Below are 114,789 nucleotides of genomic sequence, written 5' to 3'. Positions count from 1 at the left end.
CCGAACGTGGCTTCGGTGATGAAGACGTCGCATTTGACGGGTTCGAACGGCGTACAGGTCGGGTCTGCGCGGCGTTTGTAATCGCCCGACACGACGATCCGCTCGCCGCGATAATCGAGCACGATCTGCGCGGAGCCGAGGACGTGGCCGGCGGGGACGAAACCAATGTCCACCTCTCCCATCCGGATGGTCTCACCATACGCGACCGGGTGGCCGGCTTGCGGGCCGTAGCGCGCGTCCATGATCGCGAGCGTCTCGGGGGTCGCCCAGACAGCCTCGTGGCCACCGCGGGCATGATCGGCATGGCCGTGCGTGACGAGTGCCTTTGCGGTCGGGATCGAGGGGTCGATCCAGGCGTCGATCGGCTTGACGAGAATGCCGTGCGGATGCGGTTCGAGCCAGTCGCCGAGTTTTGCCATGCCAGTACTACGCGTGAACCGGGTCCTCGGTGCCGGCATTGTCTTGCGCCCAGTGTCCGGTACGGTGCGCCCACTCGCCGGGGGGATGTCGTATGAACGATACGATAGAAGACCCGGTCGACCGACGAAGCGTGCCAGCACGGGTAGGCATCACCGCGCTCAACTTGATCCTGCCCGGCCTTGGACTGGTCCGGATCGGTGATTGGCGCGGCGCGCTGTTTTTCGTGGCGCCGGTCGCGTTAGGTGCGCTCATCACATTCGGGTTCGGGCATCTGCCTATCACCGGTTTCGGTACGGCGGTATCTGCGCTCGTACTGGTCACCGTCTTGCTGGCCGCAATGTACATCGCGCCGATCCTGCTGACATGGCGTCAGAGCCGACACCGGATTCCTTCGCGCTGGTGGTCCCGCTGGTATGCGCTGATGCCGATGACAGTGGTGGTGCTCGGCCTCTTGCAGAGCGTGGCGCCCCTGATGCACCATTTCTACAAGCCGTTCTACGCACCGTCCGACAGCATGGCGCCGACGATCGGCAGCGATGACAAGTTCATCGTCGACATGCGCTGGCGTGGGCCGCCGAAACGCGGCGACGTGATCGTCTTCCAGGCGGAACGCCTGCCGAGCGAGCGCTCCAGCCATCGCATACTCGACACGGATACGTCGCTGTTCGACGACACGCGCGAGGTCACTGTTCCGCCGGGCCATGTCTTCGTGCTCGGCGATAATCGCGATCGCTCCGCCGACAGTCGCGTGCCGGTCGAGCAACAGGGCGTCGGGATGGTGCCGGTCGCGGCGATCATCGGAGAGGCGATGTATATTTACTGGAGCCTCGATCGCGCGAAGATCGGCAACCGCCTCGACCGCTGAATCGGGAAAAGGTGTCGGTAATCTAGCTCTTCGCTCTCTGGAAGCGAGGTTGGGGGCGGGTCTGGTTCCGCTTGGTAGGGTGAGGGTGGCTCGAACGGGCCCACCCACTCCCAGCCCCTCCCTTTCAGGAAGGGGAGAAAAAGGGTCAGCGTCGCCGGCCGACCTTTATCGTTGCGAGGATCGCGTCCATCTTCGCCGCGGCAACCGCCTGGGCGGGTGCAATGCGCGGCGGTGGCGGGGCGGCCTTCGTCGCGTAGGTGATGCGGTCGATCGTGTAGCAGGCGCCGTTGATGACGCTGCGCAGATTGATCGCGCTGACCTGTTGGCTCATGCCCGCATCGCCATTGGCGTAGGCCGTCCAGCGATGGCCGCCGAGCATCCTATCGGGCAGCCGCCGGCCACTTCCCGAGTTCAGCCCCTCTGTGCCGCAGGTCGCCACGACCGCCGTGCTACGGCTGAAACCGACCTGGATCATTTCGGTCACCTGGCCCTGCCCGTCGGTCGGCTTGGCGACCTGCCAGAAGCGGACGATACCGACGCCGCGGCCGACCGGCTTGCCGTCCCACATCTGGCGCCACCCACTGTTCATCAGCGCGCGACCCGCGAAGTTGCGCGTCGGCGTGAGGTTCGAGGCATGCGAGAGCCGGACCATGCCGCCGGCGCCGAGGAACGACTTGGTCTGTGCGATGGCGTTGGCGAAGGGAAGAAGCGCGAGTAACGGCAGCGGCAGAAGGTAGCGAAAAAGCGACACCGACGGATCTTTCCTAACAGAGCTTTGACCGAATTGCCGATCGTTACGCGTGCGGTCCATAGCGGTGCGGCGCGACGCCCCCATATGGCGACGATGCGTGAACAGGCCGTGAGCGACCTCCCCTCCCCCTTGGAAAACTGGTTCGCGACGCGGGGGTGGCGGCCGCGTCGGCATCAACTGGAGATGCTGGCGGAAGGCCGCGCCGGGCATCATGCGCTGCTGGTGGCGGCGACCGGCGCGGGGAAGACACTTGCCGGGTTCCTGCCGACGCTTGCCGAGCTGATCGAGGCGCCAACGACGGGCCTGCATACGCTCTACGTATCGCCGTTGAAGGCGCTTGCGGTCGACGTGCAGCGCAACCTGCTGACTCCGATCGACGAGATGGGCGTCGATATCCGCGTCGAGACGCGCACCGGAGATACGCCCTCCGACCGGAAGGCCCGGCAACGGATCAAGCCGCCGCAGATCCTGCTGACGACACCTGAATCGCTGTCACTCTTGCTGAGCTATCCCGACAGCATCACGATGTTCGAAAACCTCCGTACGATCGTCGTCGACGAGGTCCATGCATTCGCGACCGGTAAGCGCGGCGACCTGCTCTCGCTGTGTATGGCGCGGTTGCAGACGATCTCGCCGGGGATGCGCCGCGTTGCGCTGTCGGCGACGGTCGCGGATGCCGACGGCTATCGCGCGTGGCTCGCGCCCGACGGCGATATCGACCAGGTCGCGATGGTCCGCGGCGAGGCGGGTGCGGAGCCCAACATCGCGATCCTGCTGCCCGAGGGTCGCGTGCCGTGGTCGGGGCATTCGGGCCGCTATGCCGCCGCGCAGGTGATGGCCGAGATCGAAGCGCACGAGACCTCGATCGTGTTCTGCAACACGCGCAGCCTGGCGGAACTGATCTTCCAGGATCTGTGGAAGGTGAATTCGGGCAATCTGCCGATCGGCGTCCATCACGGCAGCCTGGCGAAGGAAGCGCGCCGGAAGGTCGAGAACGCGATGGCAGAGGGCAAACTGCGTGCGCTGGTCGCGACGTCTAGCCTCGATCTCGGGGTCGACTGGGGCAACGTCGATTGCGTGATCCAGATGGGGGCGCCGAAGGGTTCGTCGCGGCTGTTGCAGCGGATCGGCCGCGCCAACCACCGCCTCGATGAATCCTCGCAGGCGATCGTCGTACCGGGCAACCGCTTCGAATATCTGGAGGCGCGTGCGGCGCTCGACGCGGTCGAGGCGGGTGAACTCGATGCGGACATCTTCCGCGTCGGTGCGCTCGACGTGCTGGCGCAGCACGTGATGGCGTGCGCATGCGCGGCCCCGTTCCACGAAGCTGCGTTGCTCGACGAGATTCGCTCGGCGCTGCCGTATTCCGCGCTGCCGACCGAGACGTTCGAACGCGTGCTGCATTTCATCAGCGACGGCGGCTATTCGCTGAAGGCGTATGACCGATTCAAGCGGCTGACCAAGGACGCGGACGGGACGTGGCGCGTCAGCCATCCGAAATTCATCGGCCAGCACCGACTGAACGCGGGAATTATCGTCGAGGCGACGATGCTCAACGTGCGGTTCGGCAATGGCCGCGTGCTGGGACGGGTCGAGGAGGCGTTCGCGGCGCAGTTGAGTCACGGCGATACGTTCTTCTTCGCAGGGCTAAGCCTCGAGGTGATGAAGATCGATCTTGAGGATCTGGTGGTACGCGCGACGTCGAAGCCTGCGCGGATCCCGACCTATGGCGGCAGCCGGATGCCGCTGTCGACCAACCTCGCCGACCGCGTCCGCGGGTTCCTCGCGCATCCCGGTGAGTGGGCGCGCTTCCCCGACGACGTTCGGGAATGGCTCGAGATGCAGGCGTATCGATCGGTGATGCCCGAGCCGGGGCAATTGCTGGTCGAGACGTTCCCGCGCGAGGGGCGGCATTACATGGTCGCGTACAGTTTCGAGGGGTGGAATGCGCACCAGTCGCTTGGCATGCTGATCACGCGGCGGATGGAGACGCAGGGGCTGAAGCCGCTCGGCTTCGTTGCGAACGATTATGCGCTGGCGGTGTACGGGCTGGAGAAGATCGTCGATCCGGCGGCGTTGTTCTCGGCAGATATCCTCGAACACGAGTTCGTCGAATGGGTGCAGCAATCGCATCTGCTCAAGCGCGCGTTCCGCGAGGTGGCGGTGATCGGCGGGCTGGTCGAGCGCCAGCATCCGGGCAAGCGCAAGACCGGCAAGCAGGTGACGTTCTCGACCGACCTGATCTACGACGTGCTGCGCAAGTACGAGCCGACGCATCTGCTGCTGGAGGCGGCGTGGGCGGACGCGCGGGCGCGCATGACCGATGTCGGGCGGCTGGCGTCGCTCCTCGACCGCGCGGCGGCGACGATGGTGCATGTCGATCTGGAGCGGGTGACGCCGCTCGCGGTGCCGGTGCTGACGCTGATCGGGCGCGAAAAGATCTCGACGAACAGCTCGGACGACGCGCTGCTGATCGAGGCGGAAGCGATGATCGCCGACGCGATGCGGCCGGATTGAGGGCGCCTCACCCCGCTGAAACGGCACCACCCCGGCGAAGGCCGGGGCCCAATTGGAAAGGTGGTCGTAACGGAGCACTGCCCTCCATTAGCAACGTCCCCCAATTGGGCCCCGGCCTCCGCCGGGGTGGTACGGTTTATAGCGTCGTCCGTTCCTAACAAGGACCGTTGCGTATCCACCAAATCAGGCGCAGCATTTGCAGCATGCGCAGGTGGCTAGCCCCTCTACTGCTAGTCATCGCCGCCCAAGCCAGCGCTCAGGACGCAGCATCTCGACGCCCCAATGCTGCACCTCCGCCCAGCGCAGCATCCGCAGCAGAACCAGACCCCGCCACGCTCCTGTTCGGTGACGACCAGGCCCGCATGACGGTGCCGGTCACGATCGCCGGCGCAGGACCGTTCGCGTTCGTCGTCGATACTGGCGCCCAGCGGACCGTCATCGCGCGCGAACTCGCCGCAACGCTCGGCCTCGCGCCAGGCCGCATCGTCCGCGTGACGGGCATGACCGGATCGAGCGCTATCGGCACCGTCGTCATCCCCTCGCTGAAGGTGAGCGTGATCGGCAGCGCGGCGATCGAGGCGCCCGCGATCAGTGCGATCAATCTCGGCGCGCCCGGGCTGCTCGGAATCGATGCGTTGCAGGCCCACGCGGTGGGAATCGACTTCGACACCAACACGATGACCGTCACACCCTCACGCAAACGGCAGAGCCGCGAGCGCACGAGCCCAGACGAGATCGTCATCCGGGCGCGCAGCCTGTTCGGGCAGCTCGTCGTCACCGACGCCTATTGCAACGGCATCCGCATCCGCGTGATCCTCGACACCGGTACATCGATCAGCATGGCCAACGGCGCGCTCCGCCGGCGGGTGACACGCAAAGGGCTGGGCAGCGCGGGGGCGTCGCAACCCGTGTCGCTGACCGGGGTCACCGGCGAGACCGTGGTCGCCGACTATACGACGATCGACCGCGTCACGATCGGCAGCCTGACGCTAGGCGACCTGCCCGTGGCGTTCACCGCAGTCGATGCACCGCCGTTCCGCCTGTTCGGCCTCGCCGAGCGGCCCGCGATGTTGCTCGGGATGGACGTGCTGCAACTGTTCCGCCGCGTCGACATCGATTTTGCCAACCGCGAGGTACGGCTCACCTTGCCACGCGAGACGCGCCGTCGTGGCGAGCTGCGCCGCTGAGGTTGCGTCCGCGTGCGTTCGCTGCAACTCTCCCGCCTGAAACGAAAAAGGGGACGACAATGCGCGCGACTGGCTGGCTACTCACGGCGGCGATACTGACCACGCCGATCGCGGCACAGGCGCAGTCGCGGCCCGACCAGAAGGCGTTCCTCGGGCTCTACAAGGAGCTGGTCGAGACCAACACGACGCTGTCCGCCGGCAGCTGCACGCAGGCCGCGGCGCAGATCGGTGCGCGTCTTAAGACGGCGGGCTATGCGGACGCCGACATCACGTATTTCTCGGTGCCCGAGCACCCGAAGGACGGCGGGCTCGTCGCGGTGCTGAAGGGCTCCGACGCGTCGATCAAGCCGATGCTGCTGCTCGCACATCTCGACGTGGTCGAGGCCAAGCGCGAGGATTGGGTGCGCGATCCGTTCAAGCTGATCGAGGAAGGCGGCTATTATTACGCGCGCGGCACCGTCGACGACAAGGCGCAGGCGGCGATCTGGTCCGACGCGATGATCCGCTTCAAGACCGGCGGCTACAAGCCGAAGCGGACGATCAAGCTGGCGCTCACCTGCGGCGAGGAGACGACATTCGCGTGGAACGGCGCGCAGTATCTGGCGAAGTCGAAGCCCGACCTGATCGCAGCGGAGTTCGCGCTGAACGAGGGCGGCGGCGGGCGGCTCGACGATAACGGCAAGCGCCAGTTGCTCGCAATCCAGGTCGGCGAGAAGGCGGCGCAGAACTACACGCTTCTTGCCACCAACCCGGGTGGGCACAGCTCGCAGCCGATACCCGAGAATGCGATCTACGAGCTCGCCGATGCGGTGAAGGCGGTGCAGGGCTACGAGTTTCCGGTGAAGTTCACGGACACGACCAAGGCGTTCTTCGCGGCGAGTGCCAAGGCGATGCCGGGCGAGATGGGGGATGCGATCACGAAGCTGCTCGCGAACCCCGCGGACAAGGCGGCGGATGCGATCGTCAGCCGCGACAAGGCGATGCATTCGACGCTGCGGACGACGTGCGTGGCGACGTTGCTGAACGCAGGTCACGCGGAGAACGCGTTGCCGCAGCGCGCGACGGCGAACATCAACTGCCGGATCTTTCCGGGTGAGACGGTGGAAAGCACGCTCGTCAAGTTGAAGGAACTGGCGGGGGCGAAGGTGACTGTGACGGCGAACCAGCCGGTGCGGCCGACTGCGATCCCGCCGACGCTCGATCCGAAGATCATGGGGCCGGTGACGAAGGTCGCTGCGAAGCACTTTCCGGGGCTGCCGATCCTGCCGTTGATGTCGACGGGGGCGACGGACGGGATCTTCTTCGAGGCGATCGGGATCCCGGTTTATGGGGCTCCGGGGGTGTTTATCGACAAAGACATGGGGGGGATTCATGGCCTCAACGAGCGCATCCGGGTGGCTTCGCTGTATGATGGCCGGGATTATCTGTTCGATCTGGTGAAGGCGTTTGCTGGGTGAGTGCCACGTCCCTCGCCCCTTCGGGGAGAGGGAAGGAGGAGCCGAAGGCGACGGAAGGGAGAGGGGCTTGGGGCTCGAGACCGAGCGTCCCAACGCCCCTCTCCCTTCCCACGGCAAGCGCCGCGGCCCCCTTCCCTCTCCCCGTAGGGGCGAGGGAGTTTAGACGTCCGGGTTATATGTTCGATCTGGTAGAGGCGTTCGCTGGGTAACGAGGCCTTCCCTCGCCCCTTCGGGGAGAGGGAGGGAGGAGCCTTAGGCGACGGAAGGGAGAGGGGCTTGGGGCTCGAGACTGTGCGTCCCAACGCCCCTCTCCCTTCCCACGGCAAGTGCCGCGGGCCCCTTCCCTCTCCCCGGAGGGGCGAGGGAGCACGCGTTTCCGACTCGAACCGGTCCGCCCCGCGCTCGGCTTACACCGTGACCTGTTCGCCTAGTTCCAGCACCTTGCCGGGGGGAATCTTCAGGAAGTCCGTCGGGTCGCTGGCGTTCCTTTGCAGGAACAGGAAGATTCGGTCCTGCCAGGGCGGCATGCCCTTTTCCGCGTCGGGCTTCAGCGTATTGCGGCCGATGAAGAACGAGGTGCGCATCGGGTCGAGCCCGAGCTGCTCGGTCTTGTTGCCGACGCCGAGATCGCGCGGGACGTCAGGGGATTCCATGAAGCCATAGGTCAGCACGACGATCGAAAAATTGTCGTCGACGCGTTCGACCTTGGCGCGCTGAGACTCCTCGACGAACGGCCGGTCCGCGGTGCGGATGCTGACGATCAGGTTGCGCTCGTGGAGCACCTTGTTGTGCTTGAGATTGTGCAGCAGCGCACCCGGGGTCGCGTGCGGGTTGCCGGTCAGGAACACCGCGGTGCCCGAGACGCGCTCGGGCGGGCGCTTCTCCAGCGCCGAGGCGAGATCGCTCAGCGGGATGCTCTGGCGCTTTTCGAACGCGCTCACGATCTTCTTGCCGCGCACCCAGGTGAAGATGATCAGCCCGATCGCGGCGGCGATGACGAGCGGTACCCAGCCGCCCTCGATCACGCGGAGAATATTCGCGCCGAAGAAGATCAGGTCGAGCGTCAGGAACGGCAAGATCGCGGCGAGCGCCAGCGGGCGCGACCAGTTCCAGCGGTGCCGGACGACGATGTAGGCGAGCAAGGTCGTGACGACCATCGTGCCGGTCACCGCGATGCCGTACGCGGCCGCCATCGCCGACGACGTCTTGAACTGGATCACCAGCACCAGCACGCCGATCAGCAACAGCCAGTTGATCGCCGGCAGGTAGATCTGGCCGGCGAACACCGCGGAGGTCTGGCGGATGCGCAGGCGCGGGAGCAGACCGAGCTGGATCGCCTGCTGCGTCAGCGAGAATGCACCGGTGATGACCGCCTGGCTGGCGATGACGGTCGCGAAGCCGGCGAGGATGATCAGCGCGGGGCGCAGCGATTCGGGCGCCATCAGGAAGAACCAGTCCTGATTGACGAACGGCACCCCGCGCGCCGCCGCATCCTCAAGCCGCGACAAGGCGAATGCGCCCTGCCCCAGGTAATTGAGCGCGAGCGCCGGGAAGACGAGGAAGAACCAGCCGATGCGGATCGGCAGCTTGCCGAAATGGCCCATGTCGGCGGTCAGCGCTTCAGCGCCGGTGACGGTCAGGAATACCGCGCCGAGCACGAACAGCCCGGTGACGCCGTGCGTGGCGAGGAACGAGATGCCGTAGGTCGGCAGGAACACGCGGACGATCGAGGGCTCGTCGGCGATGTGCCAGATACCGAGCGCGCCGATCGCGACGAACCAGAGGATGCAGACCGGGCCGAACAGCTTCGATACCTGCGCCGTGCCGCGCGACTGGATCAGAAACAGCCCGATCAGGATGGCGATCGTCAGCGCGCGGACGACGCCTTCGTTGAAGATGTGCGCGGCGCTGGGGATCGTCCGCAGGCCTTCCATCGCCGACAGCACCGACAGCGCCGGGGTGATGATCGCATCACCGTAGAACAGCGACGCGCCCGCCGCGCCGAGCACGATCGCGATCCGCGACCGCATCCCGAGCGCACGACGGGCTAGCGCGGCCAGCGCTAGCACGCCGCCCTCGCCCTGGTTGTCGGCGCGCATCAGGAAGATGACGTATTTGACGGTGACGACGAGGAACAGCGACCAGAGCGCGAGGCTGAGCACGCCGAGGATCTCGCTGGGATCGATGCCGCCCGCCGACGTCTGGCCCAGCGCCTCGCGGAACGCGTAGAGCGGGCTGGTGCCGATATCGCCGAACACCACGCCGATCGCGCCGACGGTCAAGGCGGCGAGGGCGGGGTGCGGATGCAGATGCGCCGCCGACAGATCGCCAGGCGTTTCCGGTACAGCGGCAGTTTGGGGTGTTCCGGCGACGGACGTCATGGCGCGAAGAGCGCTCCTCCTGAGGGGACGGCGCGCTTTACGCCGATTGGGGGCATGCGCAAGTCCTGCTGGTTTGGGGCTATGGCGGGTTGATTCACCGGGCGCGCACCGGCATGGCAAGCAGATGGTTCCCTTTTCGTTCGGCGGGCATGCGCTTCTGGCGTTGGCGCAAGGCGCGCTGTTCTGGCCGGCGCGGCGTGCGCTGCTGGTTGCCGACTTGCATTTCGAGAAGGCGAGCTGGTTCGCGAAACGCGGCCAGATGCTGCCGCCGTATGATTCGATCGCGACGCTGGCGGACCTTACCGCGCTGGTCACCGCGACTGGCGCGCGCGAAGTCTGGTGCCTCGGCGACAGCTTCCACGATAGCGACGGGTGCGAGCGGCTGCCGCAGCGCGCGCAGGACATGCTGCGGGCGCTGACCGATGGGACGCGTTGGACGTGGATCACGGGCAATCACGATCCGGCGATCCTCGATCGGTGTGGCGGGGAGGTCGTGGACGAGGTGGTCGTCGACGGGCTGGTGCTGCGCCATGAGGCGGACCGGGCGGAGACGCGGCCGGAACTGTCGGGGCATTTCCATCCGAAGCTTCGGTTGCGCGTGCGGGGGAAATCGGTGGGGCGGCGGTGTTTCGTGGCGACGGCGACGAAGCTGATACTGCCGGCGTTCGGGTCGCTGACTGGCGGGCTGGACGTGGACCATCCGGAGATCGTGCGTGCGGTCGGGGTTGGGGCCGAGGCCATGGTGCCGGTGGCGGACCGGATGCTGCGGTTTCCGGTTGCTGCCTGAGGCCTGTCGCCGGGCAAGTAGATAAACCACCACCCCGGCGGAGGCCGGGGTCTAATTGCGGGCGGTTTATAACGGAGGTTCGTCCGCCGTTACTTCAACCTTTCCAATTGGGCCCCGGCCTTCGCCGGGGTGGTGGCCGTCCTAAGAAGGTCGCCCTCAGCTCGAAATCGTCGGGAACGCCGCGCGGAAGGCGGCAACCTTCGGCTTGTCCCACATGACGACATACGGATGCGTCGGGTTCCGGTCGTAGAAATTCTGGTGATACGCCTCGGCCGGATAGAACGCGCCGGTCTCAAGCTTCGTCACAATCGGCCCCGAGAACGCATGCGTGGCACCGAGTTGCGCGATGTAAGCCCGCGCGACCTGCGCCTGCGCCGGCGACTGGGGGAAGATCGCAGAGCGATAGCTGGTGCCACTGTCCGGGCCCTGCCGGTTCAACGTCGTCGGATCATGCGCGATCGAGAAATACACGCGGAGCAACGTGCCGTAGCTCACCACGCGGGGGTCGTAAGCAATCTTGATCGCTTCGGCATGCCGCGTCGTCTCGGCGGAGACCTGGTCATAGGTCGCGGTTGCCTTGGTACCGCCGGCATAACCGGTCGTGACGGCCTTCACGCCCTTCACATGCTCGAACACCGCTTCCATCGTCCAGAAGCAGCCGCCCGCTAACACCGCAGTCTGGATACCGGGCGCGGCGGGAAGGTCTGTCTTGACGGCGGGGATGACGACGGCGCGGGCGCCTTGCGCGGTGCCGGTGGCAATAAACGCACCGGCGATACCGATGGCGGCGAGCGTGGCGAGAAGCGGCTTTTTCATGCTTTGATACATGGGGTTGCCGCTCGTGTTCGCTAGGCCATCGTCGCTGTTATCAGATGGGCTGTTATCGCGCGGTGGCGGAGACGCTATGCTCGAAATGGCTGGCGAAGGTCTGGCGGGCTTCGGCGGGCTGGAGTGCGAGCAAGCCGATGGCGCCGAGGACGAAACCGCCGCTGAACTGCCAGAAGAAACTCGACTTTACGATGCTGCGCATGATGCGATCCCAATGAAACCCAGTGATGGCGCCGACCGGATAGGTCAGCGTCAGTTACGGACCGGCATGTCGTAGAGATGCCGGCCAACCACAATGTCGTTTTTAGAAACTCTCGATTAACGCGCCGTGGCCGATGCGTTCATCGTGCAGCAGGCATCGCCCGGCAGGGTTGCCGGAAGATGTCGCCGCGTGTCTCGATTGTTGCCGACGTTATTTCAGCGCGGCGCAGGCCGTCTGGATGCGCGTGCACGCCTCGCGGAGTAGCGCGTCCGAGGTGGCGTAGCTGATCCGGAACGCCGGCGAGAGGCCGAACGCGGCGCCCTGGACAACGGCCACCTTGGCGTCGTCGAGCAGATAGCCGACCATCGCCTCGTCAGTGTCGATCAGGCGGCCGTTCGGTGTCGTCTTGCCGATCAGTTCCGCGAACGACGGGTAGACATAAAACGCGCCTTCCGGCGTCGGGCAGTGCATGCCGTCGATCTCGTTGAGCATCGACACGACCAGGTCGCGACGGCCCTGGAACGCGGTGTTGCGCTCGGCGAGGAACGACTGGTCGCCGTTCAGGGCGGCGACAGCGGCGGCTTGGGCGATCGAGCACGGGTTCGAGGTCGATTGCGACTGGAGCTTGGCCATCGCCTTGATCAGCCACGATGCGCCGGCGCCGTAACCGATCCGCCAGCCGGTCATCGCATACGCCTTCGAGCAGCCATTGACGGTCAGCGTGCGGTCGAACAGCTCTGGGCACGCCTCGGCGATGGTCGCGAACTTGAAGCCGTCATAGACGATGTGCTCGTACATATCGTCGGCGAAGATCCACACATGTGGGTGCCGCGCCAGCACCGCGCCGAGCGCCTTCAGCTCGTCGATCGTGTAGCCCGCCCCCGTCGGGTTCGACGGCGAGTTGAGGATCACCCACTTGGTCTTCGGCGTGATCGCAGCATCGAGCGCCGCGGGGTCGAGCTTGTAGCCGACCTCTGGCCCTGCCTTCACGATCACCGGCACGCCACCGGCGAACTGCACGACGTCGGGATAGCTGACCCAGTACGGCGCGGGGATGACGACCTCGTCGCCCGGATCGATCGTCGCGACCATCGCATTGAACAGGGTGTGCTTGCCGCCGACGTTCACGCTGATCTGGTCGGTGGTGTAGGTGAGGTTGTTGTCGCGCGCGAACTTCGCGACGATCGCCTGCTTCAGCTCGATCGTGCCGTCGACGTTGGTGTACTTGGTCTTGCCGTCACGGATCGCCTGGATCGCGGCCTCTTTCACGAAGTCCGGCGTGTCGAAATCTGGTTCACCCGCACCGAGGCCGATCACATCGACGCCTGCGCGCTTCAGTTCGAGAACGCGCGAGGTGATCGCGAGCGTCGGCGAGGGGCTGATGCGGCCGAGCGCGGCGGATGCGTGCATGGTGTAACCTTTGCGGTTGTCCGCGAGCGTCGCCGCGGAATTCGCGGGCGCTATACGCGCCGATCGGTCGAATTCGCAACCGTAACGATGGCGGGAATGAGCCCGCGGACTGCATTTCCGATGAAGAACCCGGCGGTCAGGTCGGCTCGGGTCAGCGGCGCCTCAGTTGCGCGGCCCGATTCGAGCAGGTCGGCGCGGAGAATGCCTGGGAGCAAGCCATGCCGTAGCGGCGGCGTTACGAGCGCATCTCCACGCTGCACGAACAGCGACGTGAAGCTGCCTTCGGTCAGGAAGCCTTCCGCGTCCTCGAACACGACCTCGAACGTCCCCGCGGCTTTCCGCGCGTCGTCGTAGAAGGCGCGGGCGCTTGTCTTGTGGCGGAGCCGGAAGTCGGTCGCGGCCACCGGCAGCGGAACTATCGCGACGGTCGCTTGCGCAGGCGAGTGCGGGAGCGGTGCCGCCTCGATCGCGATCGCGCCGGATGGGCCTAGCAGCAGGCGGATACGGCGGGGTCCGCGCAACCGGAAGGTGGCAGCCTGGAGTTCGTTGCGCGCGGTGTGGCGGTCGAAGGTGAAGCCCAAGGCCTCTGCGCTCGCCTTCATCCGCGCGAGATGCGCTTCGAGGCGGGGCAGGCCGTCGTCGGGATCGAACGCCATCGTCTCGATCAGGTCGAAGCGGCGCTGGCCGGCGGTGACGAACGCGCCCTTGGCATGGCATTCGTCCCACTCCGCGTCGGCTGCGCTGTCGGCGACGATTCCCGAGCCGAGACTCATCGTCGTCGCGCCGTCCTGGATCGCCAACGTACGGATCGCGACGTTGAAGATCGCGTCTCCGTTCGGATCGAACCGCCCGATCGAACCGGTATAGATGCCGCGCGTGCGGGCGTGCTCGACCTCGGCGATGATCTCCATCGCGCGCTGTTTCGGGGCGCCGGTGATCGAGCCGCACGGGAATAGCGCGGTTAGGACGTCCACCGCGTCGCACTCGGGTTTCAGCGTTGCAGTGACGGTCGAGGTCATCTGGTGGACGGTCGGATAGGTCTCGACGGTGAACAGATCGGGGACCGCGACCTGGGTGGCGACGCGCGACAGGTCGTTGCGCATCAGATCGACGATCATGAGGTTCTCGGCGCGCTGCTTGGGGTCGGCGGCGAGTGTTTCGGCGAGCGCACGATCGGCATCGGGCGTGTCGCCTCGCGGCGCGGTGCCCTTCATCGGGCGGCAGGTGAGCGTGCCGCCGTCGAGCGCGAAGAAGAGTTCGGGGGAGAGCGACAGGAAGCGTGTCTCGCCGGTGTCGATCAGCGCGCCGTAGCCTGCGCCTGCCTGACTCCGCAGCCGGGCGTAGAGCGCGAGCGGGTCGCCGACGAACGGGACGGTGGCGGCGAAGGTGAGGTTGGCCTGGTAGATGTCGCCGGCCGCGATCAGGTCGAGCACGCGCGTCAGGCTGGCGTCGTAGGTGTCGCGGTCGATCAGCGGCTCGGGCGCACCGGTCCACGCGCCGGCTGGGTCGGGGAGCAAGGCGGCGACGTCTTCGGGCGCTATCGTCTGGTAGTCGGCGAACAGGCCGAACCAGAGCAGCGGGCCTTCGGTGCGGACGTCGACGGGCTTCGATGCAAGCGCAACGCCGGCTTCGTAGGTCAGGTATCCGGCGGCGTGCAGGCCCTCCGCGCGGGCGTTTCGTAACGCATCGAGCGCAGGGCGGACCTCGGCGAGCGTATCGGCGCGGACGATCCGGACCGGGTCGCGGTACAATTGTGCAGGCGCCCCCCCCTCGCGGGCGTCATCGAGCAAAACGAAGGGCGCGGTCCACATCGTAGCGACTGTTGCACGGAGCGCGAGGCAAACCGCAAGCGGCGATTGCTCCTACGGGGGCGCTATCCTATTTCGAGGCCATGACAAATCCTCCCCTTCGCGCTGCGCCCCCGCTCCGTGCTGCCATCGTGCCCGTCACGCCGATCCAGCAGAACTGCACGATTATCTGGTGCACCGCGACGATGAAGGCGGCGGTGATCGATCCGGGCGGCGACCTGCCGCGGATCATGGCGGCTGTCGAACAGGCGGGGGTCACGGTCGAGAAGATCCTGCTGACGCATGGGCATATCGATCATGCGGGGGGTGCGAAGCGGCTGTCGAACGATCTAGGCGTACCGATCGAGGGACCGCACGAGGCGGATCGCTTCTGGTTGCAGCGGCTCGATCAGGATGGGCCGAAATACGGGATTTCGGGGGTGAATTTCGAGCCGGACCGGTGGCTGGTCGAGGGCGACACGGTGTCGGTCGGGGATCTTGTCCTCGATGTGTACGAGACGCCGGGGCATACCGAGGGGCATGTGATCTTCCACCACGCGCCGTCGAAGTTCGCGCAGGTGGGGGATGTGCTGTTCCAGGGGTCGGTCGGGCGATCGGACATGCCTGGGGGGAATCACGAGACGCTGGTGAAGTCGATCGTCGAGAAGCTGTGGCCGCTGGGGAGCGATACGAGCTTTATTCCGGGGCATGGGCCGGCGAGCACGTTTGCGCATGAGCGGGCGACGAATATGTTCGTTAGTGACCGGGCGCTGGCGGAGTAGCGGTTGCCTGCAACTTTAGCCGTTCCCCCGCGGAGGCGGGGGCCCAGACTCAACCAGAGGCGGTATGCTTGGCCCCTGGGCCCCCGCCTTCGCGGGGGAACAAGAAACAGAAGCACCACCATTCAACGCCCCCCCGGCGAAGGCCGGGGCCCAATTGGGGGACAGTGATTGGCGGACGGGGCGCTCCGTTACAGCGACCTTTCCAATTGGGCCCCGGCCTTCGCCGGGGTGGTTGCCAGCGTGAGGGACGGGTCTTCTACTTCCGCTCGGTTGCGCTTTCTGCCCGCACCGACTTGAACTCCGAGCCGTCGCGCCATTCCGGCCACAGGCGGCTGTTCGCCAGCTTCGCGCCGATCGTCTTGAACAGGTCCACGTCCTGCGCCGCGCCGCGCAGGTCCCAGTCGGCGCCCCACGCGTCACACGTCTGGTGGTAGCATTTCATATAGCCGTCGAGCCAAGCCTGCCCCGCGGTCCGGCCGCCCTCGACCAGATCGGGTGCGCCACTGATCGCCATCAGCAGCAACGTCGGCACGCCGCGCCGCGCGACCGAGAAATGGTCGGCGCGGTAGAAAAGCCCGCGTTCGGGAAGCGCTTCGGGCGTCACGACGCGGCCTTGCGCCTTGGCGGCATCGCCGAGCATGTCCTCAAGGCTGTTCTGGCCCGCCCCGACCAGCATGACGTCCTTTGCGGGGCCTGCGGTCTGGAGGATATCGAGCGTCAGGTTGGTGACCGTCTTGGCGGCCGGATAGACCGGGTTCACCGCATAGGTCTCCGAACCGAGCAACCCGCGCTCCTCACCGCTCCACAGCGCGAAGACGAGGCTGCGGTCGGTGCGGGGGGCCTTGGCGAAATTGCGCGCGAGTTCGAGGACGCCCGCCACGCCGAGGCCGTCGTCGTTCGCGCCTGGGCGGATCGTCCGCCCCTGCGCATCGGGCGCGCCGATACCGTAGGCGTCCCAATGTGCGCCGAACATCACGACTTCGTCCGGGTGCTTCGTACCCGGCAGCTTGGCGAGCACGTTCTGGCTCACGGCGGTATCGTGCTTGACGGGCAGGTCGGTGGTGAACGCCTGCTTCAGCGCGACCGGGCGGAAGTCGCTCCGCCGCGCCGCCTTGCGCAAAGCCGCCAGATCGAGGCTCGAGCTTGCGAACAACCGGGTCGCCGCGCCGCCCTCCAGCCATCCCTGGAGCATCACCCGCGACTCGGGATCTTTCCGGACGATGTCGTAATTCTCGCCGGCGGGAGCAGTGACCGTGTTCCAGCCGTACCCCGCGCCCGCGGTGTCGTGGACGATCAGCGCGCCGACCGCGCCACGTCGCGCGGCTTCCTCGTATTTGTACGTCCAGCGGCCGTAATAGGTCATCCGGCGATCGCCGAACTTGCCCTTCGCATCGTCACCGGCGACCGCCTCGAAATCGGGATCGTTGACGAGGAACACCGCGACCTTGCCCTTGAGGTCGAGGCCCTTGAAGTCGTCCCAGCCGCGTTCCGGCGCGCTGACGCCGTAACCAACGAACACCATCGGTGCGTTGGCGATGGCGACGCGGTCGACGCCGCGGACGGTGCTCAGGTACACGTCGCGACCCTGCACCAGCGCGGTATCGCCGGCGCGGACGGTGCCGGCGCCCATCCGGGTGTGGACGAGCGGTACCGGTTGCGTCCAGCTGCCGTTCGGGCCGCCGGGTTGTGCCTTCATCGCCTTGAACTGCGCGATCAGCCACGCGATCGTCTTGGTCTCCCCCGGGGTTCCGGGCGCACGGCCTTCGAACGAGTCGGAGGCGAGCGTCTTCACGTCGGCGGACAATCGGTCGGGCGAGACCTGCGCGATGGCTGGCGATGCGGCCAACAGGGTTGCCGCCCCAAGCAAGCGAAACGCGCTCATGCCTGCGACCCCGACGGCACGACCTGGAACGTCTTTGAGGACGGCACGCTGTTCGCCTGATACGCGATCGTCAGCGCCCACCCGGCGAGTACCGCCATCAGCGCCCAGGTCGCCAGCGCCCCCCCGGCCCGCGGCAGGCTCGACGTCGTCCGGTCCATCCCGAACGCATGGGCGATTCGCGCGATCACGAACACCGCACCGGCGATCCACAGCCACAGCGTCGATCCGCCGGCCAGTTCGATCAGCCCCATCAGGATCAGGATGAACGGCGCGTATTCGGTGAAGTTGGCATGCGCGCGCATCCGCGCCTGCAGGCGCTGGTTGCCGTCGTCGCCGATCAGCACGCTCTCCTTCACGCGCATCGGCACGATTCGGAAGGCGAGCCATAGGTTGACGACGGCAGCAGCCGCGGCGATCGTCAGCGTTACGGGTAATATCACGGCGTTGCCCCTCGAATATCAGGTCTTTTGTCAGCCGCATGCCCTGCCACTGGACATCAGCGGTTGCAACGTGGGGGGCGGAAGCTTGCAACGCGGGGTGAAATCGCTATAGCGCCACGCTTCGCGAGCGTCAGGCCGCATGGGTTGCTTCAGGCGGCCGGCATTCTTGTCGGTTGCCTGTATCCCGTGTCCGGACGTACTCGGAGCCCCGACCTTTAGATTGAACAAGGTGCCGAAATGGCCGTCCCCAAAAGAAAAACCTCGCCCTCCAAGCGCGGCATGCGCCGTGGCCACGACTCGCTCACGATCGCGTCGTTCCAGGAATGCCCCAACTGTGGCGAACTGAAGCGTCCCCACAACCTGTGCGGTTCGTGCGGTCACTATAACGGTCGTGAAATCCTCTCGATCGAGGGCTGAGGCTTCCGTCCGGAACCTCTAACTTGAACGAAGGATAAGCGATGCCCGACAGCGGCTGGATCGCGGTCGATGCGATGGGTGGCGATGACGGGCTGGCAGTGATGCTCGCCGGTGTCGCCCGCGCGCGTCATCAATTCGAGGGCATGCGCTTCCTGCTGGTCGGCGACGAAGCTGCGATTCGCGAGGGGCTGAAAGCTCATCCGAACCTGTCGCAGCATTCGGAGATCGTCCACGCGCCGGAAGTCGTCGGGTCGAGCGACAAGCCGACCCAGGCGATTCGTCGCGCCAAGAAGACGTCGATGGGCATCGCGATCGACCTGGTGAAACAGGGTCGCGCCGCCGCTGCGGTGTCGTCGGGCAATACCGGCGCGCTGATGGCGATGGCGAAGCTGTCGTTGCGCATGCTGCCCGGGATCGACCGGCCGGCTCTCGCGGCGCGTCTGCCCACGCTCGGCGATACCGACATGGTGATGCTCGACCTCGGCGCGAACACCGAGTGCGATGCACGCAACCTTGTCCAGTTCGCGATCATGGGCGCCGCCTATGCGCGCACTGCGCTCGACATCCCGCATCCTCGCGTCGCGCTGCTGAATATCGGCAGCGAGGACATGAAGGGTACGGACGAGATTCGCGATGCCGCGGCCCAGTTGCGTGCGACGCCCGCTGTCGACATGCAGTTCAACGGCTTCATCGAAGGTGACCGGCTGTCGCGCGGTGAGGTCGACGTGGTCGTGTGCGACGGATTCTCCGGCAACATCGCGCTGAAGACCGCCGAGGGCACCGCGCGATTCGTCGCCGACCTGCTCAAGCGCGCGTTCCGCAGTTCGGTGCGGTCGAAGCTCGGCTTCCTGATCTCACGGCCGGCGACCGAGTTGCTGCGCGATCACCTCGATCCCAACAATCACAACGGCGCGGTCTTTCTCGGGCTCAACGGCATCGTCGTGAAGAGCCACGGCGGCGCCACCGAGCGCGGCGTCGCGACCGCGATCGGCAATGCCGCGAAGATGGTCCGCAACGATCTGGTCCGGCGCATTGCGGACGATCTCGGCAGCGTGGAGAAGGCGGCATGATCCGGTCTGTGGTCATCGGTACCGGCTCCGCCCTGCCCGCGCGCCGAGTCTCGAACGCCGAACTCGCGGAACAGGTCGACACCAGCGACGAGTGGATCGTCGAGCGTACCGGCATCCGCTTCCGCCATATCGCCGGCGAAGGCGAAACGACAGCGACGCTGGCCGCCGACGCGTGCCGCGCGGCTTTGACCGCAGCTGGGATCGAGGCCGACAGCATCGACCTGATCGTGCTCGCTACCGCGACACCCGACCAGACGTTTCCATCGAGCGCCACCAAGGTGCAGGCGATGCTCGGCATCGACGACTGCGTCGCATTCGACGTCGCGGCGGTCTGCTCGGGCTTCCTGTACGCGGTCCAGGTCGTCGACAGCATGATCCGCAGCGGCGTCGCCAAGCGCGCGCTGGTGATCGGCGCGGAGACGTTCAGCCGCATCCTCGACTGGGAAGACCGGACGACCTGCGTGCTGTTCGGCGACGGCGCCGGCGCGATCGTGCTGGAGGCGCAGGATACCGCGGACGAAGGCGGTCGCGGTATCCTGACGACCAAGCTGCACGCGGACGGCCGTCACAACGAGCTTCTTTATGTCGATGGCGGCGTCTCGACGACGGGCACCGTCGGCAAGCTGCGCATGAAGGGCCGCGAGGTCTTCCGCCACGCGGTCACCAATCTGGCGTCGGTGATGACCGAGTCGCTGGCGATGGCTGGCTTGTCTTCGGACCAGGTCGACTGGGTCGTTCCGCATCAGGCGAACGCGCGAATCCTCGACGCCACCGCGCGCAAACTGGGCCTCGCGGCCGGCAAGGTGGTGGTCACGGTCGACCAGCATGCCAACACGTCGGCGGCCTCCGTGCCGCTCGCGCTCGACGTCGCGGTGCGCGATGGACGTGTCCGACAAGGCCAGATCGTCGTACTCGAGGCGATGGGCGGCGGGTTTACCTGGGGCGCGGCGGTTATCCGCTTCTAATCTCGTAGAAAGAGATCGATTCACTTGTAGAACAAAAGTTCTTCCGGTCGCGATCCTGCTTGTGTAGAGAAGCGCCGAGACTGGGAGCTTGCGAATGACGATGACCGGTACATTGACGCGCGCCGATCTGGCCGAGTCCCTCCACCGCGAGGTAGGATTGTCGCGTGCGGATTCCTCGAAGATCGTGGAACAGATTCTTTCCGAGATGTGCGGCGCGCTATCCGAAGGCGAGAACGTCAAGATCTCGGGGTTCGGCACATTCGTGCTCCGCGACAAGGGTGAGCGCGTCGGCCGCAACCCGAAAACCGGCATCGAGGTGCCAATCGCACCGCGTCGCGTCCTGACGTTCCGCGCGAGCCAGATGATGCGTGAGCGCATCGTCGGCGCCGACTGATTCTGTAATGCCCGATGACGCCGATACTTCCGGTGGCGATTTTACGGACGACATCGACGTAGCGGGCGATCCCGGTTCCGACGACGGCAGTACATCCATAGCCGCCGCAGGCACGGCCGTTCCGAGTCCGGTCAAGGCGGGCGCCGCGTTCCGGACCATCGGTGAGCTATCGCGCGAGACCGGCCTGCCACAGCATATCCTGCGCTATTGGGAGACCCGGTTTCCGCAGCTACGGCCACTGCAACGCGCAGGGAACCGGCGTTATTATCGTGCCGAGGATGCGGTGCTGGTTCGCCGGATCGATACGCTGCTCAACCGCGAAGGTTACACCGTGCGCGGCGTGCAGCAGTTGCTGGCGGCCGAAAAGTCACCGCCGGCCACGACCGACACGATCGAGCCGGTGATACCTGCGCTTCGTGCGATCCGCGCGCTTCTGGCGCAGGCGCTGGTCGAGGACGGCCGGGGCGTATAACCCGTCGCGGGTAACTGGCCATCGTAAAGGGGAGAGGGGAAGGACGAAGCCCTCCCCCTCGCCGATCTCAATCCTCGCTGCCGAGCGTCTTCTTGGCGGCATCAAGCGCTGCTTTGCCGCCCTTGCGAACGGTCTTCACCGCGTCTTCCGACGCCTTCTCAACCGTTGCACCAGCCTTGCGACCAAGCCCGATCGACTTCGCCATCGCACGGCGCGCTTCCGAATAGGTCGCGGCGACCATCGGATAGTCGGACTTCAGGTTGAAGCGCTCGCGATACTGCTCCGGCGTCATGCCGTTGGTCGACAGGTGACGACGCAGCGTCTTGTACTTCTTGCCGTCGAGCATCGAGATGATGTGGTCGGGCGACGCAAGCGACTTGCGCACCGAAACGGCTGGCTCGGACGTCGGCTGTGCCGCTGCCTCGGGCTCCGCTTCGCCATTGCCGACCAGCTTCTCGACGGCCGAATGCATCGCGACGAGGAACGCCGGCACGTCGTCGGCGGCAGTGCGCGTATTAGGGTTGGCAAGCCATGCTGCCGTCAGTTCGGCGGCGAGCTCGACTGTATTAAGTGTATCGGTCACGGTATGTCCTTGAATTCGTAATGCACCCCTGCTGGCAGGCGCCTACTATATTTGTATGAAATTGAACACCAGGTGTTTAACATACGTGCATCATTACATTTTGTTCATCGTCCGACATAAATATAATCGGTTTGACTGATACTGGCTGGGCTTCGTCGCAACTTCGGCGCCACATCGTAGATGTCGGAGTAGATCATCATTTCTTTGCAACGTGCCGGAATTGCGTGCCCGACCCGGCGATATCACGCCGCATTAAACGTATTACATCCTTACCTATCACGGACAGGCAGCGCGGGGAGCCCGGTGAGCAACTACCGTTACTAGTTTATCGACACGGATTTTGCGGCAAGTCGCCGGCTATTCTGTCACTCGCGGACTGCCCGCGACATCGTCGCGAACAGTCCTGTACCGTAAGTCCGGCGCCTATTTCGCCGAGGCGACGATGCAATATAAAAGGATTGGCACGCCGATCACGAGGATCATGAGGACAAGATTCACATCGATGAAGCGGTTCAACCAGTTCGGCTGCTTGCGAGCGCGACGATCGCCATCATCGGCAGAATAGTTTTCGACGATCTCCAGCTCGAACTGGTTCGAGAAAAAATGCTTCGGCCTCATTCTCAGGAAGGGTTGCAAGGCGCGATCCTCCAGTTCGACGTCATGGTCCGCCAAAGGGCGACTATCTTTATCAGGGTTCTGTTCCGACACTGTGCGGTTTCCGTTTACTCGAGATCATGGGCGCGCAGAGCACGTCCCAAAGGTCAGATCGAATAAAGCCCGAACTCGAACGGCGAACAACCGCGAGCTCGGGCTAACCGCGTGCGGCGAGTTGACCCGAATGGTCGAGGAAACGCTTATGTGTCGCAGGAGCGTACATGCAAATTACATCGGAGCCGTGACCATTAATGTCAACACGCATCGGATGTGACTAAAAGGCCGCTCGACGTCAGCGACTTGGTCTTGCTGCCAATTAAATACGGTCGGGCAGAAAACGTGCCGCCCGACCGTCAGGGCCTCACCTTCAAGCGAGCGTCAGGCCGACATCGACATTGCCGCGCGTGGCGTTCGAATAGGGGCAGATCTCGTGTGCGGCATCGACCAGACGCTGCGCTTCGGCGCGGTCGATGCCTGGCAGCGACACGGTCAGGTCGGTGGTAATTCCGAAACCGCCAGCCGAACGCGGGCCGATCCCGACCTTGGCGGTGACGGCGACGTCGTCGGGCAGCTTCACCTTCAACTGCTGGCTAGCGACCCTCAGTGCGCCGATGAAGCACGCGGAATAGCCGGCTGCGAACAGCTGCTCTGGGTTGCTGCCGTCGCCGCCTGCGCCGCCCAGTTCCTTCGGCGTCGAGAGCGCGACGTCGAACCGGCCGTCCTGCGACCGTGCATGGCCGTCGCGGCCGCCGGTTGCGGTGGCTTCGGTGGTGTATTTTACATCGACGGACATGCTAAAATCTCCATATTTCTTATCGCGATAACTAATTAGGCGAAGACGGTACCGAAGTCCAGTAAGATTTGCCGCGATAAGCAATTTTATGTACGGTCGTGCGTGAAGGAGCCTGCCCTGTCCGATCCCCTGCCCCTCGACGACCAGCTCTGCTTTTCGCTGTATGCCGCGACGATCGCGATCAATCGTGCGTACAAGCCCGCGCTCGACCGGCTCGGCATCACCTATCCGCAGTTTCTCGTCCTCCAGACCCTTAACGAAGCCGAGGATGGCTGTTCGATCGGCGCGATCGCCGAACGGTTGGCACTCGAACCGAGCACGATCACGCCGTTGGCGAAACGGCTGGAGGCGGCAGGGCTGGTCACGCGCATCCGCAACCCCGCCGATGAGCGACAGGTGCGCGTACGGCTGACCGAGACCGGCAAAGCGCGGTGGACGGAGACCGGGTGCCTCGGCCCGCTGATCGTCGAGCGGTCCGGCATGACGCCGGATCGACTCGCCGCCCTGAACGTGGAGGTCGCGGCACTGCGGCGTGCGCTCGCCGGCGACCGCCCGGTAACGCAGTGACGCCCGTATTGCGGCTCTACGATCACCCGATGTCCTCCAATCCACGCGGCGAGGTGCTGGCGCTGCTGATCGACGGCGCGACCGTGTTCGAATCGACGATCGTTCTGGAATATCTGGAGGACCGTTGGCATTCGGGGTCGCAACCGACGCGCTAGTCAGGATCGTTATGGGCTGCGCGCCCGAGTGCCGAGCTCTACATCGCCTATCCACTGGAGCGCAGCGCATCGGTGAAGATTGCCGCCCTGACCCAGAGCCTCAGGGGTTCGTTCGGCGATCCGCCCTATTGGGATTTGCCGCCGAGCGATCGCGGCGTGCCACCTTCCGCCTAGGATCGCATTCCGGGATACGCCCGGATAGGCTGCGGCGTTTCGATCTGGCAGGGAGGCCGTAATGACGACGCTCGCCAAGCCCTTCGTAGAGCCCCGTACCCCCGCCCGCGCCATCGCCGCCCTGCCGACGGTCGCCGACCTGCCCTGGCTGGTCGGGTATGCGCTCGCGTTCCTGGCGGCGCATCATATCGCCGCCGAATGGGGCGGGCGCGGTTTCTATTCGCTGCTGTATCCCGCTGCCGGCTTCCGCATCGCGCTGCTGTGGCGGCGCGGGCCGCGATTGACCCTTGCGATCATCGTGACCGAGATCCTCGTGCAGATTGGCACCGGCGTGATCGATCCGCGGTCGGCGGGATGGCTGACCGCGCTGATCGGCGTGATTCGTCCGCCGCTGGTCTATGGCCTGATCGTGCTGCTGGTCCGGACGATGGCGGATCGTGCGCAGACGAGCATGAGCGTTGCGCCCATGCCGCTCGGCCTCGCCTCGGTCGGCGCGCCCGCCGCCGCTGCGTTGACCGCGCTGCCCTGGTCGTTGCTACGCCCCGATCTCACCGGTGTGTCCGGACTGCGCGAGACGGTGACGTCGCTGACCGGGTTCGTCGTCGGCGACCTGCTCGGCGTCCTGCTGCTGGCGCCGCCCCTGCTCTGGGTGGCGGACCTTGCGACGGGCGGCACATTGCGGCCCGGACGCCCGAGCATGGCGTCGGTCGCAGAGGCCGTGGTGATCCTGGTCGCGTCGTTCGCGATCGAGATCCTGCTCGCGCGGATCGGTCTGGGCACGCCGCATACCCCCGTCCTGCTCGCGGTCGCGTGGATCGGGCTGCGGTTCGGGCGACTGGCGAGCTGGCTGGCGATCGTCGTCGTCGCGGCGATGGTCCTGCCGCAGACCGCGATGCCGATGGACATGGGCGGGCGCCTTGCGCTGCACATGAGCCTCGCCTCGATCATGGTCGTCGGGTACCTGGCTGGCAGCTTCGCCGACGCGCAGGCCAGGGTGCGGGTTGATCTCGAACGCCGCGATCGCCTGTTGTTCCAGGCCGAACGGCTGAAGACGTTGCGGGCGATGTCGGTGGCGGTCATCCACGAGATCAGCCAGCCGCTCTCGACGCTGGCGATCGAGGCCAAGCATCTGCACGAGCTGACCGTCTCGGCCGATATCGAGATCGCGACCACTGCTGCGCTGATCGATCGCAAGGCCGCCGCGTTGTCGACGCTGGTCCGCCGGCTCCGGCGGTTCGGTGGGCGGACGGTCGACGTGCCGACGCCCCTGCCGCTCGCGACGCTGATCGACACCGTCGCGGCGCTGGCCCGGCCCGAGGCGAAATCGCACGGTGTCACGCTGTCGATCGACGCCGTCGCGCCCGACCTCGTCATCCTCGCGCAGGAAGTCGAGCTGGCGCAGGCGATCGTCAACCTGGTGCGCAACGCGGTCCAGGCTTGTGGCAACGGCACCGTGACGCTCGGCGTGACCCGCACGCACCGAGGCGTCGAGCTAGTGGTCGTGAACGGATCGCGCTCGACCCGCCCCGAGCAGCCCGGGATGGGCGTCGGCACGCTCGTCGCCCGCGCGATCGTCGAGGCGCATGGGGGCACCCTGTCGCGCGTCACCGATACCGCCGGAAACACGCGCGCGACCATTGCCCTTCCGCTCGTTGGAGAGCCCGAATGACCGATACGGCGAGCGGCATGGTGTATGTCGTCGATGACGACCAGGACCTCGGCGCGGCGGTCGCACGGCTGCTTCGCCGGCACGGTCATGTCGCGGAACCGTTCCTGGATCCCGCCCCGTTGCTGAAGGTGTACGAGCGCGCGCCGGCGCACTGCATCGTCACCGACGTGATGATGGGCAAGATCGACGGGTTCGACTTTGCCGACCGCGTCCGCCTGCTCGACCCCGCGGTCGCCATCATCTTCATGACCGCATGGCCGACGACCGCCAACGCGGTGGATTCGGTGCGTCGCTATGGCGGCCTCGACTATCTCGAAAAGCCGATCGACGAGGACCGGTTGCTCGCCGCCATAGCCGAGGGGGTCGCCTGGTCCAAGGCGCAACGCTCGGCACTCGCCCGGACCGCGGGGCTGACGCCGCGGCAGCGCCAGGTGTTCGACCTGCTAGTGAAGGGCCACAACAACCAGGCGATTGCCGCCGCGCTCGATATCAGTCCGAAGACGGTGGAGGATCACCGTGCCGCGATCGTCGCGAAGACCGGCACCAACGGCATCGCCCAGCTGATCGCACTCGCACGGTAATCCGCGCGGTCGATCGGACCACCGGATGGGTAAGCTTGATGTGGATTCGGGCGATGCGGTCGGCGGCCGCTGGAATGCTGGGACCGCTATTCGGTCGATGCGCGCCGACCGATCTCGCTCGTCATCCTCGGCGCTGACGGCAATGCATGACGCGTCTCGGTATATTTCCCGGATTGGGTGCGCTTCGACACCGGGATACGCATTCTGGACGATGATCCAACCAGATCGGATGAGAATTGCGCGCTTTGAAGGAACTCTCGGTTCCCTGTCGCATGAATGTCGGCGGCAAATGGTCGAACGGATGCATTCATGACGTGTCCGACAAGGGCCTGCTCGTATCGAGCAGCGAACCGCCGATCCTCGGCACCTATGTCGATATCCGCCGCGGGACCCTCGTCATCATTGGTCGCGTGGTGTGGAACGGCGGCAGCCGCTTCGGCGTAAGGACGCAGGACCCGATCAGCCTTGCCGCATTGTTGAGCGAACCCGTCCTGAAACATCGCCCCCCCGCCGCCGACGCCGACCGCCGCGCGATGAAGCGCGAACAGTCCGTCCGGCGGATCGTCGAGCAGACCGACCGTACCAAACGCCGCGCATCGGCATTCCAGTTCGTCTGCCTCGCGATCATCGGCGCAGGTATCGCCTGCTTCGCGGCCATGTCCTGTTACCAGGCGCTGGTGGCTCCCCTCGGCACGACCGTCGACGTGCTCGCCGGCGCGGTGAGCTGACGCGCCTGCGGGGAACGACGGTTTCCGGCGCGCCGTGCTGCCGAGCGGTGCAAGCCGGCAGCTTCACGGGACGGCGCCTTCACGCGGCTATGCGACCGAAGCCGATCGGTTGGTCCATTCGATCATCTTGGTCGTGGCGACGGCGGTTTGCGCTTCCGTGCCGACGATCCGCTCCTGCGTGGTCGTCGAGTGCAGCGACTGGACCTTCAGCATCGCCAGGATCACCACGACGTCGCCGCCCTGCACGGACAGCGTGGTTTCAGAATTCGACGGCTTGATGCCGTTGCGCGCCATCGCGGTCTCGACGGTGTACGTGCCGGGCGGGACCTCGGCCATGACGAACTGGTTCATCCGGATCTGCCCCGACGCGACGCCGCGGATGTCGATTTTCATACCGGCCATGCCACCCATGAAGCCGCGCCGCACGACATAGATCCGCGCGCTACCCGCAGCCGGCCGAAGCGTCCGCGCGTCCGCAACAAGGGCAGGCGGCGCAGTCTTGCCGACCCTGTTGCCGGACAGCGACCAGATCACGAACGCGATGGCGGCGACGAACAACCCTCCGAAAATCACGACCGCCGCGCCGCCGGACAAGGATTGCGCCCCCGTCATGCCGAATATCACGCCGAAGAATGCCGCTACCCCCGTGAGAACAAACCATTTAATATTATTCGGCCTCATACCTACTCCTCGGATATTCTACCGCGGTTCACGATTGTTCGCCGGTCTTTGCCGATTACTGTTCGTGTATTAGCGCGCTACATTGCCCGATCAAGGCCGCCGCGCTGAACGATCGAACGCTCCCGATCGGCTTTGCCCTGCCGTGCGCGGCCGGCACCAGCCGGCTGTCGCAACGGCCCCCGCCCCGCTAAGGAAGGCACCGCAATCATCGGGACGTGAGACAGACGCATGGCGCGCAAACATTCGAAACACGGTCCCTATGAAGATCCACAGGCCGAGGAGGACGCGCCCGTCGCGGTCGTCGCGTGCTGGCTTTGCGGTCGCCCGACCGGCAAGACCATCGTCTGGCACCATCCCGTCCCCAAGAGCCGGGGCGGCCGCGACGTCGTGCCGATGCATCCGATCTGCCAGCAGACGCTGACCGCGAACTTCACCAATTCCGAGCAGCAACGCCACGGCATGGACGTCGAGGGACTGCTGGCCGACCCGGCGGTGCGCAAGTTCGTCGACTGGGTCGCGAACAAGGACCCCGATTTCACTGCGACGCTGACCAAGAAACAGCGCTGATCGCAGGGCGGCGGTGCGCGCCCGCACCTCGACAGCGAGATGACGGCACACCACATTCCGGTCAACGGAGTGCCGCCATGACCAGTTACTGCAAGACCGAAGATGCCGTCGCCGCGCTGACGCCCGAACAATACCGGGTGACGCAGGAGAATGCGACCGAGCGTCCCGGTTCCGGCGCGTTGCTGCACACCAAGGACGCGGGGATCTACGTCGACATCGTCTCGGGCGAGCCGCTGTTCGCCAGCGCCGACAAATACGAGTCCGGTTGCGGTTGGCCGAGCTTCACGCGGCCGATCGAACCGGCGAACGTCAAGGCCAAACGCGACTGGTCGATGCTGATCCCGCGTACCGAAGTTCGCTCGGCGCATGGCGACAGTCACCTGGGTCACCTCTTCAAGGACGGTCCGCGAAGCCGCGGGGGCCTGCGCTACTGCATAAATTCGGCGGCGTTGCGCTTCGTCCCGCGCGGGGAGATGGTGGCGCAAGGCTATGCCGCGTATCTCGATCAGGTCGAGCAAGTTCCGGCCAGGACCGAACGTGCGGTACTCGCGGGCGGATGCTTCTGGGGGATGCAGGACCTGATCCGCGCGTTGCCGGGCGTGGTCTCGACCCGGGTCGGCTATTCGGGCGGGGACATCGCCAATGCGACGTACCGCCGCCACGGCAACCATGCCGAAGCGATCGAGATCGTCTTCGATCCGGCGCGCACCGACTTCCGCACGCTGCTCGAATTCTTCTTCCAGATACACGATCCGACGACGGTCAACCGGCAGGGCAACGATCGCGGTGTGAGCTACCGCTCCGCGATCTTCTACACCGACGACGATCAGAAGGCGGTCGCGCAGGATACGATCGCCGACGTCGAGGCATCGGGGCTATGGCCGGGCAAGGTCGTGACCGAACTCTCCCCGGTCGGCGATTTCTGGGAGGCCGAGCCCGAGCATCAGGATTACCTAGAGCGCAAGCCGAACGGCTACACCTGCCATTTCGTCCGCCCGAACTGGAAATTGCCGCGCCGCGCCGAAGCGGCCTAGGCGCGGCGCGAGTATGGGTTCAGCCCGCCTGACGCTGCTAGTTGTCGCGCTCGGCGAACACGCGCGTGACCTCCGCCATGTTCTCGGTCCCCCAGGTGCACAGCGGCGCCAGCGCCTCAGCGAGGCTGCGGCCCATCGGCGTCAGCGTATAATCGACCCGCGGCGGGACCTCATGGTGATCCGTCCGCGTCAGCACGGCGTCCGCCTCCAGTTCCTTCAATTGCTGGATCAGCATCTTGTCGCTGACGCCGCGCACCGCACGCTTAAGCTCCCCATAGCGGTTGGGCCGCTGCAACAGGAAATACAGGATCAGCGGTTTCCATTTTCCCGCGATGATGCGGAGCGTGACGTCCAGGCCGCAGGTGAAGCCGTCAGTCGGGGGCGCAATTGTCATAACCCGGTACTTACCAAAAGGTGCATACTTGTCGATAGGTATGCGCTCCGCCAGCTAAGGATCTTCGCAACCACGGAGACGACAGATGGACAGACTGAACGGCAAGACGGCGATCGTGACCGGCGGCGGCAGCGGGATCGGCCTCGCATCGGCCAAGCGCTTCATCGAAGAGGGCGCGTTCGTCTACATCTTCGGGCGGCGACAGGACGCGCTCGACGCGGCACTCGTCGAACTCGGCGAGAATGCCCGCGCGATCAGCGGCTCGGTATCCGACATGGCCGACCTGGATCGCCTGTTCGAGACGGTCCGGACGGAGCGCGGTTCGCTCGACATCCTGTTCGCCAATGCCGGTACCGGCGAGTTAGTACCGCTCGGCGAAATCACGCCGGAGCATTACGACCGGACGTTCGACGTCAACGTGAAAGGTCTGCTGTTCACGGTGCAGAAGGCATTACCGCTGATGCGGTCGGGCGGCTCGATCATCCTCACCGGGTCCAGCACGAGCGTCATGGGAACGCCGCGGTTCAGCGTCTACAGCGCGACCAAGGCGGCGATCCGCAATTTCGCGCGCAGTTGGGCGCTCGATCTGCGCGGCACCGGCATTCGCGTCAACGTGCTGTCGCCGGGACCGACCAGGACCGAACTCGCGCTCGAGGTCGTCGGCGAGGATGCGATGGCGGAAATGGGCGCCGGTACCCCGATCGGCCGGATTGGCGACCCCGCCGAGATCGCCGCTGCCGCCGCCTTCCTGGCGTCCGCGGACAGCAGCTTCATGACCGGCAGCGAGATGTTCGTCGACGGCGGCGTCGCACAGATCTGAATGCCTCGCCTAGTTTCGACGGAGCTTGGAAAGGGCCGAGCGCGACCGCTCGTTGCAGTTCGAGCGGGTACGGGCGGCGCTTGCGGGAAATCCTGCCGCATCCTACCCCCGTGTCATCGCATCCAAAGGAACACGCGTTGTCCGTCAAACTGCTGCTTGCCGCTTTCCTGTCCACGACCGTCGGCAGCGCCGCGGCAAGCGCGCAGGCGTTGCCGCCTCCCGTCGCGCAGCCGGGCGAGAGTGCGGACGATGCGCGGCTCAAGCGGGTGTTCTACGACAGCGACGAGGCGAGCCTGAAACGCAATCCGATCGAGGGGATCTTCCGCGGCGATTTGCGCTATGCGGACCGGCTCGGCGATTATCTGACCGATGCGTATCTGGCCGCCGAACGCGCGGCGATCGAGCATGATCTGGCCGCACTCAAGACGATCGACCGGACGAAGCTGACCGCGACCGATCAGATCGCGTACGACGTGTTCAAGACGCGCAACGAGACCGACCTGGCCGGCTACGCCCCCGCAATCGTCAGGGTCGAGCGCGACCTGCCGATCGACCATTTCAACGGGTTCCAGACCTTCTATCCCGACCTCGCATCGGGCAAGGGCGCGGCACCGTTCAAGACGCTCGTCGACTATGAGAACAACCTGAAGCGCAACGCGCAATATGCCGCGGTGCTCGACCGCGCGATCGGACTGTTCCGCCAGGGCATGAAGGACAGGATCGTCCAGCCGAAGCTGGTCGTGACCAACATGATCCAGGAGTTCGACAACCTCATCGCGGAGGGCGTCGAGGGCTCGACCTTCTACGGCCCGGTGAAGACCTTCCCCGCGTCGATCTCGGCAGCCGACCAGACGCGACTGAAGGCGGCCTATGCAGCGCAGATCCGCGATGTCATCACGCCTGCGCACCAGCGGATGCGGGACTTTCTCGCCAAGACGTACCTGCCGGTTGCGCGCGACACGGTAGGCCTGTCCGCGCTGCCCGGGGGCGATGCCTATTATGCGTATCTGATCCGCAAGAACACCACGCTGCCGATGACCGCCGAGCAGGTCCACCAGCTCGGGCTGTCCGAGGTCGCGCGGATCCTGAAGGGGATGGAAACGCAGAAGCAGGCGGTCGGATTCAAGGGCGACCTGCCCGCGTTCTTCACCTTCCTGCGCACCGACAAGCAGTTCCAGCCGAGTTCGGTCGACCAGTTGCGCGACGGCTATCGTGCGATCGAGAAGCGCATCGACCAGCGCATTCCCGAGCAATTCTCGCTGACGCCGAAGACCGCGCTCGAGATCCGCCCGGTCCCGGCCTTCAAGGAAAAGACCGAGGCCGGTGGCTCGTATCAGGGCGGCACGCCTGACGGCCTGCGGCCCGGGGTATTCTATTACAATACCTACGACCTGCCCTCGCGCTACATGTGGGAGATGGAGACGCTGTTCCTGCACGAGGGCGTGCCGGGGCATCATTTCCAGATCAGTCTCGCGCAGGAGAACACAGCGCTCCCAGCCTTCATGCGGTTCGGTGGCAACACCGCGTATGTCGAGGGCTGGGCGCTCTATGCCGAAAGCCTGTGGAAGGAGTTGGGCATGGAGACCGATCCGTATCAGCGGATGGGTGGGCTGAACGACGAAATGCTGCGCGCGATGCGGCTGGTGGTCGACAGCGGCATCCATGCCAAGGGTTGGACGCGCGATCAGGCGATCGATTACATGCTGGCCAACTCGCCGATGGCGCGAACCGATGCGACTGCCGAGGTGGAGCGCTACATCGCGATTCCCGGCCAGGCGCTGGCGTACAAGATCGGCCAGCTGACGATCGCGCGGACCAAGGCGAAGGCGCAGGCCGCGCTCGGAGCGAAGTTCGATCCGCGCGATTTCCATGCTCAGGTGCTCGATACCGGATCGCTGCCGATGCCGGTGCTCGAACGCAAGATCGACGCCTGGATCGCTGCCGGCGGCGGGGCAGCGAAATAATCGTACGGGCGCTACCCTGCTAGAATGGTTCGGTTGGCGCTTGGTGGACAGGGGTTATCCCTGCCTCGCCAAGCGCCAGTCATGAACCGCGGTGGGGACGACGCGTGAGCAGCTTGCCCACCTAGCGCCTAGGCCTTCCGAAGCGATTTGACCGCATGATCGGCGGCGCGCGCGGTCAGGGCCATGAAGGTCAGCGACGGGTTCACGCACGAGATCGACGCCATTTGCGCGCCGTCGGTGACGTAGAGGTTCGATGCCGCGTGCGCCTGGCTCCATTCGTTGAGCACCGAGGTGCGCGGGTCTCGCCCCATGCGCGCGCCGCCCATTTCGTGGATCGCGTCGCCGGGGACGTGCTCGCTCTCCGAACTCTTGACGTTGGTGAGCCCTGCACCTTTCAGCATCGCCTCGCCCTGCGCCCGCGCATCGGTCATCATCTTCAGTTCGTTGTCGCGGAAGCGGACGTCGAAGCGGACCAGCGGCACGCCGAACCGGTCGACCTTGCTGGCGTGCAGCGAAACCTTGTTGTCGGCATAGGGAAGGCATTCGCCGAACGCGCCCATGCTGAACCGCCACGGCGCGTATTTGCGCATGCCCTGCTTCATCGATGCACCGAACCCGACCGGCGCGGCGGGGTTGCGATACGCGCTGCCCTGATAGCCATAGCCGCGCTTGAAGCCGACGCCCTCGTCGCCGCCGATATTGCGGAAACGCGGCACGTAGACGCCGCCTGGACGGCGACCGAATTCGATGAACTCCTCCATGCCGGGGATGTCGCCTTCGATCCCGACGCGAAAGATGTGGTCCATCACATAGCGGCCCAGCGTTCCGCTCTCGTCGAAATAGCTGCGGTCGCTGCCCGGCGCGCGTGAGTTCAGGAGGATCTGCGTCGACGCGATCGCCGAGGCGCATAGGAAGACGAGATCGGCGTTGACCGTTTCCGCCTTGCCGGTCTTGGCGTCAATGTAGCGGACGCCGGTGACCTTTTTACGCGCCGCATCGTACACCAGGTTCGTGACGACCGAGTCCGACTTGAGCGTCAGCCGGCCGGTCGCGCGCGCGGCCGGCAAGGTGACGGCCTGGGTCGAGAAATAGGCACCGAACGAGCAGCCATTGCCGCACTGGTTGCGGAACTGGCATTTGGTGCGGTTCTGGTCGGGCTTGTCCTCGGTCATGTTCGACAGTCGCGTGTTGATCAGTTTGCGGCCGGGGAACTTGGATTCGAGACCTTGCTTCAGCCACTTCTCGGCGACGTTCATCGGCATCGGCGGTTGGAATTCGCTGTCGGGCAAATAGGCGAGGTTCTCGCGCGAGCCGGACACGCCGATGTATTTCTCGACATAGCTGTACCACGGCGCGACGTCGGCATAGCGGATCGGCCAGTCGCCATCGATGCCGTCCCGCTTGTTCGCCTCGAAATCCTCAGGGCTCCAACGAAAGCACCAGCGGCCCCAGATCAGCGACTTGCCGCCGACCGCGCCCGGGCGGATCCAGTAGAACTTGCTGCCCTCGTCATAGGCATACGGGTTCAGCCGGTCGTCATTGTGGAACTCGCGGTTGCTGGGCTGGACATAGCCGTGCTTGGCGATGAAATAGTCGCTATCCACCAATGGCTTGGGCATGATGTTGCGCGCGGGCACCTCGTATGCGGGCTTGCCGTCATAGGTGTAGCCTTCGCCGTGCTCGACCATCTTGCCGCGATCGAGCATCAGGACGCGCAGGCCCTTCTCGGTCAATTCCTTCGCAGCGAAACCGCCGCTGACGCCCGAACCGATTACGATCGCGTCGAACCTGTTGGTCTCGGCCATGATCTTCCTCTCCTAATATCCTATAAGAAACGCGCCCGTTCAGAATCGGCCGATCAGAACCGCAGCGCGCGCAACGTCCGGAAACTTGTGGTAATGTCGGGCAGGTACGGCGCGGGGGCTTGGTCGTTCTCGACGTAGAAATGCCGGACGCCAGCGCTGCCCTTCAGCTTGAACAGCGCGGCGAAATCGACCGTCCCCGCGCCGACCGCCGCCATGCTGCGATCGGGGCGCATGTCCTTGACGTGATAGGCGTAGATCCGCTGCGACAGGCGCTCGATCAGCGTCGTCAGGTTCTCGCCCGCATGCAGCGCCCAGTATAGATCGAGTTCGAGCTTCACGAGCGCGGGGTCGGTCTCCTTCAGCAGCCGCTCGTACAGGCTGACGCCACCGGGCTTGGTGGTGAATTCGAAATCGTGGTTGTGATACGCGAAGCCCAGCCCGGCCTTTTTCAGATCGGTGGCGAACCGGATGAAGTTCGGCAGTGCCGCGGTCCATCCCGCCTCGTTGCGATGCTCGTCGGTCATGTACGGCAGCACTACCGTGGTGGCGCCGAGCGTCTTGGCCATCGTCACCGACTGGTCAAACCGCTGAAGCAGCGCGTCGTAACCGATATGCACCGAGGGCGCGGTCAGGCCGAGCTTGTCCATCGTCTTGCGCAACTGCGCGTGGTCCATGCCTTCATAGCCGCCACCCCCGAACTCGACCTCGCGGTAGCCGATCTTGGCGACCTGACTGAGCGTGCCGAACGGGTCCTTCGAGAAGATGTCGCGGATCGTGTAGAGTTGCAGGCCGATCGCCTTCAACTGTGCCGCGGAGGCAGTCGGGACGAACGCAAGGGCAGCGACCGCGCCGGAGCCGGCGAGCAGGTTTCTACGGCTGAGGATCATGCGGAATACACCTTGTTGACCTGAGAATAGGGAAACTGGCCGTTATACTCGCCTGGCACCGGCAGATATTCGCGCTCCTGCGTCATGCCGATTTCCGACGTGTAATAGCCGGTGACGACGAGCTGCCGGAACGCCTCGAAGAAGAGGCCGCCGGACGGGATCTGGTCGTTCATGGCCAATGTGAGAAGCGCGTCGTGCTGTGCCGCGGTCGCCTTTGCGCCGGGGACCTTGTAGTCCGCCAAGCTTCGCGCCTCGATCGCGTCGAGGCCGGCGAGGATCGGCACGCGATCAGTGGGTGCGGCCCAGTCGGCGAGCAACTTTTCGATAAACGCGGGGACGCCGGCCGCAATCGCGCCCGGCGTATCGGTGGTCGGCAGGACGCGTTCGCTGAGCGCGGTCATCAGCGCGCGCTGGGCGGGGGTGAAGACCGCGACACTCGGCGGGCCTTCGCTGATGACGGGGATGCCCGCCGCCGCGCCCGGTGCTGCCGCGACCCCGGCTGCGCGTGCGATCGGCGCATACAAAGCCGTGCCGAACATGGCGACGACACCGGCGAGTGCTGTTCTGCGGTCGATCATTTACCGTCCTTCTTCAGGTCCTGCGCGATCGCCGCTTCCGTCAGCGGACGGACCCAGATGTTGCGGAACGACACCGGCGAGTCGTGATCTTGGAGCTGGATCGGTGCGGCATCGGCGTGCGCGGTGTAACTGGCGACCTTGCGCCAGATCGTGGTGCCGAGCATCGCCTGATGGTTCTGCACCAGCACGCCGTTCAACAACGCGGTGACGTAGGCCGGGCGGAGCAGGCTGCCGTCTACAGCGAAGCGGGGGCGCTCGAACACGATATCGTAGGTCTGCCATTCGCCGGGGCGACGCGCGGCGTTCACCAGTGGCGGCTTCCAGCCATAGACCGCGCCGACCGTGCCATCGGCATAGGTCGGGTTCTGCGATCCATCGAGGATCTGCAGTTCGTAGCGCTGCATGAACCAGATCCCGCTGTTGCCGCGATCCTGCGAGGTCTTGGTCGGCGGGTTTGGCGAGCGGAATTCGAGATGCATCTGCACGTCGCCGAAGCTCTGCTTCGAGACGAGGTTGTTCTCGCCGCCGCTTTTCGCGCGCGAGGGGATCGTCAGCGCACCGTTTGCGATCGGCCAAGCGATGCGATCGGGCTTCCATGCGTCGAGGGAACGCCCGTCGAACAGCACGACCGCGTCGGCAGGCGGACCGCCGGGGGTGGCGGCCGGCGCGACCACGATCGGCGCGGGGCGGTCGGCGTCATGGACCCGCCATTGTCCGCCGGGTAGCAACGGTGTGTCCTTGAAGCCGGGCTTGTCCTGCGCCGCGACCGGACCCGCCAGCGCCACGATGACGCTCGCCATCAACACCGTCTTCATCCCCATCCCCTTCATGCTGCGTCGATCTCGCGGTAGGCGGCGATCAGGCGATCCTCGCCTGCGCGGCCTGCGATCGAATTGCCGTGTTCCATGCCGATCACGCCGGTGTAGCGTTTCGCCTTCAGCCACTTCACGATCGAGGCGAAGTTGATCTCGCCGGTCGACGGCTCGTTGCGGCCCGGATTGTCACCGAACTGGATATAGCCGATCTCGTTCCAGCAGGTGTCGAGCGTCGGGATCAGATTCCCCGACTGAATCTGCTCGTGATACAGGTCGGCGAGGATCTTCACCGCCGGACTGTTGGCCCCGCGCGCGACTGCATAGCCCTGCGAAATCGTCTGCATATAGACGCCGGGATGATTGGTCCGCGTGTTGAGCGGCTCCATCACCATCGCCGTGCCCGACGGCGCGACGATATCGCCGGCGCGGCGCATGACGTCGATCACGCGCGCGGTCTGGATATCGACCGGCACCTTCGGGTCCATGAAGCCCGTCACGACCGTCATCCGCGTCGCGTTCAGCCGCTTGGCGACGTCGAGCGAGGCGCGGATGTCGGCGAGGAACGCCTCGCGCTCGGCGCCGTCGTTAGCGCCGAGGAGCGGCCGCGACTTCGACCATTTGGGCATGCTGGCGACGAACACGCCCATCGTCATGCCGCGCTGCGCCAGCGCCTTGGCCATCTGCTCCTGTTCGGCAAACGAGCGCGTTGCCGCCTCGTTGTCCTCCCAAGCGGTGAAGCCCTGGTCGGCGGCGTAGGCGATCTGCTCGATCCGACCGCCGCGACTGGCGAAGCTGCCCTCGTGCGGCGCGTAACCGAGCGAGAACCGCGCTGCGTTGCTGCCGCGACGCTGGGCGGCGATCCCGGCGGGGACCAGCGATGCCGCTGCACCGGCGGCGAGCAGGGTGCGGCGCGAGAGCGTCATGCGCACGGCGCGATCACTTCGCGCCCTCCGCCTTGAGGTACGCGATGATCGCCGCGCGCTTGGCCGCATCGGGCGTCGCGATCGGCATCCGCGTGCCCGGCACCTTCTTCTGGGGGGCGGCGAGGTATTCGTTGAGCGTCTGCTCGTCCCACCGCAGCTTCGACGCCTTCATCGCAGCCGAGTAGTAGAAGCCGGGTGTCGCGGCTGCGGCACGGCCGACCACGCCGTACAGGTTCGGGCCGATGCCGTTGCGGCCACCCTTCACGACGGTGTGACAGGCGCGGCAGGCGGCGAACGCCGGGGGCGAGGCCGTAGTCGATTGCGCGGTGGTCGGCACGGATATCGTGACCGCCGCAACCGCCGCGATGCTTCCCGCGACCAAGGCCATGAGCAACTTCATTCATTCTCTCCCGGATTTACTGAAGTCCATTTCTGGTCCGACGCGGCATTGGCGATCACCGCTTCGATGAAGCGCATCGTCCGCAGTCCATCGGTCACGCTTGGAAACCAACGGTCGTTGCCATCGCCGCGGATCGCTGAGGCGAATGCGCGGTAGAGGTTGGCGAACGCCTCGATATAGCCCTCGGGATGCCCCGCCGGAGTCCGCACCAGCGTGGCGGTCGCGTCGAGCATGCCGGGGCCACCGGTCCGCACGATCTCCGCCGGACGGTCGAGCCAGCGCAGCGTCAGCGTGTTCGGCTCCATCTGCGACCAGTCGAGCCCGCCGCGCTCGCCGTGGATACGCAGCCGCAGCCCGTTCTCCTCGCCCGCCGCGACCTGGCTCGCCTTGAGCACGCCGCGCGCGCCGCCCTCGAAACGGAGCAATGCGCTGACGTCGTCGTCGAGCCGCCGGCCTTCGACATGCGTGGTGAGGTCCGCCGAGACCGACTCGACCGACAGGCCTGAGACATGCTCGGCAAGCTGGAACGCATGCGTTCCGATGTCGCCCAGACAGCCGCCAAGTCCGGCGCGTGCAGGATCAGTGCGCCACTCGGCCTGCTTGTTGCCGTCGGTGTCGATCGGTTGGCTGAGCCAGCCTTGCAGATATTCGACCTGGACCAGACGGATCGCGCCGAGATCGCCGCGCGCCACGCGGGCGCGTGCCTCTTCGACCATGGGATAGCCGCTGTAAGTGAACGCCAGCGCGAATTGCCGGCCGCTCGCCATGGCGGCGGCGGCGATCGCCTCGGCCTCGACGACGCTCATCGCCATCGGCTTTTCGCAGAACACGTGAAAGCCGGCATCGAGCGCGGCAATCGCCATCGGCGCGTGGAGATGGTTCGGCGTAACGATCGCGAGCGCTTCGATGCGCTGGTCCGCGGGCAGCGTACTTTCGTGCGCGATCAGCGCATCTAGCGTCGGGTAGACCCGCTGCGGATCGAGACCGAGCAGCGCGCCGGTGCGCGAGTTGCGCCCGCCATCGGTGCTGAACGCACCCGCGACCAGCTCCCAGTCGCCGTCTAGCGCGGCCGCCATCCGGTGCACCGCGCCGATGAACGCGCCCTCCCCGCCGCCGGCCATGCCGAGACGAAGCCGGCTCACGGCCGCTCCTCCGATAGCCCAAGCAGCTTGCGGATCGCAGAGCGATCGATCCCGCTGGCGGCGAAATCGTCGAAAGAGCGCTCGGTCTTGCGGATGATGTGGTCGCGGATGAACGGCGCGCCTTCGCGGGCGCCGTCATCGGACCGTTTCAGCGCGCACTCCCATTCGAGAACCGCCCAGCCGTCATAGCCATACTGCGCCATCTTGCTGAAGATAGACGAGAAATCGACCTGCCCATCGCCGAGCGAGCGAAACCGGCCGGCGCGGTCGACCCAGTTCTCGTAGCCGCCATACACACCGGTGCGCCCGTTCGGGTTGAACTCCGCATCCTTGACGTGGAAGCACGAAATCCGGTCGTGATACCGATCGATGAAGTCGAGATAGTCGAGCTGTTGCAGCACGAAGTGCGACGGATCGAACAGCAGGCGCGCGCGCGGGTGGTTGTCGACTGCCGCCAGGAACCGCTCCCAGGTCGCGCCGTCATGGACGTCCTCGCCCGGATGCACCTCGAACGCGCAATCGACGCCGACATCCTCGAACACGTCGAGGATCGGGACCCAGCGACGGGCGAGTTCGGCAAAAGCTTCCTCGATCAGCCCGCCGGGACGTTGCGGCCAGGGGTAGACGTACGGCCATGCCAGCGCGCCCGAGAAGGTGGCGTGCGCGGACAGGCCAAGATTTGCGCTGGCGCGGGCGGCAAGCTTGACCTGTTCGACCGCCCAAAGCTGTCGCTCGGCAGGCTTGCCGTGGACTTCGGGGGGCGCGAAGCCGTCGAACAGCGTGTCGTACGCCGGATGCACCGCGACGAGCTGGCCTTGCAGATGCGTCGACAGTTCGGTGACTTCGATGCCGTGCTTTGCCAAACCACCGCGAAGATCCTCGCAATACGTCTTGCTCTCCGCCGCGAGCTTCAGGTCGATCAGTTGCGCGTTGCAGGGGATCTGGATGCCGACATAGCCGAGCCCCGCCGCCCATTCCGCCAGACCGTCGAGCGTGTCGAACGGCTCTTCGTCGCCAAGGAACTGGGCGAGGAATATCCCGGGGCCCTTCATACCGGTCATGCTGCACTCTTTCTGGTGTCGTCGCGGAACGTGAACTGGAACAGCAGCGCGATCACCGCCGCGGCGATGGCGGGATACCACCACATATGCTGCCAGTCGGCGATGGTCGGCGAGGCGGGCAGCTGCGCATACAGAAGTGCACCGATCTGCGACCCGAGCAGCATCCCGACGCCGTAGGTGAACAGCGTCAGCATCCCCTGCGCCTGCGCGTTCACCCCCTTCGGCGTGGCGATCGTACCGGTGTAGATCGCGCCGGCGACGAAGAAGAAATCATAGCACACGCCGTGCAAGCCGACGCCGAGATACACCGCCCACAGTGACGATCCGCCATCGCCGATCGCGAACAAGGCGTAGCGCAACGCCCATGCAGCCATGCCGACCAGCAGCAGCGGCTTCACGCCGAACCGGCGGTACAGCCACGGCATCGAGAACATGAAGACGAGTTCGGACATCTGTCCGATCGCGAGCGTGCCGCCGACGTTGCTGATCCCGGTCGCGCCGACATATGGCGAGGCATAGGCGTAATACATCGCCAACGGGACGGAGATCAGCGTCGCGCAGGTCATGAAGATCAGGAACGAGCGCTGTTTCAGCAAACCGAACGCCTCGACGCAGAACACTTGCCGGAGCACGCTCTCGTCGCGCGGCGCATCGGCCGTGACGTTGGGCAGCGTGAAGCTGTAGAGTCCCAGCGCGATGGAGACGACCGCGGCGACGCGGAAGATCTCGGCGCTCGCCGACAACCCTGCCCAGCCGATGATCAGCCCGGCGGTGATCCAACCGAGCGTACCGAACGCGCGGACGAAGGGAAATTTGTCGGTCCGCTCGCCAAAACTCTTCAGCGCGATCGTGTTCGCGAGACCGACTGTCGGCATGTAGAGGATCATATAGCAAAGCAGCAGCCAGACGAAGGTGCCGCCATTCTCCGGTGTCACCAGCGACGGCAGTACGAACAACAGCACGCCGCCGACCAGGTGCAGGATCACCATCAACATCCGCGGGCTGACATAGCGCGCTGCCGCCATGCCGAGCAGGAACGACCCGACAATCGACGCGATCGGCCCGACCGAGAAGGCGTTGCCGATGAGGTTACCGATCCCGACCGTCTGCATGACGAGGCCTAGGGTTACGGTCCAGGCGCCCCAAACAAAGAACTGCATGAACATCATTGCGCTCAGGCGGCCTGTCAGCAGACCACCCGACTGGGCTATGCCTGCTGAATATTGTGCAGTGTCCGCAACGGCCATTCGCCACCTCTCCGATCGCAGTTTTACTGCTTGTCGGACATGAAACTACGGAGCCTCCAATCGAATGTAAAGGATTACATCGGATATAGATCGACAGTGCCGACGACCGGATACATGACGGCCTTATGCCGACGATCATCGAAGTGGCCGCTCTCGCAGGCGTCTCGACCGCCACGGTTTCGCGCGTTCTCAGCCGCCCCGAACAGGTGTCCGAAGAAACGCGGCGACGTGTCCTGCAGGTCGTTCGCGAGTCCGGCTACACGCCCAACGTCGCCGCACGCAGCTTGCGGACGTTGCGCGCCGCCAAGATTCTGCTGACCGTCCCCGACATCTCCAACGCGTTCTTCGCGAGCGTCATCCGTGGCGCCGAAGAAGCCGCACGTGACGCCGGCTATTCGGTCGTGGTCGGCGACACGCGACACGATCCGGAGGTCGAGGATCAATATGCGGACATGCTCTCGCGCCGCGAAGTCGACGGCCTAATCTTCCTCGGCCACCGCCTGCCCGCCAGCCTCGCGCCGCTGCTGGCGCGCAAAGGCACCGCCGCACCGATCGTCAACGGTTGCGAATACAGCCCCGACCTCGGCGTCCCCAGCGTCCACATCGACAACGCCGCCGCCAGCGCCGACGCGATCCAACACCTGATCGACCTCGGCCACCGCAGGATCGGCGTGATCACCGGCCCGGAGATCAGCCCGATCAGCCGCGACCGCCTTGCCGGCGCGATCGACGCCGCGACCCGCGCCGGCCTGCGCGATGGCCTCCACATCCGGGTCGGCGATTATTCCGCCGGCTCGGCTGTCGACCAGACCCGCGACCTGCTCGCGCACGACGTCACGGCGATCTTCTGCTTCAGCGACGAGATGGCGATGGGTGCGCTCAGCGCCATCCGCAACGCAGGGCTGTCGTGTCCGAGGGACATCTCGGTGATAGGCTTCGACGATCTCCCGCTCGCGCGCTATTTCCAACCGCCGCTTACGACGATCGCCCAGCCAAAGGGCATGATCGGTCGCCGGACCGTCGAACTTCTGGTCGACATCCTCCGCGGCGTCGAAAGCCCTTCGCCGCAAGTCACGCTCCGCCACGAACTCGTGATACGCAACAGCACCGCGCCCCCTGCTTTAGGTCTTTAACCAGCATCGAACTCAGCAGTCGGCACATTCCGACGAAGGGTCTGGCTCTACACTTGTCTCTTGCGGAGAATCGAGTTGGCGACGACCATTGGGCGCGATGATCGACGAGATCGTCCACCCGCGGTAAGAGACCTGTCCTAAGCGACCCTAACCCACGAGGCACTCCGAAATTCCGAAAAGCAGCAGGCGGCATGCTTTGATACCGCGAAGCTGAACCTAGCCGCTACAGTCCGGCTGTCATTGTCCGCTATCGGTAAATGGCAGTTCGAACCAGTTTCGAAGATACCAACGATTTCTATATGGTGGTGCCGCTTACAGGACTCGAACCTGTGACCCCCGCATTACGAATGCGATGCTCTACCAGCTGAGCTAAAGCGGCCCGACGACGGATGTATCCGGTCGAGGGGGCGGCAACTACCAGCGGTTTTGCGGGCTGACAAGCGGTTTGCGAGTTTACTCTGTGTTTACCAAGAGCAGTGCACAAGTGCGGTAACGATACGGGGATCTTTGGGCATGACGACGGCGCGCAGCGTAGAGGATGGACGCGCGGCGGACGCGGATAGCGTGACGCTAGCGCGGGATGCGTTAACGACGCCTGCACATACCGGCGCGTCCGATTCGACCGATGCGGGCGTCAACGACGTGATGTTCGATCTTGGCGGCGATGAACGGCGGATGCACGTGCGCGCCTACAACCATTGGGTGTCGCTGCTGAAGGATCGGCCCTACCCGTCGATCGCCGATCTCGAGCCCGAGACGATCACCGATTTCGGGCCGCACAGCGTGCTGCTCGATTTCAGTCAGGGCATGGGCGATCCGAAGATCGCGTATCTCGGACGGGCACTGCGCGAGGAGTGCGGGCTCGAGGGGCCGATCGCGACGATCGCGGACGTCCCGAGCCGGTCGCTGCTGTCGCGGTTGACCGATCATTACCTGCAGATCATCGCCAATCGCGCTCCAATCGGCTTCGAGGCGGAGTTCGTCAGCAGCCGGGGGCGGACGACGCTGTACCGCGGGATCCTGATGCCGTTCGCGTCGGGTGGGGTGACGATCGACTTCATCTACGGCGTGATCAACTGGAAGGAGCTCGCGGACGCGGATCTTCAGGCGACGCTGTCTGCCGAGCTGGATGCCGCCGTGCATGCGTCTCCGCACGGCTCGGGCGCGACCGCGCAGGTCTGGGCGGATGGGCCGAGCGGTGGCTTCGATATCATGCCTGCCGAGCCGACGCCTGCGGCCATGCAGGAGCTGGTGTTGGATGACCCCTTGCCCGCCGACTATGTGCTTGTCGGGCGGCTTGGCGAGCAACTGGCGATGGCGCGGGAGAGCGCGGCGCAGGTCCGTGCGGCCGAAGCGCGTAGTCGTGCGGCGCTGCACCGGACGCTAAGTCGGGCGCATGATCTTGCGGTGTCGGCCGTGCAGGACGACGATGATTTCAGCGCGATACTCTCTGCTGCCTGCATGCCGGGTGGGACGGACGCGATGACGCAGATCGTCGCGCTTGTGTTTGGCGCAAATTTCGAGGCAGCGCGGTTGGAGACATTCGCGACGGTGCTGCGACACGCCCAGCGGCATCAGGTGCCGACAGGTGGTTTCGCGAGCTTTCTCGGCGGGTTCGACGGTGATCTGGCCGCAATTGCAGTGGCCGAGCGGTCTGAATTCTAGGTGCGCCGCAGCATAACCCTTCGCACCTGCCACAAGGGTTGAGATAGGCGAATAGCGGGCGCATAGGCCCTGACCTATGGCGAACCAATCGTTGAACACGCTCACCGAGACCCTTGCGGGCCGGTTGACCGAACGGGCCCTTCCGGGCGAACTGAGGGACTTCGGGGCAAGCGAGGTCGCGCAGGCCGCGGCGTTCGTCGCCGCGACCGCCGCGCACCGCGACGACGGTGCGCCGGCGATCGCGATTGAGCCGATCAGTGGCGACGACACGCGGCGGCGAATGCGGCTCGCGATCGTCAACGACGACATGCCGTTCCTGGTCGACTCGATTGCGGCGGCGATCGGCGCGCAGGACATTGCGGTCGACCGGATCATCCACCCCGTCGTCCGCACGACTCGCGCGCCCGACGGCACGCTGCATGCTATCGACGCCGATGGCCAGGGTGCAGGTCGCCCCGAATCGATGATCTATCTCGAGATGGAACGAGCCGATGCGCGTGACCGTCGGGGGTTGATTGAGGATCTGACCGCAGTGCTGGCCGACGTCCGTGCCGCTGTGGGCGACTGGCGCGCGATGCAAGCCGCGCTCGACGACGATATTGCGATGCTACCCGAGGGTGAAGGTGCGGCGCTGTTGCAGTGGTTCCTGAACGGGCATCTGACGCTGCTCGGGCATCAGATCTGGCATCGTGACGGGAGCGGCCACGCTGCTCTCGGTATTGCGCGCAACGAACACCGCGTGCCGATCCTTGCCGAGGCCTCGCGCGCACTCGCGATCAAGTGGTTCGAGGCGGGCAACGACGCGCCGTTGTTGCTGAAGTCGAACTTGATCTCGACCGTCCACCGCGCCGTCCCGCTCGACCTGGTCGTGGTGCCAGTGATGGAGGGCGCGACGGTCGCCGGGCTCTCGATCTATAGCGGTTTGTGGACCAGCGCCGCGCTCGCCGCGATGCCGCGCGACGTGCCGGTGTTGCGCACGCGGCTTGCGGCGATGAAGGCAAAGTTCGGGTTCGATCCGCGTGGTCATGCCGGCAAGGCGCTAACGCACGCCTTCACCGCACTTCCGCACGACCTCGTGATCGCGTTCGTACCCGATGCGCTGGAGGACCTCGCGCTGACCGCGATGAGCATCGCGGATCGGCCACGGCCGGCGCTCGTGCTGGTGGAGTCCGCGCTCGGGCGGCATCTGTTCGGGTTCGTGTGGTTGCCGCGCGACGATGTCACCACCGGCCGACGACTCGCGATCGGCGATATGCTGGCCGAAGCGGCGAATGCGAGCGTGCTGAACTGGTCGATCGCGCTGGAAGACGGCGAGGTCGCGATGATCCGCTACACGCTCGATCTGCGCGGCGATGGCCGGATGCCCGATGTCATGCCGCTCGCGCTCCGGTTGCAGCGGATGGTGCGCGGCTGGGTGTCGGACGTCGAGGCGGCTCTGATCGAGACGTTGCCGCCGCCACGTGCCGCACGTCTGGCGCTTAAGTGGGCCGCCGCATTCCCGCAGAATTACCGCAACCTCAGCACGCCCGCCGAAGCCGCCGAGGATATCCAGCGCATCGCCGCGCTTGCCGACGCGGATGCGCGTGGCGTGCGTCTGGTTCCGGGTGAAGCCGGCGCCGACCCACAGCTGAAGATCTACAAGCTGGGTGGTGCCCTCCCCCTGTCCGACGCGGTCCCGGTGCTGGAGAATTTCGGCTTCCGCGTGATCGGTGAGCTGCCGACGCGGTTGCGCGACGACAGCGTGCCGTTCGTGCATGACTTCGTGCTGGAGGCTAACGACGCCGCGCAACAGAGCGACGCCCCCGTACTCGAAGGCGCAATCGCGGCAGTGCTCGAAGGCGCGGCCGAGAACGACGCGTTCAACCGGCTGATCGTCGAACTCGGCATGCGTCCCGAGGCGATCGTGCTGTTCCGCGCGTGGTTCCGGTATCTGCGCCAAGCGGGGCTTCCCTACGGATTGACCACCGTGGTCGATGCGCTGCGGCGTGCGCCGAAGGTTGCCGCCGCCCTGATCGCGCGCTTTACCGCGGTCCACCATCCGGATCATCCCGGCAACGCGATCGAAGCGGACCAGGCGATCGAGGCCGGGCTCGACGCGGTCACCGCGATCGACGACGACCGCATCCTGCGCGCCTATCGCAACCTGATCGCGGCGACGCTGCGCACCAACGCGTTTACGCCTGCAACGTCGGAAGCGCTTGCGTTCAAGCTCGACAGCCATCTGATCCCCGGCCTCCCGGCTCCCGTGCCGTGGCGCGAAGTGTGGGTCTATTCGCCGCGCGTCGAGGGTATCCACCTCCGCGCCGGCCCGGTCGCGCGCGGCGGCCTGCGCTGGTCGGACCGTCGAGACGATTTCCGCACCGAGATCCTCGGGCTGATGAAGGCGCAGCGCGTCAAGAACGCGGTAATCGTGCCGACCGGCGCGAAGGGTGGCTTTTATCCGAAGCAGCTCCCTGCCCCGTCGAACCGCGACGCGTGGCTGGCCGAGGGCACCGAAAGCTACCGGATCTTCATCCGCACACTGCTTTCGATCACCGACAACATCGTCGAGGGCAAGGTCGTGCACCCGGACGGCGTGACGATCCTCGACGGCGAGGACCCGTATTTCGTGGTCGCCGCCGACAAGGGCACCGCGACGTTCAGCGACGTGGCGAACGCGCTCGCACTCGAACGCGGCTACTGGCTGGGCGACGCGTTCGCCTCCGGTGGCTCTGTCGGCTACGATCACAAGGCGATGGGGATTACCGCCAAGGGCGCGTGGCTGAGCGTCCAGCGGCATTTCGCCGAACGCGGTCTCGACGTGCAGAGCGAGAGCATCACCGTCGTCGGCTGCGGCGACATGTCGGGCGACGTGTTCGGCAACGGCATGCTGTTGTCGAAGACGCTGAAGGTCATCGCGGCGTTCGATCACCGCCACATCTTCCTCGATCCCGACCCCGATCCGGCGACCAGCTGGGAAGAGCGCAACCGGATGTTCGCACTGCCGCGGTCGAGCTGGGCGGATTACGACGCCAGCCTGATCTCGAAGGGCGGCGGCGTGTTCGCGCGCACCGACAAGATCGTGAAACTGTCGTCGCAAGTGCAGGCCGCGCTCGGCATGACCGCGAGCGAGATGGAGCCGGGCGCGCTGATCTCGGCGATCCTCAAGGCGCCCGCCGACCTGCTCTGGTTCGGCGGCATCGGCACCTATGTGAAGGCGGCATCGGAAGCGAACGTCGCGGTCGGCGATCCGGCCAACGACCGGTTGCGCGTCAATGCCGAGGATCTGCGCGTGATCGCGATCGGCGAGGGCGCCAACCTGGGCGTCACGCAGGCGGCGCGGATCGTGTTTTCCGCACGCGGGGGGCGGATCAACACCGACTTCATCGACAATTCGGCGGGCGTCGACTGCTCGGATAACGAGGTGAACATCAAGATCGCGCTCAACCGCGAGATGATCGAGGGGCGGCTCGACTATGAGGACCGCAACACGCTGCTCGCCAGCATGACCGACGACGTCGCGCATCTGGTGCTGGAGGACAACCGCCTCCAGACGCTGGCGCTGTCGATCGCCGAGGCGGACGGCGCGGTGGCCGTGCCGAGCTATGTCCGCGTGATTGAGATCTTCGAGGGCGGCGGCAGGCTCGATCGGGCGGTCGAGGGGCTCGCTTCGAACGATATCCTGCTGCGTCGTGGACAGGATGGTCTCGGCCTCACGCGGCCTGAGCTGGCGGTGCTGCTAGCAACCGCCAAGCTCGGGTTGCAGGATGCGATCGAGCATAGCGACATTGCCAAGGATGACGCGCTCAAGCCCGACCTGCATGCCGCGTTCCCGGCGGCGATGCGCGAACGGTTCGGGACGACGATCGACGAACACCGGCTGCGGCCCGAGATCGTCGCGACCAAGCTCGCCAACCGGATCGTCAACCGACTGGGCATCCTCTACCCGTTCGAACTGGCGGAAGAGGAAGGCGCGGCGATGGGCGATATCGCGGCGATGTTCGTCGTTGCCGAACGCCTGTTCGACCTGCCTGCGTTGTGGGCGGAGATCGAAACAGCCGTAATGCCGGAGGCGGCGCGGATCGCGCTGTTCGACGAGGTGGCGGTCGCGACCCGCTCGCAGATCGCAGACCTGTTGCGCGTGTCGGCACCGGGGACGGCACCGGGCGACGTGCTCGCACGGCTGGCGAAGGGCATCACCCAGCTCGACAGCCAGACCGCGGCGTTGCTGCTCGAAGAGGCGAGCGCGCAGAGCAGCCGTATCGCGGGGCAGCTCGAAGCGGTCGGTGCGCCGGGCGATCTGGTGCGCAAGGTCGTTCGCCTGTTCGAGATGGACGGTGCGGTCGGGCTGGCCGATCTCGGCGAGCGGATGTCGCTCGACGAGGCGGTGGTGACGCGGGCCTTCACGCATCTCGGGCAGGCGCTGGGGCTCGACTGGGCGCAGGCGAATGCGGCGCGGATCAGTCCGACCGATCCCTGGGAGCGGTTGCTGGTCGCCGGGCTGGCACGCGATTTCCAGCAGTTGCGGCTGGAATTCCTCGCGCGGTGCGGGGCGCAGGATCCGCAGGGTGCGGTCGAGAAGTGGCTGCTGACGAATGCGGCGCGGGTGGCGCAGTTCAAGGCGGTGATCGACCGCGCGCGCCATGCGGCGGTACCGAACGCGGCGATGCTCGCGCAGATCGCCGGGCAGGCGCGGGTATTGCTGGGGCGGTGACTGCTGTCCCTCTCCCCTGCGGGGAGAGGGAGGGGCCCGCGTGCTCTTGCGCGTGGGAGGGTGAGGGGCGTGAGGCTCGGGACGCGAGTCCCAACTCCCCTCACCCTCCCGTCGCCAAGAGGCTCCTCCTTCCCTCTCCCCGAAGGGGCGAGGGACAGGTTAGGCCCGCCGCGCTACCAGCTCGGCCTTCCACTTCCGCGCGCGCCACCACATGATCACGCCGGTCACCGCCAGTACCGCGGGCAATATCCCGCCCAGGAAGATGATCACCTGCCACAGAGCACCCATGTCGGTGCCATCGTGGATCCGTCGCATCCACCGCGCCACGCCGCCCTGAGGCCGCGCGGGTGCGGCGATCGCGCCGCCGGTGTCGTCCGCAACCTTCACCCCGATCGGCGCGCCGCCGCCCTGGCCCCTGCCCTGAAACGTTACTGTCCAGTCCGCGCTGAGGTCGGTCGGCCAGTTTACGCTCCGCAACGGTGCATTGTCGACGATGCCGCGGGCCTTGCCGATCGCCACCGCCAGTGGCTGCGCGGGCGACGCCAGCGGTTTTGCGCGCATCATCGCGCCGCGATCGGGACCGCCTCTCGGACGCGACGTCTCGCCGGTGAGCTTCCCGAAGACCTGCGGGAACGAGATCCAGGCACCCGTCAGCGACAGCACGAACAGCGGCAGCGCGATCCAGAAGCCGAACAAATGATGCAGGTTGGTTTCGACGTCACGGTGCCGTCGGAACCGGAACCCACGCGTCCACTTCCCAACCGTCGGCCACCACAACCACAGCCCGGTAAAGCACGACACCATCATCGCCACGCCGATCCAGCCGACGATCGAGCGCCCGACGCCGGGGAGTTGCAGGCTCCCGTGGAGCACGTGCAAGAACCGCACGAGCCCGGCGTTCGACGGCGACACCTCCAGCACGCGTGCCGTCGGCGGATCGAGATACACCATCGTCCGCTGGGGAGGCCCTTGCCGGATCGGCGCACTGGCCGAACTGGCCGCGACGATCACCGGGCCGCCGTCGTCGGGCATCGTCAGCGTCGCGATCCGCTCGCCATGCTTCAGCGCCGCGCGCGCCGCCGCGACATAGCTGTCCGGCCCGACCACGGTCCTCCCCGAAACTGCATAGCGCGCCGGATCGACGATCCGATCGAGCGCGTCATGCCACACCAGCGCCGCGCCGCTGAGCGACAACGGTATGATCAGGATCGCCAGCACCAGCCCGATCCACTTGTGGACCTGGAACCACGCGCGCCGCATTGCCAGTTTGTTCATTGCATTCCCCCGTGTCTGGAACGTGGCATGGGGGGGCTGTCGAAGTCCACATGAGAGACGGAGCGCAACATGCTCCCCTCCCTGGAAGGGAGGGGTTGGGGGTGGGTTGGCCTGCTCTGGTCGCGGCGTCTGGAGATACGGAAACCGACCTACCCCCTGCCCCTCCCTTTCAGGGAGGGGAGCAGAAGTCAGGCGTCCGCCCAGCGGCGCAGGAGATTGTGGTACACACCGGTCAGCCGCACGGTGGCTGGATCGCCCTGCCCTTGTGCGGCCGCGACTGCCTGCACGCCCTGGTCGAGATCGAACAGGATCCGCCGCGCGCCGTCGTCACGTACCATCGACTGGAGCCAGAAGAACGATGCGGTACGCACCCCGCGCGTCACCGGCGTCACCCGGTGCAGGCTGGAAGCGGGGTAGAGAACCATATGCCCGGCCGGTAGCTTGACCGATTGTGGCCCGAACTGGTCCTCGATCACCAGCTCGCCGCCGTCATAGGTCGCGGGGTCGTCGAGGAAGAGCGTTGCGGACAGGTCGCTGCGGATGCGAAAATCGGTGCCGCGCTTCATCCGGATCGCGTTGTCGACGTGCAGCCCGAAATCCTGTCCGCCGGTGTAGCGGTTGAACAGCGGCGGGAACACTTTAAGCGGGAGCGCCGCCGCGACGAACAGCGCGGACCTGCCGAGCGCATCGAGGACCATCCCGCCAGCCTCGCGCGCGGCGACCGAGTCCTCGGGCAATTGCTCGTTGCGCTTGGCGAGCGCGCTCTGTGGCCCCGACGTCGCGTTGCCGTCGATCCACTCGGCGTGATCGATCAGCGTGCGGACACGGGCGACGCCAGCAGCATCGAGGACATCAGGGATCGCGATCAACATGGCGTCACTCTAGAATGCGGCGGCGATACCGGCAAACTGCCCGCGTCGCCGCCGAGCCTCACAGGCTGTAGAACAGCGTCAGCCGCACCGAACGCGCCTCGCCCGGCGTCGCCCAGCCATTGTTGCGGATGCCGGTGTAGTATTTTTCGTTGGTGAAGTTCTGCACGTTGAGCTGCGCGGTCAGGCCGTTGCCGACGGTGTACGACAGGAACGCGCGGTGCGTTAGGTAGTCCGCCGAGTCGAAGACGGGAGTCACCACGGTCGTCGGCGCGAGTGGGGTGGCCAGCGCGCTGTTGTTGAGCGCGAACGCCCCCTGATAGGTCAGGCCGTAGCCGAGCTGGAGGCCGAACGGCAGCGTGTAGGTAGTGAACAGGCTGCCCGAATGCTTCGGCGTGTTGGTGAGCTCCTGCCCCGCCTGCGTATCAAGGATCGCGGCCGAGTTGCCGCATGGGTTGGTCGTCGTCGTGGTCGTGCCGACGGTCGTACGGACCGGACCCGGATTGGCGAGACAGAAGTTCGAGACGCTCTGGATGACCTTCGCCTTCAGATACGTGTAGTTGGCGAAGATCGAGAACGCGTGCGAGATGCTGCCGCTGGCGCCCAGCGCGATGCCGTCGACGCGCGAACGGCCGTCGTTGACGCCCAGCGTCGTGACGATCGGGTCGTTCGTGGCGACACGGTAGTTGGTACGCTCGTTGCGGAACACCGCCGCCGTCAGCTGCAGCTTGCGCGAGAACAGGTCCGCCTTCGCGCCGAATTCGTAGTTCACCGCCTTTTCCGGCTTCACGTCGCATGGGTCGAGCTGGCCCGCGGGTGCGTTGATCAACGTACCACAGCCGAGCCGGACGGTCGCCGACGTCGGCGTGGTCGCGTTGCCGTACGACGCGTACAGGCTGACGGTCTCGATCGGCTTAAAGTTAATGCCGCCGCGGTACGAGAACAGCGTTTCGTCGCTCGTCTGGTTCAGGCCGCGTGCATAGGTGCCGAGCGTCGCGTCGGGCACGACCGAGAAGGTATCGGCGCGGAAACGGCCCTTGGCATGCTCGTAGCGCAGGCCAAAATTGACCTCGATCTGCGGGATCACCTTGATCGTATCGAAAGCGTAGACCGCCGCATTGCTCGTCGTGCCCTCCGACCGGCCGGCCTGGATGAAGTTGAACGGGCCGGTGTAGTCGGTGTTCGGGTTGGCGAGGTTGATCGGCGGCTGGGCGACCGTTGCGCCGGCCGCGGTACGCAACGTGTTGCCCGTGACGATCGTGTAATCCTCCTGCGAGACCGACGCGCCGAGAACCAGCGTATGCTCGAGTCCCGCGGTATCGAAGACCGAACGGAGATCGGTCTGGTTATAGAGGATCTGGTTTTCCTGGTTTCGGACGAAACCGCGAGGGCCGCTCGGGTAATAGGAACCGGGTATGTTCTGACCCGGAGCGGTTGCCGTCGGGGCGGGACAGGCCGCCGGCGTCGTCGCGACGTTGGTCAGCGGCTGGGGCTGGAACCCGGTCGACAGGCAGAACACACCTTGCGGGGCGCTCGTCAACGAGTCCTGCTGGACGCGCTGCCACCGGCTCAGGTTGCGGATCAAGACCTTGTCGGAGAAGCTGTGGCTGACCGTCGCGGTGGCCTGGTCGACGGTGATGTCCTGCTTGTCGAGATTCCGGATGCCGTAATAGGCGGAGTTGTCAGCACCCGGCAGCGGCCCGTTGTTCACCGCATTGCGGAAGTACGGCACGCCGTAGACGGGGACGTTCTCGTCCTCCTGATGCAGATATTGCAGCGTCAGGCTGGTCGGGCCCTCGACGCCGACAATCAGCGACGGCGCGACCGCCCAACGCTTGTTGTTCTCGACGTCGCGGCCGGGAATGTCGTTCTTGTGCGCGACCGCATTCAGACGGACCGCGACGAGGTCACTGACGCGGACGTTCGAGTCGAGTGTCGTGCGATAATAATCGTCGGTGCCGACGCCGCCGGACACGACCGTCAACGTTTCCGCCTGCGGGCGCTTGGTGATGAGGTTGATCGTGCCGCCGACCGATCCGCCACCGCCGAACACGCTGTTCGCGCCATTATAGACCTCGACCTGTTGCAGGTTGAACGTCTCGCTGCGGCTATACTGCGCGCTGTCGCGGACGCCGTCGATCGTGATGTCGTTATTGGCGGAATAGCCACGCAGGTTGATGCTGTCGCCGTAGCCGCCGCCGCCTTCGCCCGCACCGAAGGTGATGCCGGGGATCGTCTGCAGCACATCGCGCAAGGTGAGCAGGTTCTGCTTGCGGATCGTCTGGTCGCCGATGATGGTGACCGTCTGCGTGGTGTCGAGCAGGCTGCGCGTCGCCTTCGGGCTCTCCAGCGTGGTCGCGGGAACGGTCTTGCCGTTGACGACGATTTCGTCGCGGTTGAGCTGCTTTTCCTGGTCGTCGGCCGCGTGGACCTTTGCCGATTCAGCTGGGCGGTCGGCAGCGTAGGCTGGTGCGCTGGCAATGAACCCTACGCACGAAAGCGCAAGAAATGCAGGCGCGACGGACGAACGCGACGAAGGACCAGACATGCGAAACCCCTTATTGTTGCGGGTTCGCTATTGAGAGTCGTTTTCACTGTCAACGCTATTGCGACTAATTCTCATGAATCGTTCGAGAACAGCCATGATCTCAAGGCGCTAGCGAGATTGGGGGGATCGTCAGCCAAGATGCGTATCGCGTCGATTTCTGCGACCAGCGCAGACAAGGGCAACGCGAGGCGCGCCGCAGAAGCCTCCAGCGCTTGCCAGAAGATGGGTTCGAGGCTGATGGACGTCTGGTGGCCTGCAATGGTGATCGAGCGTTTGACGGGTCCGTGGAACCCGCCCGCGGGCGCCGTAATGCCGCCGCCCGCGATCACCGGCGGATCATTCGGTATCGAACAGCGAGGCCAACTGCTCGATGATCGTGCCGCCAAGCTGTTCGACGTCCATGATCGTGACGGCGCGCGCGTAATAGCGGGTGACGTCGTGGCCGATGCCGATCGCGACCAGCTCGACCGGCGACTTGCTCTCGATCCAGCCGATCACCTGGCGCAGATGGCGCTCCAGATACGAGCCGGAATTCACCGAGAGCGTCGAATCGTCGACCGGTGCGCCGTCGCTGATCACCATCAGGATGCGACGCTCTTCAGGCCGCGCGACCAGCCGCGCGTGCGCCCACATCAGCGCCTCGCCGTCGATATTCTCCTTCAGCAACCCCTCGCGCATCATCAGCCCGAGTGAGTTGCGCGCGCGGCGCCACGGCTCGTCGGCGCGCTTGTAGACGATGTGGCGAATGTCGTTGAGCCGACCCGGCTGCGGCGGACGCCCGGCGGCGAGCCAGGTCTCGCGGCTCTGCCCGCCCTTCCAGGCGCGCGTTGTGAAGCCGAGGATCTCGGTCTTCACACCGCAGCGCTCCAGCGTGCGGGCGAGAATATCCGCGCTGATCGCCGCGATCGAGATCGGGCGGCCGCGCATCGAGCCGGAATTGTCGATCAGCAGCGTCACCACGGTGTCGCGGAAATCGGTCTCGCGCTCGGCCTTGTAGCTCAGCGACAGCGTCGGGTTGACGATCACGCGCGCCAGCCGCGCCGCGTCGAGGATGCCCTCTTCCTGGTCGAAATCCCACGATCGCGACTGCTGCGCCATCAGCCGCCGCTGGAGCCGGTTGGCGAGCTTCGACACGGTCGATTGCAGGTGGACGAGTTGCTGGTCGAGATAGCCGCGCAGGCGTGCGAGCTCGTCGGCGTCGCACAGTTCGGTGGCGGCGATCACCTCGTCGAACTGCGTCGTCCACGGCTTGTAGTCGAACGCGCCGCCCATGTCCGCAAAGGGACGGTTCGGGCGGACCGGCTGCATGCCTTCCTCGCCATCGTCGCCGGGCTCGCCGTCGATGTCGTCCATCGACTCGTCGCTCTGCTCCTGGCCGTCGCTTTCCTCGTTCTGCTGCTCGGACTGCTCGCCGCGCGCCTCGACTTCGCCCTGGCCGTCCTCGCCCTGGTCGTCGCCTTCGTCGCCCTCGTCCTGCTGCTGCTCGTCGGTACCCTCGTCCTCGGAGCCGCCCTCGTCGCTCTCCTCGGGGACCTGATCGCCCTCGACCAGCTCGAGTTCCTGCAACATCTTCCGCGCGAGACCCTGGAACGCCTTCTGGTCGTCGAGCGCATAGGCCAGCGCGTCGAGATCGGTCTTGCTCTCGATCCACTCCCGCACCAGCGCGAGACCGGGTGCGGCGATCGCGGGCGATTCCTGTCCGGTCAGCCGCTCGCGCACCATTAGGCCAAGCGCGGTCGACAGCGGCACTTCGTCACGGTTGCGCGCGCGCGTAATCGGGTCAGCGCGCAAGCGGACGTCGAGCGCGCGGTCGAGATTCTCGGTGATCCCCGCATAACCGCGCGACCCGAGCGCTTCTACACGTGCGGTTTCGACGGAATCGAACACCGCGCGCGCTACGGCCTCGGCGGGCGCCGCACGATTATGCAGCGCGATGTCGTGATGCTTCAACCGGAGTGCGAATCCGTCCGCGAAGCCACGCGCCTCGGCGACCTGCTCCAGCGGCAGGGCGCGCGCGGGCATCGGCACCTTGATGTGCTTGCCGCTCTGCGTCGGCGCATCGGCGGTGAAGGCGAGTTCGACCTCCGGCTCCTCCGAAATCGCACGCGCCGTGCCGGCAAGAACCGCCTTGAAGCGATCGAGAGGGGTTTCGTTGGCCAAAGGCTTACGCCTTGCCCACCACGCTCTCGGGCAGGTCCTTGCCGAACACGCGCTGGTAATATTCAGCCACCAGCGAACGCTCCGCCTCGTCGCACTTGTTGAGGAAGCTCAACCGGAACGCGAAGCCGACGTCGCCGAAGATCAGCGCGTTCTGCGCCCAGGTGATCACCGTACGCGGGCTCATTACGGTCGAGATGTCGCCGTTGACGAAGCCCTTGCGGGTCATGTCCGCCACCCGCACCATGTTCTCGACGGTCTTCTTGCCCTCGGGCTTGTCGTATTCGCCGGACTTGGCGAGCACGATCTGCGCCTCGACCTTGGCGGGCAGGTAGTTGAGCGTGACGACGATGTTCCAGCGATCCATCTGGCCCTGGTTGATCTGCTGCGTGCCGTGATACAGCCCGCTCGTATCGCCGAGGCCGACCGTGTTGGCGGTCGCGAACAGGCGGAACCACGGGTTCGGGCGAATCACGCGGTTCTGGTCGAGCAGCGTCAGCTTGCCCTCGGTCTCCAACACGCGCTGGATCACGAACATCACGTCCGGGCGGCCGGCGTCGTACTCGTCGAACACGAGCGCGGTCGGCGTCTGCAACGCCCAGGGCAGCAGGCCCTCGCGGAACTCGGTGATCTGCTGGCCGTCCTTCAGCACGATCGCGTCGCGGCCGATCAGGTCGATACGGCTGATGTGCGCGTCGAGATTGATGCGGATGCACGGCCATTTCAGGCGCGCCGCGACCTGCTCGATATGCGTCGACTTGCCGGTACCGTGATAGCCCTGGACCATCACGCGGCGGTTATGCGCGAACCCCGCCAGCACGGCGAGCGTAGTGTCGGCGTCGAAGACGTACGCCGGATCGAGATCGGGGACGCGCTCGTCGGCTTCGGAGAAGGCCGGCACTTCCATGTCGGAATCGATCCCGAACATCTCGCGCACTTTCACCATGCGGTCGGGTGCGTCGAGGATCGTGGTCTCGCGGCTATCTGGCTGGGTATTCGGGATATCGGTCATGTTGGCCTCGTGTTCCCGGTAGCTCTAGGCCAAGCGCGGGCAGTTACTCAACCGCCGCTGTACGATTGGTCAGGCGATTGACCGGAAGAGTTAGACGAACCGCTCGCCAGCCGTGCGGTTCCGGCTGGCGCGTCGTGAAATATCGATCAGAGTAAGTATGGATCACATTCCCAGCTTGTCAGGCAAACGCGGTCGCGCCTTTCAGGTGCTGGTAGGCAGCGATCACCTTCTGCAATTCCGCTTCATGCGCCCGGTCGCCGCCGTTGCGGTCGGGGTGATAGCGGCGAACGAGTTCGCTGTAGCGTTTGCGCAAGGCCGTCCGGTCGGTGTCCGTGCCGAGCCCCAACACGCGCAACGAGCGCCGCTCGCCGTCGGAGAGCACGCGGCCATCCTTTCGCGCCGCCGCCATCCGCTCGCCGAAGCGTGCACCGATCGCATCGATCGGATCGGCGAAGTCCGCCCATTTCGGCGGGGTGTCGCCGCCGCCATGCGCAAACGCGCGCGTCTCGCGTTCCCAGCCCGCCAGCGGGCGCTGCGCGTAGTGAATCTCGTCCGCGGTCATGCCGTCGAAGAAATTATACCCCGAATTGAACGCGCGGACATGCTCGAGGCAGAACCAGCGGAACTGCGGCGGGCCGCCGTCGCTCGGCCCTTCGAGCGGGGGAGCGCGAAATTCGCCGGGCTCCTCGCATTCGCGCCACATGCAGACTCGACCCGTCCCTTCCACGCGGCCGTGAAACCGTGGGCTGGGGCGTTCCTTCCGCTCTTTTCGATCGTCGTCCGCCACCGGCTCCCCGCGCTTTTCAAAACGGGCTATATAGGGAGCATGACAGACCTCGCCACCGGCTCCGTACAGGACCAGATCACCGCCCGCCTCACCGCGACACTCGCCCCGACGCAGCTGACCGTCGTCAACGAGAGCGGCTTGCACGCCGGCCACATGGGCGACGACGGCACCGGCGAGACGCATTTCCGCGTCGAGGTGGAAACGTCGGCGTTCGAAGGCCTTAATCGCGTCGCCCGCCAGCGACTCGTGAACCAGGCGCTCGCCGAACTGTTGAGCACGAAGATCCACGCGCTCGCCATCAAGGCCCGCGCACCCGGGGAAAGCTGATGTCCTACAAGCTCTGGTACTGGCCCTCGATCCAGGGGCGCGGCGAGTTCGTCCGGCTTGCGCTGGAAGGCGCCGAGATCGAGTACGAGGATTGCGCGCGCGGCGTAGGCGAGGACGGTCTCATGGCCGATCTGAACGACCGCGCCGGTCGGACGCCATTCGCACCGCCCTATCTCGAACTTGACGGCCTCGTGATCGCGCAGGTCGCCAACATCCTGATGTATCTCGGCGAGCGTCACGGCCTCGCGCCGTCGAACATGGCGGATCGGCTGTGGCTTAACCAGTTCCAGCTGACGATCGCCGACCTCGTCGCGGAGGTCCACAACGTCCATCATCCGGTCGCGATGATGGACTATTACGACGACCAGAAACCCGAGGCCGCGCGCGCCGCCAAGCAGTTCCGCGAGGCGCGGATGCCAAAGTATTTGGGACATTTTGAGGAGGCCGCGCAGGCGAATGCGGGTGACTGGCTGATCGATCACAAGTGGAGCTATGCTGATACGTCGCTGTTCCAGGTGATCGAGGGGCTGCGGTACATGTTCCCGAAGCGGATGAAGACGCTCGAACCTGACTATCCGAACTTGGTCCGGATTCATGATCAGGTCGCCGAGCTGCCCGGCATCAAGGCCTATCTAAAAAGCGACCGTCGCCTCGCCTTCAACACCGACGGCATCTTCCGCGCCTATCCGGAACTCGACGCGGTATGAGGCTTGGCAGTGTCCTGACACTCAGCACGTCGCCGGCCAGCACCTCCCCGGCGAAGGCCGGGGTCCAGTTGAGAGACAGTGGTAAAGAGGGGCAGCCCGTCGCCATATCGACCTTTCCAACTGGGCCCCGGCCTTCGCCGGGGAGGTGCTGGTTGTGAGGACCCCGCGCCCAGCAGCTAGGATACTTCTCGTCGACGGCCAGGACCGCGTCCTGATGTTCCGCTTCACGCCCGCCGATCGCCACCCGCTCTGGTGCACACCGGGCGGTGCGGTCGATCCGGGCGAGAGCTACGCCGCCGCCGCCCGCCGCGAACTCTGGGAAGAAGTCGGCCTCGACATCGACTGCGGTCCCGAAGTCGCACGCCGCGTCGTCGACTTCCGCACCTTCGAAGGCACAGAGGTCACCGCGGACGAACGCTATTTCCGGATCGACGTCGACACCTGCGACGTAAAGGCCGGCAATCTCACCGAACAGGAGAAGCAACTGCTCGTCGGTCACCGCTGGTTTTCCCGAAACGACATCGCGGGCTTCCACGAAACGCTCTATCCAGCAGACCTGGTCGAACTCCTCGACGCCACGGAACCTGCCAAGGGATAACGCCATGCTCGATGATTTCGTCCTCCAGACCATCCTGCCGTCGACGCACGATCTTGGCGGCTTCAAGGTCCACCGCACGCTGCCGAACAAGGAACGGACGATGGTCGGCCCGTTCCTGTTCTTCGACCAGATGGGCCCGGCGCATCTCGACGTAGGTCAAGGCATCGACGTTCGGCCGCACCCGCATATCAACCTGTCGACCGTCACATATCTGTTCGACGGCGCGATCGACCACCGCGATTCGCTCGGCACGCAGGCGCGGATCGAGCCCGGCGCAGTCAACCTGATGACCGCGGGTCACGGCATCGTCCATTCAGAGCGCTCGCCCGGCGACGAGCGTGTCGAAGGGCCGAACCTGTCGGGAATCCAGACGTGGCTGGCGATGCCCGAAGCGGTCGAGGAGATCGACCCCGCATTCGAGCACGTCACCAAGGCGCAACTGCCGACGATCGAGGCGCACGGTGCGCGCTCGCGGATCATCATGGGGAGCCTGTGGGGCCAGACCGCGCCGACCACGACCTATTCGGGGACGATCTACGCCGACATCGCGCTCGATCCGGGCGCGAGCGTGCCGATCGACGCGGCGGCCGAGGAGCGCGCGATCTACCTCGCGATGGGCGAGGCGACGCTGGAAGGCGTGAGCCTCGAGCCGCAGGTGCTGTATGTGCTCCGCCCCGGTATCTCGGCAACGCTGCGGTCTGCGCATGGCGGCCGCGCGATGCTCTGCGGCGGCGATGCGTTCACGACGCCGCGCCATGTCTGGTGGAATTTCGTCAGCTCGAACCGGGATCGTATCGAGCAGGCGAAGCGGGACTGGAACGCGGGCAACTTTCCGAAGGTGCCTGGGGACGAGAAGGAATGGATCGAGATTCCCGCGGTCCCTAAGACGGTCAGCTATCCGTGATTCCCCCCCTCCCGCAAGCGGGAGGGGGCTGGGGGTGGGCTCGCGCTATCGACCAGCGATCCGTTTGAAATTGGCCGGGAGCCCACCCCCAGCCCCTCCCGCATGCGGGAGGGGAGAAGAAGGCGTATCCTCCCCTCTCGCTTGCGGGAGGGGTCGGGGGAGGGCATGACCAGAAGGCAGCGCGACGGGTAGGCCCTTCCCTAACCCCTCCCGCCAGCGGGAGGGGAATGATGTCGGACCTGCAACGCATCGCGCTATCCACGGGCGTCGAACTCGACGTCGCGATCAGCGGCGATCCCGCGAACCCGCCCGTCATCCTCCTCCACGGCTTCCCCGAATCGCATCGTACGTGGCGCGACATCGCCCCGGACCTCGCCCGCGACCATTACGTGATCGCTCCCGATCAGCGCGGCTTCGCACGCTCGTCCAAGCCGGAGAGCGTCGACAGCTATACCCCCGACAAGATCGTCGCCGACCTGATCGCGCTCGCGGATCACCTCGACATCGACCGCTTCACGCTGGTCGGCCACGACTGGGGCGGCGCAGTCGCGTGGATGGCGGCGTTGCGCCACCCCGAGCGCATCGCGAAGCTGGTGATCATCAACGCCCCCCACCCGCTCGTCTTCCAGCGGACCATGTTCGACGACCTCGAACAGCGCGCCGCCAGCCAGTACATTCGGGCTTTCCGCAATCCCGATCTCGAAAAGCACATCGAGTCGATCGGCCTCGAAACCTTCTTCGACACCAGTTTCTCGAAGCACGCCGATCTCGCCGCGATGGCGGAGGACAAGGCCGCCTATCTCGACGAATGGGGCCAGCCCGGCGCGATTACCGGCATGCTCAACTGGTACCGCGCGAGCGCGATCGTCGTGCCCGAAATGGACGAGACGCCGCCCCGCCCCGCCTTCCTCGACGGGCCGTTCCCGCCAACCAAGATGCCGGTGCTGGTGATCTGGGGAGTGCAGGACAGCGCTTTGCTGCCGAGTCAGCTCGACCTTGGCGCTTATGTGCCCGACCTCACGATCGAGAAGATCAATGCGGGGCATTTCGTGCCGTGGCAGAAACCCGACGCTGTGATCGCCGCTATGCGCCGTTGGGGTGTCTGAGCCGACCGTCGGTCAGCGACGTACGTACCCTTTGGCCAGGCCCCCCCCGGCAAAGGCCGGGGCCCAATCGGGGGGCGGCCGTAACTCGGGGCAGCGCTACGTTACTGCAACCTTTCCAATTGGACCCCGGCCTTCGCCGGGGGGGGGGGGCCGTATGCGGCGGCGCAGGTCCGCGCAACATTCGACCGAACCTTCGCCACCTGTCTGAATCCTGACCACCGCATTCGGCGATCGTTCAGCGCGGCGGGAGCAAAAGCCTGTCCATGCCGTTGATCCGGCGTCGATACAGGAGAGCAATCATGCGTAAGATGATCCTTGCGGCCGTAGCTGCCGCCACCCTCGTCCCCACCTTCGCGACCGCGCAGAGCTATGGCGAAGTCCGTCGCGACCAGCGCGAAATCTGCGAGAGCCGTCGCGACCTCGATCGTGCACGCCGCTACGGCGACCGCGGCGATGTCCGCGAAGCCCGCCAGGAACTGCGCGAAGATCGCCGCGAAGCGCGCGAGGACTGGCGCGACTATCGCCGCACGCACGGTAACGTCTACCGCCGCCCCGCCTATGTCGGACCGCGCGGCTATCGTTATCGTCCGGTGAGCGTTGGCTACCGATTCGCGCCGAACTATTACGGTCGCCAATACTGGATCAACGACTATCAGACGTACCGCCTGTCACGCCCCGCCTACGGCTATCAGCGCTGGGTCCGCTACGGCCGCGACGTCGTTCTGGTCGACACGCGCAACGGCCGCGTCGCCCAGGTCAATAACGGCTTCTTCTACTAGGACCTTCTACCAAGTTTGGGCGGCCTGGGAGCGATCCCGGGCCGCCCTCGTATCTGGCGCCTCAGTCCTTCTCGTAGGCGCCACGTCGCATGACGTAGTCCCGCGTCTCGTACGGCGCCGAGAGCCCCTCGACCCAGGCGCCATGCGCATGCGTCAGCGCAACCAGTTCCATCGGCCGCTCGCCCGGCCAGCCGCGTACGCGGACCTCGTGGCGGTGCAGATCGCGGTTCGGCTCCATCATCACCCAGCCGAGCGGTCGCTCCACCGTCGCGCGCGCGCCCGCTGCGTCCATCGCGACCCGGATCCGCTCGCGGGAGGTCGCCGGCAGATACTGCCACACCACCGAATGCATCAGCACGCGCGTAACGCCGTCGGGCTGCGGCTCGGCCAACCGCGCCTCGACCCAGTCGGCGGCATCGCCTTCGACCAGATCGACGCCGCCGTCGTGCACCATTGCGATTGCCGCCGCGAGCCGCGCCTGCCGCTCAACCGCATCGACCCAGACATACGCCGCCAACCGCGTCCCCGCCGCCGGTTCGGACAGGTCGAGCGGGTGGATATCAACGCCGCGTGCCGACTCGATCTCGACCGCCACGTCGGGCGGCGTCTTGTCCCGCCATTCGGGACGGATCTTCACCGGCGAGCCGGCCGGCCCGACCATCACGCCGCCGAGATCGAACCGATAGCGGTCGATCAGCAGGTTCAGCCCGGCGCTCGATCCGATCTCCAGCACCTCGAACTTGGCGCCGTAGCGCGTCGCCAGATGAAGCAGCCCGGTCATCAGCCCCGCCGACCGTCCGGCTTCGTTGGTCTGCGGCGGACCATCGAGCCACGGCAGCAATGCCGAGTCATGGGCAATGAGCGTCGCCTTCAACGTCGCGACGACGCGCGTCGGGTCAGTCTCTGCGCGGGAAAATACGGCTGCGAGCGCCGGATCGACCTCCGCCCGGTGCAACGCGTGCAAGCCTCCGACCAATCGCAACGCCAGCGCATCGGCGACCGGCTCGCCAGACCAGTCGAGTGTCCGCCGCCCCGTCTCGCTGTCGCGATCGATCGACTCCGCCAATCCGGTGCAGACCCGCGCGGTGATCGGCGCGTCCATCGCGGCACAATAGCCCGCCTGGATATCGAACGCCGCGCGGTTTGCCGTTTCATTTGCCATGTGCAGGTTGTTGCACCCGCCCAGCCCCACCCGTAAAGCCCGGCGCGTGCCAGATTCCCAGATCATCATCGCCATCCCCAAGGGACGTATCCTAGCCGAGGCCCTGCCGTTGCTCGCGCGCGCCGGGGTTCATCCCGAAGCGTCGTTCTCGGACGAAAACTCGCGTGCGTTGCGCTTTGCGACCAACGATCCGGCGATCTCGCTGATCCGGGTACGCGCGTTCGACGTCGCCACGTTCGTCGCGCACGGGGCGGCTCAGTTGGGGATCGTCGGGTCGGACGTGATCGCCGAGTTCGGCTATTCGGAACTGTACGCGCCGGTCGACCTCGGCATCGGCCATTGCCGGCTGTCGGTCGCCGAACCCGCCGAGATGGCGGCGCAGGACGATCCGCGCGGCTGGAGCCACGTCCGCGTCGCGACCAAATACCCGCATGTGACGGCGGCGCATTTCGCCGCGCGGGGCGTGCAGGCGGAGTGCGTGAAGCTCAACGGCGCGATGGAATTGGCGCCGACGCTCGGGCTGGCACCGCGGATCGTCGATCTCGTGTCGTCGGGGCGGACGTTGCTGGAAAACGGCCTGGTCGAGGTCGAGACGATCATGGAGGTCACCAGCCGCCTGGTCGTGAACCGCGCCGCGATGAAGACGCGCGCACGGGTCGTGCCGCTGGTCGAGGCTTTCCGCCGCGCCGTCGAAGCGCAGGAGATCGCAGCATGACCGCGCTCTTCTGCTCCCCTTCCCGCAAGCGGGAAGGGGCCGGGGGTTGGGCTCGCGCTTCCCTCCAGCGTAACTCCTGCGGTGAGCGCGTGCCCACCCCCAGCCCCTCCCGCATGCGGGAGGGGGGCAAGTGATCCGCCTTTCCACATCCGACGCGGACTTCGCGACCCGCTTCACCGCACTGGTCGAGGACCGTCGCGAGTCCGACGCTGGCGTGACGCAGGACGTTGCCGCGATCATCGCCGCCGTCCGCCGTGACGGTGAAACCGCGGTGCGCGACTTCACGCAGAAGCATGATCGCCACGACGTTGAAGCCACGGGCTGGCAGATCGACGCCGCCGACTGCAAGGCCGCGTTCGACGCGCTCGATCCGGACCTGCGCACCGCGCTCGAGCTCGCCGCCACTCGCATCCGCGCGTATCACGAGAAACAGCGGCCGCTCGACAGCGACTCGGTCGACTCTGCTGGCGTAAGGCTCGGCGCACGCTGGTTGCCCGTCGATGCCGCCGGCATCTACGTTCCCGGTGGCCGCGCCGCCTACCCCTCCTCGCTGCTGATGAATGCGATCCCCGCCAAGGTCGCGGGCGTCGGCCGTCTCGCGATGGTCACGCCGACCCCCGACGGCCAGATCAACCCGCTGGTCCTCGCCGCCGCACATCTCGCGGGCGTCGATGAAGTCTGGCGAGTCGGTGGCGCGCAAGCTGTCGCAGCGCTCGCGTACGGCGCGGGCCGGATCGAGCCGGTCGACGTCATCACGGGCCCCGGCAACGCCTGGGTCGCGGAAGCCAAGCGCCAGGTCTACGGCGTCGTCGGCATCGACATGGTCGCGGGCCCTTCCGAGATCGTCGTCGTCGCAGACGCGCTCAACGACCCCGAATGGACCGCCGCCGACCTGCTCAGCCAGGCCGAGCACGACGTGACCACGCAGTCGATCCTGTTCACGGACGATGCCGCGTTTGCCGACAAGGTCGCGGATGCCGTCGACCGCCAGTTACGCGAGCTGGCCACGGAGGCGGTCGCGCGCGTTGCTTGGGAAACCAATGGGGCGATCGTGGTCGTCGACACGCTGGCGGACGCGATCCCGCTGGTCGACCGCCTTGCCGCCGAGCATCTCCAGCTGGCGATCCCCGATCCGCAGGGATTTTTCGACCGTATCCGCCATGCGGGTTCTGTATTCCTTGGCCGCTACACGCCTGAGGCGATCGGCGATTACGTCGCGGGGCCGAACCACGTCCTCCCGACGGGCCGTCGGGCGCGGTTTGCCTCTGGGTTGTCGGTGCTCGACTTCATGAAACGCACCAGTTTCCTTGCTCTGGACGAAGCCGCCTTGCGCGAACTCGGGCCTGCCACCGTCGCCCTCGCGAATGCCGAGGGCCTTCCCGCACACGCAAAATCAGTGGCTTTGCGGCTGCGGCTCAACAGTTAGTTTGGTTCACGCGGAGGCGCGGAGGCGCGGAGACGCGGAGGTATCGACCTCGCCGCGTAGCGGCCCTTCAATCACTAGCGGATGAGGAGATCGAAGCGGCTGCGCCGCACGCAACAGCTCCGCGCCTCCGCGTGAACAAACCTTCTTGCCGTTCCGTTCGAAACGCAAAGGGCTGACACACACGCGCCCCGCGCCTACAGGCAACCGCTTATGACTCGAACCGCCCCCCGCACCAAGGCGCGTGCCGCCGCGCGCCTCGCCGCCGTCCAGGCCACGTACCAGCACGAGATGGAGGGCACCGCGATGCCCGTCCTGCTCAACGAATTCCACCAGCACCGACTCGGCGCGACGATCGAAGACGTCGAATATGCCGAGGCCGACGTCGATTTCTTCGACGACCTGGTGTCCGGCGCCAACGCGCGGGCCGGCGAGATCGACGTGCTGATCGAGGGCAAGCTGGCCAAGGGCTGGACGCTCGCCCGCCTCGACAAGCCGATGAAGGCGATCATACGCGTCGGGACCTATGAGTTGCTCGCGCGCCAGGACGTGCCGGTCGCGGCCGTGATCAGCGAATATGTCGACGTCGCGCACGCGTTCTACGACAAGCGCGAGTCGGGCTTCGTGAATGGGTTGCTCGACGGCATCGCGAAAGAGGTGCGGGCGTAATCTCCCTCTCCCCGAAGGGGAGAGGGAGCAGTTGGTGCCCCTCTCCCCGGAGGGGAGAGGGAGCTAAGAATGACCGAAGCCGAGTTCATTGCGGCCTTACGCGAACTCCCGCTGCATCCTGCCGCGCGTAGCCTCAATGACGACACTGCGCTGCTCGACGCCGGCCCGCTCGTCGTCACCACCGACACGCTTGTCGAAGGCGTCCATTTCCTCCCGACCGATCCCGCGCAGGACGTCGCGTGGAAGCTGGTCGCGACCAACCTCTCCGACCTTGCCGCCAAAGGTGCGAAACCGGAAGGCATCCTCCTCAACTACCCGCTGGGCGACGACGCGTGGGATCGCGCGTTTCTCGAGGGGCTCGCCGACGTCCTGGCGACGTTCGACACGCGCATCATCGGCGGCGACACCGTCACGCTTCCCGCGAACGCCCCTCGCGTCCTGACCGTCACCGCGTTCGGGAGCGATGCCGCAGCGCCCGCCCGTAGCGGCGCACGTGAAGGCGACGCGCTCTACGTCACCGGCACGATTGGCGATGCGGGCGCGGGGCTCGCTATCGCGCTTGCAAAACAAGGCCCGGCCGAGCTCCTCGCTGCCTATCGCCGTCCGCAGCCGCGGCTCGCCGACGGGCGCATCCTGGCCCCGCATGTCCGTGCGATGATGGATGTGTCCGATGGCCTGCTGATCGACGCGTCCCGCATGGCGCGCGCCAGCGGCCTAGCCGTCACGATTGACCTCGCTCGGGTTCCGCTTTCCTGCGCCTATCGCACCTTCTCAGGCGACCGCCTCGCCGCAGCCACGGCGGGAGACGACTACCAACTCCTCTTCGCGGCGCCCGAAGAGTTCGTCACCGACGCCACCCGCATCGGCGCGTTCTCGAGCGGCTCAGGCCTTACCCTGCACGACGCGGGTGTACCCGTCCTGCTGCCGCCAAGTCTCGGCTACGAACACCGTCCGCGCGGATAGCTTGCGCAATGCCCCTGCACTGATAGGTTCCTTACATCGGGACTCGGCAAAGCCGGGACCGGAGAGGACCTGAAAAGAGGGATAGCGCCGTATGACGACCGTCTATTTGGCCATGATCTGCGGCGTGATCGCCGTCCTATATGGTTTCGTCACCAGTCGACAGGTGCTTGCCGCCTCCCCCGGCAACGAGAAGATGCAAGACATCGCCGCCGCCATCCAGGAAGGCGCGAAGGCGTATCTCGGACGGCAATACACCACGATCGCGATCGTCGGCGTGATCGTCGCGGCGATCCTTCTCTTCACGCTCGGCTATATCTCGACGGTCGGCTTCGTCATCGGCGCGCTGCTGTCGGGCGTCGCCGGCTATGTCGGCATGAACATCTCGGTCCGCGCCAACGTGCGCACTGCGGAAGCCGCGCGGACGTCGCTGCAGGCCGGGTTGACGATGGCGTTCCGATCGGGCGCGGTCACCGGCATGCTCGTGGCGGGTCTCGGCCTGCTCGCGATCAGCGCGTTCTTCTGGTACCTTACCGGCCCTGCAGGCCATGCCCCCAACGACCGGATCATCGTCGAGGCGCTGACCGCGCTCGCGTTCGGCGCGTCGCTGATCTCGATTTTCGCGCGATTGGGCGGCGGCATCTTCACCAAGGCGGCGGACGTCGGCGCGGATCTCGTCGGCAAGGTCGAGGCGGGCATCCCCGAGGACGACCCCCGCAACCCCGCCGTCATCGCGGACAACGTCGGCGACAATGTCGGCGATTGCGCGGGCATGGCGGCGGATCTGTTCGAGACCTACGTCGTCACCTTGGGTGTGACGATGATCTCGATCGCGCTGCTGATCCAGGCGAGCGGCGCCGAGCTGATGCGGCTGATGACGCTCCCGCTGCTCGTCGGCGGCGTGTGCATCGTCACCTCGATCATCGGTACGTACATGGTGCGGCTCGGTGGGGGCAGCATCATGGGGGCGCTGTACAAGGGCTTCTTCACCTCGACGATCCTGTCGATCCCGGCGATCTATCTCGCGACGCAGTACGTGCTCGGCGACCTCCACCGCGTGATCGGTGGCGCGGGGTTCCTCGATCCCGCGAGCGACGATCTCATGACGCAGGCCGCACCGTCGCTGACGCAGAGCTTCACCGGCATGGACCTGTTCTGGTCGATGATGATCGGGCTCGTCGTGACTGGGCTGATCGTGTGGATCACCGAATACTACACCGGCACCAACCACCGCCCGGTCCAGTCGATCGCGAAGGCATCCGAGACCGGCCACGGTACCAACGTCATCCAGGGCCTCGCGATCAGCCTCGAATCCACCGCGCTGCCGACGCTGGTCATCGTCGTCGCGGTGATCGTCGCGTACCAGCTGGCCGGGATCATCGGCATTGCGTTTGCGGCAACGGCGATGCTCGCGCAGGCCGGCATGGTCGTCGCGCTCGACGCCTACGGCCCGGTCACCGACAACGCAGGCGGGATCGCCGAGATGGCCGGGCTGCCCGACGACGTCCGGCAGAGGACCGATGCGCTCGACGCGGTCGGTAACACTACCAAGGCGGTCACCAAGGGCTATGCGATCGGCTCGGCCGGGCTCGCCGCGCTGGTGCTGTTCGGCGCCTACACTACCGATCTTGCTACGTACTTCCCCGACGTCACGGTCGATTTCAGCCTCAGCAACCCGTACGTCATCGTCGGCCTGCTGCTCGGCGCGCTGCTCCCGTACCTGTTCGGCGCGTTCGGCATGACCGCCGTCGGTCGCGCAGCCGGTGCGGTCGTCGAGGAGGTCCGCGAGCAGTTCCGCAACAATCCCGGCATCATGCTGGGCACGAGCCGCCCTGATTACGCACGGACGGTTGATCTCGTCACCAAGGCGGCAATCCGCGAGATGATCGTCCCGTCACTTCTTCCGGTCCTGAGCCCTCTCGCGGTGTATTTCATCATCACCGCAGTCGCGGGCCAGGCCGCCGGCTTCGCGTCGCTCGGCGCGATGTTGCTGGGCGTGATCGTCTCCGGGCTGTTCGTCGCGATCTCGATGACGAGCGGTGGCGGCGCGTGGGACAACGCCAAGAAATACATCGAGGACGGCCATCACGGCGGCAAGGGGTCCGAAGCGCACAAGGCCGCGATCACCGGCGACACCGTCGGCGATCCGTACAAGGATACTGCCGGCCCTGCGGTGAACCCGATGATCAAGATCACCAACATCGTCGCACTGCTGCTGCTCGCAGCTCTGGCCGGCGGCGGCGTGGGGTGAACTGAACTGGATCGCCGATCGGTCAGCTACGCTGGCCGCTCTGCGATCCATTCACTGCCCGGTGCTTCAATGTTTGCCATCCATTCCCGCGCGATAACAAGGCAGTGCGCCGCGTGCGCAATTTCCACTCAGTCCCATCGACCTCGGTGTTGCACTGATCCGCTGCAGCCTCCTCTTGTGCCGGCTACCGAACGCGATACTCTGCGCAAACGGTCGTTGGGGAATGGCCGGGGGGACTGATGATGACGTGGCGTACGAGCCTGCTGGCCGGTGCAATGATACCGACGATCGCGGTCGCGCAGACTGCGCCGCCGCCCGCCTCCACGCCGAAGGCGAACGCCACGCTCTCGGACCGGGTGCCGGTCGAAACCTTTGCCAAACTGCCCGGCATCGCCAATCCGAAGCTGTCGCCCGATGGCAGGCGTATCGCCGCGAAGATGGCGATCGACGGCGTCCAGGTGCTGGTCGTCGCGCCGCTGTTTCCTGGGGGCAAGCTCGCCGCGATCAAGGTCGGGGCGACGGTCGACATCAATTGGTGGCGCTGGGTTGGTGACGACTGGCTCGCGGTCGGCATCGGATCGCAGGACATGCTGTACGGCGAGGAAATCTACGTCACGCGCACGCTGGGCGTCAAAGCCGACATGACCAAGATCAACCGGATCGACTGGAAGAATTCAGGTGTCCGCGCGGACGAAATCCTGTGGGCGGCGCGCGACGGCACGCCGCGTGTCCTGCTGTCGCGCCAGACCGGGATCGAAAGCGAAAGCCAATGGTATCCCTCAGTCTCCGAGGTAGATCTGTCGACCGGCAAGACCAAGACCGTCGCGGGCAGTCAGACGAACGTCTTCGACTGGTATGCGGATGGCGCGGGCGTCGTCCGGATGGGGTATCGGTACGAGGACGACACCCGCAAAGGCTCGCTTCTGTATCGCAGCGCCAATCGCGATTCGTTCAAGGTGATCGCATCGGCCCGCGGCAAGCAGGACATCGTCATCCCTGTGACGTTCCGCGCCGACGGCACGGCCATCGCGACGGACGATTCGGGCGGTCGCGACGAAGTGTTCGAGGTGTCGCTGCCCGATTTGAAACTGGGCAAGAAGCTGTACGGCGCGGATGGCTACGACGTCGATGGCGTGATCGACAACGCGACCGGCGACGATATCGATGGCATCACCGTCACCGATCGCTTCGGCCATACCATCTGGCTGAATCCCAAGCTGAAGGAAATCCAGGAAGCGGTCGACAAGGCGGTCGGCGAGCGACGCGCGCGCATCGTCTCGTGGGATCGCACCCGGTCGAAGTTCCTGGTGCAGGTCGGCTCGCCATCGCAGGCGGGCGCGCTGTATTTCTACGATCCCGCGAACGGATCAATGCAGCGCTATTCGTGGCAGAACAGCGATCTGAAGGCGCAGACGTTGTCGCCGGTGTCGACGATCCGGTACAAGGCGCGCGACGGCGTCGAGATTGAGGCGTTGCTGACCCTGCCGCGCGGACATAGCCCGAAGAACCTGCCGCTGATCGTGTTGCCGCACGGCGGCCCGTTCGCGCGCGATTCGGAAGATTGGGACTGGTGGACTCAGTATCTGGCGGAAACCGGCTATGCCGTCGTCCAGCCTAATTACCGTGGGTCGTCAGGGTATGGCACCAGTTTTGCGAAGCTCGGCGAGGGGCAATGGGGCCTGAAGATGCAGGACGATCTCGACGATGCGATCACGCATCTGGCCAAGCAGGGCATCGCCGATCCGAAGCGCGTCTGCATGGCGGGGGCGTCCTATGGGGGCTATGCGGCGATGCGCGCTGCACAGAGGAACGGCACCGGCGATGCGGCGCCCTATCGGTGCGCGATCTCCTATGCGGGCGTGTCCGATCTGCAGGCGATGCAACGCTATGACGGCAAGTTCCTGTACGGAAAGACGCGCGGCGACTGGTTGAAGAAGCAGGCGCCTGACTATCGCAGCGTCTCGCCGCGTTTCGGTGCGCAGACCTTCTCGATCCCGATCCTGATGCTGCACGGCAAGGAGGACAAGCGCGTGCCCGTGAAGCAATCGCGGATGATGGCAGCGGCACTCAAAGAGGCGGGCAAGCCGTTCGAGTATATCGAACAACCGCTCGGCGATCATCATTTCACGCGCGGCGAGGACCGGCTCGAATTCCTGAAAGCGATGGGTGCATTCCTGACCAAGTATAATCCAGTATAACGCACGGATACTGCCCGGCAAAACTCCATAACGGAGCATATACGCCGACTGTGGATGCATCTTGTTTGGACGAACGCAGTTTTGTCTCCGCATCATCACCGAATGCGCAACCGTCCCGAGAATCATCTCTTCTACGGCGACAATCTTGCCGTCCTCCGCAAGGAGATCGCCGATGAGAGCGTCGACCTGATCTACCTGGACCCGCCGTTCAATTCGAACGCCAATTACGGCATCCTGTTCAAGGAGCCCGACGGCAAGTCCTCCAACGCGCAGATCGAGGCATTCGAGGACACCTGGCATTGGAACGAGACTGCCGAAGACGCCTTCGACCAGGTCGCGCGGAGCGGTAGCACCAAGGCGTTCGACCTGCTCAACGCGATGCGCGGCTTCCTCGGCGACAACGACATGATGGCGTATCTGGCGATGATGGCGGTGCGGCTGCTCGAACTGCATCGCGTGCTGAAGCCGACCGGCAGCCTGTATCTCCACTGCGATCCGACCGCGAGCCATTACCTGAAGCTGCTGCTCGACGCGATCTTCGGCAAGCGGCACTTCCAGAACGAGATTATTTGGAGCTATCGACGGTGGCCATCGATCTCGCACCGGTTCCAGCGGATGCACGACTGCCTGCTATTCTATACCAAGAGCGAGACAGGCAATCTGTTCAACACGCTCACTGGGCCGCAATCGCCGAGTTCGCTCAAGCGATGGAAAGGCGCGATGCAGAAGGTCACGTTCATGGCCGACGGCACGCGGAACCCTACCCGGGAATCGGGTATTTCGCTGGGCGTCGCGATGAACGACGTCTGGGAGATCCCAATTATCGCACCGGTCTCGAAGGAACGGCTCGGCTATCCGACGCAGAAGCCGGTGGCGCTGCTCGAGCGCATCATCGCCGCCTCGTCGAACGAGGGCGACGTGGTGCTCGACCCGTTCTGTGGCTGCGGCACGGCCGTGCACGCCGCGGAAAAGCTCAAGCGGCAATGGATCGGGATCGACGTCACGCACCTCGCCATCTCGCTGATCGAGAAGCGCATGAAGGACGCGTTTCCCGCCGTCACTTTCACGGTCGAGGGCACACCGAAGGATCTTGCTTCCGCCTATGATCTCGCGCTGCGTGACAAATACCAGTTCCAGTGGTGGGCCGTCTCTATGGTCGACGCGCTCCCGTTCGGCGGCAGGAAGAAGGGCGCCGATGGCGGGATCGACGGGCTGATCTACTTCAACGATCATGACCAGGCGTCGGGCAAAATGGTCACGCACCGTGCGATCGTGTCGGTGAAGGGCGGGCTCAACCCCGACAACGCGATGGTCGAGACGCTCGCCGCGACGATCGCACGCGAGAAGGCACCGATCGGCATACTCATCATGAACGCCAAGCCGACGCGCGAGATGGAGCGTCGCGCCGCCGCAGTCGGCATCTACCGCGCGGGCGTTGACGAGGCATTTCCCAAGCTTCAGATCCTGACGCTCGCGGACCTGTTCCAGGGCAGGCGACCGCGCATACCCAACGTCGACCGGGCAGCATTCCGGCGTGCGGCGCGCGAGGCCACCGTGCTCCAGCCGAGCCTGTTGTGACGCCCCTGAATGCCGTGATCGAACTAACGCCCGTCATCCTGGCGAAAGTCAGGATCCAGAGCGGCAAGGTGCTGCCCCCACTACCCTGGATCCTGACTTTCGTCAGGATGACGGAGGGCTGCATCGCGCGCCCTTGTTTCCATCATGCCGGACGACGATATCTACAGTTCGATCATCGGGTCCGGGCATGACGTCCGTGTCCGCCTTCGGCCGTGCTTTCCTTTTTCGCGAACCTGCGGTAAGGGCGCTCGTCCCGAAATTCCCCCAATTCAGAGATTATATTTGGCCAAGGAAGAACTGCTCGAGATGCGCGGCCGCGTGGTGGAATTGCTCCCCAACGCGATGTTCCGGGTTCAGCTCGAAAACGACCACGAGATTCTCGGTCACACCGCCGGCAAGATGCGCAAGAACCGCATCCGCGTGCTGGTCGGCGACGAGGTGCTGTGCGAACTCACGCCGTACGATCTGACCAAGGGTCGCATCACCTACCGCTTCAAATAAGCGCCACGCGCCGTTCGCGCGGTGCGTAGCCCAAGCATCGAGGCACCAATGCTGGTCCTGGCCTCCTCCTCGCCCCGCCGCCGCGACCTGCTCGCGCGGCTCGGCGTCGTGCCGTCGCGCGTGGAATCTCCCGACATCGACGAGAGCCCGCGCAAGGCCGAGCCGCCCCGTGCCTATGCGCTTCGCCTCGCTATCGAGAAGGCAAGTGCCGTCGCGCGCGCCGAGGGCGAGATCGTCCTCGCCGGCGACACCACGATCGCGCTGGGCAGCCGTATCCTGCCGCCCGCCGACACGCTCGAAATCCAGCGCGACCTTCTCGGCAAGCTGTCGGGTCGACGCCACCATTGCCTGTCCGCGGTCTGCGTGATCGACGCGACCGGCAAGGTCCGGACGCGCATCGCCGATACGATCGTTGCGTTCAAGCCGCTCTCGCCTGCCGAGATCGACGATTATCTCGCGTGCGGCGAAGGTCTTGGCAAGGCCGGCGGCTATGCGATCCAAGGCCGCGCGGAGGCGTTCGTTCGCTTCCTGTCGGGCAGCCATTCTGGCGTCGTAGGCCTGCCCCTGTTCGAGACGCGCGCGCTGTTGAAGACCGCAGGCGTCGCACTTGCCTGATACGGGGCCTGCATGGCTCTACGAGGCCGGTATCGGCGAAGCGCGCGCCGCGCTGGTGGACGATGATCAGATTATCGAAGCTGCGATCGAACTCGACACTGACGCACTGAAGGTCGGCCTCGTCGCCCGCGCGCGGCTTGTCGAACTCCTCCCGGGCCGGCGTGGCCGCGTCGCGCTCGATGGTGGCGAAGCGCTGATCAACCACCTCCCCCCTGGCATCACGCAGGGCGCCAGCCTCACCGTCGAGATCGTCCGTGAAGCCCTCCCCGAAGCGGGCCGTGCGAAGCTCGCTAAGGCCGCTCCCAGCGACCTGCCGCCCTGCCCCGCTCCGACGCTGTACGAGCGCCTCGTGGCGACCGGCCTGCCCGTCCGCAGCCCGCGCCCGCATGAACCCGATGCATTGGAGGCAGCGGGTTGGTCCGAACTGCTCGACGAGGCTGTGAGTGGCGAGATCGTGTTCCCGCTCGGCGCGCTGCGGCTTTCGCCGACGCCAGCGATGACATTGTTCGACGTCGACGGCGCGCCACCGCTGGACACGCTTGCGGTTGCCGCCGCGCATGCCGTGGCGCGGGCGATACGCCGACACGGCATCGGCGGCTCGATCGGGATCGATTTCCCGACGATCGCCGGCAAGGCGCAGCGCAACGCCGTCGCCGCCGCGATCGACGAGTCCCTAACACAACCGTTCGAGCGCACCGCGATGAACGGGTTTGGTTTCCTCCAGATCGTCCGGCCAAGGCCCCGTGCGTCGATCCCCGAGATTCTCCGCGCCGATCCGGTCGGTGCAGCGACCCGCGCGGCACTCCGCACGCTTGAACGCGCGCCGCCGACCGCCTCGCGCCGTCACACCCTGCCCACAGCCGTCCACACGCGCCTGATGACGCGCTCAGATTGGATTGCGGAACTCGCACGCCGCACGGGCGTCGTCCACGAACTGGAGAGTGCCCGATGACGACCGTCAAATGCCCGATCTGCGACCAGCCCGCGGTCGCCGAGTACAAGCCGTTCTGCTCGAGCCGCCACCGCGACCGCGACCTGTTGCAGTGGCTCGGTGAAGGCTATCGCATTCCCGGCCGCGCAATCTCGCAAACGGGGCTGGACAGCGCCGAAGACCCCGACTAAACGCGCCCTTCCGATCGCAAGGTCGGACGCTTCTCCGGTCCCAGACCGGACGTGCCCGGATAGCTCAGTTGGTAGAGCATGCGACTGAAAATCGCAGTGTCGGCGGTTCGACCCCGTCTCCGGGCACCATTTTTTTTACCTTGTGATCAGCACTGCCGCCTTACTCTCCGAGGCACGCGTGATGCTGCCCAAAATCCGTTCGTGCTGAGCGAAGTCGAAGCACCTTCGCTTGGGGCACACCCTTCGACTTCGCTCAGGGCGAACGGAAGGGGCAGGTTCTAGAACGGAACCAGCGCTAGCGGACGATCCGCGTGACGTGGCCCATCTTCCGCCCCGGCCGCGCGGTACCCTTGCCATACAGGTGCAGGTGCGCGTTGGGCTCGCCAAGCAGCTCCGCCCAGCGGTCCGCGTCGTCGCCGATCAGGTTCTCCATCGTCGCTTCACGCCCGGTCAGCGTCGTCGCGCCCAATGGCAGGCCGCAGATCGCGCGGATGTGGTTTTCGAATTGCGAACATTCGGCACCTTCGATCGTCCAGTGGCCGGAATTGTGCACGCGGGGGGCCATCTCGTTGAAGACCGGGCCGTCGGCGCCGACGAAGAACTCGCACGCCAGTACGCCGACATAGCCGAGTTCGGCGGCGATCCGTTCGGCCAGCGTTGCGGCTTCGTCGGCTTGGGCCAGTACGGCCACTGGTGCGGGGACGGTGGAGTGGCGAAGGATCGCGTCGCGGTGGACGTTGAGCGGTGGATCGTAGCGCACGATGCTGCCATCGAGGCCGCGGGCGATCAGGATCGAGAACTCGTGCTCGAACGGTACGAAGGCTTCGAGCACCGCGGGACCGCCGATCGTGTCCCAGGCGGCCTGCGCACCTTCGGGCGTGTCGATCTTGACCTGGCCCTTGCCGTCATAGCCGAAGCGGGCGGTCTTGAGGATGGCGGGGGTGCCGATCGCCTTCAGGCCCGCCTGCAGGCTTTCGAGGCTGTCGACTGCGGCCCACGGTGCCGGACGGCCGCCGACGCTCTCCACGAAGCGTTTTTCGCCGATCCGCTCCTGTGCCACGCGGAGCGCGCGGGGGCTCGGGTGGACGGGGACGCGATCTGCCAGCCATTCCACGGGCTCGACCGCGATGTTCTCGAACTCGTAGGTGATGACGTCGCAGGCGCCGGCGAAGTCGGCAAGCACGATGCGGTTGTGGTAATCCGCGCGCGTCATGGTCGAGGCGGACTGCGCGGCGATGCTCTCCTGGTCGGGCGCGAGGACGTGCGTGTTATAGCCGAGCTGTGCCGCGGCGGTCGCGAGCATGCGGCCGAGCTGGCCTCCGCCGAGGATGCCGATGGTCGATCCGGGGGGAAGCGGCGTCATGTCAGCGTCTTTCAGGCGGGGTCGGCGGCGACGGCGTCGGTCTGGGCGGCGCGCCATGTTTTCAGGCGCTCGGCCAGCGCGTCATCGGATGTCGCGAGGATCGCCGCGGCGAGCAGCCCGGCGTTGATCGCGCCGGGCTTGCCGATCGCGAGCGTGCCGACCGGGATGCCGCCGGGCATCTGGACGATCGAGAGCAGGCTATCCATGCCCTTCAGCGCCTTCGATTCGACCGGTACCCCGAGCACCGGGAGGTGCGTCATCGAGGCGGCCATGCCGGGGAGGTGCGCCGCGCCGCCGGCACCGGCGATCACCACCTTGAGGCCGCGATCGGCGGCGGTGGTCGCATAATCGTACAGGCGTTGCGGCGTGCGGTGCGCGGAGACGACCTTGGTTTCGTAGGCGACGTCGAGCGCGTCGAGCGTCTCGGCGGCGTGGCGCATCGTCTCCCAATCGGAGGTGCTGCCCATGATGATGCCGACTAGAGCCATTTCCGTCCCCGGATCAAAGGAGCGCCGTGCCTAGCGACGTGGGGGGGATTGGGCAATGTTTTGGTGGCGTCGGACTTGGCCTACTGCTCCCCTCCCTAGAAGGGAGGGGTTGGGGGTGGGGCGGCCGGTTGTCGGACGTCGTGGTCACCAAGCGGCCGACCCACCCCCGGCCCCTCCCTTCCAGGGAGGGGAGCAGTAAGGGCCGGTGGCGTCAGCGCTCGCTCAGGTAGTAGCGGTCCGTCGCGGTCAGGTCGGCGTCGAGTTCGTAGACGATCGGCTGGCCGGTCGGGATCTCAAGGCCGGTGATCTCGTCGTCGGGGATGTTCGAGAGGTGCTTGACCAGCGCGCGGAGCGAGTTGCCATGGGCGGAGATCAGGATGCGCTGGCCGTCCTTGAGCGCCGGAGCGATGCGCTCGTCCCAATAGGGGAGGACGCGGGCGATGGTGTCCTTGAGACTTTCGGTCTTGGGGATGGCGATGCCGTCGTAGCGGCGGTCCTTGGACAGGTCGAACTCGCTGTCGTCGTCGAGCACGGGGGGCGGGACGTCGAAGCTGCGGCGCCAGATGTGGACCTGCGCGTCGCCGTGCTTGGCCGCGGTCTCGGCCTTGTCGAGGCCGGTGAGGCCGCCGTAATGCCGCTCGTTCAGGCGCCAGTCCTTCTCGACCGGGAGCCAGAGCCGGCCCATCGCCTCCAGCGCGATGTTGAGCGTCTTGATGGCCCGCGTTTGGAGGCTGACGAAGGTCTGGTCGAAGTCGAAGCCCTTGGCAGCCATCAGCTCGCCGGCGGCCTTGGCTTCGGCCTCGCCCTTGGCGGTCATGTCGACGTCCCACCAGCCGGTGAAGCGGTTCTCGAGGTTCCAGGTGGACTGGCCGTGGCGGATCAGGACTAGGGTCGGCATTCGGGCTCCTGGGATGGCGGGACTGAACGGAAGGGTTCAAAGGTTAGGATAAGGTTAGGCCAACGCACGGTCCGCAGCGCTTGAACCCAAGCCTCCGGACCGTGCCAAGCCGTTGTTATCGGGTCAGATTTCGTCGATCATGGCGGCAAGCGTCTCTAGCATCGCATGCGCGAGCTGTTTCGACCGCTCGGGCGACCAGCCGAATTCGGAATCGGCGTTGGCGTCGTGATCCTTGAACGGCATCTCCAGCGTCATCGACACCGCGCCGAAGCGCTCGGCGAGCTGGTTGGTCGACATCGACAGGTTCGCGGTCCCAGGTGCGGACTTGGGATAGCCCTTCTCGGTCTGGAAATCGGGCGTGTGCGCCGCGAGACGACGGCCGTATTCGTAGAATTTCTCGCCGTGCGCGTCGGTCCAGGACGGGATGCCCTCGAAGCCGGCGATGAAGTTCGCCGGGATCGCCTCGTCGCCGTGGATGTCCATCGCGACGTCGACGCCGGTCAGGTCCATCGCATTGCGGACGCACAGGACTTCCGGGCTCTTCTCCGGCGTCGGCGTGTGCCATTCGCGGTTGAGGTTCACCCCCACGGCATTGGTGCGCAGATGACCGCGGCGCGTGCCGTCCGGGTTCATGTTGGGAACGACGTTGAAGGTCGCCTTCGCCAGCAGAGCCGCGGTGATCGGGTCGGTCGAATCGGTGAGGCGTTCGAGTGCGCCTTCCATCCACCATTCGGTCATCGATTCGCCGGGGTGCTGGCGGCCGTAGATCCAGACCTGCTTCGGCCCCGAGCCGATCGTGAAGCAATCGATCGCCTGCCCGTCGAGCGACCGGCCAAGTTCGCGGTGCGCGACGCCTGGCAGCAGCGCGGTGCGCGCCACCAGCGCCTCGTGCATTTCCATCGTGTAGGGCGCGAAATACGCGAACCAGGCGAGATCGGTGTCGGCGGTGAAGTCGAATTCGAGCACGCCATTCTCATAGCGCGTCTCGATCATCCGCCACGCCCGCCGATCGGTGCTGGCCCGCGTCTTGTAACCGGGCCAGCCGAACGGATAGGCCGACTTGCCAGCGTTCAGGATCCGGTAGGTCAGCGTGCGGCCAGCCGCCCCCGCCACCCGGAAATAGAACCACTGGAAGAAGTCGGACTGGAAATCGGTGACGATCTCCAGGTCGATTCGGTCTCCCTCGACGGCGACAACACGGATGTTGCCGCCATCGAAGGCTGCGTTGACGGTCGGGCTCATGGTTTGCGCGTTCATTTCACCTGGATAGTGCGACCGGACTCGCCGGGGAACCCCATGAACAATGCGCGCGCGAGCTTGTCGGCCTGGATATCGGTCCGCGCATCCTCCTTGCGGGCGTCGGCGAACGACTGCGCGCGGCCTTCCCAGACGGGCGACTGGTCGGCGGTGCGCTTGATCGTCACCGACAGCTCGGAGACGAGGATCGCGGTGCTGCCGCCGCCGCCGATCGGGAAGCCGACCCCGCCGCCGAGCCCGACGCCACCACCGCCACCACGACGACCACCGCCACCGCTGAAGCCGCCGCCACCGATGCCGATGCTGATCGGCGACTGCTTGGGCGGCCCTGCCTGCGTGGTGCGGGTGAAGCCTACGGTGGCAACCAGCAATGGCTTGGCGCCGGGTGCGGGGACGCTGTAGCCGGCCTGGAGCAACTGGCCCTGTACGGCGGCGGCATAGGTCTTGAACTCGATGCTGGCCGGGCCGCCGGCGGTCAACGGCTGGACGGCGATGGTGCCACGGTCGATCGGCTCGCCGAGATGATAGCGCAGCACCTCGGTCGGCGGCAGCGACGGGCCGGTCGCGCACGCGGTGAGAGATGCGCTTGCCAGCGCCAGGACCAGGATCGAACGAACCGCCATCGGGACTTCCTTAGAATGTTGCGCTATAGTAACGCTCCGACCAGCCGAGTGGGTTCCCGGATGGTAGGAGCGTGTCCGTTGCTTGACTTGGACACACCCCGCCATTAGGCGATCCCGTCTTTCCGCACACCTAGATTTGAAAAGAAGCGAATCGATCATGAAGATCCGCAATTCCCTGAAGTCGCTCAAGGATCGTCACCGCGATAACCGCGTGATCCGTCGTCGTGGCCGTACCTACGTTATCAACAAGACCAACCGTCGCTTCAAGGCACGCCAGGGCTAAAGCCCTGATAACGGCCGTCATCTTTGACGTCGGTCGTGTCCTTTACGACTGGGATCCCCGGATCCTGTACGAGCGCCTGATCGACGACGATCGGGCGCTCGACGCGTTCCTGCGCGACGTCGTGACGATCGATTGGCACTTCCAGCATGACGCTGGCCGCGACTTCGCCGACACCTCGGCGGAGCGGGCCGCGCTGTATCCGCAGCATGCCGACCTGATCGCCGCCTGGGGGCCGCGATTCAACGAGAGCATCGGTGCGCAAATCGCCGGGATGCAGGAGATCGTCGAGGAGCTGGACGCGGCCGGCGTACCGCTGTTCGCGATCACGAACTTCAGCCACGAGTTCTGGCCACCCTTCCGCGCGCGTGAAGCACAGCTGTTTGACCGGTTCCGCGACGTGGTCGTGTCGGGCGAGGAGAAGATGGTGAAGCCGGATGCGGCGATCTATCGGCTGGCGCTGGAGCGATTCGGGTTGGCGGCGGAGGATGCTGTGTTCGTCGACGATAATGCGGCGAACGTGGCAGGCGCGCAGGCGTTGGGGATCGAATCGGTGCTGTTTACCGATGCGGCGGATTTTCGCGCGCGGTTGGTTGAGCTTGGGCTCCCAGTCGCGGCTTAGCCGTTACCCTCAGACCTGTTCGGCGTTTATTCCCATCAAACATTTAATCGTCATTCCCGCGTAGGCGGGAACCCATACTGGCAAACCTTGCGGCATGATCGCGATCGTTTGAGGTTATGGGTCCCCGCCTCCGCGGGGATGACGGTCGGGTAGCAGATCAACCGAGATGGCCGCCTGGCAAAATCACTGCTCCAGCGAAATCGACTGGCGCAGGTTCGCCACCGCCGTTTCCTGATCCGCGACCGGCGCCTCCGGCATCACGCCATCCTCGAAATCATCGGTCACCGTCACGGTCGTCCCCAGCGTCGTCACGCCGAACAACTGCTTGGCGAAACCGAGCGGCACGCGGATGCAGCCGTGTGAGGCGGGGAAACCCGGGTTGCGGCCTGCGTGGATGGCGATGCCATCCCAGGTCAGCCGCTGCATGAACGGCATCGATGCATCATCGTACAAGCTCGACTTGTGGACCGCGTTCTTCTGCAGGATCGGATAGGTGCCGACCGGCGTATCCTTGCCATCCTTGCCGCTGGAGATCGTCGTCGCCGCGATCATTACCGACCCGCGATAGACGAACGCGCGCTGCTCCATCAGGCTGACGACGACGCTGACGGGTTCGCTGGAGCCATTGTCCTTCCAGACGAACTGATTGGGCGAGAGTGCGGTCGCGGCCTGCTCGATCGGCATCGCGGCGATGGCAGCGGCCGATGCGGCCTGCGCGGGGTTTGCGCCCGCGAGGATCGCAAAGGTCAGCCCCATTGCCATGAAAGACCGCGCCGTCCCGTTCGCCATCTTGCCCATCGTCGCGTCCGTCCTCGAATCCCGATATTTCCGCCCAACGCGCGATTCTCGAAAACGTGCCGTCGGCGGATCGAGTCGACGAACCGACCCCAAGCCGGGGTAGTTCGAGGGAACGGACCCACAACCAGTGGAAATGGTTGCAGAATATTCACGAAAAATCGGCTATACGGGTCTCCAAGAAACGGGGCAATTTCGGGAAAATCGATGCACGACGAGCAAGGTCTTGTGCGCGAACGACGCGCGCTTCTGAAGAATGGTTTGGTATTGGCGGGGGCTTTGGTGGTGCCGGGGGCAGTGTCGGCGACGACGCGTCTCGGACGTCCGCTGACCGCACGTGATTTGAAGCCGATGACGCAGCCACCGCTGCCGCGCACGACGGTCGCGCTGACCTCGCCGAAGGTGGTTCGTCCCGACCTGCTGCGTCAGGCAATGGCGTCGCTCAGCCGCCACGGCAGCCGCATCCAGCATCACGATCGGATCGCGATCGCCGATTTCGCGGCACCGTCGGGCAAGCCGCGCTTCCACTTCATCGATCTCGCCAGCGGACGCAGCACGTCGCTGCTGGTCGCGCATGGCAGCGGGTCGGATCCGGCGCACACCGGGTATCTGGAGCGCTTCTCGAACCGCTTCGGCTCGAACGCTTCGTCCGAGGGCGCGTTTGTCACCGACGATTATTACGTCGGCAAGCATGGCCGCTCGCAGCGCCTGATCGGGCTCGATCCGACCAATGACAACGCGCTCGATCGTGCGATCGTCGTGCATTCGGCGTGGTACGCGAACAAGGACATGATCGAGAGCCATGGCATGCTCGGTCGCAGCCAGGGCTGCTTCGCGGTTGGCGAGCGCGATCTCGACCAGGTGTTCGCACGGCTTGGTGCCGGTCGGATGATCTACGCCGCCAAGGTCTGAAATACCGGCCCGGACCGCGCTACTCCGCGGTCTGGGCCATGCGGCTCTGCTGCATCCTCCGGCGGGCGCGTCTGACGCCGCCGATGAGCCCCGACCACAATAGCGCTTCGACGCCAGCATAGCCGAGCCCGAGATGATCGGGTCGCACCGCCAGCACGTCTTGCAGGCTGACCGTCCCGGCACGCAGCCCTGCCCGGCCGATATCGCCCCAGCGCCGCGCGGTCTCCCAGCGGATCAGGCGGATATCGTGTGCCGAGCAGTCGTGCGTCGCGAGGAAGTCGGCCTGAATCACGCTCAGCGCACTGCCCAGCGTGGCCAGCGCGGCGCGATCGGGCACCGGGCGCTTGGCCATGTTGTGCAGCATGATCAGGCGCGCGATCCGCTCCGCGCGATCGTCGAACAGCCGGGCATAGCGTTCGGTCAGGACGCGGACCGAGGCGGCTTCCATCGTATCGACGAACCGCTTCGAGACGCCGCCGGGGTGGACGCGGTACAGCACCAGCGCCTCGTCCAGCCGTGCGATCGCGCCGAAATGCTGGATCCGCTGATACAGGTCGAAATCCTCGGCATACAGGAGCTCCGGCCGGGTCACCGGGTCGAGCTGTCGCGCCACCTCCGTCCGCATCATCGTCGACGACCAGACCAGGGGGTTCTCGATGCAGGTGAGCCATGCGACCAGCGCGGGCGTGGTGGTCGGCGCGTAGCTGGACGGGCCGACCACGCCGGCGGTCAGGAGTTCGGCGGCGGTGCCTAGCAAGACGGTGTTTGGATGCGCGTCAAGATACGCGACCTGACGGGCGAAGCGATCGGGGCGGCAGATGTCGTCATGGTCGAGCGCGGCGATGTAGCGGCCGCGCGCCTCGGCAAACCCGCGGTTGCGCGCGAGTACCGGGCCGCCGTTCTTCGCCATCTGGACCAGTCGCACGCGGGGATCTGGCCAGGCGCGCACCACCTCGCGGGTGTCGTCGGTCGAGCAATCGTCGACGACGATCACCTCGAAATCGGTGAAGGTCTGCGCTTGCAGGCTGGCGAGCGTTTCCTCGATCAACCCGGCGCCGTTATACGCCGCCATGACCACGCTGACGACGGGGCTAACGGCGGGGCTCACGACGGGATCAGCCATTCGGTCGTCCGACGTCACGCTGCTGCCAGTGCCTTCGATGCCATCACCTGATCGATTATCATCAACCCCACGTCGTTCTGCCAGAGCCATAAGCCATTGGCCTGCCCGGAGAAACTGGATTCGCCACCGAGAGCACCCCAAGGCACGAAGCCGGCGGCAAGGCCGAGCCCGTACAGGCCCGGGATCGGTGCGCCCTGATCGTCGACGATCCGGCAGTGGCGGTCGACCATCGGCTTTCCGTCATGCGCGGCCAGCGGCATCTGCGTGCCGTCTCGATCGGCGAGCGGCATCGCGATCGGTCGATAGCCCAGCGCCGCGATGACGAGGTCGGCTTCCGCGATTGCCGCCTGTGCGACTGCATCGTCGTCGCCCGTGATCCGGTGCAGCGCCACGCGGGGATCGGGCACACGGCCGTCGATACCGAGCATCCGCAGCACGAGGTCACGCGCTTCGAGGCGGAAACCGGCGAGGCGGTAGACGAACCCCGACACCGGACAGATGTCGTCGGGACCGAAATCGGTGAACCCTTCGGCGTGCGCGGCCTCGACCGAATGATAGAAGGGGCGGAGCGGCTTGCGGTGCAGGAGCGTGATGGCCCCTGCCCCCAACGGCAGCGGCGGCTGGCTCTTGAGCAGCAGCGCGATCGTGGTCAACGCGCTGGTCGAACCGCCGATCACCGCGATCTTCGGCGCGCGCTTGCCGGTCAGGATATCGGCGACCTTCTCGAACCCGCCGGTCGTCAGCACGTCGTCGGACTGGAGCAGGCGCCCGCTCGCCAACTCCATCAGGCCGGCGCCCGCGACCCGCTGCGTGGCGAGCCGGTCGAGCGGCTGGTGACCGCCGGTCGCGACGACGATGTTGCGCGCGAGTTGCTCGAAGACATGGCCATCGGCGAGGCGGCGGACCTGTACGCTCCACAGGCCTTCGCCGACGCGCTTTGCGCCCAGCGCCTCGTGCCCGGTCAGCACGACGCCACCATGGGCGCGAACGATATCGGTCAGCCGGTCACCGGTCGCGCGCAGCAGTGGCCCGACCTCGGTCAACGGCACGCCGAGCGCGCCCTCATGTGCTGCGACCGCACGTCCGGCGGGATGGTCGACCAGCCGCGCGAGTTCGGGATGCACGTTGCCTCGGACCGCGGTCAGGAACGTCTGCGCGGTCGAATCCGACGTGATCGCATAGCGCCCGAGCCGCCCGCCGCCGATCGCATTGCCGCGCTCGATCACCATCAGGCCGGACGCGGCGAGATCGGGGAGCAGGCCGCGTTTCGTCGCCGACGTCAGCATCGCCGTCCCCGCGGGGCCGCCGCCGATCACGATGACCGAGGCGATCTTGCCGCCCGCTCCGCGCACCGATGCACGCCGGTCGAGCGGCCGGACGATCGCCGCACACGCGTTCGCGAGCGCTTCGGCGGCACGTCGCGCGTCTGCGACCGACATCGCATCGGTGATCGGGAGCGACAGCATCCGCCCGGCGATCCTGTCGGCGACCGGGGTCGGCTCGATCATCGCGGTCGCCTGGAACCAGGGCTGTTCGCCGAGATGCGGGCTGAAATAGCGGCCGCAGCCGACGCCGTCCGCCTCGATCGCCTCGACGATCGCGTCGCGGTGATGCGCGATGTGCTCGGGAAGCAGCACCGGCATGAACTGCATCGAGCGACGCCGGCCCGATACCGCCTGGAACTGGAAGCCGGGGAGCGTGGCGCGGTAGGCATCCTCCAGCACGGCGCGGTGGTCGGCGATTCCGTCGATCTCGGCCAGCTTGGTCTGCGCCATGATCGCGGTGATCTCGGGCAGCTTGGCGTTGATACCGGGCAGCGTGGCGTTGCGGCTGCCCTCGAACCCGAAATTGCCCATCGACCGCAGCGTCGCGATCAGGTCGACGTCGCCGCTGTGGATCAGACCGCCCTCGCCCACCGCGAACGTCTTGGTCGCGTGCATCGAATGGACCACCGCGAACGGCGCGCGTGCACCGAAGCCGAGCCCCGAATCGTCGAGCGTGCCGAGCGAGGAGGCTGCGTCGATCACGACGCCGACGCCGTAGCGCCGCTGGAAATGGACGTAGCGGTCGAGGTCGATCGCGTTGCCGAACGTCGCATAGGGCACGACCACGCCGATCCGCTCGCCGTGGCGCTGGAGCAGCCGCTCTTCCTCCAGCGCGCACGCTCCCCAGTCGTTTGCGTCGATGTCGCAGACCAGCGGCGTCAGCCCCGCCCATGCCGCGGCCTGTGCGGTCGCGGCGAAGGTGAGCGCGGGCATCAGCGCAAGCGTGCCCTGTTTCGGGTTCAGCCCGCCGGTCCGCATCCCCGATGCGTGGCGAATCGCGAGCATCAGCCCGAGCGTGGCATTGCCGACGGCGAGGCTGGCGCCGTGGCCGCCGAAGAGCTTATCGGTGACGCCGGCCTCGAACGCGCGAACCTCGGGACCGTTGTTGCTGAACACGCCCGACGCCTCGACACGGCGCAGCGCATCGAGGTGCTCGCTCAGCCGCGGCGGGTTCGGCGCGATCAGGGGGAGGCGTTTCATCGGCGATCCGGTCTGTTGTGCCGCAGACCTATGATCCACGGCCTCCTAAGAACCAGTTACGCTGCCACATTACGACGGATGCAGGGCGATGTTTTCCTTACATCATCCCGGAACGTATCCGGGATGATACAAGACTAATCAACGTATTAGCGGAAGGCTGATGTAACTTTCGTCGGGTCCGGCGACCGTCACCTTCTGCGTCGCCTTCACGTAATCCTTCGGCTGCGCGAAGAAGATGTTCGGAACGAAGGTCTGCGGATTGCGATCGTAGAGCGGGAACCAGCTCGACTGGACCTGCACCATGATCTTGTGCCCGGGCAGGAAGACGTGGTTGGTGGTCGGCAGCGCGAACTTGTATTTCAAGGGCACGTTCGCCGCGATCGGCTTGGCCGCGGCCAAGCTCTCACGATAGCGGCCGCGGAAGATGTCCATCGCGACCGACAGTTGATAGCCCGCCATCGCCTTGTCGCCGGGATAGACGTCCGGATACACGTCGATGAGCTTCACCACCCAGTCGCTGTCGGTGCCGCTGGTCGAGGCGGTGAGGTTCACCTCCGGAACGCCTGCGATCGTGGTTGGCGTGGTGAGCGCATCGGTGGTGAAGGTCAGCACGTCGGGGCGGCCGGAGACCGCGCGCTGGTCGTCGACCAGCCACTGTTTCCACGTCGATCCGCCCGCATAGGTCGGCAGCGTCGGGCGCACGCGGTAGCTGACCGGCGCGGCCGGATCGGAGATATAGTCCGCGGTCGTCGCCGCGCCGCCGGCCGCCTGAAACCCGAGCGTGCCACCGGGCTTGAGGTAGAGCGGCGTCCCCGCGGTTTGCGCGGTCGGCCATTTGTCGAGCCGCTGCCACTCGTTGCGCCCCGACTGGAACATCGTCACCGGCGCGACGTCCATTGCAGGCTGGTCGCTCTTCAAATAATGCGCGAGGAAAGGCGCAAGGACGTGCCAACGCCACCATTTGGCAGTGTCGGCATCCCATTTGATCGCCCCCAGCGCGCTGCCGTCGCGCACCTCCTGCCCGTGATACCAGGGACCCATCGACAGATAGACCATGTCATTGGCGGTGTCCTTGGGCTCCAGCGCGCGATAGACCGCGGGCGCGCCGTAGATGTCCTCCTGATCCCACAACCCACCGACGATCAGCGTCGGCACCTTCAACGGCTGGCCGGCGAGCACGGTGTCCATCGCTTGGCTCGACCAGAACGAATCGTAGGCGGGATGCTGCGTGATCTTGCGCCAGAAGCCGAGCTGTTCGAGGCCCTGCGCCTTGCCGATCGCGCCGGCCGAGCCGCCCTTGAGGTAATAATCGTAATCGTCGGCGGTGTCGGTGATCCACGGCGTGCCGGCGTCCTTGGTCGCCTCCTGGCCGAGGACGTAGGGCATCATGCCCTCGCGGAAGGCGCCGTTGTGGAACCAGTCGTCGCCACGCCAGCCATCGACCATCGGGTTCATCGGCACCGAGACCTTCAGCGCCGGATGCGGATTGATCAGCGCCATCAGCGGCAGGAAGCCGTCATAGCTGATCCCGCTGATTCCGACGCGGCCGTTGGACTCCGGGACGTGCTTCACCAGCCAGTCGATCGTGTCGTAGGTGTCGGTGGAGTCGTCGGTCTTGGTCGGGTTCTGCGGCGTGTCAGCGCGCGCGGGGTTCATCATGTAGATGCCCTCCGAGCCGTGCATGCCGCGGACGTCCTGGATCACGCGGATATAGCCCGCCGCCGCGATCACGTCGCCCGCGCCGTCGCCATGTTCGAGGATGCCGGCATAGGTGCCGCTATCGACCTTCGTCTGGCCGTCGGCGTCGTAGGGCGTGCGCGTCATCAGGATGCCCGCGTCCTTCGCGCCCTTCGGCACGATGATGACGGTGTGCAGCTTGACCCCGTCGCGCATCGGAATCTCGACGACCTTTCGCACATAGTCGTAGCCGACGTCGCGCGGCGCCATCTTGGCGGGGCGTTCGTCGTAATTCTGTGCGGTCGCGGGGGTGGTTGCGGTAGCCAGCGCGGCGATGGCGCAGGCGGCAAACAAACGGGTCGTGGATTTCATTTTCTTCTTCCTTCCCTCCCGGACTGAAAAAGAAAAAGGCCCGCCTTTCCGTGTGGAAAGACGAGCCCCTCTCGTAGTAATTCAGGCGATCAGGCCGTCCGCGTGCCGGTCAGCGGGAAGCTGCCGAAGGCGCCGGCCGCGACGCTGCCCTTGAGGACGTCGTCCTCGACGGTCGCCTTGCAGTCGAGCGTCATCGGCATCGGCACGGTCATGCTCTGCTTCCAGGTGATCGTGTCGCCATCGACGTCACCGGTGACGTCCATGCCGCCCATCGCGCCCGACACCGCACCGGTGAAGGTGTTGCCGGCGCTGTTGACGGTCAACGTCATCTTCTGGTCGCCCAGCGGCGACTTGACCACGCAATCCCAGCTGCCATCGACGTTTGCCATTGCTCTCTCTCCTGAAATCATTTGGCGCCGGCTACCGACGCCGCGGGAATGACCTCGACCGGGAGGCCGATGCTGTCAAGCTGCGGGCGCACCGTCTTCGCATCGCCGACCACGACCCAGATCGTCTTCTTCGGGTCGAGCGCCTGCTGGATCGCGGTGTTGAGTTGCGGCAGGTTAAGGCCCTGGTATCGCTGCGTGATCGTCGCATAGTAATTGTCGGGCCGCTTGAGCAGATCGTTCTGCTGCATCGCGCCCAGAACCGCGTCCGACGTCTCGAAATTACCCGAAAGCGAGCGGATCGCGCCGTTGATCGCACGGTCAAACTCCGCCTGGGTCATCGGCTCCTTGCCGAGGAACGCACCGATATCGGTCCGCAGTGCAGCGATCGACGGGCCGGTCTGGTCCGCCTGCACCGGTGCCGACAGGATGTACGGCGCGGCGTTCTCCGACTGCTGGAAGCGACCCGAGACGCCGTAGGACCAGTGCTTGCTCTCGCGCAGGTCCATGTTGACGCGGCCGAGGAAGCTGCCGCCGAGCGCATCGTTCGCGGTCGCGATCGGCAACAGGTCCTGCGTGCCCTTGAGGCCCGTTGGCACGCCCGCGATGATCAGCGACTGCGGGCTGTCGGGCCGGTCGATCAGGACGATCTTCGGCGCGGACGGCGTCACGCCCGCGGGGAACGCCTTCACGCCCGCCGCACCCGTCGGCCGCCACGTCCCGAACCGCGCGTCGAGCGCCGCCTTCACCTCGGCAAGCGGACGATCGCTGACGACGAAGATCTTCGCCTTGTCGGGCCGTAGCCATGCCTGCTGGAACGCGACCAGATCGGCACGGGTCAGCGCAGCCACCGCCGTCGGATCACCACTGCCCTGCGCCTTTGCATAGGGCGAGTTCGGCCCGAGCAGCGGCGGCAGCACGCGCGTTGCCAGCCCCTGCGGGCTGGTCAGTTCCTGCGCGATCTGTGCGAGCTGCTGGTTCTTGACGCGCGCGACCTCGGCATCGGCGAACGCGGGGTTCTGCGCGATGTCGGCGAACAGGTCGACAGCGGGTGCGAGATTGGCACTCGGCACCTGCAACGACAGGAAGGTCCGGTCGTTTGACGCGCCCGTGCCGATCTCCGCGCCGAGACGCTCCTTCGCTTCGGCCAGCGCGACCGAATCGCGGGTCGGCGTGCCCTCGTCCATCATCGACAGCGTCAGTTGCTGTGTGCCGAGCTTGCCGGGGACGTCGGCCGCGACGCCCGCGTCGAAGCTGAGCACCGCCTGCGTGACGGGAACAGCCGTGCGCTGTGCGTAGACCAGCTCGATACCGTTCGCGAGGCGGGTACGCTGGACCGCCGGGAAGCTGAGGCCGGCGACGGTGCCGACGCCGGGCAGCGGCCCGCGCGTGCCCTTGAACGGCACGTCTGCGGCGGGTGGCACGTCGACCTTGGGGGGCACGACCGCGTTGGCATAGGCATCGCGCGGTCCGGGCACGACGGTCAGCGAATAGGCCGGGCGCGACAGCCACTTCGCCGCCGCCGCACGCACGCTCGCCGGCGTTTCGGCTGCGAGCTGCAGGAGCTGTTTCTTGTAGAAGCCCGGATCGTTCGAATACAGCGCGCCTTCGGCCAGCGTCACCGCCTTGCCGCCGAACCCGCCGACGGACTCCAAGCCCTCCATCGTGCTCGCTGCGGTGGTCGTCGCGACCCGGCTCACCTCGTCCGCGGTCGGCCCGTTCTTGATGAAGTCCGCCATGATCTCGTCGATCCGCTTCGACACGAGCGCAGGGTCGACGCCTTGGCGAACGATCGCACGGATGCCGAACATGCCGAGCTGGCTGAAGCTGCGGTTATAGGCGGAAATGCTGACGACGAGCTTCTCCTTCTTGACCAGCGCGGTGTCGAACCGGCTGCTGGCGAGGCCGCCGAGCACGCCCGCCGCGACGTCGAGCGCCGTGCCATCCTTGTCGTTCAGGCCCGGCACCACCCAGTTGCGGCTGACCATGACGGCGGCAACGCGGTCCTTGATCGTCTCGCTGACCGGGGCAGGCAGGGTCGGGATCGGCGCGGGCGGGACGATGCTCTCGGGGCCCTTCGGGATGCCGCCGAAATACTTCTCCGCGAGCCGCTTGGCGGTCGCCGCATCGACGTCGCCGGCGAGTACGAGCACCGCGTTGTTCGGGCCGTAATGATCCTTGAACCAGTCCTTCACCGTCTGCAGCGAGGCGGCGTCGAGATCCGCCATCGAGCCGATCGTGGTGTGGCCGTACGGGTGATCCGCGGGGAACAGCCCCTCGGTGATCTTGTACTGGGTCAGGCCGTAGGGCTGATTGTCGCCCTGGCGCTTCTCGTTCTGGACGACGCCGCGCTGCTCGTCGAGCACACCCTGCGTGATCGCGCCGGTGAGATAGCCCATCCGGTCGGATTCGAGGAACAGCGCGCGGTCGAGCGCCGCGGTCGGCACCGTCTCGAAGTAATTGGTGCGATCGAAATAGGTGGTGCCGTTGAAGTCGGTCGCGCCGACCTGTTTCAGCGGTTCGAAGAAGTCGCCCGGTGCGTTCTCGGACCCGTTGAACATCAGATGCTCGAACAGATGCGCGAAGCCGGTCTTGCCCTTGGGTTCGAACTTCGAGCCCACATTATACCAGACGGACACGGCCACCACCGGCGCCTTGCGATCGGTGTGCACGACGACGCGCAGGCCGTTCTTCAGCGTGAACTGCTGGTAGGGGATATCGACCGACTTCACGAGGTCCGCGACCGGTGCAGGCTTTGCCGCGAGGGTTGCTGCGCGCTGGCCCTGACCGGATGCGGGCGAGACGAGAGCAATTGCGGCGACGCCGGCAAGCGCGGTCATTTTCAAAGCCATATGCGAACATTACCCCGTGTTTCAGAATGATATCGTCGCAGCATAGCCACGCTTTGTCGCCGGGCAACAGATAGATACGTCGAGTTTCGAGGCGATCCTCGTTGGTACGCCGGGACGTCTCACAGGTATCGCCACCACCAGCCGGTATGGGTCCGTTTGAACCGTCCGAACCACCGGCACGCGAACCAGCACGGCACGGCGGCGGCGGCGGCAACGAGCCAGATCGAGGCGACGTTCGGAACGCTGACCAGCCCCTTGATCGCACCGCCCGTCACCGCACCGGTCAGGCTGATCACGCCGTGGAGCAGGAAGAGGTGCAGGATGTAGAAGAACAACGGCGCCGATCCGAAGACTACTAGCACGCGGTTCAACCGCGCCGATGTGCGCTCGAACACCGCGAGAAGCAGCATGCCGATGCCGAGCGTCAGCAGGACGAAGTCCGCGGACGGCGGATATTTGGTGAGGTTGAGAACGCTCATGACCGTTGCGAGCGGCGTCGTACCGACCTGCCACGGCAGCGGTTCGCCGTAGCCGTTGAGCGCGCGCAGTACCGCGAACAGCGCGAGCGCCGCAGCGCCGGTCACCACCAGGCGGCGGCGACGAACGTCCTGGTCGACTTGCCGCGCGAACCACGGTCCGATCGACCAGCCGAGCGCGATCACGCCGATCCAGGGCAGCAACGGGTAGGACGTGCGCACCCGCGCGCCGAACGGCAGGTCGATGAACCCGCGGTCGTGCAGCATGCTCCACGCGACATAGCCCGGCTGGTCGGGCGTGAAAATGATCGGATCGAGCAGATTGTGGCCCAGCACGATCGCCAGCCCGAGGACGAGCACGGCGATGCGCGGAAGATGGACCAGCGCCGCCAGAGCGATCATCGACAGCCCGATCACCCAGATCACCTGGAGATAGACGATCGCGGGGGTGGGATCGAACGACCAGGCGAAATTGACGACCGTCACTTCGAGCGCGACGAGGAACAGCCCCCGCTTCAGCAGGAACGACGACGCCGCTGCCCTACCGCCCCCAGCATCTCCGTTACGCGAGTCCGCGTACAACGATGCCGCGAGCCCGGTCAGCAGCACGAAGACGGGGGCGCAAAGATGCGCCGTGAGCCGCGTGAAGAACAGGGACGGTGGCGTCGCCGGCAACGCCATCGGGTCGCTCACCTGCATGTGGTAATAGAAGAGCTCGCGGGTATGATCGACGAGCATCAGCAGCATGACGAACCCGCGCAGCGCATCGACCGAGACGATCCGCGACCGCTTGGACTGCGCGCCCGTCGGAGCTTGCACAGGGGTATCGGACGCCGCGGCCGGCCTTCCGGCGACGTCGGGCATTGGACTGAAAACGGTTGACAAGATCGAAGCACCTCCGCCAATCGCGATGTTACATCATCACAGAGAAGGCAACATTTTTTGTCGACGCGTCCACGATCGATCGCCTTCGCGAGCATTTTTTTGCTGCTCGCCTGCCCCGTTCCTGCCGAGGCGCAGGACAAGACCAACCGCGATCCGGAGCGCGAGGAACGACGGGTCGACGGCGAGGCCGACACGATCGTGGTTCTCGGCACGCGCAGCACGCGGGCGGATCGCACCCTGTCGTCGGACCTCGCCACCGAACGCATGTCGCAATCCAGCCGCTCGCTCGAGCGCGACCTGCTCACCGCGGCGGGGACGTACCGGCTCGGCGACGCGCTCGAACTCGTCAGCGGGGTCAGCAACCAGAACAACCGCGGCGGCTTCCTCGACAATTTCGCGATCCGCGGGTTCCTCGGCACGCCTGACGGCGGCGCCGAATATTATGTCGACGGGTTCCTCGCCAATCGTGGCCTCGCACCGCCGCGCGATCCGGCGACGACCGAGCGGATCGAGGTGTTGAAGGGCCCGGCCGGTGCGCTGTTCGGCGACATCGATCCGGGCGGCCGCGTCAACATCGTCAGCAAGACGCCGCGCTTCACACCCAGCGCGACCGCGACCTTCACCTATGACTCGTTCGACACGCGCCGGGTCGAGATCGATGCGACCGGTCCGCTGTCCGACACGATCGCCGCGCGGATCGTCGTCGCCACCGAGGACAGCGATGGCTGGCGCGATTTCGTGCCGTTGCGTCGCCGCGTCGTCGCACCTTCGCTGACCTGGGCGCCGCGCGATGGCCTTCGGCTGACCTATGTCGGAGAGATCACGCAGTTCGATGCGCCGTTCGATCGCGGCATCCCGGCGATCGGCGGCGACGCCAACGCGCTGCCAAGATCGCGCTTCTACGGCGAGCCCGGCGACGGGACGACGCGGTTTCGCAACCAGCGACACCAGCTGACCGGCGAGGCCCGGCTCGACGACCGCATCTCGCTCAACGGTGGCGTGGCCTGGCGGACGGGATCGCTGCGCGGGTTCTCGTCCGACCAGTCGCGGCTCGTCGGCGGCCAGACGCTGTGGCGCCAGCGACGTGCGCGCGACTATACCGTCGACGACCTCTCCGCGCGGCTGGAACTGACCGGACGGTTCGGCGCGCACCGTGCCAGCGTCGGCGTGAAGGGCTATACGCTCGACTATCACGAGGGACTGTTGCGGCGGAACCCGACCGCGGCCAACCCGTATGCGATCGACGTGTTCGCGCCGGTCTATGGCGGGCAGGCGCTGCCGCTGGCGCCGTTCACGGACAATGACGAGACGCGGCGGTCCGCCACGCTGTATGCGCAGGACATGTGGGACGTGACCGATCGGTTCACGCTGACCGGCGGCGTCCGCTTCGACGCGTATCGCCAGCAGATCCGCAACAACCGTACCGGCGTGGTCGGGCGCACGGTCGACGAGCCGGTGAACTTCCGGCTGGGTGGCCGATATGCGCTGAGCGACGTGTTCGCAGTCCATGCGAACTGGGGCGAGAGCTTCCTGCTTAACTCGGGCACGGGGCGCGACAACCAAGGCTTCTCACCCGAACGCGGCAAGGGGTACGAGATCGGCGGCACCGCTGCGCTGCCGGGTGTCGACGTCGCGGTGACGTATTTCGATATCGCCAAGCGCGACATCCTGACCAACGACCCGGTCGATCCGAACTTCCTCGCGCCGGTTGGCAAGTTGTCGAGCAAGGGGATCGAGTTCGACGCGTCGGTGCGCCTTGCCAAGCAGTGGCAGGTCGTCGCGAACTATGCCTGGACGCGCGCGCGGACCGACGACAGCATCTTCGCGACCGACCGCGTGTTGAACGTGCCCGAACATGCCGCGACGCTGTTCGCGATCGGGCGCTTCCTCGACGACGAGGGGCGCGGGCCATCGATCAGCGCCGGTGCCAGCTATGTCGGCAAGCGGGCGGGGGCGATCGACACAAGCGGGCTCGTCCTGCCCGACTATGTGAAGGCCAAGGCGGCGGTCGAATACGCGCTCTCGCGGCGCCTGTCGGTGCGCGCTGAGGCCGACAATCTGTTCGACGCCCGGTTCGCGCAGAGTTCGTACAGCCCGGTGTGGATCTTCCCGGGGGCGCCGCGGACGGTCCGGCTGTCGGTCCGCCTGAGCCAGTGATCCGCGGCGGCCGTTGCCCCGTTAGAAGAACAGCTTGCGCATGCTGAGTCGGACGGTGCGGCCGAGCGGGTCGAGATAGTCGGGCTGGTAGGTGTTGGGGACCGTACCGGTCGCGTCGGTGACGCGCTGGCGGGTGTTGAAGACGTTGTCGACCGACAGGCTGACGCGCATGCCGCGCAGCCACGGATGCGCCTTCACCCATTCGAGCCGCTGGCCGAGATCGGCGAACAGCCGCGCGTTGGCGGTGGCGAGGCCGCCGAAGTTGAGCGTTTCGGGTGCGGCGATCGTGCCGCCGTTGACGCGCGTGCCGGTCGCGTAGTTGGCGGAAATGCGCGCACCGAGGCCGTTGTTGGTGTATCCCGCCTGCGCCTCCAGTTCGTGACGCGCCTGCCCGCCGCTGTTGCCGATCGCGTCGCCGTTCAGCAGGTTCAGACTCGGGCCGCCGTCTGCGACGAGGACGCGATCGGTGAAGTGCCAGGTGTGGTAAACCGCGAACTGGATGCGGCCGCCGGCCTGCCCGCCGCGTCCGCCGAAGCCACGTCCGCCGCCGCCGCCGCCGGGGCCACCTGCGCCTGGACCACCACCGGCACGCGCACCGTCACCGCGCGGTCCATCGCCGCCTGCGCCACCGGGACGACGGCCGCCGGGTGGTTGCAGGCCTTCGAACGGGTTGGGGCCGGTGCCGGCACGATACGCCTCCAGCTCGCGCTGGATCTTCGACTTGAGCGGTGCGGAGAAGTTGATTCCCCAGCGTAGCTCGGACCGGTCACTGCGCGCGAAATTGATCGGCCGGCGATCGACCTGCAACAGGTTGCCGCCGGCGTCGCGCTGGAAGCGATCGGGGAACGCCGCCTCGATCGCCGCGGTCGCTGCCGGGAAGGCCGCGATCGGGTTGTCGACCCGGCTCTCGACATAGTTGGCGGTGATCGAGAGGTCCTTGGCGGACCAGGGCTTTATCGTCAGCCCGACTTTCTTGACGTGATTGTTGTCCGCGACCAGCCTGGGATTGCCGCCGCTGATCGTCGTGACGGTCGCGGTCTCGCCGCGCACATAGTCGAACACACGGACATTGGGCGTGGTGATCGACGGGTTGCCAAGCTGCTGCGCGGTCGGCGCCTCGTCGGTGTCGGTCACCGAGGCGATCACGCGCACGCCTTCGATCGGCGACCAGTTCGCACCGTAGCCGAGCGTCTGCAGCGTGCCGAAGTCCGACAGATGATCCTCGGCAAGATTGAAGTTCGCCGACAGCGTGCCGAGGAACGGCAGCACGTCCTTCGACCGGCTCGTCAGCGGCACGTCGACATTGACTTGGCCGTTAACCGTGTCGCGCGACACCCGTCCCTGCGTATCAACCCCGAGGAGATTGACGGTGCGGTACGAGCGACTTTTGAAATCGGCGGTTTCGGCACCGAGCTTGATCGTCGTCGAGACTGCGCCTGCGGGGAGCGAGAAGAGATTGCCGTTCGCGACCGCATCGAGTTCACCGGTGCTCTGCGTCGCATAGGCACGGTTGCCGGGCAGTGCGCCGAAGTCGCTCGCGCTCAGGCGGCCGAACGGGTTCGCGGTCGGATCGCCGGCGCGGATGCGGGCATTGAAGGCACTCGCGTCGAGGCCGGTCTCGGTGAAGGTCTGCGTGTCGCTGCGGTCGTAATTGCCCGTCACGTTCCACCGCCACGTGCCGATATCGCCGTTGAGCGTGGTGCCGAGATGCGCGGCGATCGACGATGTCCGCTGGGTCAGCGGCAGGACGCCGTCGTCTTCGATCGCGCGATTGACGGGCGTGGTGCTGCCGAACGGCGTCAGCGCGACGACGGGCAGGCCGTTGAGGCTGCGGCTGTCGGTCGATTCGAGGCGGCCGTTGATCGTCGCACCGATATTGCCGAAGATGTTGCGCGCATAGACGCTGTTCGCGGTGAAGGTGCTGGTCGCGGACTGGAGCGTCCGGAACGGCCGCTGGTCGACGACATCGCCATCCGCGCCGAGCGCGCTGTTGGCGGTCTGCTGAGGCTGGAGGATGTCGCGCTGCGATTCGGTCAGCGGCTCGCTCGACGTGTATTCGACGTGCAGGTTAAGCCGTCGATCGCGCGCGATGTTGAGCATGTCGAGCGAACCCTTGGGGGTGTTGCCGCCGCCCTCGGTCGCCTGCGTATCGGCGGCCTCGGCGGTCACCGCGCGGAAGCGGCGGCGCAGGACGAAGTTCACGACCTTCTGGTCGGCGCGATAGCCGTATTTGAGTGCGACCTCCTCGGGCAGGATCTCGACGCGCTGGATCGCCTCGGTTGGGATGTCGCGGATCTCGCTGAAGCTGGAGATACGGCGGCCGTTGAGCAGCACGACCGGCGCGCCGCCGCTGCCGCGACCGCTGGTGGTCTGCGGGCTGAGTTCGTTGAGCAGGTCGGAGACGGTGCTGACGCCGTAGGACCGGATCTCGGCCTGGCCCAGCGTCTGGTCGGGTGGAATATCGCCGATCACCGCGCCGGGCAGTTTGCGCGAACCCGTAACGACGATCTCCTCGGATTCTGCGCTCTCGTCCTGCTCGGGCGCTTGCACGGCGGGTGCGGCGGCGGGACGCGACGGTGCCTGTTGCGCGGCCACCATTGCAGGCATGCTCACTGCCAGAACCAGACCCAAACTGCGCATACCCGTTCCACCCCGATGATCGAGCATGCCGATTAGGCGGCAATTGTCGCAGGATTGTGCCGGTTCGGCGGTGCTTTCGTCACAAGCGCGGCTTATCGCGACATATGCGCTTCCATCTCCTCTAGCGGCACGCCCTTGGTCTCGGGGAAGTAGAGGAACACGGTCACGAACTGCACCGCCATCATCGCGGCGAAGAACAGGAACGGGGCGCCTGCCGACCATGCTGCAGCGATCGGGAAGACCTGCGCGATCACCGCGTTCCAGCCCCAGTGGCTCGATGACCCGATGCTCGATCCGCGCGCGCGGACGTTCTGCGGGAAGACCTCGGAGATATAGACCCAGATCACCGCACCCGAGCCCGGCGCGAAGAACATGATGAAGACGATCAGCGACGGCAGCAGCAGCCAGTTTGGCAGCACGCCGAGCAGCGCCAGCCCGCCAACGGTTAGCGCCGCGGTCATCCCCGCAGAGCCCCAGAGCAGCAGCGTGCGACGGCCGATCCGATCGATCAGCAGCATCCCGAGCAGCGTGAAGACCATGTTGGCGACACCGATCATCACGGCTTGCAGGTCGGGCGAGAGGCTGCCGCCGGACGCCTTGAAGATGTCGTTGAGGTAATAGAGGAACGCGTTGATGCCGCTGAACTGGTTGAACATCGCGACCAGGAAGGCGAGCGTGATCGGCTTGCGGTGGCGCGTCCAGGACAGCGACGCATCGCCCTTGGGCGCATCGAGGTCCGCGCGCGCGACGTCGGGGCTCATGCCGACCAGCGCCAGCACCTGCTTCGCCTCGACATCGCGGCCCTTGGCAAGCAACCAGCGCGGCGAATTCGGAATGCGGAACAGCAGCGCGAAGAACACCAGCGACGGCGCCGCGACGATCCCGAGCTTCCACCGCCACTCGACATCGCCGAGATCGAGCGAACCGATGACCGCGTTCGAGACATAGGCGAGCAGGATGCCGAGGATCACCGCGAACTGAAACCCGCCGACCATCTTGCCGCGCTGTGCCGGTGGCGCGAGTTCGGCGATATAGGCAGGCGCGAGCACCGACGAGCCGCCGATCGCGATGCCGTTGATGAAGCGGAAGCCGATGAAGCTGTGCCAGTTCCACGCCAGCGCACAGCCGAGTGCAGTGACGACGTACAGGAAGGCGAGCATCCGCAGCACGTTGCGACTGCCGTAGCGATCGCCGAGCGTGCCCACGAACAGCGCTCCGATCAGCGTACCCCAGAGTGCCGACGAGACGGTGAACCCGAGCCACGCCTCGCTGAGCGCGAACTTCGCCTTCAGCGCGCCAGTGACTCCGGCGATCACTGCAGTGTCGAAACCGAACAACAGCCCAGCGAGCGCGGCGGTGGCGACGCTCGCGATCAGGATCGTGCGGGGCTGGGCCGAAGGGCGAGATGCGGTGGGCGCGATCGTCATGTCCGGCACGTTTCAACAGTTTGACGGCCGCCGCAAGCGCCGCAAGGCCGCCGACACCCCTACGATGAGCCGGTTCGACGAAAACACCCATTTCAGGTCTTTGAAAGCGCGTTAACGAATCGCCGACTAGCCCGTGCACATTGACAGGCGCAAAGGGGCGAGGCGTTGCCGACCGCAGTGATGAGAATCGTGATGGCAGCTGCGGCGTCGGTGGCGGCGATCGCCGTGCCGGGGACCGCCTGGGCTGCCTGCGGTGTCGCGAAGACCTCTTCCGCCGATGTCGGGACCTTCTCGCCGGGGGCGCTCTATTCGACCGACACGAGCCCGTCGGCGATGCCGTATGTCGCGACCACCGGGTCGTTCGGGTGCGCCAACACCACGCTGCTGGCGCTGATGTCGAACGATTCGCTGGTCGCCACGGTCAAGGCGGGAACGATCCTCCAGCTGAAGTCCGGCACGGCGACCGCCACCTACCTGCTGGCGGCGGACCCCGCCGGTCAGTATCCGCTCGTCCCGGGCACGTCGCGAACGCTCGTCAACGGCACCGGCTTGGCGCTGCTCAGCAACGGGCGCGCTGCCGTGCCGATCTACCTGAAGGCGCGGAGCACGACCAGCCTGGCACCCGGTGTCTATACCGGCAGCTTCGAGGTGAAGTGGGACTGGTCGTTCTGCACGCTGCTCGGGCTGGACGCGCTCGGGCTGGTGAATATTTGCCTGAACCGCGATAGCGGCAGCGCCAGCGGGACCGTCGCGGTGACCATGACCGTCGCTGAAAAGGGCGCGATCGTCACCATCTCTCAGCGCACCACATGGGAGGCGTCGGCATCGACCAACAATCCGAAAGCGATCCCCGGATCGAAATTGCGGATCATGATGCGGATCGAAAACCCCGACATCGTGCCGCTCGATCTCGACACGCTCGCGGTGACGCTGCCCACCCCCGCCGGGCTGCGCATCGCGCTCGACGGGGACGGCACGGGGAACGGCCCGGTCGTGCGGGGTGACGATGCCAACGGCACGACCGGACTGAAGTTCAGCTATGTCTCGCCTTCCAACACGGGAGACGACGTCGATTTCGCCACCGGCAGCAACGCCTGGGGCTACACCCCGGTCGCCGGCGATCCGACGACGCAAGGGCTGGTCACCGCGGTAAAGTTCAATCCGAAGGGCAAGATGGCCGCCGGCACCGCCTACACGATCTCGATTCCCTATTCGGTCAAATGATCAGGCCGGCACGTCGGTAGCAGGCGAAGCAGGCATGCCGCCGACGATCTCCATCTTGGTCGCGGTCGAGCCGACTTCGATCCCCGCCTCGCGGAACTGGCGGAGCAGCGTGAACAGCAATTCGCTGCGCATCGGATAGGCATCGCGCGGGCTCGCGACGTACGCGAAGCAGTTGAACTTGGCGCGGCCGGCGTCGATCGAATCGATGAACACCTTGGGCTCGGGATCGTCGAGCACCTCGTGCTTCTCCGCGAATGCCGCGAACAGCATCGTCCGCACCGCGTCGAGATCCTCCTCGAGCGGCACCGAGAATTGCAGCTGGATCCGGCCGATGGGCGCGGCCAGCGTCATGTTCTGGATCGTCTTGGTGATCAGCTCCGAATTCGGCACGATCAGCGTCGAGCGGTCCGCGACCTGGATCTCGGTCGAGCGGACGTTGATCCGCTTCACGTCGCCCTCCATGTTGCCGATCCGAACGAGATCGCCGATCTTCACCGGGCGCTCGGCGAGCAGGATCAACCCCGACACGAAGTTCTGCGTGATCGCCTGCAGGCCGAAGCCGATCCCGACCGACAGCGCGCCGAGCACCACGGCCAGCTTCTCCATCCCGATGCCGAGCGCGCCGAGCGCCCACAGCACCGCGGCGATGATCCCGGCATAGCGCGCGACCATCATCACCGAATTCTGCGCGCCGGCATCCATCGCGGTGGTCGGCAGGTAGCTGTTCACCAGCCAGTGCTGGAGTCCGCGCATGATCGCCAGCGCGACGAACAGCACCGCGATCGAGCGCAGCACCGCGCCTGGCGAGATCGTGACCTGGCCGATCGTCACGCCGTTGGCGACCGTCCCGAACAGCTCGAACGCCGAGCCGACGCCCGCCCCGAACGGCGCCATCACCGCGCCGACCGCGAGCAGGATCAGCAGCAGCCGCAGCACCGCCGACAGCAGCACGCCGATCTGGTCGACGGTCTTGTTGTCGACCCCGAACCCGCTGTTCGCCGACCGCCCGAGCCGGTTGCCGCTCGACAGCAACGTCCGGCACGCATCGTCGGTGAAGGTCATCATCAGGTACAACGACGCACCGACGATCGCGCCCCACAGCAACCACGTCGCGACCTTCAGCGCGAAGTTCACATAGCCGATCAGCCCGGCGATCAGCGTCACGACCAGCACCAGCCAGACGAGCGTCGCGACGATCGCGAGCAGCGTGTTGCGCGCCCGCTTCGTCGGGTCGGGCAGCGCGGCGGCGCGCAACCGGCCGAGCGTTACCAGGATCGCGCCGAGCAGGACGATGTGCAGCAGCGCGACGACCGCATTGGCAGCGCTCGATGCGGGCGCGCTGATACCGATCAGCGTGTTGGTCGCGATCAGCAACTGGCCGAAGAAGATCAGCCCGGCGGCCATCCAGGTGTACGGGCGCAGCGCCTGTGCGGCCGGGTCGCCGATCGGCAGCAGCCGCCACGTCGACTGGCCGCGCAGCAAGAGCGCGCCGCCGAGCGACGACACGAACGCGCAGAACCATGTGATCCCGACGAAGAGCGCGCCGAACCGGCTCCAAGCGGGGGAGACCAGCCCCGCCCAGCGCAGCGACGCGACGATCGCCCATGCGGCAAGGCCGGGTAGCGCGGTGCCGATCACGACGAGCCATAGCGCATAGGCCGAGCGTCGCAGGCGACCGCCCGGTGCGTGGTTGGTCGCGTATCGGCGGCCGACGCCGTGCAGCCAGCGTCGTAGCGGCACGATGAGCACGAGCGCGGTGAGGATCCCGATCAGCAGGCCGGTGCCAGCGCGCATGTCGAACCGTGCGCCGAACTGGCGGATCTCGACATTGGCGAACCGCATTAGCCGGGCAGTGTCGCGCGGCAGGTGATCGACGATTGCTGCCCACAGCGTTGGCGACAGCGGCGAGCCGGTGTTCTCGGACAATTGCTGACCGAGTTCCTCCGCTTCGGCTGCACCGATGTCGTCGATCTGCTGCTTGGCCTCTATGCCGATGAGGCGCGCGCGCTTGATCGCCGAGTCGATCGCGGACTGGCTCTGCGCGAGGAGCTTGCGTTGCTGGCGGATCTCGGGTGCTTCGACGACGCCGGGGGTGGCGGCACCGAGTTCGGTGACGCGCGCCTGGACCAGCGCCATCTCGGGGGTGAGCGTGCGGACGGCGTCGGCGGCGGTGGTCTGCACGGTTTGCGCACGGGTCCGGAGGGCTTGCCGCGCCTTGTCGTCGCGCGCGGCGGGGGTCGCGTCGTCGATCGCCTGGAGCTCGGCGGAGGCTTGGGTGAGGCTGGCGGCGACGGTCGCGACCTTGGGCTCGTCCTGCGCGATCGCGGGGAGCGCGGTGACTAGGACGAGGAGCGCGGCGAGGTAACGGAGGAGAGTCATCCGAGGTGCTGTACAGCGTAGGGCCGGAAACGGGAGGGGGTGGCGGGGTCGGACCGGGTCGGGACGCAATCGCTGGTTTCGTAAGCGTTGCTGTAAATCGTGCCTCTGCCGTTACATGCGCTACCCCGGCGAAGGCCGGGGCCCAGTTGGAAAGGTCGCAGTAACGGAGCGTCGGCCTCGACCACGAGCCGCGCCCAACTGGGCCCCGGCCTTCGCCGGGGTGGTGTTAGGGGGGACGCGGTCCTGCAAACACAGCTGCCGGCCTACCCTTCCTTGTTCTCCCGCGAAGGCGGGAGCCCAGACTGGGTCCCCGCCTTCGCGGGGAAACAATAGTGCGGTCAGCTGCCTGGCGTTAGGTGTCAGAACCGTACCTCCCTCTCCGTCACCCCGGCGGACGCCGGGACCCACCGGCCCGCATGCTCCGTTTTATCGGGTGTGCGGAACGGTGGATGCCGGAACGAGTCCGGCATGACGGGCGGGACGAGTGAAGCGCTAACTCAGTCGAGTTCGAGAATCACCTGATCCACCGCCAAGCTGTCCCCCGTCTTCGCCGCAACCGACTTCACCGTCCCCGTCTTCTCGGCGCGCAGGATGTTCTCCATCTTCATCGCTTCGACCACCGCCAGCGCCTGCCCTGCCTCGACCTTGTCTCCAGCCGCAACATCCAGCCGCACCAGCAGCCCCGGCATCGGGCAGATCAGGAACTTCGACAGATCGGGTGCGACCTTCTCGATCAGGTGCGCGGTGTACGGTGCGACACGTGACGGCAGCACGCGGGCGACGTGGCTCGCCCCTCGCGCGGTAAGCTTGAAACCAGCGCGGGCCTTGGCGATGCGGATCGTGAGGTGTTCGTCGCCATCGGTCCCGTGACCGTCGGCGACCACCATCCGGTCGCCGGGCGTGTATTCGAGCGACAGGTCGAGCTCTTCGCCGTCGACTGTGATGCCGTCGGTCGAGACCGTGACCGCGTGGTCGGTCTTGTCGATGGTCACCACCCAGTCGGCGGGCGGGCGGAGGCGCTTGCCGAGCTGGCCGTCGATCCGGCGGGCTCGGTCGGCTTCTGCCGTGGCGGCGAAGGCGGCGACCGCGGCGAGCGTCTTCAGCAGTTCGGCGTCGGCGGGCGCGCCGTGGAAGCCTTCGGGATATTCCTCTGCGATGAAGCCAGTGGTGAGCGCGCCCGACTGGAAGCGCGGGTGCTGCATGATCGCCGAGAGGAAATCGATGTTGTTGCCCGGCCCCTCCAATTCGAACGCGTCGAGCGCGGCGATCTGCGCGGCGATCGCGCCGTCGCGGTTGGGCGCCCAGGTGATGAGCTTGGCGATCATCGGGTCGTAGAACATGCTGACCTCACCGCCCTCGCGGACGCCGTCGTCGACGCGGACGCGGACGCGGGGCTCCCCTTCCGCTTGCGGGAGGGGCCGGGGGAGGGGCTCACCCAGCGGCGTCGTGGCCGGGGTGTATGTCACGCCCTCCCCTGACCCCTCCCGCAAGCGGGAGGGGGATTGCTCGGGCGGGTTGTAGCGGACGAGACGACCGATCGACGGCAGGAACCCGCGATACGGGTCCTCGGCGTACACCCGGTTCTCGATCGACCAGCCCTCGAGCTTCACCTCGTCCTGCCCGAACCCGAGCGGTTCGCCGGCAGCCACGCGGATCATCAATTCGACCAGATCGAGCCCGGTAATCTCCTCGGTCACCGGATGCTCGACCTGAAGCCGGGTGTTCATCTCGAGGAAGTAGAACCCCTCCCCCGTCGTGTCCGCGCCCGACACGATCAGCTCGACCGTACCCGCGGAATAATAACCGACCGCCTGAGCCAGAGCGACCGCCTGCTCGCCCATCGCCTTGCGCATCTTGGGCGTGACGAACGGCGACGGTGCCTCCTCGACGACCTTCTGATGCCGCCGCTGGATCGAGCATTCGCGCTCGTTGAGATAGACGATGTTGCCGTGCTGGTCGCCGATCAGCTGGATCTCGATATGGCGCGGCGATTCGATGAACTTCTCGATGAACACGCGGTCGTCCCCAAAGGACGCCAGCCCCTCACGCTTGGTCGCCTCGAAGCCTTCGCGGACGTCCTGTTCGCTGTAAGCCAGCCGCATGCCCTTGCCGCCGCCGCCGGCCGACGCCTTCATCATCACCGGATAGCCGATCCCGCCGGCGATCTCGACCGCGTGATCGGTGCTGTCGATCTCGCCGAGATAGCCCGGCACGACGTTGACGCCCGCGGCCTTGGCGAGCTTCTTCGATTCGATCTTGTCGCCCATCGCGGCGATGGCTTTCGGGGGAGGCCCGACGAACGCGATCCCGGCCTCGGCGCAGGCCAGCGCGAAACTCTCGCGTTCGGAGAGGAAGCCGTAGCCCGGATGGATACAGTCCGCGCCGGTTTCCTTGGCCGCGAGCAGGATCAGCTCGGCCTTGAGATAGCTTTCGGCGGCGGGTGGCGGCCCGAGCCGGACGGACTCGTCGGCCATCAGCACATGTGGCGCGCGCGCGTCGGCATCGGAATAGACCGCGACGGTCTTGATGCCCATCGCCTTGGCGGTCCGCATGACGCGGCACGCGATCTCGCCCCGATTGGCGACCAGGATTTTCTTGAACATCACTCGCCCTAATCTGTGCCGTCTTGCCGGACGCGGTCCGGGTGCGGACTGGTTATTGGTACCACATCATCGTCTTGAGCTGCTTCGTGCGGGCCTGCGTCAGGTCGGTCCGACATCCGGCAATCGTCATGCCCTGCGCCGAACCGCCGGCATATTGCCCGCCTTCGATCACGCACTGCGTATCGCGGAACTTGAGCCACGCGCGCTGGCTTTCCAGCAGCGCGGCCGCATAGCCGAACCCGCCGCCACGCGACCCATCCTGCGCGTCGCGCCCCTTCATATAGGCGTAGGTCCGCTTCCACTGCGCAGTCATTGCCGCATCCGCCCGAGCATAGCTCGTACCGGCGGACGCGTTCATCGTCGCCTGCGACTGCATCGGAGCAGCCGCGGTCATCAGGAATGCGATCAGCAGCATGTCTTGGCCTCCCGCATCGGCTCCGCGCCGACCATCGGCTTCATCCCGAGCTTCGCCAGCAGCGTCGCGTCGGCGCTGTCGCCGGCGTTGCCGGCGGTCAGCAGCTTGTCGCCGGTGAAGATCGAGTTCGCGCCCGCCATGAAGCACAGCGCCTGGGTCGCCTCGGACATGCTCTCGCGCCCGGCCGACAGGCGCACCATGCTCAGCGGCATCGTGATCCGTGCGACGGCGACCGTCCGGACGAACTCGATGTCGTCGATCTGCGCCATCGGCGTGCCGGCGAGCATGTCGCCGAGCGGCGTGCCCTTGACCGGGACCAGCGCGTTGACGGGGACGCTCTCGGGGTGGCGCGGCAAGGTCGCCAGCGCGTGGACGAAGCCGACGCGGTCGCTGCGCGTCTCGCCCATCCCGACGATTCCGCCGCAGCAGACCGAGATCCCTGCGTCACGGACGTTCGCCAGCGTCTCCAGCCGATCGCCGAAGGTGCGCGTGGTGATGACGTTGCCGTAATTCTCCGGCGAAGTATCGATGTTGTGGTTGTAGTAATCGAGGCCGGCGTCGGCGAGCTGCTTGGCCTGATCCGCGTCGAGCATGCCGAGCGTCATGCACGTCTCGAGCCCCATCGCGCGGACGCCCTCGACCATCGCGACGACCTTCGGCATGTCGCGCGGCTTCGGGTTGCGCCAGGCGGCGCCCATGCAGAAACGCTGCGAGCCGGCGGCCTTGGCCTGTGCGGCGTCGGCAAGGACGGCGTCGACGTCCATCAGCTTTTCCGCCTTCAGGCCGGAATCGGACGAGGCGGACTGCGAGCAATAGCCGCAATCCTCGGGGCAACCGCCGGTCTTGATCGACAACAGCGTGCAGAGCTGGACTTCGCCGATCGCGTGATGCGCGCGGTGGACGGTCTGCGCGCGGAACATGAGTTCGTCGAACGGGAGGTCGAACAGCGCGGCGATTTCCGGGCGGGTCCAGTCGGTGCGGGAAACGGGAGCATCGCGCACCAGGCTCGGAGCCACTGCATGTGCGAGAGTACGGAGGAGGGTATCGGTCATTCGGCGGCTTCCTCTTGCGGGGCCATGTTGTGGCCGAGGAGTTTCAACACGTCCTCGGCGGCCTGGATCAGGTTGGTGCCGGGTCCGAAGATCGCCTGGACCCCGGCATCGCGCAGCGCCTGATAGTCCTGTGCGGGGATAACGCCACCCGCGATCACCTTGATATCCGCGCGGCCCGCCTCGCGCAGATAGCCGATCAGCTCGGGGATCAGCGTCTTGTGGCCCGCCGCGAGACTCGAGGCACCGACGATGTCGACGTCCTTTTCCAGCGCGAGCGCGGCGGCTTCGGACGGGGTCTGGAACAGCGGGCCGGGGACGATCTCGAATCCGAGGTCGCCGAACATCGACGAGACGAGGTTGGCGCCGCGATCGTGGCCGTCCTGGCCCATCTTGGCGACGAGCATGCGCGGCTTGCGGCCCATCCGGCGTTCGGTGGCTTCGACGCCGTCGGTGAGACGGGTCCAGCGCGCGTCGTCCTCGTAGGCGCCGCCGTAGATGCCGGAGACGGGGGTGGGCTGCGTGCCGTAGCGGCCGAACACGTCCTCCATCGCCGACGAGATTTCGCCGAGTGTGGCCCGGGCTCGGGCGCAGTCGACGGCGAGCGCGAGGAGGTTGTTCTCAAATCCTCCCCGGTCCGGGGAGGTGTCGGCCTCAGGCTGACGGAGGGGGGCTTCCACGACAGGGTCCGTTTGTGGGACGCCCCCTCCACCAGCCGTTGGCTGGTCCCCCTCCCCGTTCCGGGGAGGAATGCGCGCACCTTCGCGGAGGGCATCTAGAGCGGCTTGGCATGCGGCTTCGTCGCGCGTCGCCTTCACCCGATTGATCCGTTCGATCTGACCCGCGCGCACGGCCACATTGTCCACGTCGAGGATCTCGATCGCGTCCTGTTCGGCGAGCTTGTACTTGTTGACGCCGACAATGACGTCCTCACCGCGATCGACGCGGGCCTGCCGTCCAGCCGCCGCTTCCTCGATCATCGCCTTGGGCCAGCCTGCCGCGACCGCCTTCGCCATGCCGCCTTCGGACTGGATTCGCTCGATCAGCGCCCACGCGCCGTCGACGAGGCTCTGTGTCAGGCTCTCGATATAGTAGCTGCCGCCGAGCGGATCGACGACTTTGGTCATCCCCGTCTCTTCCTGGATCACGATCTGCGTGTTGCGCGCGATCCGCGCAGAGAAGTCGGTCGGCAACGCGATCGCCTCGTCGAGCGCGTTGGTGTGGAGCGACTGCGTGCCCCCCAGCATCGCCGCCATCGCCTCGATTGTGGTGCGCATGACGTTGTTGTACGGGTCCTGCTCGGTGAGCGAGACGCCCGACGTCTGGCAATGCGTGCGCAACATCTTCGAACGCTCGTCCTGCGCACCGAGTTGCGTCATCGCGCGGTGCCAGAGGACGCGCGCGGCGCGGAGCTTGGCGATCTCCATGAAGAAGTTCATGCCGATCGCGAAGAAGAACGACAGGCGCCCGGCGAACTTGTCGATGTCGAGCCCGCTCGCGACGCCGTATTTCACATATTCCATGCCATCGGCGATCGTGAAGGCGAGCTCGTGGAGCTGCGTCGCTCCTGCCTCCTGCATGTGATAGCCGCTGATCGAGATGCTGTTGAACTTGGGCATCTCACGGCTGGTGTAGCCGAAGATGTCCGAGATGATCCGCATGCTCGGCTCGGGCGGGTAGATGTAGGTGTTGCGGACCATGAACTCCTTGAGGATGTCGTTCTGGATGGTTCCGTCGAGCAGTTTGCGGTCGACGCCCTGCTCTTCGCCGGCGACGATGAAGAAGGCGAGGATCGGAATCACCGCGCCGTTCATCGTCATGCTGACCGACATCTTGTCGAGCGGGATGCCGTCGAAGAGGATCTTCATGTCCTCGACCGAATCGATCGCAACGCCTGCCTTGCCGACGTCGCCGGTGACGCGGGGGTGGTCGGAATCATAGCCGCGGTGCGTGGCGAGATCGAACGCTACCGACAGGCCTTTCTGGCCGGCGGCGAGGTTGCGGCGGTAGAACGCGTTCGAGGCTTCGGCGGTGGAGAAGCCGGCGTATTGGCGGATCGTCCAGGGGCGACCGGCGTACATCGACGCGCGAACGCCGCGGGTGAAGGGGGCGAAACCGGGGAGGCCGGGGTCGGTGGAGACGTCTTCCGCGGTGTAGAGCGGTTTGACGTCGATGCCCTCGGGGGTCGGCCAGGTGAGGTCGGCGCCCTTTACTTCCTTGGTAGCGGCGGCCTGCCAGTCGGCGAGCGTGGGGGCGGATTCGGGCTTGTCGGTCATGCGAAGAACTTCACCCCGGCGAAGGCCGGGGCCCAGTTGGAAAGGTCGAAATAACGCAGCGCAGCACCAGCCAATCGACCGTTGCCCAACTGGCCCCCGGCCTTCGCCGGGGTGGTGTTGGACGCGGAGGTCACTTGCCCGTGAACACCGGCTTGCGCTTTTCGAGGAACGCGCAGCCGCCCTCCATCGAATCCGCCGACCCCCGCGCGTCACGCTGGTTCGCCGCCTCGGCCTGCATTGCGGTCGCGTAATCCGTCTCGTACGCGGCGGTGATCGCCCGCCGCATCAACCCGAGCGCGACCGTTGGCATCGCCGCCAGCCGCTCGGCCAGCGCGAACGCCTCGGCATCCAGTGCATCGTCCGCGACGACCTTATGTACCATCCCCCAGTCGAGCGCCTTCGCAGCCGGCACCCGCTCGCCGAGCATCATCATCTCGGTCGCCCGCGCCCTGCCGATCAGTCGCGGCAGCATCCACGACGCGCCACCGTCCGGCACCAGCCCGATGTTCACGAACGCCTGGAGGAAATACGCACTCTCGCTCGCGACACAGAAGTCAGCGGCGAGCGCGAGACTGCAGCCGATCCCTGCCGCAGGACCACGCACTGCGCTCACCACCGGCACCGACAGCTCGGTGAGCACCGTCATCGTCGGATTGTAGCTGTTCGTTAGCGCCGCGAACGTCGCCTCGCCCGGATTGTCCGAGCCGAGCGCGCCGCCGCCGACGTCCGCACCCGAACAGAACGCTCGGCCAGCACCTGCGATCAGCACCGCCCGCGCGCCCGCCAGGTTACCGAGTGCCGCAGCCAATTCCTCGAACATCGCCGGTGGTGCGGCGTTCAGCCGGTCGGGCCGGTTGAGCGTCAGCACCAGCACGTCGCCGCGCTGTTCGCTCAGGATATGCTCGTACGCGGCCATCAGATCTCTCCTAGTGCGCGCCGGTATCGCCCGGCGTCTCCATCAACTCGACCAGCATGCCGCCGAAATCCTTGGGGTGCACGAACACGATCGGCGTGCCATGCGCGCCGATCCGCGGCTCGCCCAGCACGGTAGCGCCCTTCGCCTTCAGGTCGGCGACAGCCGCGGAGATGTCGGCGACTTCGAAACAGACATGATGCTGCCCGCCTGCCGGGTTCTTGCGCAGAAAGCCTGCGATCGGAGAACTTTCGTCATACGGCTCGATCAGCTCGATCTGCGTGTTCGGGGCATCGATGAAGCACACTTTCACGCCCTGCGCAGGCAGATCGAACGGCTCGCCGATCGCGGTCGCACCGAGCAGCAGGCGATACGTCTCGACCGACTTCGCGATCGACGGCGTCGCGACACCGACATGGTTGAGCCGGCCCAATGTCATTGCGCATCCTTCGGTGGTGGCGGCGGGGTGGGAACGACACCCAGCGTATAACCGCACACGCCGAGCACCTGCCGGATCATCGCATCACCGGTCGGCGCGACGAAATTCGCCTGCACTGCAAAGCTCGCGCCGTTGGTGGTCTCGACCCGTACCGTCTTCGATTTTACCAGAAACGTGGTCAGCCTGGTGATCGCCTCTGGATCGGTGACGTAGGTGCCGGTGCCCGGAAACTGCCAGCTGTAATTGAACGCAGGCCCGCCGTCGAAGCGCACCGCGACAAGCTTGTCCGGCCCCTGCCCGAGCGGCTGCGGCTGGATGAACTGGATCGACACGATCGGCTCGGACGCCACGTCGCACTTTACGACGAAGCGCGACAGACCGTCATTGCCTGTGACCGACGCGGAAATGCTGCGCACGCCTGCCGGATTGGTGCGATCTGCGAGCTTCCAGGTTGGTGCAGGTGCCGCCACGGCTGCGGCTTGAAGCAGAAGAAACGCGATCATCCCTCGATCCTCCGCTGCTGGGCCGCCGCCATTGCGGCGCCTTCGATCACCCCTTCCAAGCGAGACACCCGATCGCGGAGATCACCATGCGCGCCGGCAAGACCCGCGAGCCGCCCGCCAAGCTGAGCGACGTCTCGATCGAGGCCGTCAAGCTGATCCTTCAGCGTCAGGATCGTCTTGAAAACGCCGAATGCTTTCTCACCCGCACTCACGGTCTTTCGCCCGCCAACACCGCATCGACCACAGCGCAGGTGCGCGCGATATTCTCCCGCATCGACTGGATGGACATCTTCATGTCGTCGACAGCGGCCTCGATCTCCGGTGCGAGAAACGCCAATGCCGCTTCCTCGTCGCGCGACGCCGGTGCGGCAATGTACCGCGTTGTCGCCTCACGCACGACGCGGCCGACGGACATGCCGCTGTTCGCCGCGAATGCATCGAGCGCCGCCTTATGATCGGGGGTAGTCAGAAACGTCACGCGTTCGGTCTGCATGTCACGACTCCTTCGCATGACATGATAATGTGCTTATCATCACGCAACAAGCCGCCGGGTCACAGCGGGATGTTGTCATGCTTCTTCCACGGATTCTCCAGCGCCTTGCCGCGGAGTTTCCGTAGGCCGAGCGCGATGCGGCGGCGGGTCGAGTGCGGTTGGATGACCTCGTCAATGAAGCCCTTCGACGCGGCGACGAACGGGTTCGCGAACCGCGCCTCGTATTCCGCGGTACGCTCGGCGATCTCTTCGGGCGTCTTGCCGCGGAAAATGATCTCGACCGCGCCCTTCGCGCCCATCACCGCGATCTCGGCGGTCGGCCATGCATAGTTGAGGTCGCCGCGCAGGTGCTTCGACGCCATCACGTCGTACGCGCCGCCATAGGCCTTGCGCGTGATGACGGTGATCTTCGGCACGGTCGCCTCGGCATAGGCGAACAGCAGTTTCGCGCCGTGCTTGATGATGCCGTTATGCTCTTGGGCGGTGCCGGGCAGGAAGCCGGGGACGTCGACGAAGGTAACGATCGGGATCTCGAACGCGTCGCAGAAGCGCACGAACCGCGCCGCCTTCTTCGAGCTGTTGATGTCGAGCACGCCCGCGAGCACCATCGGCTGGTTCGCGACGAAGCCGACCGTGCGGCCCTCGATGCGACCGAAACCGGTGATGATGTTCGCTGCATGCGCCGGCTGCGTTTCGAAGAAATCGCCTTCGTCGACGGTCTTCCGGATCAGCTCGTGCATGTCGTAGGGCTGGTTCGCCGACGCCGGGATCAGCGTATCGAGGCTTTCCTCGATCCGGTCCCATTCGTCCGCGGTCGGGCGCTCGGGCACACCTTCGCGATTGGACGCTGGCAGGAAATCGAAGAAGTCGCGCGCGGCCAACAAGGCCTCGATGTCGTTTTCGAACGCGTTGTCCGCGACCGACGTCTTGGTGGTGTGCGTCACCGCCCCGCCGAGCGCCTCCTGCGTCACGACCTCGTTGGTCACCGTCTTGACCACGTCGGGGCCGGTGACGAACATGTAGCTCGAATCCTTCACCATGAAGATGAAATCGGTCATCGCGGGGGAATAGACCGCGCCGCCTGCGCAAGGGCCCATGATCAGCGAAAGCTGCGGCACGACGCCGGACGCGAGCGCGTTGCGCTGGAACACCTCTGCATAGCCGCCGAGGCTCGCGACGCCCTCCTGGATGCGTGCGCCGCCGCTGTCGTTGAGGCCGATGATCGGTGCGCCGACCTTCATCGCGCTGTCCATCACCTTGCAGATTTTCTGCGCATGGCGTTCGCTGAGCGACCCGCCGAACACGGTGAAATCCTGGCTGAAGACGAAGACGAGGCGGCCGTTGATCGTGCCTGAGCCGGTGACCACGCCGTCGCCGGGGATCACCTGGTCCTGCATGCCGAAATCGACGCAGTTATGCTCGACATACATGTCGAGTTCCTCGAACGATCCCTCGTCCAGCAGCACGTCAAGGCGCTCCCTCGCGGTGAGCTTACCCTTGGCGTGCTGCGCTGCGATCCGCTTGAGGCCCCCGCCGACTCTGGCGGCTTCGCGGCGGCGTTCAAGCTCTTCGATCGTGGATGACATCGTCTCTCCGTCCTGCTGACTGCCTTCACAGAGCGGGATGCGATGCGCAAATGCAATGTTGCAAACTTGTCCGAGGCATGTTTGCAAACTAGGCGGGGATATGACTTTGCCCGCGCGTCGCCTCTTCGTCGGACACCGCCTGCGCGACCTGCGCGGCGTTCTTGGAATCAGCCAGGCGGCGATGGCCGTGCGGATCGGCCTGTCGGTGAGCTACCTTTCGCAGATCGAGAATGGCGATCGCCCGGTGACGGAAGGCGTGCTGATTACGCTGGCGCGCGAGTTTCCAGCGGATTGGGGGAGCATCGATGCGGCGGACGATACCGCGCTGCTGATCGCGACGCTGGAGGCGGTGTCGGATACGAGCGTCGAGACGCCCGCGCTCGACGAGAATGCGGTTCGGCGCGCAGTGAAGCACCAGCCGTTGTTGGCGCAACGCCTCGTCGCGATGCACGACGCGTATCGGCGGGCGCAGGAGCAGTTGCGGGCGCTCGACGATCGGATCGTGGCGGGATCGGGCGCGCCGGGGCTGCTGCCGTGGGAGGATGTGCGCGACTGGTTTCATGCAGCAGGCAATTATGTCGATGCGCTCGACCGGCGGGCGGAGGAGATCGGCGAGACGCTGGGGGCGGACCGGATCGCTGCGCTTGAGACTCGGCTGGCGGCAAGAGGCGTGTCGGTCGCGATTTCGGGCGCACTCGCTGTACCTTTGCGCGACTATGACGGCGCAACGTTGCGTCTCGACGGATCGCAACCGGGCGAGACAACCCTGTTCTCGCTCGCGCACCAAGTCGCACGGCATGAATTCGGCGACGTCATTGGGAGCATCGTCGCGGCGTCAGAAATGGCGTCGGAGACGGCGCGAGCGCTGCTGACCGCGGGGCTGACCAACTATGCGGCAGGGGCGATCGTCATGCCCTATACCCGGTTCCGGACGGAGGCTCGGAGTGTCCGCCATGACATCGACCGGTTGCGGCGGATCTTCGGGACGAGTTTCGAGCAGACGTGCCACCGCCTCTCGACGTTGCAACGGCCTGGGGCGCTCGGCATCCCGTTCTTCTTCTGCCGCGTCGACATGGCTGGCAACATCACGAAACGTCACTCCGCCACGCGATTGCAGTTCGCGCGGTTCGGCGGCGCGTGCCCGTTGTGGATCGTCCACGAGGCGGTGGCGATCCCGGACCGGATCCTGACGCAGCTGATCGAAACGACCGACGGCATCCGCTACGTCTCGATGGCGAAGGGACTGGTGAAGCCGTCCGAGACGTACACGCGACCGGCGCGGCGCTATGCGGTGGCGCTGGGGTGCGAAGAGGCGAACGCGTCGGAATTCATCTATGCCGATGCGCTGGGCACCGGTGGCATCGCCACGCCGATCGGGACGTCGTGCCGCATCTGCCTGCGCACCGACTGCGACCAGCGCGCGTTTCCGCCGGCCGCCAGCGAGATCCGGGTCGATCCGGACCGCCGCGGTGCCGTGCCGTACGAGGTGGTTTAGCCCCCCCCTTCTGAACTCGATCGAAGTACCACTTCGATCGACACAAAAAAGGCCCGGTGTGTTTCCACACCGGGCTAAGGTTGTCCGCAGGAGGAACGTCGTGGGTGCGGGCTCGACTGGCCCGCTACCGATCAGTTGTAGGCGCGCTCGCCGTGTTCGCCGATGTCGAGACCCTCGTGCTCGACTTCCGGCGAAACCCGCAGACCGGTGACGGCCTTGGCGACGTAGATCGCGATCGTGGTGCCGATCGTGGCCCAGATGATCGTGACGATCACCGCCTGGAGCTGCACGAAGAGCTTGGCGCCCATCGCATAGTCCGCAGCACCCGGCCCGCCGAGCGACGGAGCGTAGACCACCGCGGTGCCGATCGCGCCGATCATGCCGCCGATGCCGTGGATCCCGAAGGCGTCGAGCGAGTCGTCATAGCCGAGCATCGGCTTGAGCTTCGACACTGCCATGAAGCAGACGAGCGAGGCGATCGCGCCGAGGACGATGGCGCCGAACGGGCCGGAGTTGCCCGCGGCCGGCGTCACGGCGACGAGGCCGGCGACGATGCCCGAGCAGAAGCCCAGTGCGGAACCCTTGTGACCCGAGAGCTTCTCGGCAAGCATCCAGAACAGCGCGGCGGACGCGGTGGCGACGAAGGTGTTGAGCATCGCGAGTGCG

At 66.0% G+C, this 114,789-nt stretch carries 104 protein-coding genes and 2 tRNA genes (2 of these 106 cut by a window edge); 48 read left to right on the top strand and 58 right to left on the bottom strand.

The genetic code is table 11. From position 1 onward, the window contains the following. A protein-coding gene (locus tag C8J42_RS12660) for a ligase-associated DNA damage response exonuclease (RefSeq protein ID WP_133020299.1) crosses the window boundary here: on the bottom strand, window positions 1-419 show its beginning. It extends 580 nt beyond the left edge of the window; the window shows 419 of its 999 coding nt (coding positions 1-419); its start codon is at window positions 417-419; its stop codon lies beyond the left edge, outside the window. Between the two features lie 92 nt (window positions 420-511). Between C8J42_RS12660 and lepB the strand changes: the two genes are divergently transcribed. Then, window positions 512-1,285, top strand: a complete 774-nt coding sequence (lepB, locus tag C8J42_RS20345) for a signal peptidase I (RefSeq protein ID WP_207897118.1) — start codon at window positions 512-514, stop codon at window positions 1,283-1,285. A gap of 145 nt (window positions 1,286-1,430) precedes the next feature. On the opposite strand, the gene C8J42_RS12650 is transcribed toward lepB, so the two are convergent. Continuing rightward, window positions 1,431-2,036: a hypothetical protein gene (locus tag C8J42_RS12650; protein WP_133020298.1), complete on the bottom strand. Its 606-nt coding sequence runs from the start codon at window positions 2,034-2,036 to the stop codon at window positions 1,431-1,433. 93 nt (window positions 2,037-2,129) lie between these two features. Here C8J42_RS12650 and C8J42_RS12645 point away from each other — a divergent pair, with 93 nt between their 5' ends. The 3 genes from C8J42_RS12645 to C8J42_RS12635 all read left to right on the top strand — a co-directional run bounded on the left by C8J42_RS12645 (window position 2,130) and on the right by C8J42_RS12635 (window position 7,197). Then, on the top strand, window positions 2,130-4,553 hold the full coding sequence (locus C8J42_RS12645; RefSeq protein WP_133020297.1) for a ligase-associated DNA damage response DEXH box helicase: 2,424 nt from the start codon (window positions 2,130-2,132) through the stop codon (window positions 4,551-4,553). 203 nt (window positions 4,554-4,756) lie between these two features. Beyond that, a complete protein-coding gene (locus tag C8J42_RS12640; RefSeq protein WP_133020296.1) occupies window positions 4,757-5,740 on the top strand; it encodes a retroviral-like aspartic protease family protein in 984 nt (327 codons plus the stop codon). A 59-nt stretch (window positions 5,741-5,799) separates the two neighbouring features. Beyond that, window positions 5,800-7,197, top strand: coding sequence for a M20/M25/M40 family metallo-hydrolase (locus C8J42_RS12635; protein WP_133020295.1), 1,398 nt, complete (start codon window positions 5,800-5,802; stop codon window positions 7,195-7,197). Window positions 7,198-7,604: 407 nt separating this feature from the next. On the opposite strand, the gene C8J42_RS12630 is transcribed toward C8J42_RS12635, so the two are convergent. After that, on the bottom strand, window positions 7,605-9,578 hold the full coding sequence (locus C8J42_RS12630; RefSeq protein WP_133020294.1) for a potassium transporter Kup: 1,974 nt from the start codon (window positions 9,576-9,578) through the stop codon (window positions 7,605-7,607). A 124-nt stretch (window positions 9,579-9,702) separates the two neighbouring features. On the opposite strand from C8J42_RS12630, the gene pdeM reads away from it, so the two are divergent. Then, the gene (pdeM, locus tag C8J42_RS12625; protein ID WP_133020293.1) at window positions 9,703-10,365 is read left to right on the top strand and encodes a ligase-associated DNA damage response endonuclease PdeM; all 663 of its coding nucleotides are present in this window, start codon (window positions 9,703-9,705) and stop codon (window positions 10,363-10,365) included. Window positions 10,366-10,521: 156 nt separating this feature from the next. On the opposite strand, the gene msrA is transcribed toward pdeM, so the two are convergent. The 4 genes from msrA to pabB all read right to left on the bottom strand — a co-directional run bounded on the left by msrA (window position 10,522) and on the right by pabB (window position 14,616). Continuing rightward, window positions 10,522-11,181 carry a peptide-methionine (S)-S-oxide reductase MsrA gene (gene msrA, locus C8J42_RS12620; protein ID WP_120300928.1) on the bottom strand — a complete coding sequence of 220 codons (660 nt, stop codon included), beginning with the start codon at window positions 11,179-11,181 and terminating at the stop codon, window positions 10,522-10,524. A gap of 64 nt (window positions 11,182-11,245) precedes the next feature. After that, window positions 11,246-11,395 (bottom strand): hypothetical protein, encoded by a 150-nt coding sequence (locus C8J42_RS20130; protein ID WP_165895481.1) that lies wholly within the window; start codon window positions 11,393-11,395, stop codon window positions 11,246-11,248. 210 nt (window positions 11,396-11,605) lie between these two features. After that, a complete protein-coding gene (locus tag C8J42_RS12615; RefSeq protein ID WP_120300929.1) occupies window positions 11,606-12,805 on the bottom strand; it encodes a pyridoxal phosphate-dependent aminotransferase in 1,200 nt (399 codons plus the stop codon). 50 nt (window positions 12,806-12,855) lie between these two features. Further along, entirely contained in the window at window positions 12,856-14,616 is a 1,761-nt protein-coding gene (pabB, locus tag C8J42_RS12610) for an aminodeoxychorismate synthase component I (protein ID WP_133020292.1), read from the bottom strand. Window positions 14,617-14,696: 80 nt separating this feature from the next. On the opposite strand from pabB, the gene C8J42_RS12605 reads away from it, so the two are divergent. Next, window positions 14,697-15,374 carry an MBL fold metallo-hydrolase gene (locus C8J42_RS12605; protein WP_133020291.1) on the top strand — a complete coding sequence of 226 codons (678 nt, stop codon included), beginning with the start codon at window positions 14,697-14,699 and terminating at the stop codon, window positions 15,372-15,374. Between the two features lie 256 nt (window positions 15,375-15,630). On the opposite strand, the gene C8J42_RS12600 is transcribed toward C8J42_RS12605, so the two are convergent. Both C8J42_RS12600 and C8J42_RS12595 read right to left on the bottom strand, forming a co-directional pair. Further along, entirely contained in the window at window positions 15,631-17,256 is a 1,626-nt protein-coding gene (locus tag C8J42_RS12600) for a M28 family metallopeptidase (protein WP_133020290.1), read from the bottom strand. Then, a complete protein-coding gene (locus tag C8J42_RS12595; RefSeq protein WP_133020289.1) occupies window positions 17,253-17,696 on the bottom strand; it encodes an MAPEG family protein in 444 nt (147 codons plus the stop codon). Before C8J42_RS12595 ends, C8J42_RS12600 begins: the two co-directional genes overlap by 4 nt. Window positions 17,697-17,933: 237 nt before the next feature. Between C8J42_RS12595 and rpmF the strand changes: the two genes are divergently transcribed. The 5 genes from rpmF (at window position 17,934) to C8J42_RS12570 (ending at window position 21,014) form a co-directional block, all read left to right on the top strand. Continuing rightward, entirely contained in the window at window positions 17,934-18,113 is a 180-nt protein-coding gene (gene rpmF / locus C8J42_RS12590; RefSeq protein ID WP_056054400.1) for a 50S ribosomal protein L32, read from the top strand. Between the two features lie 41 nt (window positions 18,114-18,154). Further along, window positions 18,155-19,183: a phosphate acyltransferase PlsX gene (plsX, locus tag C8J42_RS12585; protein WP_056054397.1), complete on the top strand. Its 1,029-nt coding sequence runs from the start codon at window positions 18,155-18,157 to the stop codon at window positions 19,181-19,183. Beyond that, window positions 19,180-20,148, top strand: a complete 969-nt coding sequence (locus tag C8J42_RS12580) for a beta-ketoacyl-ACP synthase III (protein ID WP_133020288.1) — start codon at window positions 19,180-19,182, stop codon at window positions 20,146-20,148. The genes plsX and C8J42_RS12580 overlap by 4 nt, the downstream gene beginning before the upstream one ends. A 94-nt stretch (window positions 20,149-20,242) precedes the next feature. After that, window positions 20,243-20,542 (top strand): integration host factor subunit alpha, encoded by a 300-nt coding sequence (locus C8J42_RS12575; RefSeq protein WP_056063634.1) that lies wholly within the window; start codon window positions 20,243-20,245, stop codon window positions 20,540-20,542. Between the two features lie 97 nt (window positions 20,543-20,639). After that, window positions 20,640-21,014 (top strand): MerR family transcriptional regulator, encoded by a 375-nt coding sequence (locus C8J42_RS12570; RefSeq protein WP_243644404.1) that lies wholly within the window; start codon window positions 20,640-20,642, stop codon window positions 21,012-21,014. A gap of 67 nt (window positions 21,015-21,081) precedes the next feature. On the opposite strand, the gene C8J42_RS12565 is transcribed toward C8J42_RS12570, so the two are convergent. From C8J42_RS12565 to C8J42_RS12555, 3 genes are all read right to left on the bottom strand, one after another. Beyond that, on the bottom strand, window positions 21,082-21,597 hold the full coding sequence (locus C8J42_RS12565) for a MucR family transcriptional regulator (protein WP_133020286.1): 516 nt from the start codon (window positions 21,595-21,597) through the stop codon (window positions 21,082-21,084). Window positions 21,598-22,020: 423 nt separating this feature from the next. Then, window positions 22,021-22,305, bottom strand: coding sequence for a hypothetical protein (locus C8J42_RS12560; RefSeq protein ID WP_133020285.1), 285 nt, complete (start codon window positions 22,303-22,305; stop codon window positions 22,021-22,023). A 313-nt stretch (window positions 22,306-22,618) separates the two neighbouring features. Next, window positions 22,619-23,044, bottom strand: a complete 426-nt coding sequence (locus C8J42_RS12555) for an organic hydroperoxide resistance protein (protein WP_133020284.1) — start codon at window positions 23,042-23,044, stop codon at window positions 22,619-22,621. A 117-nt stretch (window positions 23,045-23,161) separates the two neighbouring features. Here C8J42_RS12555 and C8J42_RS12550 point away from each other — a divergent pair, with 117 nt between their 5' ends. From C8J42_RS12550 to C8J42_RS12535, 5 genes are all read left to right on the top strand, one after another. Beyond that, on the top strand, window positions 23,162-23,611 hold the full coding sequence (locus tag C8J42_RS12550) for a MarR family transcriptional regulator (protein WP_133020480.1): 450 nt from the start codon (window positions 23,162-23,164) through the stop codon (window positions 23,609-23,611). 29 nt (window positions 23,612-23,640) lie between these two features. Then, window positions 23,641-23,766 carry a glutathione S-transferase N-terminal domain-containing protein gene (locus C8J42_RS20635; protein WP_268795427.1) on the top strand — a complete coding sequence of 42 codons (126 nt, stop codon included), beginning with the start codon at window positions 23,641-23,643 and terminating at the stop codon, window positions 23,764-23,766. Between the two features lie 235 nt (window positions 23,767-24,001). After that, the gene (locus tag C8J42_RS12545) at window positions 24,002-25,609 is read left to right on the top strand and encodes a HAMP domain-containing sensor histidine kinase (RefSeq protein ID WP_133020283.1); all 1,608 of its coding nucleotides are present in this window, start codon (window positions 24,002-24,004) and stop codon (window positions 25,607-25,609) included. Further along, window positions 25,606-26,190, top strand: a complete 585-nt coding sequence (locus tag C8J42_RS12540; RefSeq protein WP_133020282.1) for a response regulator — start codon at window positions 25,606-25,608, stop codon at window positions 26,188-26,190. Before C8J42_RS12545 ends, C8J42_RS12540 begins: the two co-directional genes overlap by 4 nt. 236 nt (window positions 26,191-26,426) lie before the next feature. Continuing rightward, window positions 26,427-26,918, top strand: coding sequence for a PilZ domain-containing protein (locus tag C8J42_RS12535; RefSeq protein WP_133020281.1), 492 nt, complete (start codon window positions 26,427-26,429; stop codon window positions 26,916-26,918). 87 nt (window positions 26,919-27,005) lie between these two features. On the opposite strand, the gene C8J42_RS12530 is transcribed toward C8J42_RS12535, so the two are convergent. Next, entirely contained in the window at window positions 27,006-27,599 is a 594-nt protein-coding gene (locus C8J42_RS12530; protein WP_133020280.1) for a DUF2846 domain-containing protein, read from the bottom strand. 228 nt (window positions 27,600-27,827) lie between these two features. On the opposite strand from C8J42_RS12530, the gene C8J42_RS12525 reads away from it, so the two are divergent. Together C8J42_RS12525 and C8J42_RS12520 are read left to right on the top strand one after the other, a co-directional pair. Next, complete coding sequence (locus tag C8J42_RS12525) at window positions 27,828-28,166, top strand: hypothetical protein (protein WP_133020279.1); 339 nt, start codon at window positions 27,828-27,830, stop codon at window positions 28,164-28,166. Between the two features lie 77 nt (window positions 28,167-28,243). Next, a complete protein-coding gene (locus C8J42_RS12520) occupies window positions 28,244-29,200 on the top strand; it encodes a bifunctional methionine sulfoxide reductase B/A protein (protein ID WP_133020278.1) in 957 nt (318 codons plus the stop codon). A 37-nt stretch (window positions 29,201-29,237) separates the two neighbouring features. Here the strand turns inward: C8J42_RS12520 and C8J42_RS12515 are convergent, their stop codons facing one another. Then, window positions 29,238-29,594: a helix-turn-helix domain-containing protein gene (locus tag C8J42_RS12515; protein WP_133020277.1), complete on the bottom strand. Its 357-nt coding sequence runs from the start codon at window positions 29,592-29,594 to the stop codon at window positions 29,238-29,240. Between the two features lie 85 nt (window positions 29,595-29,679). Between C8J42_RS12515 and C8J42_RS12510 the strand changes: the two genes are divergently transcribed. Further along, window positions 29,680-30,414: a glucose 1-dehydrogenase gene (locus C8J42_RS12510; protein ID WP_133020276.1), complete on the top strand. Its 735-nt coding sequence runs from the start codon at window positions 29,680-29,682 to the stop codon at window positions 30,412-30,414. 137 nt (window positions 30,415-30,551) lie between these two features. Next, a complete protein-coding gene (locus tag C8J42_RS12505) occupies window positions 30,552-32,378 on the top strand; it encodes a DUF885 domain-containing protein (RefSeq protein WP_133020275.1) in 1,827 nt (608 codons plus the stop codon). Window positions 32,379-32,506: 128 nt separating this feature from the next. Here the strand turns inward: C8J42_RS12505 and C8J42_RS12500 are convergent, their stop codons facing one another. From C8J42_RS12500 to C8J42_RS12460, 9 genes are read right to left on the bottom strand one after another with little or no spacing between them, the layout of a single operon-like run. Beyond that, window positions 32,507-34,183 (bottom strand): GMC family oxidoreductase, encoded by a 1,677-nt coding sequence (locus C8J42_RS12500; protein WP_133020274.1) that lies wholly within the window; start codon window positions 34,181-34,183, stop codon window positions 32,507-32,509. A 53-nt stretch (window positions 34,184-34,236) separates the two neighbouring features. After that, entirely contained in the window at window positions 34,237-35,070 is an 834-nt protein-coding gene (locus C8J42_RS12495; protein ID WP_133020273.1) for a sugar phosphate isomerase/epimerase, read from the bottom strand. Further along, window positions 35,067-35,648, bottom strand: a complete 582-nt coding sequence (locus C8J42_RS12490) for a gluconate 2-dehydrogenase subunit 3 family protein (RefSeq protein WP_133020272.1) — start codon at window positions 35,646-35,648, stop codon at window positions 35,067-35,069. The genes C8J42_RS12495 and C8J42_RS12490 overlap by 4 nt, the downstream gene beginning before the upstream one ends. Next, window positions 35,645-36,463: a DUF1080 domain-containing protein gene (locus C8J42_RS12485; RefSeq protein ID WP_243644355.1), complete on the bottom strand. Its 819-nt coding sequence runs from the start codon at window positions 36,461-36,463 to the stop codon at window positions 35,645-35,647. Before C8J42_RS12485 ends, C8J42_RS12490 begins: the two co-directional genes overlap by 4 nt. 11 nt (window positions 36,464-36,474) lie before the next feature. Continuing rightward, on the bottom strand, window positions 36,475-37,386 hold the full coding sequence (locus C8J42_RS12480; RefSeq protein WP_133020271.1) for a TIM barrel protein: 912 nt from the start codon (window positions 37,384-37,386) through the stop codon (window positions 36,475-36,477). A gap of 13 nt (window positions 37,387-37,399) precedes the next feature. Next, a complete protein-coding gene (locus tag C8J42_RS12475) occupies window positions 37,400-37,786 on the bottom strand; it encodes a c-type cytochrome (protein WP_133020270.1) in 387 nt (128 codons plus the stop codon). Continuing rightward, entirely contained in the window at window positions 37,783-38,907 is a 1,125-nt protein-coding gene (locus tag C8J42_RS12470; protein ID WP_133020478.1) for a Gfo/Idh/MocA family oxidoreductase, read from the bottom strand. Before C8J42_RS12470 ends, C8J42_RS12475 begins: the two co-directional genes overlap by 4 nt. Before the next feature lie 17 nt (window positions 38,908-38,924). Next, on the bottom strand, window positions 38,925-39,989 hold the full coding sequence (locus C8J42_RS12465; RefSeq protein WP_133020269.1) for a sugar phosphate isomerase/epimerase: 1,065 nt from the start codon (window positions 39,987-39,989) through the stop codon (window positions 38,925-38,927). Next, on the bottom strand, window positions 39,986-41,236 hold the full coding sequence (locus tag C8J42_RS12460; RefSeq protein WP_133020268.1) for an MFS transporter: 1,251 nt from the start codon (window positions 41,234-41,236) through the stop codon (window positions 39,986-39,988). Before C8J42_RS12460 ends, C8J42_RS12465 begins: the two co-directional genes overlap by 4 nt. Window positions 41,237-41,361: 125 nt before the next feature. Here C8J42_RS12460 and C8J42_RS12455 point away from each other — a divergent pair, with 125 nt between their 5' ends. After that, complete coding sequence (locus C8J42_RS12455; RefSeq protein ID WP_133020267.1) at window positions 41,362-42,369, top strand: LacI family DNA-binding transcriptional regulator; 1,008 nt, start codon at window positions 41,362-41,364, stop codon at window positions 42,367-42,369. 303 nt (window positions 42,370-42,672) lie between these two features. Here the strand turns inward: C8J42_RS12455 and C8J42_RS12450 are convergent. Further along, window positions 42,673-42,748 (bottom strand) — tRNA-Thr (locus C8J42_RS12450). 134 nt (window positions 42,749-42,882) lie between these two features. On the opposite strand from C8J42_RS12450, the gene C8J42_RS12445 reads away from it, so the two are divergent. Then, window positions 42,883-44,034 carry a hypothetical protein gene (locus C8J42_RS12445; protein ID WP_120300693.1) on the top strand — a complete coding sequence of 384 codons (1,152 nt, stop codon included), beginning with the start codon at window positions 42,883-42,885 and terminating at the stop codon, window positions 44,032-44,034. A 76-nt stretch (window positions 44,035-44,110) separates the two neighbouring features. Continuing rightward, window positions 44,111-48,727: an NAD-glutamate dehydrogenase domain-containing protein gene (locus tag C8J42_RS12440; protein ID WP_133020266.1), complete on the top strand. Its 4,617-nt coding sequence runs from the start codon at window positions 44,111-44,113 to the stop codon at window positions 48,725-48,727. Window positions 48,728-48,886: 159 nt separating this feature from the next. On the opposite strand, the gene C8J42_RS12435 is transcribed toward C8J42_RS12440, so the two are convergent. From C8J42_RS12435 to C8J42_RS12405, 7 genes are all read right to left on the bottom strand, one after another. Beyond that, window positions 48,887-50,002: a PepSY-associated TM helix domain-containing protein gene (locus C8J42_RS12435; RefSeq protein ID WP_133020265.1), complete on the bottom strand. Its 1,116-nt coding sequence runs from the start codon at window positions 50,000-50,002 to the stop codon at window positions 48,887-48,889. A gap of 188 nt (window positions 50,003-50,190) precedes the next feature. Beyond that, complete coding sequence (locus C8J42_RS12430) at window positions 50,191-50,874, bottom strand: Fe2+-dependent dioxygenase (protein ID WP_056063827.1); 684 nt, start codon at window positions 50,872-50,874, stop codon at window positions 50,191-50,193. Between the two features lie 58 nt (window positions 50,875-50,932). After that, window positions 50,933-53,419, bottom strand: a complete 2,487-nt coding sequence (locus C8J42_RS12425) for a TonB-dependent receptor (RefSeq protein WP_133020264.1) — start codon at window positions 53,417-53,419, stop codon at window positions 50,933-50,935. Between the two features lie 71 nt (window positions 53,420-53,490). Continuing rightward, window positions 53,491-53,745, bottom strand: a complete 255-nt coding sequence (locus tag C8J42_RS12420) for a ribbon-helix-helix domain-containing protein (RefSeq protein ID WP_056064699.1) — start codon at window positions 53,743-53,745, stop codon at window positions 53,491-53,493. A 10-nt stretch (window positions 53,746-53,755) separates the two neighbouring features. Continuing rightward, window positions 53,756-55,579 (bottom strand): cobaltochelatase subunit CobT, encoded by a 1,824-nt coding sequence (gene cobT / locus C8J42_RS12415; RefSeq protein ID WP_056063833.1) that lies wholly within the window; start codon window positions 55,577-55,579, stop codon window positions 53,756-53,758. A gap of 4 nt (window positions 55,580-55,583) precedes the next feature. Then, window positions 55,584-56,588, bottom strand: coding sequence for a cobaltochelatase subunit CobS (gene cobS, locus C8J42_RS12410; RefSeq protein WP_056063837.1), 1,005 nt, complete (start codon window positions 56,586-56,588; stop codon window positions 55,584-55,586). Between the two features lie 178 nt (window positions 56,589-56,766). Next, complete coding sequence (locus C8J42_RS12405) at window positions 56,767-57,291, bottom strand: J domain-containing protein (RefSeq protein WP_133020263.1); 525 nt, start codon at window positions 57,289-57,291, stop codon at window positions 56,767-56,769. Between the two features lie 123 nt (window positions 57,292-57,414). Between C8J42_RS12405 and C8J42_RS12400 the strand changes: the two genes are divergently transcribed. The 6 genes from C8J42_RS12400 to C8J42_RS12375 all read left to right on the top strand — a co-directional run bounded on the left by C8J42_RS12400 (window position 57,415) and on the right by C8J42_RS12375 (window position 61,796). Continuing rightward, entirely contained in the window at window positions 57,415-57,702 is a 288-nt protein-coding gene (locus C8J42_RS12400; protein WP_056063843.1) for a BolA family protein, read from the top strand. Further along, a complete protein-coding gene (locus C8J42_RS12395; protein ID WP_056063848.1) occupies window positions 57,702-58,409 on the top strand; it encodes a glutathione S-transferase in 708 nt (235 codons plus the stop codon). The genes C8J42_RS12400 and C8J42_RS12395 overlap by 1 nt, the downstream gene beginning before the upstream one ends. A gap of 148 nt (window positions 58,410-58,557) precedes the next feature. After that, window positions 58,558-59,007 carry an NUDIX domain-containing protein gene (locus C8J42_RS12390; RefSeq protein ID WP_082441522.1) on the top strand — a complete coding sequence of 150 codons (450 nt, stop codon included), beginning with the start codon at window positions 58,558-58,560 and terminating at the stop codon, window positions 59,005-59,007. 4 nt (window positions 59,008-59,011) lie between these two features. Further along, on the top strand, window positions 59,012-59,911 hold the full coding sequence (locus C8J42_RS12385; protein ID WP_133020262.1) for a pirin family protein: 900 nt from the start codon (window positions 59,012-59,014) through the stop codon (window positions 59,909-59,911). Window positions 59,912-60,141: 230 nt separating this feature from the next. Beyond that, a complete protein-coding gene (locus C8J42_RS12380) occupies window positions 60,142-61,017 on the top strand; it encodes an alpha/beta hydrolase (protein WP_056064702.1) in 876 nt (291 codons plus the stop codon). A 299-nt stretch (window positions 61,018-61,316) separates the two neighbouring features. Further along, a complete protein-coding gene (locus tag C8J42_RS12375) occupies window positions 61,317-61,796 on the top strand; it encodes an RcnB family protein (RefSeq protein WP_133020261.1) in 480 nt (159 codons plus the stop codon). Between the two features lie 61 nt (window positions 61,797-61,857). On the opposite strand, the gene C8J42_RS12370 is transcribed toward C8J42_RS12375, so the two are convergent. Beyond that, window positions 61,858-62,958: a DUF2332 domain-containing protein gene (locus C8J42_RS12370; RefSeq protein WP_133020260.1), complete on the bottom strand. Its 1,101-nt coding sequence runs from the start codon at window positions 62,956-62,958 to the stop codon at window positions 61,858-61,860. A gap of 46 nt (window positions 62,959-63,004) precedes the next feature. Here C8J42_RS12370 and hisG point away from each other — a divergent pair, with 46 nt between their 5' ends. From hisG to C8J42_RS12310, 12 genes are all read left to right on the top strand, one after another. Continuing rightward, a complete protein-coding gene (gene hisG / locus C8J42_RS12365; protein WP_207897117.1) occupies window positions 63,005-63,673 on the top strand; it encodes an ATP phosphoribosyltransferase in 669 nt (222 codons plus the stop codon). Window positions 63,674-63,803: 130 nt separating this feature from the next. Next, entirely contained in the window at window positions 63,804-65,099 is a 1,296-nt protein-coding gene (gene hisD / locus C8J42_RS12360) for a histidinol dehydrogenase (protein WP_133020259.1), read from the top strand. Between the two features lie 210 nt (window positions 65,100-65,309). Further along, on the top strand, window positions 65,310-65,765 hold the full coding sequence (nusB, locus tag C8J42_RS12355; RefSeq protein ID WP_120300706.1) for a transcription antitermination factor NusB: 456 nt from the start codon (window positions 65,310-65,312) through the stop codon (window positions 65,763-65,765). A gap of 69 nt (window positions 65,766-65,834) precedes the next feature. After that, the gene (thiL, locus tag C8J42_RS12350; protein ID WP_120300707.1) at window positions 65,835-66,728 is read left to right on the top strand and encodes a thiamine-phosphate kinase; all 894 of its coding nucleotides are present in this window, start codon (window positions 65,835-65,837) and stop codon (window positions 66,726-66,728) included. A 91-nt stretch (window positions 66,729-66,819) separates the two neighbouring features. After that, window positions 66,820-68,976, top strand: coding sequence for a sodium-translocating pyrophosphatase (locus C8J42_RS12345; RefSeq protein ID WP_133020258.1), 2,157 nt, complete (start codon window positions 66,820-66,822; stop codon window positions 68,974-68,976). Window positions 68,977-69,218: 242 nt separating this feature from the next. Further along, window positions 69,219-71,174 (top strand): S9 family peptidase, encoded by a 1,956-nt coding sequence (locus C8J42_RS12340; protein ID WP_133020476.1) that lies wholly within the window; start codon window positions 69,219-69,221, stop codon window positions 71,172-71,174. A gap of 102 nt (window positions 71,175-71,276) precedes the next feature. After that, window positions 71,277-72,752 (top strand): site-specific DNA-methyltransferase, encoded by a 1,476-nt coding sequence (locus tag C8J42_RS12335; RefSeq protein WP_133020257.1) that lies wholly within the window; start codon window positions 71,277-71,279, stop codon window positions 72,750-72,752. A 282-nt stretch (window positions 72,753-73,034) separates the two neighbouring features. Continuing rightward, a complete protein-coding gene (infA, locus tag C8J42_RS12330) occupies window positions 73,035-73,253 on the top strand; it encodes a translation initiation factor IF-1 (RefSeq protein WP_031441079.1) in 219 nt (72 codons plus the stop codon). A 48-nt stretch (window positions 73,254-73,301) separates the two neighbouring features. Then, on the top strand, window positions 73,302-73,868 hold the full coding sequence (locus tag C8J42_RS12325; RefSeq protein WP_056063873.1) for a nucleoside triphosphate pyrophosphatase: 567 nt from the start codon (window positions 73,302-73,304) through the stop codon (window positions 73,866-73,868). Then, the gene (locus C8J42_RS12320; protein ID WP_056063876.1) at window positions 73,861-74,820 is read left to right on the top strand and encodes a ribonuclease; all 960 of its coding nucleotides are present in this window, start codon (window positions 73,861-73,863) and stop codon (window positions 74,818-74,820) included. The genes C8J42_RS12325 and C8J42_RS12320 overlap by 8 nt, the downstream gene beginning before the upstream one ends. Next, complete coding sequence (gene yacG / locus C8J42_RS12315) at window positions 74,817-74,990, top strand: DNA gyrase inhibitor YacG (protein ID WP_082441491.1); 174 nt, start codon at window positions 74,817-74,819, stop codon at window positions 74,988-74,990. Before C8J42_RS12320 ends, yacG begins: the two co-directional genes overlap by 4 nt. A 53-nt stretch (window positions 74,991-75,043) precedes the next feature. Further along, window positions 75,044-75,119, top strand: a tRNA-Phe gene (locus C8J42_RS12310). Between the two features lie 166 nt (window positions 75,120-75,285). Here the strand turns inward: C8J42_RS12310 and C8J42_RS12305 are convergent. The 5 genes from C8J42_RS12305 to C8J42_RS12285 form a co-directional block, all read right to left on the bottom strand. After that, entirely contained in the window at window positions 75,286-76,353 is a 1,068-nt protein-coding gene (locus tag C8J42_RS12305) for a 5-(carboxyamino)imidazole ribonucleotide synthase (protein WP_133020256.1), read from the bottom strand. Window positions 76,354-76,364: 11 nt separating this feature from the next. After that, window positions 76,365-76,841, bottom strand: a complete 477-nt coding sequence (gene purE / locus C8J42_RS12300; RefSeq protein WP_133020255.1) for a 5-(carboxyamino)imidazole ribonucleotide mutase — start codon at window positions 76,839-76,841, stop codon at window positions 76,365-76,367. 211 nt (window positions 76,842-77,052) lie between these two features. Continuing rightward, complete coding sequence (gene gpmA / locus C8J42_RS12295; protein ID WP_133020254.1) at window positions 77,053-77,739, bottom strand: 2,3-diphosphoglycerate-dependent phosphoglycerate mutase; 687 nt, start codon at window positions 77,737-77,739, stop codon at window positions 77,053-77,055. A 123-nt stretch (window positions 77,740-77,862) separates the two neighbouring features. Beyond that, window positions 77,863-78,981 (bottom strand): M14-type cytosolic carboxypeptidase, encoded by a 1,119-nt coding sequence (locus tag C8J42_RS12290; protein ID WP_133020475.1) that lies wholly within the window; start codon window positions 78,979-78,981, stop codon window positions 77,863-77,865. An 11-nt stretch (window positions 78,982-78,992) separates the two neighbouring features. Next, the gene (locus C8J42_RS12285) at window positions 78,993-79,619 is read right to left on the bottom strand and encodes a DUF4136 domain-containing protein (protein WP_056063889.1); all 627 of its coding nucleotides are present in this window, start codon (window positions 79,617-79,619) and stop codon (window positions 78,993-78,995) included. A 157-nt stretch (window positions 79,620-79,776) separates the two neighbouring features. On the opposite strand from C8J42_RS12285, the gene ykgO reads away from it, so the two are divergent. Next, window positions 79,777-79,902, top strand: coding sequence for a type B 50S ribosomal protein L36 (gene ykgO, locus C8J42_RS12280; protein WP_003046794.1), 126 nt, complete (start codon window positions 79,777-79,779; stop codon window positions 79,900-79,902). A gap of 4 nt (window positions 79,903-79,906) precedes the next feature. Continuing rightward, window positions 79,907-80,521: an HAD family phosphatase gene (locus C8J42_RS12275; RefSeq protein WP_133020474.1), complete on the top strand. Its 615-nt coding sequence runs from the start codon at window positions 79,907-79,909 to the stop codon at window positions 80,519-80,521. A 183-nt stretch (window positions 80,522-80,704) separates the two neighbouring features. On the opposite strand, the gene C8J42_RS12270 is transcribed toward C8J42_RS12275, so the two are convergent. Further along, entirely contained in the window at window positions 80,705-81,319 is a 615-nt protein-coding gene (locus C8J42_RS12270; protein WP_243644354.1) for a L,D-transpeptidase family protein, read from the bottom strand. Window positions 81,320-81,523: 204 nt separating this feature from the next. Here C8J42_RS12270 and C8J42_RS12265 point away from each other — a divergent pair, with 204 nt between their 5' ends. Further along, window positions 81,524-82,228: a murein L,D-transpeptidase catalytic domain family protein gene (locus tag C8J42_RS12265; RefSeq protein ID WP_056063892.1), complete on the top strand. Its 705-nt coding sequence runs from the start codon at window positions 81,524-81,526 to the stop codon at window positions 82,226-82,228. A gap of 19 nt (window positions 82,229-82,247) precedes the next feature. Here the strand turns inward: C8J42_RS12265 and C8J42_RS12260 are convergent, their stop codons facing one another. From C8J42_RS12260 to C8J42_RS12235, 6 genes are all read right to left on the bottom strand, one after another. Continuing rightward, the gene (locus C8J42_RS12260) at window positions 82,248-83,351 is read right to left on the bottom strand and encodes a glycosyltransferase family A protein (protein ID WP_133020253.1); all 1,104 of its coding nucleotides are present in this window, start codon (window positions 83,349-83,351) and stop codon (window positions 82,248-82,250) included. Window positions 83,352-83,365: 14 nt separating this feature from the next. Continuing rightward, on the bottom strand, window positions 83,366-85,876 hold the full coding sequence (locus C8J42_RS12255; RefSeq protein ID WP_133020252.1) for a DegT/DnrJ/EryC1/StrS family aminotransferase: 2,511 nt from the start codon (window positions 85,874-85,876) through the stop codon (window positions 83,366-83,368). A gap of 138 nt (window positions 85,877-86,014) precedes the next feature. Further along, on the bottom strand, window positions 86,015-87,925 hold the full coding sequence (locus tag C8J42_RS12250; RefSeq protein ID WP_133020251.1) for a CocE/NonD family hydrolase: 1,911 nt from the start codon (window positions 87,923-87,925) through the stop codon (window positions 86,015-86,017). A gap of 89 nt (window positions 87,926-88,014) precedes the next feature. Next, window positions 88,015-88,314, bottom strand: a complete 300-nt coding sequence (locus tag C8J42_RS12245) for a hypothetical protein (RefSeq protein WP_056063904.1) — start codon at window positions 88,312-88,314, stop codon at window positions 88,015-88,017. A 17-nt stretch (window positions 88,315-88,331) separates the two neighbouring features. Continuing rightward, complete coding sequence (locus tag C8J42_RS12240) at window positions 88,332-91,163, bottom strand: pitrilysin family protein (RefSeq protein WP_133020250.1); 2,832 nt, start codon at window positions 91,161-91,163, stop codon at window positions 88,332-88,334. A 119-nt stretch (window positions 91,164-91,282) separates the two neighbouring features. After that, the gene (locus C8J42_RS12235) at window positions 91,283-92,458 is read right to left on the bottom strand and encodes a heparan-alpha-glucosaminide N-acetyltransferase domain-containing protein (protein WP_243644353.1); all 1,176 of its coding nucleotides are present in this window, start codon (window positions 92,456-92,458) and stop codon (window positions 91,283-91,285) included. Window positions 92,459-92,581: 123 nt separating this feature from the next. Between C8J42_RS12235 and C8J42_RS12230 the strand changes: the two genes are divergently transcribed. Further along, a complete protein-coding gene (locus tag C8J42_RS12230; RefSeq protein ID WP_243644352.1) occupies window positions 92,582-94,681 on the top strand; it encodes a TonB-dependent siderophore receptor in 2,100 nt (699 codons plus the stop codon). A 21-nt stretch (window positions 94,682-94,702) separates the two neighbouring features. Here C8J42_RS12230 and C8J42_RS12225 read toward each other — a convergent pair whose 3' ends face one another. Together C8J42_RS12225 and C8J42_RS12220 are read right to left on the bottom strand one after the other, a co-directional pair. Beyond that, on the bottom strand, window positions 94,703-97,288 hold the full coding sequence (locus C8J42_RS12225) for a TonB-dependent receptor (protein ID WP_243644351.1): 2,586 nt from the start codon (window positions 97,286-97,288) through the stop codon (window positions 94,703-94,705). A gap of 125 nt (window positions 97,289-97,413) precedes the next feature. Then, window positions 97,414-98,748, bottom strand: a complete 1,335-nt coding sequence (locus tag C8J42_RS12220; RefSeq protein WP_133020247.1) for a sugar porter family MFS transporter — start codon at window positions 98,746-98,748, stop codon at window positions 97,414-97,416. Here C8J42_RS12220 and C8J42_RS20630 point away from each other — a divergent pair. Together C8J42_RS20630 and C8J42_RS12215 are read left to right on the top strand one after the other, a co-directional pair. Continuing rightward, entirely contained in the window at window positions 98,732-98,863 is a 132-nt protein-coding gene (locus tag C8J42_RS20630) for a hypothetical protein (protein WP_268795428.1), read from the top strand. The genes C8J42_RS12220 and C8J42_RS20630 overlap by 17 nt on opposite strands. 65 nt (window positions 98,864-98,928) lie before the next feature. Beyond that, window positions 98,929-99,972 carry a spore coat protein U domain-containing protein gene (locus C8J42_RS12215; protein WP_133020246.1) on the top strand — a complete coding sequence of 348 codons (1,044 nt, stop codon included), beginning with the start codon at window positions 98,929-98,931 and terminating at the stop codon, window positions 99,970-99,972. Here C8J42_RS12215 and C8J42_RS12210 read toward each other — a convergent pair whose 3' ends face one another. The 11 genes from C8J42_RS12210 to C8J42_RS12160 form a co-directional block, all read right to left on the bottom strand. Next, window positions 99,973-102,351 carry a DUF3772 domain-containing protein gene (locus C8J42_RS12210; RefSeq protein WP_133020245.1) on the bottom strand — a complete coding sequence of 793 codons (2,379 nt, stop codon included), beginning with the start codon at window positions 102,349-102,351 and terminating at the stop codon, window positions 99,973-99,975. It abuts the gene before it with no gap. Between the two features lie 497 nt (window positions 102,352-102,848). Next, window positions 102,849-104,954 carry an acetyl/propionyl/methylcrotonyl-CoA carboxylase subunit alpha gene (locus C8J42_RS12205; RefSeq protein ID WP_133020244.1) on the bottom strand — a complete coding sequence of 702 codons (2,106 nt, stop codon included), beginning with the start codon at window positions 104,952-104,954 and terminating at the stop codon, window positions 102,849-102,851. 52 nt (window positions 104,955-105,006) lie between these two features. Continuing rightward, window positions 105,007-105,369: a lysozyme inhibitor LprI family protein gene (locus tag C8J42_RS12200; protein ID WP_133020243.1), complete on the bottom strand. Its 363-nt coding sequence runs from the start codon at window positions 105,367-105,369 to the stop codon at window positions 105,007-105,009. Continuing rightward, window positions 105,360-106,421, bottom strand: coding sequence for a biotin synthase BioB (gene bioB, locus C8J42_RS12195; protein ID WP_133020242.1), 1,062 nt, complete (start codon window positions 106,419-106,421; stop codon window positions 105,360-105,362). The genes C8J42_RS12200 and bioB overlap by 10 nt, the downstream gene beginning before the upstream one ends. Next, window positions 106,418-108,694, bottom strand: coding sequence for a methylmalonyl-CoA mutase (scpA, locus tag C8J42_RS12190; RefSeq protein WP_133020241.1), 2,277 nt, complete (start codon window positions 108,692-108,694; stop codon window positions 106,418-106,420). The genes bioB and scpA overlap by 4 nt, the downstream gene beginning before the upstream one ends. Window positions 108,695-108,824: 130 nt before the next feature. Continuing rightward, the gene (locus tag C8J42_RS12185; RefSeq protein ID WP_133020240.1) at window positions 108,825-109,610 is read right to left on the bottom strand and encodes an enoyl-CoA hydratase-related protein; all 786 of its coding nucleotides are present in this window, start codon (window positions 109,608-109,610) and stop codon (window positions 108,825-108,827) included. A 10-nt stretch (window positions 109,611-109,620) separates the two neighbouring features. Beyond that, entirely contained in the window at window positions 109,621-110,046 is a 426-nt protein-coding gene (gene mce, locus C8J42_RS12180) for a methylmalonyl-CoA epimerase (protein ID WP_133020239.1), read from the bottom strand. Next, on the bottom strand, window positions 110,043-110,549 hold the full coding sequence (locus C8J42_RS12175; RefSeq protein ID WP_133020238.1) for a hypothetical protein: 507 nt from the start codon (window positions 110,547-110,549) through the stop codon (window positions 110,043-110,045). The genes mce and C8J42_RS12175 overlap by 4 nt, the downstream gene beginning before the upstream one ends. Next, window positions 110,546-110,761 carry a hypothetical protein gene (locus C8J42_RS12170; protein ID WP_133020237.1) on the bottom strand — a complete coding sequence of 72 codons (216 nt, stop codon included), beginning with the start codon at window positions 110,759-110,761 and terminating at the stop codon, window positions 110,546-110,548. Before C8J42_RS12170 ends, C8J42_RS12175 begins: the two co-directional genes overlap by 4 nt. Further along, the gene (locus C8J42_RS12165) at window positions 110,758-111,042 is read right to left on the bottom strand and encodes a hypothetical protein (RefSeq protein WP_133020236.1); all 285 of its coding nucleotides are present in this window, start codon (window positions 111,040-111,042) and stop codon (window positions 110,758-110,760) included. Before C8J42_RS12165 ends, C8J42_RS12170 begins: the two co-directional genes overlap by 4 nt. Before the next feature lie 59 nt (window positions 111,043-111,101). Next, window positions 111,102-112,628, bottom strand: coding sequence for an acyl-CoA carboxylase subunit beta (locus C8J42_RS12160; protein ID WP_133020235.1), 1,527 nt, complete (start codon window positions 112,626-112,628; stop codon window positions 111,102-111,104). Window positions 112,629-112,728: 100 nt separating this feature from the next. Here C8J42_RS12160 and C8J42_RS12155 point away from each other — a divergent pair, with 100 nt between their 5' ends. After that, on the top strand, window positions 112,729-114,123 hold the full coding sequence (locus tag C8J42_RS12155; protein WP_133020234.1) for a helix-turn-helix transcriptional regulator: 1,395 nt from the start codon (window positions 112,729-112,731) through the stop codon (window positions 114,121-114,123). A gap of 131 nt (window positions 114,124-114,254) precedes the next feature. On the opposite strand, the gene C8J42_RS12150 is transcribed toward C8J42_RS12155, so the two are convergent. After that, window positions 114,255-114,789: the final stretch of an ammonium transporter gene (locus C8J42_RS12150; RefSeq protein WP_133020233.1), read on the bottom strand. 830 nt of this gene lie beyond the right edge of the window; 535 of the gene's 1,365 nt are visible here — the last part of the coding sequence; its start codon lies off the right edge, out of view; it ends in the stop codon at window positions 114,255-114,257.

Origin of the sequence: Sphingomonas sp. PP-CE-1A-559 (genome assembly GCF_004340965.1) — a bacterium.
GTDB lineage: Bacteria > Pseudomonadota > Alphaproteobacteria > Sphingomonadales > Sphingomonadaceae > Sphingomonas.
This window is presented reverse-complemented; position numbering and strand designations above follow the sequence as displayed.

Excerpts from the sequence above, each read along its gene's own strand:
- C8J42_RS12165 (WP_133020236.1), bottom strand. The coding sequence starts at position 111,042 with ATGCAGACCGAACGCGTGACGTTTCTGACTACCCCCGATCATAAGGCG.
- lepB (WP_207897118.1), top strand. The coding sequence starts at position 512 with ATGAACGATACGATAGAAGACCCGGTCGACCGACGAAGCGTGCCAGCA.
- C8J42_RS12400 (WP_056063843.1), top strand. The coding sequence starts at position 57,415 with ATGACAGACCTCGCCACCGGCTCCGTACAGGACCAGATCACCGCCCGC.
- C8J42_RS12430 (WP_056063827.1), bottom strand. The coding sequence starts at position 50,874 with ATGTTGATCGCGATCCCTGATGTCCTCGATGCTGCTGGCGTCGCCCGT.
- C8J42_RS20635 (WP_268795427.1), top strand. The coding sequence starts at position 23,641 with ATGTCCTCCAATCCACGCGGCGAGGTGCTGGCGCTGCTGATCGACGGC.
- C8J42_RS12555 (WP_133020284.1), bottom strand. The coding sequence starts at position 23,044 with ATGTCCGTCGATGTAAAATACACCACCGAAGCCACCGCAACCGGCGGC.
- C8J42_RS12405 (WP_133020263.1), bottom strand. The coding sequence starts at position 57,291 with ATGTGGCGCGAATGCGAGGAGCCCGGCGAATTTCGCGCTCCCCCGCTC.
- ykgO (WP_003046794.1), top strand. The coding sequence starts at position 79,777 with ATGAAGATCCGCAATTCCCTGAAGTCGCTCAAGGATCGTCACCGCGAT.
- C8J42_RS12635 (WP_133020295.1), top strand. The coding sequence starts at position 5,800 with ATGCGCGCGACTGGCTGGCTACTCACGGCGGCGATACTGACCACGCCG.
- C8J42_RS12175 (WP_133020238.1), bottom strand. The coding sequence starts at position 110,549 with ATGATCGCGTTTCTTCTGCTTCAAGCCGCAGCCGTGGCGGCACCTGCA.
- C8J42_RS12185 (WP_133020240.1), bottom strand. The coding sequence starts at position 109,610 with ATGGCCGCGTACGAGCATATCCTGAGCGAACAGCGCGGCGACGTGCTG.
- C8J42_RS12255 (WP_133020252.1), bottom strand. The coding sequence starts at position 85,876 with ATGAAACGCCTCCCCCTGATCGCGCCGAACCCGCCGCGGCTGAGCGAG.
- C8J42_RS12455 (WP_133020267.1), top strand. The coding sequence starts at position 41,362 with ATGCCGACGATCATCGAAGTGGCCGCTCTCGCAGGCGTCTCGACCGCC.
- C8J42_RS12440 (WP_133020266.1), top strand. The coding sequence starts at position 44,111 with ATGGCGAACCAATCGTTGAACACGCTCACCGAGACCCTTGCGGGCCGG.
- C8J42_RS12510 (WP_133020276.1), top strand. The coding sequence starts at position 29,680 with ATGGACAGACTGAACGGCAAGACGGCGATCGTGACCGGCGGCGGCAGC.
- C8J42_RS12250 (WP_133020251.1), bottom strand. The coding sequence starts at position 87,925 with ATGAAATCCACGACCCGTTTGTTTGCCGCCTGCGCCATCGCCGCGCTG.
- C8J42_RS12580 (WP_133020288.1), top strand. The coding sequence starts at position 19,180 with ATGATCCGGTCTGTGGTCATCGGTACCGGCTCCGCCCTGCCCGCGCGC.
- plsX (WP_056054397.1), top strand. The coding sequence starts at position 18,155 with ATGCCCGACAGCGGCTGGATCGCGGTCGATGCGATGGGTGGCGATGAC.
- C8J42_RS12575 (WP_056063634.1), top strand. The coding sequence starts at position 20,243 with ATGACGATGACCGGTACATTGACGCGCGCCGATCTGGCCGAGTCCCTC.
- C8J42_RS12325 (WP_056063873.1), top strand. The coding sequence starts at position 73,302 with ATGCTGGTCCTGGCCTCCTCCTCGCCCCGCCGCCGCGACCTGCTCGCG.
- C8J42_RS12205 (WP_133020244.1), bottom strand. The coding sequence starts at position 104,954 with ATGTTCAAGAAAATCCTGGTCGCCAATCGGGGCGAGATCGCGTGCCGC.
- C8J42_RS12270 (WP_243644354.1), bottom strand. The coding sequence starts at position 81,319 with ATGGGCAAGATGGCGAACGGGACGGCGCGGTCTTTCATGGCAATGGGG.
- C8J42_RS12245 (WP_056063904.1), bottom strand. The coding sequence starts at position 88,314 with ATGGCAAACGTCGATGGCAGCTGGGATTGCGTGGTCAAGTCGCCGCTG.
- C8J42_RS12605 (WP_133020291.1), top strand. The coding sequence starts at position 14,697 with ATGACAAATCCTCCCCTTCGCGCTGCGCCCCCGCTCCGTGCTGCCATC.
- C8J42_RS12480 (WP_133020271.1), bottom strand. The coding sequence starts at position 37,386 with ATGACGCTCTCGCGCCGCACCCTGCTCGCCGCCGGTGCAGCGGCATCG.
- C8J42_RS12615 (WP_120300929.1), bottom strand. The coding sequence starts at position 12,805 with ATGCACGCATCCGCCGCGCTCGGCCGCATCAGCCCCTCGCCGACGCTC.
- C8J42_RS12160 (WP_133020235.1), bottom strand. The coding sequence starts at position 112,628 with ATGTCATCCACGATCGAAGAGCTTGAACGCCGCCGCGAAGCCGCCAGA.
- C8J42_RS12445 (WP_120300693.1), top strand. The coding sequence starts at position 42,883 with ATGACGACGGCGCGCAGCGTAGAGGATGGACGCGCGGCGGACGCGGAT.
- C8J42_RS12545 (WP_133020283.1), top strand. The coding sequence starts at position 24,002 with ATGACGACGCTCGCCAAGCCCTTCGTAGAGCCCCGTACCCCCGCCCGC.
- C8J42_RS12640 (WP_133020296.1), top strand. The coding sequence starts at position 4,757 with ATGCGCAGGTGGCTAGCCCCTCTACTGCTAGTCATCGCCGCCCAAGCC.
- C8J42_RS12485 (WP_243644355.1), bottom strand. The coding sequence starts at position 36,463 with ATGAAGACGGTGTTGATGGCGAGCGTCATCGTGGCGCTGGCGGGTCCG.
- thiL (WP_120300707.1), top strand. The coding sequence starts at position 65,835 with ATGACCGAAGCCGAGTTCATTGCGGCCTTACGCGAACTCCCGCTGCAT.
- cobS (WP_056063837.1), bottom strand. The coding sequence starts at position 56,588 with ATGACCGATATCCCGAATACCCAGCCAGATAGCCGCGAGACCACGATC.
- scpA (WP_133020241.1), bottom strand. The coding sequence starts at position 108,694 with ATGACCGACAAGCCCGAATCCGCCCCCACGCTCGCCGACTGGCAGGCC.
- C8J42_RS12215 (WP_133020246.1), top strand. The coding sequence starts at position 98,929 with ATGAGAATCGTGATGGCAGCTGCGGCGTCGGTGGCGGCGATCGCCGTG.
- bioB (WP_133020242.1), bottom strand. The coding sequence starts at position 106,421 with ATGACCGATACCCTCCTCCGTACTCTCGCACATGCAGTGGCTCCGAGC.
- C8J42_RS12200 (WP_133020243.1), bottom strand. The coding sequence starts at position 105,369 with ATGCTGCTGATCGCATTCCTGATGACCGCGGCTGCTCCGATGCAGTCG.
- purE (WP_133020255.1), bottom strand. The coding sequence starts at position 76,841 with ATGGCTCTAGTCGGCATCATCATGGGCAGCACCTCCGATTGGGAGACG.
- nusB (WP_120300706.1), top strand. The coding sequence starts at position 65,310 with ATGACTCGAACCGCCCCCCGCACCAAGGCGCGTGCCGCCGCGCGCCTC.
- C8J42_RS12225 (WP_243644351.1), bottom strand. The coding sequence starts at position 97,288 with ATGCCTGCAATGGTGGCCGCGCAACAGGCACCGTCGCGTCCCGCCGCC.
- mce (WP_133020239.1), bottom strand. The coding sequence starts at position 110,046 with ATGACATTGGGCCGGCTCAACCATGTCGGTGTCGCGACGCCGTCGATC.
- pdeM (WP_133020293.1), top strand. The coding sequence starts at position 9,703 with ATGGTTCCCTTTTCGTTCGGCGGGCATGCGCTTCTGGCGTTGGCGCAA.
- C8J42_RS12335 (WP_133020257.1), top strand. The coding sequence starts at position 71,277 with ATGCGCAACCGTCCCGAGAATCATCTCTTCTACGGCGACAATCTTGCC.
- C8J42_RS12525 (WP_133020279.1), top strand. The coding sequence starts at position 27,828 with ATGGCGCGCAAACATTCGAAACACGGTCCCTATGAAGATCCACAGGCC.
- C8J42_RS12265 (WP_056063892.1), top strand. The coding sequence starts at position 81,524 with ATGCACGACGAGCAAGGTCTTGTGCGCGAACGACGCGCGCTTCTGAAG.
- C8J42_RS12425 (WP_133020264.1), bottom strand. The coding sequence starts at position 53,419 with ATGTCTGGTCCTTCGTCGCGTTCGTCCGTCGCGCCTGCATTTCTTGCG.
- C8J42_RS12385 (WP_133020262.1), top strand. The coding sequence starts at position 59,012 with ATGCTCGATGATTTCGTCCTCCAGACCATCCTGCCGTCGACGCACGAT.
- C8J42_RS12435 (WP_133020265.1), bottom strand. The coding sequence starts at position 50,002 with ATGAACAAACTGGCAATGCGGCGCGCGTGGTTCCAGGTCCACAAGTGG.
- rpmF (WP_056054400.1), top strand. The coding sequence starts at position 17,934 with ATGGCCGTCCCCAAAAGAAAAACCTCGCCCTCCAAGCGCGGCATGCGC.
- C8J42_RS12495 (WP_133020273.1), bottom strand. The coding sequence starts at position 35,070 with ATGATCCTCAGCCGTAGAAACCTGCTCGCCGGCTCCGGCGCGGTCGCT.
- C8J42_RS12645 (WP_133020297.1), top strand. The coding sequence starts at position 2,130 with ATGCGTGAACAGGCCGTGAGCGACCTCCCCTCCCCCTTGGAAAACTGG.
- C8J42_RS12515 (WP_133020277.1), bottom strand. The coding sequence starts at position 29,594 with ATGACAATTGCGCCCCCGACTGACGGCTTCACCTGCGGCCTGGACGTC.
- C8J42_RS12375 (WP_133020261.1), top strand. The coding sequence starts at position 61,317 with ATGCGTAAGATGATCCTTGCGGCCGTAGCTGCCGCCACCCTCGTCCCC.
- C8J42_RS12540 (WP_133020282.1), top strand. The coding sequence starts at position 25,606 with ATGACCGATACGGCGAGCGGCATGGTGTATGTCGTCGATGACGACCAG.
- C8J42_RS12460 (WP_133020268.1), bottom strand. The coding sequence starts at position 41,236 with ATGGCCGTTGCGGACACTGCACAATATTCAGCAGGCATAGCCCAGTCG.
- C8J42_RS12340 (WP_133020476.1), top strand. The coding sequence starts at position 69,219 with ATGACGTGGCGTACGAGCCTGCTGGCCGGTGCAATGATACCGACGATC.
- C8J42_RS12210 (WP_133020245.1), bottom strand. The coding sequence starts at position 102,351 with ATGACTCTCCTCCGTTACCTCGCCGCGCTCCTCGTCCTAGTCACCGCG.
- gpmA (WP_133020254.1), bottom strand. The coding sequence starts at position 77,739 with ATGCCGACCCTAGTCCTGATCCGCCACGGCCAGTCCACCTGGAACCTC.
- msrA (WP_120300928.1), bottom strand. The coding sequence starts at position 11,181 with ATGAAAAAGCCGCTTCTCGCCACGCTCGCCGCCATCGGTATCGCCGGT.
- C8J42_RS12290 (WP_133020475.1), bottom strand. The coding sequence starts at position 78,981 with ATGAGCCCGACCGTCAACGCAGCCTTCGATGGCGGCAACATCCGTGTT.
- C8J42_RS12475 (WP_133020270.1), bottom strand. The coding sequence starts at position 37,786 with ATGAAGTTGCTCATGGCCTTGGTCGCGGGAAGCATCGCGGCGGTTGCG.
- C8J42_RS12380 (WP_056064702.1), top strand. The coding sequence starts at position 60,142 with ATGTCGGACCTGCAACGCATCGCGCTATCCACGGGCGTCGAACTCGAC.
- C8J42_RS12530 (WP_133020280.1), bottom strand. The coding sequence starts at position 27,599 with ATGAGGCCGAATAATATTAAATGGTTTGTTCTCACGGGGGTAGCGGCA.
- C8J42_RS12465 (WP_133020269.1), bottom strand. The coding sequence starts at position 39,989 with ATGACCGGTATGAAGGGCCCCGGGATATTCCTCGCCCAGTTCCTTGGC.
- C8J42_RS12370 (WP_133020260.1), bottom strand. The coding sequence starts at position 62,958 with ATGGCAAATGAAACGGCAAACCGCGCGGCGTTCGATATCCAGGCGGGC.
- C8J42_RS12305 (WP_133020256.1), bottom strand. The coding sequence starts at position 76,353 with ATGACGCCGCTTCCCCCCGGATCGACCATCGGCATCCTCGGCGGAGGC.
- C8J42_RS12600 (WP_133020290.1), bottom strand. The coding sequence starts at position 17,256 with ATGAGCGCGTTTCGCTTGCTTGGGGCGGCAACCCTGTTGGCCGCATCG.
- C8J42_RS12240 (WP_133020250.1), bottom strand. The coding sequence starts at position 91,163 with ATGGCTTTGAAAATGACCGCGCTTGCCGGCGTCGCCGCAATTGCTCTC.
- C8J42_RS12285 (WP_056063889.1), bottom strand. The coding sequence starts at position 79,619 with ATGGCGGTTCGTTCGATCCTGGTCCTGGCGCTGGCAAGCGCATCTCTC.
- pabB (WP_133020292.1), bottom strand. The coding sequence starts at position 14,616 with ATGTGGACCGCGCCCTTCGTTTTGCTCGATGACGCCCGCGAGGGGGGG.
- C8J42_RS12520 (WP_133020278.1), top strand. The coding sequence starts at position 28,244 with ATGACCAGTTACTGCAAGACCGAAGATGCCGTCGCCGCGCTGACGCCC.
- yacG (WP_082441491.1), top strand. The coding sequence starts at position 74,817 with ATGACGACCGTCAAATGCCCGATCTGCGACCAGCCCGCGGTCGCCGAG.
- C8J42_RS12395 (WP_056063848.1), top strand. The coding sequence starts at position 57,702 with ATGTCCTACAAGCTCTGGTACTGGCCCTCGATCCAGGGGCGCGGCGAG.
- C8J42_RS12220 (WP_133020247.1), bottom strand. The coding sequence starts at position 98,748 with ATGACGATCGCGCCCACCGCATCTCGCCCTTCGGCCCAGCCCCGCACG.
- C8J42_RS12490 (WP_133020272.1), bottom strand. The coding sequence starts at position 35,648 with ATGATCGACCGCAGAACAGCACTCGCCGGTGTCGTCGCCATGTTCGGC.
- C8J42_RS20130 (WP_165895481.1), bottom strand. The coding sequence starts at position 11,395 with ATGCGCAGCATCGTAAAGTCGAGTTTCTTCTGGCAGTTCAGCGGCGGT.
- C8J42_RS12470 (WP_133020478.1), bottom strand. The coding sequence starts at position 38,907 with ATGGCCGGCGGCGGGGAGGGCGCGTTCATCGGCGCGGTGCACCGGATG.
- C8J42_RS12260 (WP_133020253.1), bottom strand. The coding sequence starts at position 83,351 with ATGGCTGATCCCGTCGTGAGCCCCGCCGTTAGCCCCGTCGTCAGCGTG.
- C8J42_RS12345 (WP_133020258.1), top strand. The coding sequence starts at position 66,820 with ATGACGACCGTCTATTTGGCCATGATCTGCGGCGTGATCGCCGTCCTA.
- C8J42_RS12630 (WP_133020294.1), bottom strand. The coding sequence starts at position 9,578 with ATGACGTCCGTCGCCGGAACACCCCAAACTGCCGCTGTACCGGAAACG.
- C8J42_RS12500 (WP_133020274.1), bottom strand. The coding sequence starts at position 34,183 with ATGGCCGAGACCAACAGGTTCGACGCGATCGTAATCGGTTCGGGCGTC.
- C8J42_RS12155 (WP_133020234.1), top strand. The coding sequence starts at position 112,729 with ATGACTTTGCCCGCGCGTCGCCTCTTCGTCGGACACCGCCTGCGCGAC.